We start from the raw sequence: 115,343 nt of genomic DNA, 5'->3' as shown, positions 1-115,343 counted from the left end.
AAAGCATTGGCAGCGCTGCATCAAAAGGATGTGGCATTGGTTTATAGCGCAGCTTTGATGAAGCAATTAGGCGCAGCGACTATATTAAATGCCAGCGCCAGACAATTTGAAAACACATGGGGAACCTGGCTACGTGAGACCAGCGCCAAAGGGGATAAAACCTTATACGATGCGGTAATGGCCTCAGCATTTCCAGCTGAGGAAGTGTTTGAGCAAGTGATGTCCTATGGTGAGCAGCTTAATTGGCAATTATTGGACTTAATGGATTTTAACCAGAGCCAGCTAACCCAAGTGCTAAAAGAGCTCGATTTAAATTATCACTTTAGCGAGTTTTCCACAGAAAGCGCTATCGTTGCCAAAGCCAGTTGTTATGCCAAGGTATTAATATTAGAGCAATCGCGTTTAATTGAGCCGCAAGAGAAGCGAGTGTTATTTGATTATTATGAATTTACCGAGCAAGAGCTGATCCGTTTAAAATCGCAAAATTACCGCAAGCTTAATTTAGTTTAAAGTCAGGCTTTATCCCCCTTAAGTATGACTAAATCTTGTTTAGTTATGCATTTATGATGAATAGCTAGCTTATTTGAGGCCAAATAACTTTTTTTATGACTATTTATGCTAAAAATAAGCTGTAATAGCACTTTGTATGTGAAGTTTGTTAACTCTTTATGCATTATTCATTTAAGTTATGAATAGTTAACCGCTAAAAACTGGTATTTTGATCACGTTTTAGCTAATAATGACCTGCAAGCTATACAAACATCCGCAGTCAACTTAAACCAAAATCAATACAGCAAGCGGAATAGAGTGACTTAAGTGTCGCTAATAACTTTAAGGAACGAAAAGCAATGAGCGTTGAAATGAACTTAACACGTGCCCAATTTGATGAAGTCATGGTGCCTAACTATGCGCCAGCAGCCGTAATCCCAGTTCGCGGAGAAGGCAGTCGAGTTTGGGATCAACAAGGTAATGAGTTTATTGACTTTGCTGGTGGTATTGCAGTGAATTGTTTAGGTCATTGTCACCCAGCACTTGTTGGCGCCCTAAAAGAACAAGGTGAAAAGCTGTGGCATTTATCAAACGTAATGACCAATGAGCCAGCATTAGAGCTGGCGACGAAACTGGTTAACGCCACGTTTGCTGAGCGTGTTTACTTTGCTAACTCAGGTGCTGAAGCCAATGAAGCTGCACTAAAACTTGCCCGTCGTTACGCATTAGATAATCACGGCCCACAAAAAGATCAAATCATCGCCTTTGATAAAGCATTCCATGGTCGTACCTTCTTTACTGTTACTGTGGGTGGTCAAGCGGCTTACTCTGATGGTTTCGGGCCTAAACCACAAAGCGTTACTCATGTACCATTTAATGATATTGCCGCTCTAGAAGCGGTAATTTCTGATAACACTTGTGCCATCATGCTTGAACCACTTCAAGGTGAAGGCGGTATTATCAATGGTGACCCCGAATTCTTAAAAGCTGTGCGCGCACTTGCTGATAAGCATGACGCATTAGTTATTTTTGATGAAGTGCAAACAGGTGTTGGCCGTACCGGTGAGTTATTTGCCTACATGGGCACCGATATTGTGCCTGATATTTTAACCAGCGCCAAAGCCCTAGGTGGCGGTTTCCCAATTGCTGCAATGCTAACCACTGCTAAAATTGCCGCACATCTTAAAATTGGTACTCATGGTTCGACTTATGGCGGCAACCCATTAGCGTGCGCTATTGGTAATGCTGTTATGGATGTGGTGAATACGCCTGAAGTACTGAATGGTGTTAAGCATCGCGAACAGTTATTCCGTGATGGTTTAGCGGCAATCAATGCCAAATATAATGTGTTCTCAGAAGTGCGTGGTAAAGGCATGTTATTAGGCGCAGTACTTAACGAGCAATATGCAGGCCGTAGCCGTGACTTCTTAGTTGCATCGGTTGCAGAAGGCTTAATGAGCTTGATTGCTGGCGCTAACGTCGTGCGTTTTGCTCCATCTCTTGTTATCCCAGAAGCTGATATCGCTGAAGGTTTAGCACGTTTCGAACGTGCTGTAGCTAAAGTGGTTGCAGGTTAATAGATAAGTAAAGCGTAAGGGTAAAACCTTGCGCTTTTTTATTGGGTTATCGGTAATGAAAAGTCTGTTTGTTGGTGACTTTTTATTACTGGATTATCAAGGAGAGTCAGATGCTAATCATACGACCGATTCGTGGCAGTGATTACGAAGCACTTTACAAGGTCGCCGTTGAATCGGGTCATGGGTTCACTTCCCTGCCAGTCAACGAAGAGCTATTACGCTCTAAAATCGCTAGAGCTGAAGCTTCTTTTTCCAAGCAAGTTGAGAAACCTTTCGATGAAGGTTATTTGATGGTGCTTGAAGATTTAAAAACCAATCAAGTTGTCGGTACCTGCGGTATTGAAGCCGCTGTCGGGATGGAAGATGCCTTTTATCATTACCGTTTAGGCACTGAAGTCTATCATTCTAAACAAATCTCAGTTCGTAACGAAGTGGAAACACTGACGCTTTGCCATGACTACACTGGCGCTGCAGAGTTATGTACGCTGTTTTTAAATAAAGAATATCGCAGAGGCTATAACGGCCGCATGCTTTCTCGCTCGCGTTTTTTATTCCTCGCTCAACATGAGCAACGTTTTGGCAGCACTGTAATTGCTGAAATGCGCGGCGTAAGCGATGAAAAGGGTGATTCACCTTTTTATGAGTGGTTACAAGATCATTTCTTAGGCATTGATTTTGTCGAAGCCGATTATTTATCGGGGTTAGGTAAAAAGGCCTTTATGGCTGAAATGATGCCAAGAAGCCCGATACATGTATGCCTATTGCCAAAAAAAGCACAAAAAGTGATTGGCGAGGTGCATAGAAATACTAAACCTGCGCTGAAGTTATTGCAGGCTGAAGGCTTTAAATTTAGAAATTACGTCGATATTTTCGATGGTGGTCCAACAGTGGAGTGTGCGCTAAGCGACATCCGCGCCGTGAGTCAAAGCCGTCTACTTACGGTCACTATTGGAAAGATGCCTCATGCCGATCATCAATATCTTGTCGCCAATACCTTGTTAGCGGATTACCGCGCAACAGCGGCAAGAATTTTAGTTTCACAAGAGCATGATAACGTCACCTTAAGCCCACAATTAGCTGAAGCGCTAATGGTTGAGCAAGGCCAGCAAATTCGCGTATTAGAACTGTAGGAAACAGCAAATGACACAATTTATCAAAGGCCAATGGTCTAATGGCGAAGGTCATGAAATTACATCACTCAACCCAGCAAATGGTGAGGTGATCTGGAGCGGTAAAACGGCGACAGAAGCCCAAGTTAATAGCGCCATTGATGCCGCAAGAAGTGCGCAGTTTGACTGGTTTATGCTTGGCTATGAGGCGCGTTTAGCCATTGTTGAAGCGTACCGCAGCGAACTTGAAGCGCACAAAGCTGAGCTTGCTGAAGTGATAGCCCAAGAAACCGGTAAACCTCAGTGGGAAACCGCCACAGAAGTGGGCGCTATGATAGGCAAAATTGGCTTATCAGCTGCAGCGCATGATAAGCGTACTGGTACAGAAACTAATGACATTCCTGCAGGTCGCGCCGTTTTACGTCATAAGCCGCACGGCGTTGTTGCGGTATTTGGCCCTTATAATTTCCCAGGTCATTTACCCAATGGTCATATTGTTCCAGCCTTACTTGCGGGTAACACCGTGGTGTTTAAGCCATCAGAGCTAACTCCGAAAGTCGCTGAAGAAATGCTAAAACTTTGGGACAAAGCAGGTTTGCCACAAGGTGTGATTAACTTGGTTCAAGGCGAGCTTGAAACCGGTAAAGCATTGGCCTCGCACCCGCAAATTGATGGACTATTCTTTACCGGTAGTTCTCGTACTGGTCACTTGTTGCATCAGCAATATGCAGGGCATCCTGGCAAAATTTTAGCCCTTGAAATGGGGGGTAATAATCCATTAATTATCAAAGACGTCACAGACACTAAAGCGGCCGTTCACGATATTATTCAATCAGCTTATATCTCATCTGGTCAACGTTGTACTTGTGCACGTCGTTTGTACATCCAGCAAGGCGCTGCAGGTGATGCGTTAATTGCTGAGCTTATTACCGCGATTAAGCAAATCAAAGTGGCTAGCTGGAATGCACAGCCGCAGCCATTTATGGGTTCGATGATTTCTGCAGCCGCAGCTAAAGGCATGGTTGCCGCGCAGGCTAACTTGTTGGCATTAGGTGCGACATCGCTTATTGAGCTTACTCACGTTGAAGCGGGGACTGGTCTAGTGTCTCCTGGGTTAATTGATGTGACAGCAATTGCAGAGCTGCCTGATGAAGAATACTTTGGTCCATTGCTGCAATTAGTTAGATACCAAGCCTTTGATGATGCCATTGAGATGGCAAACAACACGCGTTATGGACTTTCTGCTGGTTTGTTGGCGGATAGCCGAGAAGATTATGATTACTTCTTAGCACGCATTCGTGCTGGTATCGTTAACTGGAATAAGCAAATCACAGGCGCATCTGGCGCAGCACCATTTGGTGGTGTTGGCGCATCAGGTAATCATCGTGCAAGTGCATTCTATGCTGCTGATTACTGTGCTTACCCTGTGGCTTCTGTGGAAGCGGATAGTGTTAGCCTACCTGCTAAATTGAGCCCTGGTTTATCTATCTAGTCACTCATTTTGCAACTAAGGCAATAACTCTTGAGTCATTGCCTTTTTTTAAAGAAGGATTTTATCATGCACACCGACGTTAACGCTTTATTCGCCGCTTTATGGCAAGACTACATCAATATGACGCCCTCGGCGGCAAACATTCAGCAACTGTTAGGGCAGGGAAAACCGATCATTAACGATCATATTGCCCTGCGTACCTTTAATATTGAAAAAGTAAATCTTGCTGTGTTAGCGGCGCACTTTGAGTCAATTGGCTATGTCGATAGCGGTGATTATCACTTTGAGCAGAAAAAGTTGGTTGCCAAGCATTTTGAACATCCCGACCCTAACCAGCCTAAGGTGTTTATCTCTGAGCTGTTAGTGGAAGAGTTTAGCCCTGAAGTGCAAAGCATTATCCATGGTTTAGTTGATCAAGTGGATGCTGCGGCGACAACTGCGGATAATTTTTTATATTCAGGCTGTCATTGGCGTGTCGATATCGCCACTTACAAAACCTTATTGGCAGAAAGCGAGTACGCAGCTTGGGTTGCGGCCATTGGTTATCGCGCTAACCATTTTACGGTTTCCATTAATGAGCTGCCTGATTTTGAAACCATTGAATCAGTCAATGAAACCCTAAAAGCTGCTGGCTTTACCTTAAACACCGCTGGTGGTGAGATTAAAGGTTCAGCTGAAGTGCTATTAGAGCAGTCATCAACGATGGCAGATCGCATGGCGGTCAGCTTTGCAGATGGCGAACTTGAAATTCCAACTTGTTTCTATGAGTTTGCCCGTCGTTATCCGATGGCTGACGGTGACCTGTATACTGGTTTTGTCGCCGCGTCTGCTGACAAAATCTTTGAAAGTACTAATGCTGTCAAATAATGCTGCTAGCTAAGTCGGTAGAATTGCGTTAATTTTACCGCTAATGAAAATGCCAAGTAAGTCAGTTTATCTGGCATTTTTCATTGTTAAGTTGCAAGGTTTTAGTACGCCATTAAGGGATTATGTTACGGCGCTACCATCTGGGGTGGTATTGGCAAATATAATGCAAACATGTAAGCCTTTTAACACATCACCACGCTCGAACTTGAGTTGATAACCATATTGCTCAACAATTTCTTTTACAATGGATAACCCCAGCCCATGGCCTAACACGGCTTCATCTAAACGTTTACCGCGATTGGTCAGTTGGCTGATTTGATCGTCATTGACGCCGGGGCCATCATCTTCGATACACAGGGTTAATGTTTGTTGCTGCTGAGATACCGTCAAATTGACCGCTGAATTTGCCCACTTGTAAGCGTTATCTAATAAATTACCAAACAGCTCCATACCATCTTCACGGTGTATCGGCAGGCGACTTATGTCATCGCTGACATCAATGCTGCAATGAATGTTTTTATGGTGATGTACTTTATCTAGAGTGCTAATGAGCGCCTCAAAATCACGTGGCACCACCATTTGCGCTGCTGGCAGCATATCACCAGTAATTCTAGCTGCAGTGAGCTTACGTTCGATCATGTTGCGGATCAGGTCTAATTGCTGCTGCATGGCTTTAGCCGCTTGCGGGTTTGATAAACCCAATACTTCAACTTGTTGCTGCATCACGGCTAATGGGGTTTTTAGGCCGTGGCTTAAATTACCTAAATTATTTCTACTGCGCTCAATTTGATTAGCGGTGTAATCTAATAATTCGTTATAGGTTTCAGCTAAAGGTTTTATTTCAACTGGAATCTTGGTGACTTCTAGGGCATCGATTTCACCTTGGCGTAATTTGGCCAGTGAATCTTGAATGTGTTTAACTGGCTTAAATGATTGGCGTAGAATGATAAAAATACCGCCAATCATTGCCAGTAGCATGGCGATATTAATCGCCAACTTAGTGCCAAACACTTCACTAAAGACCCGCCGGCCAATACTTAAGTCTTGAGCAACCGTAAGGGTGGCAACTTTATCGCCATTGATTGAGCCTATACCAATCGATAATAACTGCATGTCATTATTTTTTGGCCCTTTGGCTTGCCATACCCGGGTTTGATCATGCTGCAATAATTCGATATCTAATTGCACATCCCATAGAGAACGGGAGCGGATCACTTGATCATCGGAGTTAAATTGAAAGTATCGACCTGAATAGGCGGGTTTGTAAAAGCTGGAGAGTTGGTTTTGGTCGATGATAATTTCACCAGCATTGATATGGCTGGCGATAATGATGTGTTCTAAATCTTCTTCGAGACGATTGATGATAGAGTCATGAAACGCTTGTCTTAACATGGACTCAAATAATATGAGTCCGATGACGGTGGCAATAATGATTAAACCGCTAAGCCATAAACTTAGCTTACTGCGGATTGATATCATTCAACAATGCCGTGAAAAATATACCCTTGGCCACGGCGGGTTTCAATGGCGGTTTTACCAAGTTTTTTACGTAAATGGGTAACGTATACTTCAACCACATTTGATTCTTTTTCATCGTCAAATTGATAAAGCTTATCGGTAAGTTGTGCTTTTGAGAGTAATTTCTTTGGCGACATTAAAAATATTTTTAATAGTCTAAATTCCATGGCGGTTAATTCGTAATGCTTGTCACCGATATGCACTCGTTGCTCTGACTCATCAAGGGTAATGCCACCATAACTCAACTGCTTTGATGAGGTATTAAGACGGCCATGGGCACGATGAATAAGTGCCTGAACTCGCGCTAACAGCTCTTGAGCATGAAAAGGCTTACCAAGGTAGTCATCAGCCCCCGCATTAAAGCCTTCGACCTTCTCGTGCCACTGACTGCGCGCAGTGAGCATAATCACCGGCGTATCAATGCCTTTTTCACGCCAAGACTCGACGAGTGTTAAGCCATTACCGTCAGGCAAGCCAATATCCAAAATCACACAATCGTATTGAGTTTCTTTGATGAGGTAATCTGCTTCAACAGCTTTATCGGTTACATCAGTAACGTAGCCGGCTTGTTTTAGTTGTTTTTCAAGCTCAGCAACTAAGAGGGTGTTATCTTCAACGAGTAGCAGTTTCATTTATTTGGCATTCACTTGGTAGTTGGTCAATTGACTCTGGCATCCCATTTGTAGCATCGAGAAATAAATGGATGATATGCCCTTTTTTTATCTTTAACTGTAAATCATAACGCCATTTGTCATCCTCTTGATAGAGGCTGGCATCAATTAATTCACCCTGACAGTATTGTGCAAGTAAAGTGAGGGAATAATCAAGCGAACGAATGCTACCGGATGTAACTAAGCGTTGAACTTCATCATGTGGTAGCTCTGCAGTCATTGCTTGTGATGCTGGTGTTAGAGTCGATATAAGTAGACTGAGTAGTAATGCAGTCAGCAGCCTCATCAGACAGACTCCCATAAAAAAAGTGATAATTAGAATTGCTAATTATCACTTTAATTAATCACCCTTAAATCAAGCTGAAGCTTAACTTAACGAGTGCCATATACCACAATAGTTTTACCGTGAGCTTGAATAAGATTTTGTTCTTCAAGCATTTTTAATATACGGCCAACAGTCTCACGTGAACAACCTACAATTTGACCAATCTCTTGACGAGTGATCTTAATTTGCATGCCATCAGGGTGAGTCATTGCATCTGGTTGCTTAGCAAGGTGTAATAATGTTTGTGCGATGCGTCCAGCAACGTCTAAGAAAGCTAAATCGCCGACTTTTTGGCTAGTGCTGTGCAAACGGTAAGCCATTTGCGCAGTTAACTTCATTAGAATTTCAGGATTAACCTGAATCAGTTGCTTGAATTTCTTGTAAGAAATTTCTGCGATTTCACAAGGTTGTTTGGCACGAACCCAAGCTGTACGTTCAGCTTGTTCTTCGAATAAACCAAGTTCACCAATAAAGTCACCTTGATTAAGGTATGAAAGGATCATTTCTTTCCCTTCTTCATCTTTAATCAATACAGCGACTGAACCTTTAACGATGTAATACAAGGTATCAGACTCTTCACCTGCGTGTATCAAGGTGCTTTTCGCTGGGTATTTATGGATGTGACAGTGTGAAAGAAACCATTCCAAAGTTGGATCAGGTTTAGGCTTGCCAATCAGAGCCATGTGTATTTCCTCGATTGATAAAATGAAAGTAAGGACTATCTAATAAAGTAATTGTACTTGAGTTAATCGTGTAAAACTTTGATGAAGATCGAGTTTAACATTATGAAAAAACAGTCAAGTACGGTATTAAGTTATTAAATTAGAAATTTATTTTTGCAGCTGCACGCCACATTATTATCTAATTTAGCCTTATCTGTTTTAATTGGCAAGTTGATGTTTCTTTAAAAGCATTGTTTTATCAGATTTTTATCAAGCTTTAGATTGAAGATGAACGATTTATTATGATTAATAGGGATTGGTTTATTGTAAAAATCCCCATTGGTGGTTATTGTTAATTTGATTATCAAAGTTGAATCGCTGCAGTACGAGGTTAGTTTGAAATATTCGCAGAAATTATTAAGTGTTGGCTTAGCCTGCTCATTAGGTTTATTGACGAGTGTCAGTGCGCCAGTCAGTGCCTTTTCAATTCCTCAATCGAAAGCATCTCAAGCGGCTAGTAAATTAGTTCATATCCAATTGCGGGCGGCGGAAGGCAATGCCGACGCACAATTTTTATTAGGGCTAATGAGTTTAGCGGGGCGATTTGTCGACCAAGATATTGATCAAGGCATTTATTGGGTCGAGCAAGCGGCGCTACAAGATCATATTAAAGCGCAGCAAACTTTGGCAGATTTAACCTTTGAAGGAAAGTTATTACCGCGGGATTTAGCGGTAGCAGAAAAATGGTACCAGTCTTTAGCTAAGCATGGCGATCCACGAGCTCACTTTCGATTAGGCTTTATTTACTCTGCTGGTGGCGATGGTGTAACCCGCAGTTGCGGCAAAGCTTTAGAGCAATTCACCCAAGCAGGTGACGAAATTGCGCTGGGGAATGTGGCGTGGATTTTAGCGACCTGCCCTGAAGAAGAGTATCGTAATGGGTCAAAAGCGGTGCAGCTTGCACTGCAATTGCTTGAAAGTAACGCTAACGATCCAACCAACTTAGATAACCTTGCTGCTGCTTATGCCGAAATGGGTGAGTTTGAACTGGCTGTTGATACCCAACAAAAAGCCATTGAAGCATTAAAGCAAAACCCAGAAGTTGCCCAGAGCGATGAATTTATCATGCGACTTGAACAGTATCAGCAAGGCAGGGCTTATCGTGAAATCATTCCATTAATGAATTAAGCAATGTTTTGTTTGAATTGAAACGGCCAACAAGGCCGTTTTTTTGTGGCTAAATTTTAGTGCGCGTGGACAAATCATAGCTATTATTAGCTGATGATTAGAGTCAGTTTATTCATCACGACTAGGCGATCACAATGAATGGAATTGTAGATAATAAATTAAAGCTCTATCAGCTTACGGTGATATTTAGCTTACTGTTTTCGCTAATGGGATTCTCATAAAACGTCTGGCGTATGGAGATAACAGAGCATAATAGCAATGTTAGAACAGCAAGTTTTGAAATGCTGCTAGAGCTAGCGCAATTAGAGCAATTGGTCTATGCGGCGCATTACGATAATGATACTGAATTAGGTAACCCTAGGGTGGGATGGGTCAAAGTGGGCTTAATTGAAGATTTAAGTTCATTAACCAATGATCAAGTCAGGCTTAAAGCACAAAATTTAACCTTGGTTTGGTCAGAACAATGGCAACAGATGCTAGAGAGCGAAGCTGCAAGTATGGAGATTACCGCTAAAATTGATTTGGTTCGGGCTGAGATAAAACGCTTACTGGTCTCGTTAAATTAACGGTTTAACAGGGCGAGTTGAAATGGTTTTAGTCTTAATTGAACGCGGCTTATAAGGGCGCTTCAAAGAGCAAGTGACAGGAACAGCGAATAATAGAAGCAGGTTTGCTGATATGCCCAAGTGCGCTAACAGATAAATAAGGGGGAATTAACACCCAAGAGCACATCAACTATCGTTCTTTCGCCTGAAGTCCCGACAGCGAGAATGATAATGGTTTAGGCTTAAATTAAGCTTAACCTGCCAAGTTTACTTGTATTACTTGTATTAGTCGTTGCTTATTCTGCTGGGCTAGCATCATCGAGCTGTTGTACTTCATCGGCAGCTGCTTTTTTCTGCATAATATCTTTAATCAGTGGGGTTAATATTAACTCCATTGCTAATGACATCTTGCCACCAGGCACGACTAAAGTATTGATGCGTGACATAAACGAGCCGTCAATCATTCTTAAGTAATAAGGAAAATCAACATTGTCAATATCTCTAAAGCGGATCACCACAAAACTTTCGTCTAAGCTGGGGATGTCTTTAGCGCTAAATGGATTGGAGGTATCAACTGTAGGAACTCGTTGAAAGTTGATATGGGTGCGAGAAAATTGTGGCGTCATATGCTTAATATAATCATCCATACTGCGCACAATCGAGCCCATGACTTTTTCACGGCTATGGCCTCTGTCTGAGGTATCGCGAATAATTTTTTGAATCCACTCTAAATTGACAATGGGCACCATACCAATCAATAAATCTACGTGCTTGGCAACATCAGCATCTTCAGTGACGACGCCGCCATGCAAACCCTCGTAATACAGCATATCGGTTTTTTCAGGTAATGGGTGCCACTGGGTAAATGTGCCGGGCATTTGGTTAAATGGCACCGCTTCATCAAAAGTATGTAAGTAGCTACGGGTTTGGCCTTGGCCTGTTTCGGCATAGCTTTTAAAGCACTCTTCAAGTTTGACGAAATTATTGGCTTCAGGGCCAAAGTAACTGAGGTTGTTATTTTCAGCCTGTGACTTGCGAATTAATACTTCCATCTCTGCACGGGTGAAGTTATGGAAACTATCCCCTTCAATAAACGCTGCATTAATGCCCAGCTGGCGGAAGATATGAGTAAATGCTGTGGTCGTTGTTGTTGTGCCTGCGCCAGATGAGCCAGTAACAGCAATAATGGGGTGTTTAATAGACATTTATCCTACCTAGATCAAACGTGAAGAAGTTAATTATGATGACAATTCAGTATTTTATAATCCGTTAGTCATTCACATTCACATGTTTCAACCTGAAGAAAAACAGACTCTATTTATACGGCTTGAAACGGGTTAGGTCAATCTTGCATTAAAAGAATGGCTCTTTGTCATCACTGTTTGGATGAATGATCTGCTGTTTTTGTCTAATGGCAATGGATTCATCTTCTTCGCTAAATTCAACGATGAGTTCGCCTTGTTTTAAAGCTTGTTTACATTGATTTATGGCATTTTGTAACTGAGCGTCATCGGTTTGGCCAAAAGAGCCATCTTCAATTTGGGTAAACAAGTACTCTTTAATTAAATTGTCTAATGTTGCTGGTGGCAGTTGTAGCAAGGCATCATAAGGAATAAGCATAATTAGCTCTTTAAAAAATGGATAATTCTTGATTCAAGGTAAAAACGTGGCTTCCAAGGAACGCCGCCGCTGATAAAGCCAACATGGCCGCCCTTAGGGTGTAACTCGTATTCCACATGTTCTGATAATTCTACTGCCGCAGGAATGACATCATCGGTCATGAAAGGATCGTCTTGAGCATGGATAACTAAGGTCGACTTGCTGACATTTTTTAAAAAAGGCTTACCACTGGCTCTTTGGTAGTAATCATTAACGTCAGCAAAACCGTGTAAAGGAGCCGTCACTTTATCATCGAATAAATAAAAGGTGCTTAATTGCTGAATTTGCGCTTCAGTGACGGGCATTTTCTCAACCAAATTGCTTTGCAGTACTTTGCTGTGCATTTTGGCTTGCAGTTGCTTTATTAAATGCTGCTGATAAACTTTTGAAAAGCCCTTTTCTAATTTTTTAGCACAGGCTGCGAGCCACAAAGGCGCTGAAACAATTATGGTTTTTTCTAGCAAGCTTTGCTCGCCTTGTTCACCTTGATATTTTGCCAGTACATTGCCGCCTAGGCTGTAGCCGACGGCATACAGTGGTGATTCTGGGTACTGCTGATGTAACTGAGTTAGGGTAAAGTGAATATCTTCGGTGTCGCCACTATGGTAACTTCTGGCTAACCGATTTGGCTCGCCTGAGCAACTACGGTGATGATGGACAACAGCGCATAAGCCATGGTTTTGGGCGGTTTGTAGCATACGCCTGACGTAGTGTGATTCACTACTGCCTTCAAGTCCATGGAGGATCACTAAAATTGGCTGGCCATTTTGCGGCTTGCCTAACCAATCCAAATCAATAAAATCACCGTCAGTCAGCTCTTGGCGCTGTCTGTGGGTGTCTGGTTTGGCCACCTTAAATAAAACAGGTAAAATCGTTTGAATATGAGGACTTACTGCCCACCATGGTGGAGTGAAAATCTTTTTCATAAGGGTATGTATAGTGCAATAGTTTGTGAATGTTCAAACGTATGTTTAAATGTTGTTAGCGACCACTTTATCACAGATGTTTGCAGCAAGGGATAACTATGAAACGAAGAACCTTTTTGGCTGGCGCCTTTACCGGTACCGCTGCGCTGGCCTTGGGTGTGAGTTTATACACCCCAGACATTACCGATCATCCTGATGAAAATCATCGTTTACTTTTTAATGTGCTAATCCCTATTTTTATGGATGGCACTTTGCCAGAAGTTGCTAATTATCGCGAAGCCTTTATTAATCGTACCATAGTCGCGATTAATCAAACCATCAGTGTGCTGCCTGATGATCAAAAAAGCGAGATTAATCAGCTATTAAATCTACTTGAGAGCCGGATGGGTTTATTGCTGCTAACGAGTAGCCTGACGCCATTGATGCTTCGCTCTGCTGATGAGTTAGTGTTGATGCTAGAAGAGTGGCGCCATCATTTTCTGCAAATGCTGCAAACTGCCTATCTTGGCTTACGGGAATTAGTGCTATCCAGTTATTATGCCTGCCCAGAGCATTGGGGACGGTTACATTACGCTAAACCCACTTTTTTGACAGTCTAATTTTCTTTGATGTAAACCGTGTTTAGGAGTGAGACGTGGCCGCTAATATTATTGACCCCATTACAGAAGGTTTAAAAGCCGGCTGGCAACATATTGATGCGAGTAAACTTGAAAACGATCAGCATTTTGAAGCAGACGTAGTGATTGTCGGCACGGGCGCGGGGGGCGGAACGGCAGCTGAAATCCTCACTCAAGCGGGTCTTAAGGTCATCATGGTTGAAGCTGGACCACTTAAATCGTCCAGTGATTTTAATATGGAAGAGCGCCGTGCTTACCCTGATCTATATCAGCAAGCAGCAGCGATGAAAACCGCTGACAAAGGTATTGGTATTTTTCAAGGTCGCAGTGTGGGCGGCTCAACGACGGTTAATTGGACCACCTCAATTCGTACACCTGAGCAAGCCTTAGCATTTTGGGCCCAAGAAAAGTCAGTTAAAGGCCTATCGTCAGAAAGCTTATTGCCATGGTTTGAAAAAATGGAAACGCGGCTAAATATCAGCGAGTGGCAATTTCAACCTAACCGTAATAATGCGGCCTTAAAAGAAGGCTGTGAAAAACTCGGTTGGGAATATACGGTGATCAAACGTAATGTTAAAGGTTGCTGGAATACAGGTTATTGCGGTATGGGGTGCCCGGTCAACGCTAAGCAGTCTATGCTGGTCACCACCATACCGAGTGCCTTAGAGCAAGGCGCTCAGTTAATATCAAACGCTAAAATTACTGATCTACAGCATAAAGCCGATAAAGTGACTGGTTTAACCGCCAGAGCGCCTCTTGCTTCAGGCCATGGCGCGACTCTGACTTTTAAGGCGAAGCACTATATTCTTAGTGCGGGTGCTCTTCATACGCCGACGATTTTAATGCGTGCTAATACCCCAGATCCTTATCAGCTTTTAGGTAAAACTTTTCTTCATCCTACTTTGTTATCAGGCAGCATTTTTGATAAGCAAATTGATGGCCATAGCGGCGCGCCGCAATCGATATATTCCGATGAATTTGTATGGCGTGATGGCGCTGCTGGAGAGCTGGGTTATAAATTAGAAGTGCCCCCGATCCATCCAGTATTAATCGCATCAAAAACCATTGGTTATGGTCGTAGTCATGCCGAGTTAATGACCCAGTTTAACAATTTACAGGTGATGATTGCCTTAGTGCGTGATGGCTATTCGGCTCAGTCTCCAGGTGGGCAAGTACGCTTAACTGATACCGGCTTTGCGTTAGATTATCCGCTACAAAAACCTTTTTGGGATGCGGCGAGAAGGGCGTTTGCCACTATGGCAGAGCTGCAATTTGCTGCAGGTGCTAATGCCGTGTTGCCCATTAATGATGGTGTTGGCAAGCAGCTTAACTGGCAACAAGCCAAGCAAACCATTGCCACTATGGATATTGGTTTATTAAAAACCATTGTAGCCTCTGCCCATGTAATGGGCGGTTGCGCTATGGGAGAAGATAAAACCCTATCGATGGTCAATAGTGAGGGGAGCTCCCATTATTTTGAAAACTTGTCAGTTATGGATGGCTCCATATTTCCAACTAGTTTAGGTGCTAATCCGCAGCTATCGATTTACGCGATTGTGGCCCGAAATGCGACCTTATTGGCAGAGCGTTTAAAGCCGTCAGTTAAGGTTTAATGCTATGTGATTTTGTTAGTCTGCAGCGGTATTAAATTGCGTGTAAATTTTTAAAATCATCATGGTTAATCCCGAATAATGATAAGTAGTTATCGGTATTTTCATTTTCGCAATGCTGATTCGCTTTAATCTCTGGGGTAACAGTGTTGAGTTTTGTTAGTAGCATTTGCTGGGATTTACGTTCCAGCATTAACTCAATGTCGAGCATCTGCTGATATTCATTAGCTTTAATATGCTCTTTCGCTAAACGGCGCAAGGTCCGATAAGGGTTAACGACCTTGGTGTCCCAATCGTTTATGGTAGCCGCTAACGCTTGCCATTGGACTAAGGGCAGTAGATAGCCTTTTTTATCAAGGTATTGCGCCAGTAGCAGCATGTTAATATTCACTTGGTAAGCATCCTGAAGGCTGATGTAGCGCTTAGGTTCAATAGCGTATTGGCTTTCACATTCTCGCCATAGTAATGAATTAAACTGCTGCACTGATCCTATCCCTTGTTATCTGCATTATGAATTAACCGATACCAAACTCTTGTTCGATGATTTCAATTTCTTCTTGTAGCTCAAACCAGTTCATTTCACTTTCGTCCATTGATTGGGTGAGCGTGGTTCTTTCATTGAGTACTTTGGTCATTTTAGCTTTATTTTCAGCTTCATAAAGTGAACCATCAGCTAACTCTATTTCTAATTCTGCTAATCTGGCAGTGATTTTTTGTTGCTCAGTTTCTAACTTTATTTGTTTTTTACGCAGTGGCGATACTTTTTGTCTTAGCTCTGCTTCAATGCGTTTTTGCTGCTTTTTATCAATACTTGGAGTTGCCGAGCTATCTTTACTGCTATTGGACTGAGCCGCTTTAGCCGCATCTAATAACCATTGATGATAGTCATCTAAATCACCTTGGAATGGTTTAACAGCGCCTTGGTCTACTAAGTAGTAATCGCTACAGCTTAAACGTAAAAGATGTCGATCATGTGACACAATCACCATCGCACCTTCAAATGTTTGCAGCGCCATGGTCAATGCGTGACGCATTTCTAAATCCAAGTGGTTGGTGGGCTCATCGAGTAACAGTACGTTAGGACGCTGCCAAACTAATAGCGCCAACACTAAGCGCGCTTTTTCGCCACCAGAGAACGGTCTAACGGGGGCAAGTGCCATATCGCCATTAAAACCAAAACCGCCGAGAAAGTTTCTAAGTTCTAGCTCTTTTGCGTTAGGCGCTAATCGCACCATGTGCTGTAACGGGGTATCATCAAGACTTAAAAATTCAATTTGATGCTGAGCAAAATAACCAATATTCATTCCTGGATTAGGTTGGTATCTACCCGTTTTGGGTTGTAATTGACCCGATAGCAACTTAATTAAGGTTGATTTACCCGCGCCATTTCGGCCCAGCAAGCCAATACGTGCACCTGGTACTAAGTTAAGCTCCACTTCGCTAAGGATGGTTTTATCATCATAGCCAATAGAGACTTTCTCCATAGTCACTAATGGGTTAGGCAAGGCTTCAGGCTCACGAAATGCCATGTGAAATGGGCTGTCTGCATGGGATGGCAGTAAGTTAGCCATTTTCTCCAGCGCTTTTAAGCGGCTTTGGGCTTGTTTAGCTTTACTGGCTTTGTAGCGGAAGCGGTCAACAAAGCTCTGCATATGTGCCCGTTCTTTTTGTTGACGCTCATAGGCCACTTGCTGCTGCGCCATACGTTCGGCGCGGATCCGCTCAAAGGAGCTGTAGTTGCCTTTGTAGTAATTAAGCTTAGTATGTTCAACGTGAACAATTTCATCCACGATACCATCAATAAAATCGCGGTCATGGCTGATTAAGATCAGGGTACCTTGATAGGCCTTAATCCAGCCTTCTAGCCAGTACATGGTGTCTAAATCTAAATGGTTGGTGGGCTCATCCAGCAGCAGTAAGTCTGAGCGGCACAACAGTGCTTGAGCAAGGTTGAGTCGCATTCGCCAACCACCTGAAAAGCTCTTTACAGGATTGCTTTGCTCCGCTTCGCTAAAGCCTAGGCCTGCCAACAATGAGCCGGCGCGAGATTTAATCGCATAGCCGCCAATCGCATCAATTTTACCGTGGATGAGGGCAATTTTATGGCCGTCATCTTCATCTTGAGCTTTGTTTAATTGAACTTCAAGCTCTCGAAATTCACTATCACCATCAAGCACATATTCCAGTGCAGACACCTCTAGCGCAGGCGTTTCTTGGGCTACAGTGGCTATTTGCCAACCAGCAGGAAGGCTAAACTCACCCTTGTCAAGTTGTAACTGCCCCAAAATCAACGCTAACAGGGTTGATTTTCCGGTTCCATTGGCCCCGACCAGTCCCACTTTATGGCCCGGGTAAACGGTAAGGTTGGCATCATCGAGTAAGGTTTTAGTTCCGCGAATGAGCTGAGCTTGGCTGATGTTGATCATGAATAGCAACTTGATTGGAGTGAATACGTAAAGTGCAGTGATAATAACGTATCCCAATGCTGAATGACATTTTATTTCTGTGAAATAGTGAGACGCTTTGGCTGAAATCATGGCAAAATAGCGTCACAGGAATTGCACAATTACATTAGAAAAATAACAACATTATGCCAAAAATTAAAAAGCGCTTCGTTGCAGGAGCAAAATGTCCTAAATGTCACGCCCAAGACAGTATCGTATTATTCAAAGAAAATGGTATTGAAACTGTGGAATGTACTGATTGTGATTACCGAGAGCAACAAACGGAAGCTAAAGGGGCTGAAAAAGCCAATGGCAATATGATCGGAGTATTTAAGCCAGATTAGCGGCTGGAGTAACTGGCTTTGCTTCTCAAGAATATTGAGTTTGGCCTAGTGTTTAAGTTGATACTGGCTGTTTAAGTTGAGGCTAGCTGGTGAGGTCGATAATCAGTACTTAGCTAAAATGAAAGCGACTAAAAATCACTTTTAGTCGCGGCTAGCCTTCTTTTTGTGTCAGTGATGTTGGCGCATCACTTTCTTCGATGATTTTCTTTTTATGATCAGTTAATACGATGATAACTTGACGATTATTGCTCATAAGCTCGTCAAAGCGTGAATTGATTTCTTTCAAATCTTTAATGTAATCAGGGTCATCTTTTTCTTTTTTATGCCAATAGCGATTACGATCAAGTTTTTGGATTTCACTGGCGCGCAGAATTTCGAAGTAGCTGTTTTCTTGCTTCAATCGATACACTTCACTATCAAGCAGCTGAATTAACTTCTCTTTTGAAATGGTTTTTTTCTTCAGTAGGGCTTTGAGCGGGTCTTCTTTAAGGACAACTTTATCAGAGTCGATTTCGGTAGTGATCCCTAATTGAAATTCGATTTTGTGCTGACGATACTCTTTCGGGCAGACAGTTTGACTAAAGACGACGCGTTCATCTTTCATGCACTTATAAATGCCATTGGCTGATGCGATAGGGCTTGCAATCAACGCTAGCAAAATGAATGTTTGTAATAGTCTACTTGGCATGCGGCCACAGATCCTTTTGTCTAACCGATATCGTATCAACTTAGGTGTTGGGTTTATATCAGAAGGTTACCGCTTGGAGGCTCAATATCCATTGAGTTCCGCTGGTTGTTAATTATTATAGTCGGTTATTGCTGTAATGCTTTGGCATACTTTTTAACTATGGCTTAATTTTGGTGAGAATGCCAGTTTTTTGACGCTGGTTTTATAATGTAATAGTAAAAAATCACTATAAATTTGTAATACTTAGTGGGCAGTGGGTTAAGTCTTACACTGTTAATGGCGAATGGCTTAACGACTAAAAGTAAGGTTATTGATTCGGTGAGGTTTTCGCCAAAATTCAGTAATAAGTATTACAAAGTGATGATATGTTTCTGATTTAGCAATTACGATCGTAAGGCTTAGTGAATCCTCTTCTAAGTATTACTATCGAACAAGCCAACTAGTGAATGACTTAACGGCTAAAACTCAGGTTGTCGATTAGGCGAATATTGGCTAAAAAGGGCAGTAAAGCGAATTTCAAAATAACTATCTATTTGGATTAAAAATCATAATCATAATCAGAGTCAGCAATTAGACTAGTAAGACTTAGTGAATTCTCTTCTAAGTCTTACTAACGAACAAGCCAATGGTTTAACGACTAAAAGTTAGATTGTCGATTAGGCGAGTATTGCCCAGATAGGCCGCGACAAGTATAACAAAATGGTTATCTTCAGCTGTCACTGGGGCTAAAGTCGCTGCGTTTCTTACCGCTAAAAAGTCCATTTTAAAACCTGCATCAATGAGCTGTTGTTTAGCTACTTCAATGGCTAGCTCAATGGTTTCTCCAGCGGTCACTTGAGCGGCAACATAATCCATTACCTTCTTTATGCTTGTGGCTTGGATTTTTTGCTGGGCAGATAAATAGCCATTTCTAGAGCTCATAGCGAGCCCTGATGCTTCTCGAACAGTGTCGATGCCGATGATGTCGATAGGCAGAGATAAGTCTTCAACCATGGCGGTGATGACCATCAACTGTTGATAATCTTTACGACCAAATAGGGCGATATCCGCTTGAACAATATTAAATAGTTTACAAACTATGGTTGCCACACCGCGGAAGTGTCCGGGACGACTGGCGCCGCAAAACTCTTCGCCTATTTTAGGTACTTCAACAAAGGTCTGATTCTCTAAGCCTTTAGGGTAAATAATCTCTGGTGTCGGTGTGAATAGTAGCTCTGCACCCGCATTAATCAGTGCATTCTGATCATCTGCTAGGGTGCGCGGGTAAGCTGCTAAATCTTCATGTTGTCCAAACTGCATTGGATTAACAAAAATAGACACCACCACATGATCGGCTCTTTTAAGCGCTTCAGTAACTAATCTAATGTGACCTTGGTGTAAATTGCCCATGGTTGGCACAAACGCAACGGTTTCACCTTGCATATGCCATTGCTTTACTTGCTTTCTAATCTCAGCAATATTCGCGGTGGTGATCATCATTTTTACCTAAACTATTTATCCAAAATATCTATCGATTTAATTAATTGGTTCATTATTAATTAATTGGTTCACTATTAATTAATTGGTTCACTATTAATTAATTGGTTCACTATTAATTAATTGGTTCACTATTAATTAAATGAGTGTTCATCAGCAGGGAAACTGCCATTGGCAACTTCTTCGATATAGGCTCTTATTGCCGCGCGTATTTCGCCAGTTTGCTTGAGGTAGTTTTTAGAAAACTTTGGAATGTAACCACTGGAGATCCCCAGTACATCATGCATGACCAAAATTTGGCCATCAGTATCAGGACCTGCACCAATACCAATTACCGGTATGGTAAGCGCTTCAGAGATTTTTTTCGCGAGTGCAGTTGGAATGCATTCAACTACTAATAATTGCGCGCCAGCGGCTTCTAAAGCTTTGGCATCATCAATCATACGTTGGGCTTTATCTTCTTCTCGGCCCTGAATTTTAAAGCCACCAAATACGTGTACTGATTGCGGAGTTAACCCAAGGTGAGCACAGACAGGAATACCGCGTTCAGTGAGCATTTTAACGCTTTCAAGTAGCCATTCACCACCTTCCATTTTTACCATGGTTGCACCTGCTTGCATTAGGGTGCTGGCATTGCGCATGGTTTGTTCCGGTGTGGCGTAACTCATAAAAGGCATATCTGCGATAAGTAGGGCGCGTTTACAACCGCGGCTGACGCTGGCGGTGTGATAAGCAATGTCATCAACGGTCACAGGTAAGGTGTCATTGTGGCCTTGGAGCACCATGCCTAAGGAGTCGCCAACAAGAAGCACATCGACACCTTCGCTATCAAATGCGCCGGCAAAGCTGGCATCATAAGCGGTAAGGGCGGTAAATTTTTTACCTTCTTGTTTGAATTTTATCAGGGTTGAGCTAGTGACTTTTGACATAATAAACTCTGCAAAGAAATCATATTCAAATAATGGAAATACACTCTGAGCTACCATTACAATGGGTTAAATTTGAATTAACTCAGCTCGCATTTCAGTGGTAATAAGGTGTTGTAATTTAGTGTTACATGGTAGCACTAAATCGGCAGCAATATCTGCCAGTGGTATTAGCACAAAACTGCGTTGTTTCATGCCGTAATGGGGGACTGTTAATCTCGGTAAATCAACCATTAGCTCGCCATATAATAAAATATCGAGATCTAATGTTCTTGGTCCCCAGCGCAAATCTCTCACTCTACCTTGCTCATTCTCAATGGCCTGAAGGGCATCAAGTAAATCGATAGGGCTAAGAGTGGTGCTAAAGCTAACTACGGCATTGACATAGTCAGGTTGCTTTACATCGCCCATTGGTCGTGAGCGATAATAATGAGAGACCTTTATATGATGATCTTGCCCTAAGCTTTTTATTGCAGTAACTGCATTATCTAATTGCTGCTCTGGGTTTTCAAGGTTAGCGCCAAGGGCAACAAATACCCTTGTTGCCTTTTCAGCGGCTTTGGTCGCCCTAGTGTGAACCTTAAGTGGTTTATGACTCATTGTTATTCTTGAGTATTAGCAGGCTTTGGAGCTGGCTTAGGCTTATTAGGGCGTCTACGTTTACGCTGCTGGGCGTTACGATTTCTGCTTGGGCCATTCTTGTTACCGCTTTTGGCGATATCAGTACGTTGTTGCTCATCGGCTTCAACAAATGACTGCCACCAATTGGCAATTTTACCAATATTGCCCGCTTCGGCTTCGCCGCGCAGTAATAATAAATCATAAGCAGCGCGGAATTTAGGGTGCTCTAATAATTTGAAGGCACGGGTGCCTTGGCTACGTTCTAGACGCAATTGTAGCTGCCAAATATCTTTTGCTGGAGTACTGAAGCGGCGTGGAATGCTAATGGTGCGACATTGCTGCTCCATCACATCACCCATAGCGGCAACATGAGCATCGTAATGACTTAAGCCACTTTCTAAGGCAATATCATCAGCACGTTGCTTGAGTGGATACCACAATAATGCCGCATAAAAGAAGGCGGGCGTTACCGGTTTATCTTGGCTGACGCGTAAGTCGGTACTGGCCATGACTGCCGTTAGCATTTTAGCGGTATTGCCACTGGGTTGCTCTTTGATTAACGCAGCAATTTGCGGAAATAGCGGCGCAAATAAACCAAAATCTTGCATCATGTTGTAGTTAGCTTCTGCTTTGCCAGCAAAAAATAACTTTAGCACTTCTTCGTACATACGCGCTGCAGGGATATCTTTTAATAATGGCGCTAATTCTTTTATTGGCGCAGCCGTTACCGGCTCAATGGTCATATCCAGTTTGGTAGCAAAGCGCACCGCACGTAACATCCGCACCGGATCTTCACGGTAACGAGTTTCAGGATCGCCAATCAGCTTGATGACTCTAGCATCGATATCATGAATACCACCGCCGTAGCTGTGGATAGAGTAGTCGCTAATGTCGTAATACAGGGCGTTAATAGTAAAGTCGCGACGTTCAGCGTCTTCATCTATTTCACCGTAGACATTGTCACGAAGTAGACGACCTTCAGCATTGGATTTGGAAATTTTGTCATCATTTTCATTGTGATGACCACGGAAGGTGGCGACTTCGATAACATCACGGCCAAAAACAATGTGTGCCAATCTAAATCTGCGGCCCACTAAGCGTGAGTTTCTAAAGAGCTTTTTAATTTCTTCAGGGGTCGCATTGGTGACCACATCAAAATCTTTCGGCTCCATACCTAATAGAATGTCACGAACACCACCGCCAACTAGGTACGCTTTATAGCCAGATTTACTGAGTCTATAGAGTACTTTTAACGCATTTTCACTTATTTGGCGTCGAGAAATAGTATGGGCATCTCTGGTGACAATGTCCAAACGCAGGCCGTCATCTTGGCTTTGTGGCTCAATGACAGGAGTGGTTTTATTGTCTTCAAACAGCTGTTTGCAGAATTGACTTATACGGCGAAAAATAATACACCTCGAACGACATTATTAAATGGTTAAAAATCTGGCGGCTATGATATACCAAATGTTACTGAATGAGTATATCACTGCTCAATCAGAATCTCAGATAGTTGTGGAATTTGGCTAATCGCAAATTGCTCTGCGGCCTGTTTTAGCATGACATCGACATCATCAATATCAACTTGTTGTTGCCCAAGAAAGCGCAATGCGGCATTGATGCTGGCTTGGGGACGTTTTCGATCAATGGCATTAGCATAATTTTGCTTTGATAATTTAAACCCTGGCTTGGTGCAGGCTAAAGGTAGATGCAGCCAATTGGGGGAGTTAAAGCCCAAAATATTATTCATGCTTATTTGGCGGCAGCTGGTTTCCAGTAGATCGCAGCCTCTGACTATTTCAGTGATCTGTTGAAAGGCATCATCTAACACCACAGCTAATTGATAGGCGTAAAGGCCATCACTGCGTTTGATGATAAAGTCTTCAGCCGCAAAGCTGTGCTTTACCGTGACACTTCCCATCACTAAATCAGTAAAATGTTCAACCTGGGCGCTATTTCTGATACGAACGGCGCCTTGGGTTAATCGAGGGCGTAGCTGACCACAGCGGCTGTCATAAACGCCGCCCATTTGTTGAATTTTTTTTCGAGTGCAATGGCAAAAATAGCTAAGATCTTCTTTTAAGAGCTGCTCAATATGCTGCTGATAGATATCAAGCCGATGGCTTTGAAATAGCTCAGTATCATCCCAATGCAGGCCATAAGCCTCTAAGGTGGTCAATATATCACTGCTTGCACCAGCCACTTCTCTTGGTGGATCTATATCTTCAATCCTGACGAGCCATTTACCCTGTTGCTGTTTTGCCCGCAGGTAACTGCCAAGGGCTGCAATAAGGGAGCCAAAATGTAACGGGCCAGATGGGGACGGAGCAAAGCGACCAATATAAGCGGATGAGTTCAGCGACATAGCTTTTGCCTCGATTTATTGGTGTCGACCTAAAAGGTTACTACTTTTATGCCATAGCCGATAAACAAGTTCTGTTAATCCTAAAAGTAAAAATCAAAAAATACAAAAGGCGAGAATAATCTCGCCTTTTGGTATCAATACTGCCCCGCCTCATAAATAGCAAGCTAGCAGTTTTGCTGTGTGACAAATGTATGGGCTATATTAGCCAGCCATTTGTCTTTCTTTTATTTCTGCAAGCGTCTTACAATCGATACATTGATCAGCTGTTGGACGTGCTTCTAAACGGCGAATACCGATTTCAACACCACATGAATCACAGAAACCGAAATCGTCTTCTTCAATTTTTTGTAGTGTTTTTTCAATTTTCTTGATCAGCTTACGTTCTCTGTCGCGTGCTCGAAGCTCTAAGCTAAATTCTTCTTCTTGAGCTGCACGGTCAACAGGATCTGGAAAATTAGCAGCTTCATCTTGCATATGGTTCAAGGTGCGATCAACTTCTTCGCGTAACTGATTACGCCACGCGTCTAAGATGATCTTAAAATGAGAGCGTTGCTCTTCACCCATATACTCCTCGCCAGCTTTCTCCTGGTAAGGTTCTACACCTGCGATAGCGAGTACGCCAAGTTTTTTGGTGCCTTCAGGCATAACGCATCTCCTGTAATAATTAGTGATTTTATGTGCGTCTAAAATTTATGGCCGCTATCTATAGCAGAAACACTAGAGCGTGGCAAATTATTTGATTAGTAAGTTATACTTTTTTGAACTAAACAATGACTTTGCACTTACGAGTAATTTTGCTGGATAGCGCCGACAGTTCGGTTTGATATGCTAACACTTCAACCCCACAGTTAACTGCTTGCTTTAATAATTGTGCATATTGTGGATCGATATGCGCAGCAGCTTGAACGAGATTAATGCCGCTATGTTGGACGACAAAAAGTAATACCGCTCTGTGACCTAGACTAGCCATATGCATTAACTCACGCAAATGCTTTTGTCCACGAGTGGTAACTGAGTCAGGAAAGTAGCCTACTGCTTGCTCTAATAATGTACAGCTCTTTATCTCAACGTAACATAAAGGTTTAGTTTCATCACTGAGTAAAATGTCGATACGACTATTTTCATCACCATATTTCACTTCTCTTTTTAGTGATGCATAACCGCTAAGTTCAGTAATGACACCATTACTAATCGCCACTTCGGCTAATGCATTGGCGCGGCCGGTATTAATGCCAATTAAATGATTGTCGGGGGTGGCACTGAGCTCCCAAGTATTTGGGTATTTTCTTTTGGGGTTATCTGAGCTGGAAAACCAAACTGTTTCACCGGGAAACAAACAGTTTTTCATCGAACCAGTATTGGGGCAGTGAATGGTGATTTCGCTACCATCATCAAGTTGCACATCGGCCAGAAAACGTTTGTAACGCCTCAATAAAGTACCTTGTTGTAAGGGAGGGCTAAAGTCCATTAAAAAGAATGCTCCTAAAATTATTTATTAACAATTATTTTTACTAAATGATGCTGAATTAGTCACGTTCATTTAGTGATTTACAGTACACTTAGCTTATTGGTTATCTAAGTTACAACGCAAGCATAACAAGGACATTACAATGGAAATTATGACGATTACCCTAACACGAGAAGCGCCACAGAGCCTTTGGGGTAAAGCAGATGTGAGCTTTCAAGGCCATCAAGCGCTGATCCATTTATCTGCAGCAGATGAATTACGTCAAGTACAAATGGCGGCTAGAAAAATTCGTAGTCAGGGTATTAGCAAGGTGCAGCTTGACGGTGAGTTATGGAGCCTTGATTCGCAATGGGCTTTTTCTCAAGGTTTTACCACGGCCAAAGGCCCATTTGAAGTACTCTGGTGTGGTGACGTGAGCACTCAAGCCACTTTATCTCATCGCTTTGAAGCGGCAAGTTTCGCGCGCAAATTAGTTAACGAAACCCCTGAAGAATTGTCTCCGGTTATTCTTGCCGAGCACGCAGCAAACTGGCTCAAAGACATTGGTGGCGACAAGGTCAGTTTTGATATTTTTGAAGGCCAAGAATTACTCGAAAAACAATGGATTGGTTTACATGCGGTTGGCCGTGGCAGTGAGCGTCCGCCAGCGATGCTAGTGCTTGATTTTAATCCACTCGCAGCCGATGCCAAAGTATCCACCGCTCTTGTGGGCAAGGGCATTACCTTTGACTCTGGCGGTTACAGCATTAAGCCTTCAGAGGGCATGCTGGATATGAAATGCGATATGGGCGGCGCGGCAACAGTGACAGCCGCGCTGGGTCTAGCCATGAAAGCCGGTCTGAATAAGCGGGTTAAATTGTTTCTGTGTTGCGCCGAAAACCTCATCAGTGGCCATGCTTACAAGTTAGGTGACATCTTAACTTATAAAAATGGCGTTACCGTTGAAGTGGTTAACACCGATGCTGAAGGGCGTTTAGTGTTAGCTGACGGGCTGCAAGCAGCATCAGATACTGGAGCAGAATTAATTATTGATGCGGCAACACTGACAGGTGCGGCGATTATGGCTGTGGGCAATAATTACAATGCGATATTTTCACCGCAAATGGAAACCTTGCAATTAGCACAACAAAAAGCGGCCACTGTTGCTGAAAATGTCTGGCCATTGCCATTGGATACTTGGCATAAAGATATGTGCCCTTCACCTTATGCAGATACCGCCAATAGTCGCGCAATGAAAGGCGGCGGTGCAGGCGGCGCGTCAAATGCAGCAGGCTTCTTATGGCGCTTTGTGAGCCCAGAAGTTAACTGGTTGCACATGGATTTAGCTGGTGCATATGCATCATCGGCTACGCCATTATGGAGCGCTGGCGCAACAGCTCATGGAGTATTGACCATCGCGGCAATGTTAGAGCGATAAAGCCTATAACTCTTCAGGTTTTAGCTATAGATTCGAGAAACGAAAGCTGTCTAGGCAGCTTTTTTTCGTTATGGCTGTAAAGGCCACTGTTGCAGTGGTTTATATATAAGCCCTTGAGTACTGCTAATGGATTCATAGAGGGTTAAATGGCGGGCTTTTGTGTTTATAGCTTCAGTGAGTGCAGGTAACTTATCTATAAGGGCTGCAGGCTCTGACACAGCTCTAAATAAGCTGATATGGGGTCTAAATTCATGCTGAGTTTGATAAAGGTTTAAGTGTGATGTCATTAATTTTAAGCTGTGGGCAATATGCGCCAACGCTTTTTCGGCATCACCCTGAATGCACAAGACTTTCGCTTTAGGCCAGTAAGCAAGTTGTTGCAGTGGTTGTTCAAAAGCGCTGAAATGCTGCTCGGTGATATACCGATCAATCTGCAGCATCTGATCAGAACTAATTTTGCCTAAAAATGCAGCGGTTAGATGTAAATTCTCCCGCTTAACGGCGCTAACCTGTATACTCAGATGCGGCATTAATTGCTGCTGATATTGGCTCAATTGAGTGCGGTTTGACTCTGATAATGCAATGGCAATAAAACAACGTTTATGGTGATTTTTAGTCATGGGTCTCCTTAACGCCATTGATCCTTATCTGTTGTTAGCATTATTTTTTATTATTATGACGTTTATCGTCAAAGACATGTTAGCTTAATCGACGGCAACAGTTTACGGTTAGGTAAATTAACAGCAAGACCAGTGAAGCTCCGTTTAGAGGGATACTGTATAATGACAGCAAAAATGCTGCGAATGAATGAGTCATTGAATGAGCAATAGTGAACTGAAATCAGTATGGGCTAGCCCGCAGTCTGCTGAATTAAATCACTACCTGTGCTGTGATAAGGTTATGGCTGAGATTGATGCATTGCAACTGCAATTAGGCGTCGATGAAATCGTGGTTTTACTATCCCAAACAACTGAAAGTCTAACCAGTGGTAAAGTTTACCATGTCAAGGCGTTGCAAGCTTATCAGCATCAAGATCAATTTCAACAGCATCTTCAGCGCCAACCTAATAACGCACGAATAGGCCAATCACTCGCTGCCTTGCCTGATTTATGTGAACAATTACTCGCACAAGATAGTGCTGATATCAATGCCACAACAAGTCTTTTGCAGTGTCAAATAACTGATTTTGTTCAGTCACGGTCCGAGGTGTTTTCACTCTCTTTGAGTGAAGCGGTGCAAATAGGCAATACCAGGTTGATTTTTTTACCACTAAAATATCAATTAAATTGGCAACTTGAGGCCTCGGATGGTGTCAATTGTCCTATGACAAAGCTTAACGAGGCTAGCCTAAAGCTGGCATCTGAAGCTGAGCTGGCTCGCGTATCGCAATTATTAACAAACAAAGAAGCCCAATACCTTGAGCTTTTTCAGCAACTGCCAGTAGCCTGTTCGCTCCTTGATAAGGACAACTGTATTAGCAGTCAAAATCAAGTGGCTAGCCAAATTTTTCCGTCAATCAGTAATCAAAGTTTATATTCATTAATCAATGCAGATGACCACATATTGTTGGATGATTGCCTACACATTGTCAGAGATGGAGCACTGCATCAGTCATGGTGTGAAGTTCCACTGGTTAAAGCGGGTGTGACTCACTGGTATAAACTTAGCTTTTGCCGCGCATTAGACATAGAGCAGCAATTATTGATGATGATTGAAGATGTGTCAGAACGCTATCGTTTAGCCGATGAGCTGTCATTTCAATCCAACTATGATCCGCTCACAGGTCTGCCGAATCGGTTACAGTTTGAGGCAATGCTTGAAGAATTAATTGAGCATAAAGATCGCTTGCCTGTGTGTGTTGCCTTTATGGATCTTGATCAATTTCAAGTGGTTAATGATATCAGTGGTCATCAAGCTGGGGATGAATTGTTACGTCAGGTGTCTAAGCGTCTTAGCTACTTACTGCGTCATGGCGATGTCGTTGCCCGTTTAGGCGGCGATGAATTTGGCATTTTAATGTTCCAAGCGGATAAAGAGTCAGCCGAGCAAGTGGGCAACCGCATTTGCCAGCAATTATCCGAACATGAATTTATTTGGGGCGAAGTCAGCCATAATATTGGCGTTAGTATGGGTATGACCCAACTGGATGCGAAGTCAGAAGACATTTACCGCATTATGAGTCAGGCAGATGCGGCGTGTCGTATCGCCAAAGAAGATGGCCGTAATCGCTGGCATTTTTACAGTAAAAACGATCCCCAAGTACATCATTTATATAATCAAATGCTGGCCTCCGTTGATATCGTCTCGGCACTGGCGCTTAATCAGTTTGAATTATTTTATCAACTCATAGAACCGCTAAATTCTGACGACCGTGGCATTCACATGGAAATCTTATTGCGCATGGTGCAAGAGGATGGCCGTTTTGTATCACCAGGGGTGTTTTTACCTGCAGCAGAGCGCTATAACCTAGCATCAAAAATTGATAGCTGGGTTATCGACAACCTTTTAAAGTGGGGCGCACGCAATAGCGAAATTTGGTCGCAATTATCAATGGTGTCGCTAAATTTGTCAGCGCTGTCATTATCCGATAGCAAGTTTATGGACTGGTTAGAAATACGCTTGATGGTTGAGCCCGAACTGGTGTCTAAGTTGTGTTTTGAAATCACCGAAACCGCCGCTATTAGTCAACTCGAACAGGCCACCACCTTGATTGAGCTATTAAAACCTTTAGGTTGCAAGCTGGCTTTGGACGATTTCGGATCGGGCTTTTCAAGTTTTGCTTATTTGAAATGCTTAGATGTGGACTATGTCAAAATTGACGGTCAGTTTGTGGTTAATGTCTGTGACGACCGCAGTGATAAAGCCATTGTCTCGGCTATTTGCCAGCTGGGTAAAGATATGGACTTTAAAGTGATAGGCGAATTTGTTGAAAGCGCTGACATTGGGCGGCAATTAAAACAGCTTGGTGTTAGCTATGGCCAAGGCTACGCGATTGGAAAACCTACCCGCTTGCAGGATTTATCCTCAGGGATCAGAACGCCGTGGTTAATCGATTTATAGGCGATTAGCTTTTTCGTTTCAGTCGTTAATTGTCAATGTGTGCATGCTTCGATTTGCATATGCTTTAATCTGCCCCCGCTTCGATCTGCATAGAGCCGTAGCATCAATAATCGTTTATGAGTAAACTGAAGCCAGATTTTCGCCGTTAAAGTATCTCCTTTGAGCTCATTACCTATTCAAGCCTTATTTGCGCCATTACAACAGGCGCTGGGCGATCATTCGCAAATTATCCTCGAAGCGCCCACGGGTGCCGGTAAATCCACCGCACTACCTCTGGCAATGCTGCAGTGGCCGCAAATTAGCGGCAAAATCCTCATGCTGGAACCAAGGCGGGTTGCTGCTCGCAGTGTGGCGCAATTTATTGCTAAATCCCTAGGGGAAAAAGTCGGTGAGCGAGTGGGCTATCGGGTCAGAGGTGAGAGCCGAGTCGGGGCTAATACCCGCTTAGAAATTGTCACAGAGGGTATTTTAACGCGGATGATCCAGCAAGACCCAGAGCTTGAAGGCATAGAGGTCATTATTTTCGATGAAATCCATGAGCGTCATTTACCCACAGATCTGGGTTTAGCGCTGGCGCTAGAAGTGCAAGACTCGCTGCGCGAAGATCTTAAAATTATTGCCATGTCGGCAACCCTATCGGGCTTACCCTTAAGCCAATTAATGCCTGACGCTGCCACATTAGTAAGCCAAGGTCGAAGCTTTGATGTTGAAACGCTTTACCGACCGGTAATGGGGCAAGTGCAGTGGCTAAGTCATTTAAGCCAAGTGGTTATCGACAGTGTCAGCAGTAGCAACACAGTCCCAAGCGACTACCAACATGGCTCGGTGTTGGTGTTTTTACCCGGCAAAGGGGAAATTAATCAACTGCAGCGATTATTAAGTCAGCGACTAGACCCAAATGAATTTTTACTGTGTCCCTTATACGGTGATTTATCTCCTGCTGAGCAAGATAAAGCCATTTCTCCCGCCCCTAGTGGCAAACGTAAAATCGTCATTACCACTAATGTTGCTGAGTCGAGCTTAACCATCGATGGCATCACTATTGTGATAGACAGTGGGTATAAGCGTGAGGCAAGCTTTAACCCACGCACAGGTGTTAGTCGATTATCGTTAAGGCGTATAAGCCAAGCCTCGAGTATTCAGCGTGCAGGCCGTGCAGGGCGCTTACAAAAAGGCTGCTGCGTGAGATTGTGGGGCCAAGAAGAACAAAGTCGAATGATGGTGGCTGATGCGCCTGAAATCACCCAAAGCGAGCTGACGTCAATGGCGTTTGATTGTGCCTATTGGGGCGTGAGTGATATTGAGTCCTTACCGCTATTAACTAAGCCGCCAGCGATTCATCAACAGGTGGCGTGGCAATTACTCGCCAAGCTTGAGCTGGTGGATGAGCAACATAAAATCACCGCTCAAGGCCAAGCGGCCTATGAGCTAGGTTGTCACCCGCGTTTAGCGCACATGTTGCTGACTTCGCAAGCCCTTGCTAAATCCCAGCAACAGGCCGACTTAGTGTTACTGGCATGTTTACTTGCTGCGGTACTCGAAGCACGAGGCTTACCTAAAAAAGGCGCTGATATCAGTCAGTACCTGGGTTTAGCGACCCAAGGACAAATGGCAACCCAAGTGAATAAATGGCAGCGGGCGCTATCTGCTAAAGGCGATATCAAGCAAGTGGCTCGCGACGCCGCCAGTCGTGATATTAGTTTATTATTGGCGCTGGCATACCCCGACAGAATTGCCAAAGCCCGCGGTAAACTAGGTTTTGCCCTCAGTAACGGCACAGGGGTTACTATTGATGCTGAAGATGCTATGGCTAATCAAGCTTGGTTAGTGGTGGCCGATTTTCAAGAAACCCAAGGCCGCAATGCAGGACGAGTCTATCTTGCTGCGGCAATCAACCCTGAGCACTTCCAGCAAGAGCTTAAATTTTTAACCCATGAGGTTAAAATTTGTCAGTGGGATGAAACCAAAGGGCGCTTTTTTGCTGAAAAGCAAACCCGAGTGGGTGAGGTTATTATACAGCGCGCTCAAGAAACTCAGGTAGATAATAAATTAATCCAGCAAGCGTTATTGAGTCACATCCGCGCGAAAGGCTTAACTGTGCTGGATTTGGGCGAAAGTTTTTTGCAATTACAATATCGACTGAAGTTAGCCCAACAATTTGCGCCGCAACATGATTGGCCAAACCTTGATGATGCCAGCTTGCTAGCAAGCTTAGAGCGGTGGTTAGCGCCATATTTAGCTGAGGTGAATTCCATTGCCAAATTACAAAAACTTGATACCTTTGGCCATGTGAAAAATCTGCTGACATGGCAGCAACAGCAAACATTGAATGAATTGCTTCCCACTCATTGGCAAATGGCTACCGGCACCCGAGCACCGATTGAGTATCAAGTGGTCGCTGCTCAGGCCGTAGAAAGTGAAGCCGATGGCAGCGATAGTGATAAGCAAAGCATGGAAAATGATGCCGCCGACAGCAATAAGGCCGTCAGCGGTAGAGCGCTATTAAAAGTACGCCTGCAAGAGGCTTTAGGTTTATCACAAAGTCCGCTATTACTTCATGGTAAGCTCACTGTCACCATGGAATTATTGTCGCCAGCCCAGCGACCTATTGCTGTAACCGCAGATTTAGCCAGTTTTTGGCAAGGCCCATATATTGAAGTAAAAAAAGAAATGCGTGGCCGTTATCCCCGCCATTTATGGCCTGACGATCCGGTTAATACAACCGCCACTAAATTTACTAAAAAGAAGACGCCAGGCTTAAATTGCTAATGGCGATAAAGAATTAAAAAAAGATGACAGAAACGACAAAGATGATGGCTCCTCAAGCGCCTAAAAAAAATGTAGCGAAAAAGCCTGCAGAAAAGCAATCGGTTCCTAAAACAGCAGCGCCTAAAACGCCAGCGACCAAAACTGCTGCGACGAAAAAAAACGCCAGCAAAAAAGCGGCGACTAAAAAGCCTAGAGTAAAAAGGGTCGTTGCTAAAGCTAAGCCGTCAATGTGGAAAAAACTGTGGTCAATCGGCTGGAAACTCGGCTTGATTGGCATCGTGGTGGTGAGCTCTTACGGCATCTATTTAGATCAAATTATTGCCCGTAAATTTGAAGGGCAAAAATGGCACTTACCCGCACAAGTGTTTAGCCGTTCAATGGCCATTTATCCCGGAGCAGCCATAAACCATCCGCAGCTAATGGCGGAGCTAAAACTGCTTGGCTATCGTAAAGTGGCCAACCCTCGTCAAGTGGGCGAGTTTTCAGCATCCAGTAGTAAAATTGAGCTTTGGCGTCGACCATTTTTACACCCAGAAGGCGATCAAGCAGCTCAGCGGGTGATGATTTCATTTGACTCTCAAGGGGTCAACTCAGTGCAGCGCATGAGTGATAAGCGTCAATTAGCAGTATTCCATTTAGAGCCAGTATTGCTGGATCGCATTTTGGCTTCTGGCGCTGAAGACCGATTATTTGTGCCTACCACAGAAATGCCCCAAGCTATTGTCGATGCCCTGATTTTGGTCGAAGATCGCAGTTTTTATCAGCATCATGGGGTTAATCCATTTGCCATTCTCCGCGCCGCTATCGTCAATGTGACCGCCGGGCGCACAGTTCAAGGTGGTTCAACCTTAACTCAGCAATTAGCCAAAAACTTCTTTTTAACCAGTGAGCGCTCAATTGTGCGTAAAATCCGTGAAGCCTTAATGGCAATCATCATTGATTTTCGATACAGCAAAGAAGAGATACTCGAGGCTTATTTAAATGAAGTGTATATGGGGCAAGACAAGGCGCGTGGCGTTCATGGTATGGGCTTGGCGTCGCAGTTTTACTTCGGCCGTCCTATCGCGGAGCTAACAGTATCCCAACAAGCCTTTTTAATTGCCGCCATTAAAGGGCCATCATACTACAACCCTTGGCGCTCACCTGAGCGGGCGCAAAATCGCCGCGACTTGGTGCTGCGATTACTGATGGAAGATGATCGCTTAACCGTTGAGCAATACAAAGCGGCGGTAGAATCACCACTCGGGCTGCGTGATTTTAATAAATCAGTACATCAAAAAATGCCAGCTTTCTTTGCGGTGGTAAAACAAGAGTTACGAACGCGTTATGGTGATAGCTTACTGCAGCAATCAGGGGTCAAGGTTTACACCACCTTAGATCCAATGGCTCAGGATGCTGCTGAGAAAGCCGTATTAAGCACCATGAAATCACTGGATGAACGCACTAAAAACGTGCAGGTGGGTATGGTGGTAACTGACAAATATAGCGACGGTATTGCCGCCATGGTAGGGGATAGAGTGCCAAGCTTTGACGGCTTTAACCGCGCAGTGGAAATTCGCCGCCCGATTGGCTCGTTAGTGAAACCATTTGTGTATGCCACTGCATTGCAACAAGGCAGTAAATATAATTTGGCGACCCCAATAGCTGACAAACCGATCACCTTACAAAATGGTCAAGGTAAAACCTGGTCGCCACAAAATGTGGATCGAAAATTCCGTCAACAGGTGCCATTATTAGATGCATTTAAAAACTCAATGAATGTACCAACGGTGAATATTGGTATTGAATTAGGCGTTGATAATGTCGCTAAAACCATGGCTAATGCGGGTTGGTCCGATGCTATACCTCGCTATCCATCAATGTTGTTAGGGGCCATTAATGGCTCACCTTATATGGTGGCGCAGGCTTATCAAACCATTGCCAATAATGGCCGTTATCGACCATTAACATCAATAACTGCGGTGCTTGATACTAATAATCAACCATTGAAGGTAACGCGTGAAAGTGCCGTTCAAGGAATGGATCCTGCAACCGATTTCTTGGTGCAATATGCGATGAATCAAGTGGTCAAAACCGGCACTGCTAAACGCTTGGGTCAAGCATTCCCTAATGTAGCTCTAGCGGGTAAAACCGGCACCAGTAATGATAGTCGTGACTCTTGGTTTGCAGGCTTTGATGAGCGTAACGTGGCAGCTATTTGGGTTGGTCAAGACGATAACAGTAAAACGGGTTTATATGGCTCAAGCGGCGCAATGGCAGTGTACCAAGCATTTTTAAAGCAGCGTCCGCCGTTAGGTTTAAGAATGACGCCGGCAGATGGCATAACCCAAGGTTATTTTGATAAAGACACTGGCGTGGCAAAACAAGCCGATTGTGACAATGTGATGGCGCTGCCTGCCACACGTGACAGCTACAAGCCTGCTGCAAACTGTGGTGAGCCCTTGTCTTGGTGGCAAAAAATCATCAATTAACACTCAGCTGAGTCAGCTTTATAATCTTAATGATTAATTAGGCAGAATAAAAAATGGCTACTCGTTTGAGTAGCCATTTTTATTGTGTCGGTATTTAGCGAGCTTACCTTTGGCTTAAGTTTATATCGCTTAACTAAAGCTTAGCTAAATCTTAACCTAAGCGATTAAAACTTATAGTGATAACCGAGTGTTGCCGTTTGCGGCTTACCAGCAAAGATAGAACCATGAATGCGGGTGGTCATATAGGTTTCATCCAATAAGTTATCAACGGTTAAGTAGACTTCTGATGCATCATTAATGAAGTAACGGGCAGATAAATCAACCAGGGTCTTATTGGCAATAAGCTCATCTGTTGCAATGCTACCTTGATCTGCTTTAGTGCGCATATCTGAAGTATAACGCCCTGCAATCGTTACTTGCCAAGCTTCTGCTTGAATGCCTGCTGATAAGTAAAATTGACTATCGGGTAAATAAGGCAGTTCATCACCCTTTTCAACATCGTCCCATGATTCAAAGTCAGAGCTGAATGAGTTTTGGAACTCCGAACTCGTGTAGGTGTAAGCCATTTTGACTGGGAAGCTAATGTCATTGGTTTGATTAAACTCATAACCTAAGCTCAGTTCTACGCCGCTCACTTCCACTTCACCAGCATTGTATTGATTACCGATATTGTCATCGTCACAACCTTGCGCTGCAGTGCAGTTGCCGTGCATATTGCTGTAATCACTGTAAAAGGCGATAGCTTCAGAATTTAAAGCGCCAGTGTTGTAACGAACGCCCGCTTCATAGTTCCAGCTTTTTTCTTCTTTACCGTCATCATTACCCGGTGCAGAAGGCGCAAAGCCTTGTTGAATACCCGCGAGCACGATTAAATCATCAGTTAAGTGATAAGTTGCCGCAACCGAAGGTAAAATAACGTCAAAACTATTGCTGATATCTTCATCCGGTGCGCCTTCACGGCCGACGTTAGTTTTACCCCAATCACGACGCTGGGTGGTGACATCTTCATAACGTAGACCGGCAGTAATGGCTAAATCACCGAAGGTCATCTTATCTTGAACATAAAAAGCAAACGCTTCAGCACTATCAATACGGTTTGAATCAGAACCAGGAGTGCCGCTATTAGTCAGCGACATCACTTGGTTAGCGCCTAACTCATAGGTATCAACCCACTGGAAGCGATCCATTTCATCTTCATGGTAACGAGCGCCAATGGCTAAGTCATGGTCGCCCACTAGCCAATTTAGCTCAGTTTGAATACCTTGGGATAGGTAGTCACGGTTATTGGCTTTCACTTCAACATCAATCGCAGCTGCTGAAGCAGGATCGCGATCAAAATCAGCCGCAGCTTCAATACCACCACTACTTAAACTTTGACCCGCCACTTTATTGGTTTTATACCAGTTGCGGTGGAAGTTGTTGTAATAAGCCGTGGTCGCAAGTGATACAGTCGAGCTAAAGTCGATGATATGGTTTAACTGAATTTGCTTGTGATCAGTGCTCATTTCATCTTTTTGAGAGGCAGAGTAACGCATATAAGGTGAAGCGTTATAATCATCTTCAGTTAAGCCCATGTAAGTTTCGTTAGACACTTCATCTGAGTACTTTAATTTTAATTCAAGGCGTTGCTGATACTTTGCATCGTCGCTACTATCAATACTGATTTTCGCTAAGGCATCGTTTTTCACAAAACCAGTATCACCACCAACACCATTAATGTCGCGAAAGCCATCAGCTTGATAACGGTAAATTTCTGCTACCGCGCCAACGCGTTCGCCTTGACCGCCTGCATGGGCATGTACTTTAGCAAAGCCGTCTTGTCCTGCGGCCACATCAATACCGCCAGCCAGTTCTTCCACTGGGATTTGACGAGAAAGCATATTGATAATACCACCAGTGGTGCGAGGGCCGTATTTAAGGGTCGAGCCGCCTTTCATGATCTCAACGGTTTGCATTCTACCAGAGGTTGGAAAGTAGTAAGCCGCAGGAGAAGCATAAGGCGCAGGCGCCGCTAATACTCCGTCTTCCATAATGGTGATTTTTTCAGAACGATTTTGACCCGTGCCACGCATACCAATATTTGGACGTAAGCCATAACCATCTTCTTCTTGCAGATACACCCCAGGCACAGACGCTAGGGTGCGCATAATGTCGGTGTATTTGAAGTTTTCAATTTCAGCGTCACCGATAACATGAGCACTACCGGGAACATTATTAACCGGATTGGCACTGCCAAAAATTGAGATTTGCTCCATGGTGGCATTGGTTGCAGGATCTGTATCGGCAGCAGATGCTGAAAAAGCGCTGAATAGGGCAGTGGCTAAAAGACTAATTCGAAGGCTGTGTTGAGTCATGTAAATCTCCAAAGGCGAATTGCAAATATAATGAAAATGGTAATTGTTATCATTTGTATCTGTATTGTGATGGAGTTTACTTAATTAATTACTAAAATCAACATTTGAGTTAATAATGTTAACTCAAATGTTGGAGTTGGATTAGTATGATGTGGTTCGCTTCACAAATAGTGAGGTAAGAGCATAGTGCTGCAGTCGTGACAGCGATTAAGTCATCGGCTGAGTTTATGTGAATTTTTGCTGTAAACTCGATTCACAATAAACCCAACTCAATAAGAGATGGATATCTTTAACGAATAAGAATGGATGTATATGTTTTTGTCACCTTATTACGCTAAGCAAGACCAAAGTGTGTTTATTTCTGCTTTGCAAGCGAGCAATTTCGCCAAGCACGTCGCTGAAGACTTTAATCCTATTCATAATGTTGGCGCTAAACGCTTCTGTGTTCCTGGTGACTTACTGTTTGCTTTAGTGCTCACAGAGTTCGGCTTGAGCAAAAAAATGAAGTTTAAGTTTGCTGGCATGGTCGGTGATGGCGTTGAGTTAATTCTGGATCAGCAAGCCGGTGAACAATTTAGTATTTGTGACAACAAAGGCAAAGAATACCTGCATATCGAACGTGAAGGGGCGCTTTGTCAATGTGATGTACAAAAAGCGGCATTCATCAAAAGTTATGTGGCGTTTTCTGGGCTTAATTTTATTCATGTACTCGTGCCGATGATGAAACAGTACGGCATGATGATTAACCCAGCCAGACCTTTGGTTATTTATGAAAGTATGTCTTTTCAATTAGATACTTTCGATTTCACTGATATGAGCCTTGAATTGGTTGAGCAGGATATGCAAATCAATGGCAAACGCGGTGATGTGACCTTGCAGTTTGCCTTAAAAAGCGCAGGTAAAGTCATAGGCTCAGGTATCAAAACCCTAGTGTTAAGCGGTTTACGCGAATACGATGAGCTGCAAGCGCAGCAAATGTGTCATAGCTATGAAAGCAGTAAATTAGCTTAACTTCTGAAAGTTAAGTTTTAGTTAGCCAGTAGTAAATTAGCATTATTCCATTTTAAAAATGCGATATTCCGTTTTTACATTATGCTTTAGGTAGGATACGTCCATAAGTTGATTATCGCTTGAGGTTTATATGAAAAAATTATTACTGGTTTCGCTTTCTTTTTTAGCATTTTCAGCTAGCGCGAATATTATTTATGATAAAACGGGCGTGAATGAAAAAGATTTTGTTTTCGATCAATATCAATGCCAAGAAATGTCACAGCAAGTTCATAAAAATACTGAATCTCGTGGTGCCATTAGTAGTGGCCTTAAAGGTGCGGCAGTCGGCGCAGCGGGCAGTGCCATTGCTGGTGGTAGTGGTTCACATGGTGCTAAAACCGGCGCTGGTATTGGTGTTGCTGTAGGCTTGCTAGGTGGCGCGAAAGATAGAAGAGCCAATGAAGCCAATTACGAAGCAGAGAAAGAAACAGTAGTGCGTAACTGCATGGCAAATCGCGGCTACAGCATTTTAAACTAATCTAAACCGCTAGCGCTTAGTACTTAGCGCTTAGCGTTAGTAAACAATAAACCATGCTTTTTAGCATGGTTTTTTTATTGGACTTTTACCCTATTTTACTCGGCAATCTATATCCGCTTGCCCAAATTGGCTTAGCACGGCTTGTTGCTGGTGAGTCCAGAAACTAACATTCTGCCCTTGGTATTTCGCCCCAGATGCACTTAGCGTCAGTAATGTTAATAGCGGATTTTGCTGCGCTACCGTGACAGCTCTTGAATCTGCAATTGGATCAGCAGTTGGAGCTAAGCTTAGGTTCAATATTGCTGCAGGTATCGCAGTTTGGTTATAAAAATAAACCCTAATACTCATCAGATTGTTGTTCGATGGGGGATCACATTGATATTGTACCGCCTTAGGTACGTCAAATACCGCAGCGGCGATCTGTAATTCGGTTAGCCGTGAAGTATAGGCGTAAATCACGCACTGTTTAATATCGTCAGCCTTCCAACACTCATTACGGCCTTTTATCCAGCCTCGCTGAAAAGCTTTAAGTTGCGCTAATGCATCTACATCTACATCTAAATCAGCATCTGCGTCTAGCTGGGAAATTGACTTTTTGAACACTTGATTGAGCTGTATATCAAGCTGTGCCAATTGACTATCTTGGCAAATAAGCTGCTCCACTTCGCCACTTGCTTGCTGGCAATCAAAAGCAGGCGCTAACTTATCAGCTTCAGTGGCTTGAGTATTAGCTAATACCTCATGATCACTCAGTGCAATGGCCTGAGTGCTCGCGCAGTAACTCAGCAATAACAGTAATGCTCTTATAGCCATGATAGACAATCCTATTTTTAAAGGTGCTTAAAAATAAATCATAGCCTATCTGGCTAATTTAGCTTAATCGATCATGAGCTTAATCCAACAGCTCAACTCAGCAGTAACAGCTTTAGGCTTTGATATTAATGTTATGGCCTGAGTTACCAACCGGTGGTGGCAGCGCGGCTTCAATTAATTGAAGGGCCATTTCACCTTCAATTTTTTGCTGATCTTTTGCAATTACAGCAACTTTGAGGCTACTACCTGAATCGATATTGGTCGGCATTGATGATGGAGCATTGATGGAAAGTGCCATAATATTATTACTCTAATTAGCGAAACCTAAATGGGTTAATGATTTATCGGCCAAAATAAGGAAAGGTAGATAATATTTTTGTATTAATCTGTATCAGCGCAGTAATGGCTAATGGTATATCAGTATATTGTATTGTGCGCAATTTAAGTGTGATAAACTGATAATCGCTTTGGCTATGCAGTAGTTGTGATTAAGCTGCACATCAAATACTGAGCGCCATAGATATTAGAATTTTGCGAGAAAGTAAGCCTGTGACTAGGATTTAAGGAATGATTATGAGTGAAAAGTTTGATGCATTGGCATTAGAAAACCAAGTATGTTTTGCGCTTTATAGTGCCACCAATGCGGTCGTGCGCGCTTATCGGCCACTACTTGATGAACTATCACTAACCTATCCGCAATATTTAGTGATGATGGTGCTGTGGAAAGAGCCCGGGATTAGCGTTAAAACCTTAGGTGAAAAATTACATTTGGACTCAGGCACCTTAACACCGTTACTAAAAAGACTGGAAACAAAGCAACTGGTTATCCGAGATCGCAGTAAAGAAGACGAGCGGGTTAGGGTATTACAGTTAACGCCCCAAGGGCTTGCCTTAAAGCAGCAAGCAAGCCAAATTCCACAATTGATGCGCTGTAAAGTCGGTGGCAGCGCAGATGAATTACAGCAATTAAAGTTACTCAGCGAGAAAGTGTTAGCGCAATTACAAGCCTAACTAGACTCAATGAGCTATCGAGCCTATTGTCATCAAACTGTGCGGTCAGAAAAAGTACGCTGTCATAAAAACGACACCAAAGCGTCATATAATTAATCTAGTGACGGGGTTGATAGCAAGCTGGTATTAATGATCTCGTATCAAACTCTTATTATTTAAAACTAATTATTTAAACCTCATTATTTAAACTTAAGCCAGTGATGCTATCGCCAGCTTATCTCTAAACGGAATTGGACAGCTTATGTGGCAAATATTTACCCGCTTTTTAGCCTTAGGTTTAGTCAGTTTTGGCGGCCCCGCAGCGCATATTGGTTATTTTAGGCAGACCTTTGTTAGCGAGCTTAATTGGCTCGATGAAAAACGCTATGGCAGTTTTGTGGCGCTAAGCCAGTTTATGCCAGGGCCGGGTTCGAGTCAGGTTGGCTTTGCTATTGGTTATCATCGCGGCGGCTTAGCGGGCGCAATTGCTGCGTTTTTGGGTTTTACCTTACCGTCTTTTATGTTGCTGTTCTTACTCGCCATAACCAGTGCCAAGTGGCTTGAAGCCGATGCGGTTGTCGGCATAATCCACGGCTTAAAACTGCTGGCAGTAGTGGTCGTTGCTGATGCGACATTGGGAATGTTTAGCCAATTTTGTCAGCGCAAAACCGCCCGGGTTATTATGTTGCTTACCGCAGCTTGCTTGATGTTACTCCCCTCAATGCTGACCCAAATTATCGTATTATTGCTGGCGGCGATAATGGGCGTGGTATTGCTCACCAAAGGCGAAAATATTACCCCAGAAAATAGCCCCATTAAGCTTAACTATGGCTGGTTAGCATTATTTATCATTGGCATAGTGTCGACGTTTTACTTTATTAATCAAACTGGCACCCTAGGCCAAGTATTTGCACAATTTTATCAGGTGGGCAGCTTAGTGTTTGGCGGCGGTCATGTGGTGCTGCCACTGCTGGAAGCCAATGTCGGTGAGCTGGTAAGCCCAGATCGATTTCTAACCGGTTATGCACTAGCGCAGGCGATTCCTGGGCCTATGTTCACCTTGGCGACCTTTTTAGGGGCCGATTTATGGTTGGAGCAACCCATTTTAGGCGCTATTGTGGCGACCATTGCCATTTTTTTTCCAGGGTTTTTACTGATGCTGGTGGGGTTAAAAAGCTGGCATGCTATCAGTGAGCGACCGGTTATATCAGGTGCTATTGCTGGAGTGAATGCCGCAGTGGTGGGGTTATTGTTTGCCGCACTTTATTCGCCAGTGTTTACCTCAGCGGTGCTATTACCTATTGATATGGCATTGGTGTTATTAGGCTTTGGCGTGCTGAAAATCTTTAAGCCCAACATTGTTTTGTTAGTAGCAGGGTTTGCCGCTACAGGGGCTTTGTTAGCCGTGCTTTAACTAAATACGATATCGCGATAAAAAAAGGCAAGCTTGGTGATATACCTAAGCTTGCCTTTTTTATCAGTTTTTACGTCAGTTTTACTTCAGTTAAGCGTGAAATTACACCGCTGTGGCTAACTCCGCTTTAACGGCGCAGACTTTAAACTCAGGTATTTTGGCCACCGGATCGACTGCGTTATTGGTTAACTTATTCGCCGCCGCTTCAGCAAAGTGGAACGGTAAGAATAAAACGCCCGCTTGCGCTCGCTTAGTGACAAAGGCGGCAATTTCAATTTCGCCGCGGCGTGAACTCAGTTTTAAATTATCGCCATTACTCACCCCAAGACGCTCAGCATCAAACACCGACATCATCACTCTTGGGGTACCTAAAGTATCTAAACCGCTGGTTTTTCGGCTTAAGGTACCGGTGTGAAACTGCTCTAATAAGCGACCTGTAGACAATACCAATGGATACTCATCACAGGTAGATTCGGCTGGGGCGCGATAGCTCACGGCGGTGAATATACCTTTGCCTTTAATGGGCTGCTCCTGATGCAGCACGGGCGTTCCCGTATGTTGCTCATCACGGCAAGGCCACTGCAGCCCTTTACTTGGCGTGCCATGTTTATCAGCACTTAAACGATCCCAAGTGATCCCTTGATATTGCGGGGTCACTTGATTGATCTCGTTAGTGATCGCTTGCTCGTTAGCGTAGTGCCAGTTAGCGCCCAGTTTATTGGCAATATCTTGAATGATTTGCCAGTCAGCGCGGGCTTGTCCCGGCGGGGTTAATACTGCTTCTAGGCGCTGCACTCGGCGCTCTGTATTGGTAAAGTGGCCCTGTTTTTCAGCAAATGATGCCGCAGGTAGCACCACATCTGCATACTTGGCGGTTTCAGTTAAGAAGATATCTTGCACCACTAAAAACGGCAGCTTCTCCAAAGCTTCAAGCACATGGGCTTGATCTGGGTCGCTCAGCACAGGGTTTTCGCCCATAACGTATAAGGCTTTAACTTTATCTTCGGTAATGGCATGCATCACTTCAGTGGCCGTTAAGCCCTCGGTGGCTGACAGCGGCGTTTGCCACTGCTGCTCAAATTTCTCACGCACCACTGGGTTATCAACCCGCTGATAGCCAGTGTAGTAATTTGGCAGCGCGCCCATATCACACGCACCTTGGACATTACTTTGGCCACGCAGTGGATTAATGCCTGCACCCACTTTACCTAAATTGCCACAGAGCATTTGCAGGTTAGCGATAGCAGTGACATTGTCATGACCTGAGGTGTGCTGGGTTATGCCCATAGCGTAGTAGACTGCGGTTTTCTCCGCTGTGCCAATATAACGCGCCATTTGGGCAATATCCTCAGCGCTAACCCCACAAATCTTGGTGGCATTTTGCAACTGATATTCAGGCTTAAGCACTTCTTGCATCACTGCATCAAAGCCTTGGGTATGGGCGTTGATATAGTCTTTGTCATGCCAATCATGACGAATGATCTCAGCCATAATCGCATTGAGCAGCACCACATCAGAGCCGGGCTTTTGCGCTACGTATAAACAGGCATCATCAGCAATGGAGACACGTTTTGGGTCGGCAACGATCAAGCGGGCGCCATGGGAGCGAATCGCTTGTTTAATTCTTGAGGCAATTATCGGGTGCGCATTGCAGGTATCTGAGCCTAAGATAAAGATTAAGTCAGACTCTTTGATCCCCGGAATATCATTGGTCATTGCGCCGCTACCCAAACTTAGTTGCAGGGCTGACACAGTACTGGCATGACACAAACGGGCACAATGGTCGATATTATTGGTGCCTAATACGCTGCGAACAAACTTTTGAATGAGGTAGTTATCTTCATTGGTGGCTTTGGCTGAGGCTAAAGTGGCAATGGCATCAGCGCCTGCTTCAGCTTTAACCTTGGCAAAATTATCGGCGATGGTATCTAGCGCTTCATCCCAACTGCAGGGGATCAGCTCGCCCATTTTACGAATAAGCGGCGTGGTTAAGCGTTGCTCGCTTTGAATAAAGTCAAACCCAAAACGGCCCTTAACGCACAACATGCCATCGTTAACATCAGAGTGTTTACTGCCTTCAACATGGCAAATTTTGCCTGTGGTCGGTGACACGCTGACTTCGATACGACAACCCACACCACAGTATGTACAAATGGTCGAGGTGGTCGTTAACTGCTCTTCATCGCCTTGGCGTTTATCACGGGCATCAACCAGCGCGCCAGTTGGGCACACTTGCACGCAGTTACCACATTGCACACAATCACTGTCGGCCATGCAGGCACTAAAGCCAACCCGAGGTGCTTGGCGCTCATCGGTTAATTGATTCGGTAATGCTTGGAAGCTGTCTTTAGTGAACTTAATGGCATTGTGACCACTTTGCTGACCACAAATATCGACGCATTTGCCGCAGCTAATACAGCGGTTGGCATCAAACTGAATAAACGGGCTGGTTTTATCCACCGCAAATTGGCGCGCATTGGTGCTGTCTAATTGCTCCGCTTGCACATGATACTCAGTGGCATAATCACGTAATTTACAATCGGTATTGGCCTGACAAGCACACTCTAAACAGCGGGCGGCTTCTTGCATTGCTTCATCGGGCGCATAGCCTAACTCCACTTCATTGAAATTTAGCTGACGCTCAATGGCGCTAAGCTCAGCCATTTTGTAGCGAGGTTTTGCTGCAATGCTGGGGTATAACTCGGCTGATAATTCAGCGGTTTTAGGCGCTTTCGTTGCATTAAATGGTTTTGGGGTTAAGTCGCAATTGAGCCCCTCGTGTAGCAATTTATTAATGGCTACAGCGGCTTTACGGCCATCACCAATGGCCGCTACTGCTGTCGCTGGGCCGCGGCGAGAGTCACCAATTACAAACAGTTTATCAACCCCTGCAGACATAGTGTGCTCACAGCCGATAAAAGTATTCCAGCGAGTTAGCGCCAGTTCACCTGTGGTGAGGTGACTGGCTGGATCTTCCATAAAGCTCATATCTGGGGTTTGCGACACCGCAGCAATGACAGTATCAAAGGCTTCAATAAAGCTTTCGCCAGTGGCTTTTGGTGAGCGCCGCCCTGATGCATCAGGTTCGCCCAAGGCCATTTTCGCCAGTTCAATGGCGCTGACTTGGCCGTCTTCATTAGCGATATTGTTAAGCGGATTAGTTAAAAAGTGAAACTTAACCCCTTCAACTTCAGCTTCATGAATTTCATAAGGCTCAGCGGGCATATCAGCACGGGTACGGCGATAAATTAAGGTGACATCATGGCCTGCGCGCACGGCGGTGCGGGCGCAATCAATGGCAGTATTACCGCCGCCAATCACCGCGACTTTATGACCGATTTGATAGCTTTGCTCGGTGCAGTAATCACGCAGGTAATCGACCCCTAAGTAACAGCCTGTTAGATCACTGCCCGGGTAGTTCATCGCCACTGCTTTTTGGGCGCCAATGGCTAAACACACAGCATCGTAATCATCGGTAAGTTGTTTTAGATGAACATCTTCACCAAGGCGGGTATTAGTGACAATGTCTAGGCCATTTTGGCTAAGTAAATCAATTTCTTTATCAAGAATATCTTTAGGTAAGCGATACTCAGGAATGCCATAGCGCAGCCAGCCACCCGCTTTGGGCATAGACTCAAAAATGCGCACCTGATGGCCTTGGTTTGATAAAAAGTAACCGGCGCTTAAACCAGCAGGGCCACTACCAATAATGGCGACTTTTTTACCAGTAGCTGGCAGCTTTTCAATTTGATAGCTGTGCTCATCGGCAAGGTCTAAATCGGCGGCGTGGCGCTTTAATTGTCTAATAGCCACTGGCTCATCAACCAAGCCTCGGCGACATTCGGCTTCACAAAAGGCCGGGCAAACACGGCCAATAGACAGCGGCAAAGGTAAGGTTTGCTTAATGACTTTTACCGCTTCGGTGTGATTACCCTGGGCGATATGAAACAGGTAACTTTGAATATCCACCCCTGCAGGGCAGGCTTGCTGACAGGGCGCTTCACAGTCAGCAAAGTGATCAGACAAAATAGTGGTTAACGCTGCTTGGCGTAACTTGCTTAACTCAGCGGTTTGAGTGGTAATGTGCATGTCACTGGCAACAGGGGTTTCACAGGCTTTTACTTTGCGGCAGCTGCCATCGTGATTTTTGATATCAACCACACAAAGATTACAGGCTTGTTTGCCATGACTGTGTTTACCATCGCTGTGCTGGGTATTGCCGTTTGCAGGATCGCATAAGCTAGGAATGTTTATCCCGCCATCGCGAGCGGCTTGAAGAATATTTTTATCAGCACTGACAGTTAACGCAATGCCATCTATTTTGAGAGTAATCATCACTAGGCCTTGTAGGGGTTATTACAGGCTAAATTTTCGCCCTTTATTAGCTCTACAAAATATACCTATTTTTAGATGAACAGAATCAAGCTGAGTAAGTGGAATAAGCTTTTGTAACCGCCATCACGCTTGGGTGTGGTTTTGTGACTTAATCTGTTTTGCTCTAGCTTTAAGTGGGATTAGGTCGCAAATTTGGGGTTAAATTGATCTTGGTGCTATTGGTAGTTGATCGCTGCCATATTCGAGTGCTGATAAAAGTTTAAAGCTAAGGGGAGTAACGTGCAGATTTGAAAGAGATTGTTGTAGATGTGCTGAATAAAAGGCCCGATTATGTCGCAGGTTAACGTTTTTTTAGCAATTAATTCTAAGCCGGTTACATTACCAGTCAGCGGCTTGATGAACCATTTTTAGCTATAGTAATGCCATGGTTTTGGGCTATTTGCTGACATTTTTAGCCAATAACACAGCTTGTGGTTCAGCTTGCTGATGGGCGGTTTTTTCCTGGTTATCAACAATTCCACTAATGTTTGTTAATAATCGCCTCTGAGCGCTAGGTTTAGTCGCAGTCATGGGGTAAAATGCGCGGTTAATTGTATTGTTTACCGCTAAATTAAGTAGAAAATTCATGTTTGAAGTAAATCCAGTTAAATTCAAAATCAAGGAACTCGCTGACCGCACCGAACTTCTTCGGGGGTATCTTTGACTACGCTGCCAAAAGTGAGCGTTTAGAAGAAGTCAGTAGAGAGCTCGAAAGTGCGGAAGTTTGGAATGATCCAGATAATGCCCAAGCCCTAGGTAAAGAGCGCAGCGCCCTAGAAGCCGTCGTGAAAACGATCGACGATATGGATAGCGGCCTTGAAGATATTGAAGGACTGGTTGAACTTGCCATCGAAGAAGATGATGAAGAAACCTTTAACGATGCCAGCACAGAATTAGATGATCTTGAGAAACGTTTGGAAGAACTTGAATTTCGCCGTATGTTCTCGGGCCCACATGATGCTGCAGACTGCTACTTAGACATTCAATCAGGTTCTGGTGGTACCGAGGCGCAAGATTGGGCCAATATGGTACTGCGTATGTATTTACGTTGGGGTGAAGCCCACGATTACAAACCTGAACTAATGGAAGTCACCGACGGCGATGTCGCTGGTATTAAAGGCGCAACCATCAAGTTTAATGGTGAATATGCCTTTGGTTCGCTGCGTACAGAAACCGGTGTTCACCGTTTAGTGCGTAAGTCACCGTTTGATTCGTCAGGTAAGCGTCATACTTCTTTCTGTTCGGTATTCGTTTACCCAGAAATTGACGATTCAATTGAGATTGATATCAATCCATCTGATTTACGTATTGATACCTACCGCGCCTCAGGTGCAGGTGGTCAGCACGTCAACAAAACCGAATCAGCAATACGTATTACCCATTTACCCACTAATACTGTGGTGCAGTGTCAAAATGACCGTTCGCAACATAAGAACCGTGACGCTGCAATGAAACAATTAAAAGCGAAACTGTACGAGTTAGAAATGCTCAAACAGAACGCTGATAAGCAAGCCGCGGAAGATGCCAAATCAGATATTGGTTGGGGCAGCCAAATCCGTTCATACGTGCTTGATGATGCCCGTATTAAAGATTTACGTACCGGTGTTGAAAACCGAAATACCCAAAGCGTCTTAGATGGCGACTTGGACAAGTTTATTGAAGCTAGCCTTAAATCTGGCCTTTAACGAGAGAAGAAGATGACTGAACAAACCCAAGACGAAAACAAGTTAATTGCAGAACGTCGCGCGAAACTAGATCACATCCGCGAAAACTGCCCTGCAAATGGTCACCCAAATAACTTCGATCGCAAACACAAAGCTGCCGATATTCAAGCTGAATATGGTCACTTCACTAAAGAAGAGCTTGAAGGCATGGACGTTAACCGTTCAATTGCTGGGCGTATTATGGCTAAACGTGGCCCATTCTTGGTAATCCAAGATGTATCTGGTCGCATTCAAGCCTACGCGGGTAAAGATGTTCAAAAAGATCTTAAAGCCACATTCCAAGGTTTAGACATTGGTGACATCATCGGTGTGACCGGTAAGTTACACCTTTCTGGTAAAGGCGATTTATATGTGAACATGGAGCAGTACCAATTGCTCACTAAAGCATTGCGTCCACTGCCTGAAAAGTTCCACGGTTTATCAGACCAAGAAACGCGTTACCGTCAACGTTACGTTGACTTAATCGTTAACGAAGAGTCACGTAATGCATTTATTATGCGTTCTAAAGTGGTTTCAGCTATCCGTAACTTCATGATCAAAAAAGAGTTCATGGAAGTTGAAACCCCAATGATGCACAGCATTCCTGGTGGCGCTAGCGCGCGTCCTTTTGAAACGCACCACAATGCACTTGATATGGCGATGTACTTGCGTATCGCACCAGAGCTATACCTTAAGCGTCTAGTGGTTGGTGGTTTTGAGCGAGTATTTGAAGTTAACCGTAACTTCCGTAACGAAGGCTTATCGCCTCGTCATAACCCAGAATTCACTATGATGGAATTCTATATGGCGTACGCTGATTACAAAGATCTAATGGATCTTACTGAAGAAATGCTAAGTTCGATCGCTACTGAGCTTTGTGGTTCTACCAAGCTACCATACGGTGAGCATACTGTTGATTTTGGTGGCCCATATGCACGTTTAAGCATGTTAGACGCTATCAAAAAATACAACCCTGACAACGCAACCATTCAGTCTATGACTTACGAAGAAGTTAAAGACGTTGAGTTCATGCGTGACTTGGCTAAGAGCCTTGGCATGACAATCGAGAAGTTCTGGACTTGTGGTCAACTACTTGAAGAAATCTTTGGTGAAACCGCTGAGCCTCAGTTAATGCAACCTACGTTCATTACTGGTTACCCAGCTGACATTTCACCACTTGCACGTCGTAACGACGACAACCATTTCATCACCGACCGTTTCGAGTTCTTCATTGGCGGCCGTGAAGTGGCGAATGGTTTCTCTGAGCTTAACGATGCACAAGATCAAGACAATCGCTTTAAAGCACAAGTTGATGCTAAAGATGCCGGTGACGATGAAGCGATGTTCTACGATGCCGATTATATTCGCGCACTAGAGCACGGTTTACCACCAACTGCAGGTCAAGGTATTGGTATCGATCGTTTAGTGATGTTATTCACTAACACACACACTATTCGTGACGTGATCTTGTTCCCAGCGATGCGCCCACAAGGGTAATTGTTGGTTAAGCCGTTGGCTTAATAATCACTATTAAAAAACCAGTCTACTTGGAAAAGTGGCTGGTTTTTTTGTGGGTGACTTTGCTAGGTTTTATCAATAAAAGTCATTTTATTAGGTTAGTTAATAAGTAGATCAAAGTCGTGGCGCTTCGCCCACACCCGACGAAAGGGAAACAACAGCATTTCCCTTCTCGACATCCCTTGCCGCTCCGACGAAGTGTTGACCCTCATGCTATAGAGCGAATTTGCTATCGCCTCAGATTCGCCATCCCTGGCTCAACTGAGGCTATGTCGGCGTCCTGCCTCCATCACGCAAATTAGCTCAACGCATTCGGACACTTCCAACGGAGATTATTGTGCCTGCAGGTTCGTTTGGCTTAACTAGGTTAAAATTAGAAACAATATAGCTTTTGGTGCTTTTGGTGTTTTTGCTCTTATCTGAATGTTCAATTTGAATTGAGGTAAGCAAAAAAATTACGTGAGTCCAGACATGGATGTCTGGCTAGCTTTCGAGGGGAAGGGACGCCCCATCGAATGCGTTAGTGATTTTTGAAGATTACCGAAGCAGCCTACAAACGAAGTTAAAAGCTGGATGATTCTCCGTTGGAAATTTTGCTGTTTAAATTTCGCCGGAGCGGCGAGGGTGATGCAAGAGGGAGTTGCCGTCCACTCCCTTTTGCTCGGGTGTGGGTGGAAAACCCACGACGTTAATCCAAACGAAGTTTGGAAATGTGATTGCTACCCTTTGGCAAATTAAGGCTCAATTCATGACATTAATTCAAACGGAGTTTGAAAATACCAACAAGCCGCCCATCATTGGAAGCTTCAGTAATCAGCTAACCCTTTTTTCCATTTGTAACCTAAACGCTTCAGGGTCTTTGTGTAATGCTTCAAAATAAGCTAGATATGCTTTGTACTTAGTGGTATTTATTAGCCAAAATGCAGTAGCGGGCAGAGCAATAAAGCTTAGATATAACCACCTAAGCTCATGATCAAAAAATAATAAGCCAAATAAAAAGCATGCCAAGATAATGTATATAATTGCCTTATTAGCTTTAGCTGCTTTCGGGTATCCCCGTGTAATTATGATATTAGTAAAGGTAATACTCAGGCTTAAAATGACCTCAATGGGTATAAGAATCCCCCAAAGTTTTTCTGGAGTAAAGTCTCCGAACAAGTATTCAAGTGAAAAAACAAATATAGCTGCTGCAATACCAGCTCCAATCATCATTAACATGATGACTGTAATTCCTACAGCAAAAATCCACAGGGAAAAATCATGCTCTTCAAAAAAGTTACCGTTCATCGGGACCTAGCTCCTCATATATTCCGATAGCTAAATTCTTTATTGATCCATTTAGAGAACTTCCCGTAAAACTCAAACTTGCTCCAATTGCATCTTTAAGGTTAAGTGAAACTGCATTGATTAAAGCCTGACTACTATACCGTTTAGTTAATTGACCGGAGTTTGTCAGTGACTTCATTACTTGAGCACTAATACCGGGTTGGTTTAACCGCTGAATTTCCATTGTTAAACGCTTTCTTTCAGGCCTGCTTAATCCTTTTAAAATTTCCGTTAAAGATTTAGGCGTTGTGAGTTTGAGTGTTTTTACCATTTTTATTGTGGTAGCACCTGCGGCGGCTGCACCGCCGAGTGAGATAATATCCAATGCAGTATTTGCTGAGTTATACCATTGTTGACCGTCTAACCAATTTAAATTGTCAGGTGAATTTATTTCCATGGCAGATCTAGCTACCCCATTTAGACATTGGAGTCCAGAAGCTGTAGCTGCAGCATAACCAAGATAGGTCACCGCAGAACTTGTTCCACCTGTAATTGGAATTGCAGCAGTAGAACCAATGATAACAACCCAGCTTAATACAGCTGCTCCACAACTTAACCCTGTATTAAGTAACTCCCCTGAAAGCTTACTTTCTCTATGTGAATTTTTCAGTTGACTTGCATAATCAGCAGAATAATCTTTGGGTGGCTCACGTAAAATTAATCGGATAGGGTATTTACGGCAAATTGGAACGAAAGGGCGTAATGTCACAATAGTAAATTCATTGTCTATAAACACCACTGCTGCCCCTGTTGTATTCGGGTCAGCATCAAGTGCTTTAAATATCTTGTTGGTATCTAGAGATAACTGCAGACGTGTTTTTAGGTTTTGTTCTTTTTGCTCGTATAAAGGTGAGCGAAATAAAGCATTAGTCATCATCATTCCTTTGATTATTTCCGAACCATCCATTGGTTAGAGACAGATAATATACGCGTGTATTGTTAGGATGTGTAGAGGTAACATACATATTATTGCTGTTAACTGGGTTTATCTAACTGCATCAGAAGGGCTGTCAATGGAAACTAAACCACCGACGGGCTGATACTCTTGCACAATAGGTAAGCTAACTAGCAATGGCCTTTGCTGTAATTGCCATTAGTTTAATATGTTTTATTCGCTATTTATGGATACACGTTATTCACCAGAATAACTAATCCGATAAACCGCATTAGCGGCATCATCAGAAACCAGTAGCGAACCATCTGCCATGGTGAGCACCGCTACGGGTCTGCCCCAACTTTGTTCACCTTGCAGCCAGCCTGTGGCAAACGGTTGGTAATCACTTACTTTATTGCCGTCCAAGGTCACTTGCATGATGCGATAGCCGACCTTGCTGCTGCGATTCCATGAACCATGTTGGGCGATAAAAATATTCCCTTTATAGCTTTCAGGAAACTGCTCGCCTTGGTAAAACTCCATGCCTAATGCTGCCACATGGGCGCCGAGGTTTAACACGGGTGGGGTATTTAACTTGGCTAATTCGTTATTAGAAAATTCAGGATCGGCGATGTCAGCGTTATGCACATAAGGGAAACCAAAGTGTTGGCCAACTTGGGTGACATGATTAAGCTCGTCATCAGGTAAATCATCGCCCATCATGTCGCGGCCATTATCGGTAAACCATAACTCACCGGTTTCAGGGTGAAAGTCAAAACCGACACTGTTACGCACACCTTTGGCGACGATAGTGGTTTGTTTAGTCTCTACATCGAGCTTTAAAATCGATGCAAAAGGCAGTTCGCTTTCGCAGACATTACAGGGCGCACCCACTGGGATATATAATTTGCCATCTGGGCCAAATTTGATGAACTTCCAGCCGTGATGCGCTTTATTGGGCAACTTATCGTAAACCAGCTCAGGTTTTGGCACATTAGGTAAGTGTTTTTCGATATCACTATAGCGCCAGATTTTATCCACTTCAGCCACATACAAACTGCCATCATGAAAAGCGATGCCTGATGGCATAAATAAGTCCTTGGCTAATACAATTTGTTTGTCAGCTTTCATGTCATTATTGCTATCAATTAGCGCATAGAGGTTGCCCGCGCGGCGGCTACCGACAAACAAGGTGCCGTTATCGCCTAACGCCATTTGACGGGCGTTTTCGACATTATCGGCATACACCTCGATAGTAAAATTGGGTGGTAGCTTAATCTTTTCTATCGGCAGCGCATTTACGCTAAGGGATACCAGCATCGCTGATGATATGGCCGTAGTGTGTTTTAGCTGCTGCCCTAAGAATAGGGGAATGGATTTGATCACAAACATGTCCTTGTTAGTTTTTTATTGATTATGCCGTGGCGACTAATGCTGAGTGGTTATCATACTTGCTAATGCACTTGAGTTGAAACGACAGCTTAACCTCAGTTGGATGTGCTGCTTGTTGGGGCTATTTCCCCGTTTTGCGCGGCAATTTATCATTGTAATTGCCGCTATATTTTTTGCTGTAGCAAAGTCAGCGTTTAAGTTTAGCACCTATCAAAAAAAGCCCTTTTCAGGCACAATAGCGCCAAATTATTGCTATTGATATTAAGGGCTCACAATGACGCAACTGACAATTACTACGCCGGACGATTGGCACTTACATTTCCGTGATGGAGATATGCTAGCTGAAACCGTACCTGCCACTGCGCGTTTATTCCAACGTGCGATTGTGATGCCTAACCTAGTACCGCCTGTTACCGATGCAGCTATGGTGTCAGCTTACCGTGATCGCATTTTAGCGGCGCGTCCTGCTGGTAGCAGTTTTGAGCCGTTAATGACTTTGTTTTTAACCAATAACACCAGCGCTCAAGACATTATTGATGCCAAAGCGGCGGGCGTTGTGGCAGCAAAATTATATCCAGCTGGCGCAACCACTAATTCTGATGCTGCAGTAAAAGCATTAGATGCATTATTTCCTATCTTTGAAGTGATGGCCGAACAAGGCATGTTATTGCTAGTTCATGGTGAAGTGACTGAATCGCACATTGATATTTTTGATCGCGAAAAAATCTTTATCGATCGCTATATGGCGCGCATTGTTGAAGCCATGCCAAATCTTAAAGTGGTGTTTGAGCATATTACCACTAAAGATGCGGCTGAGTTTGTGGCATCAGCCCCAAACAATATTGCCGCAACCATTACCCCGCAGCATTTATTGCTAAACCGTAATGACTTATTAGTTGGCGGCGTACGCCCACATAACTTCTGCTTACCAGTACTTAAGCGCAATATTCATCAGCAAGCATTGCAAGCGGCTGTTGCAACGGGTTCAAGTAAGTTCTTTTTAGGCACAGATTCTGCGCCCCATGAAAAGCACCGTAAAGAGTCAGCTTGCGGTTGTGCGGGTTGTTACAGCGCATGGTCTGCATTAGAGCTATACGCTCAAGTGTTTGATGACTTAGGTGCGTTAGATAAGTTAGAAGGTTTTGCCAGCTTACATGGTGCCGACTTTTATGGCTTGCCGCGCAATACTGGTACAGTGACATTAGTGAAAGAACAGTGGGTTGTTCCTGAGCAAATTATCTTGCCAAATCAGAATCCAATCGTGCCATTCTTTGCCGGCGAAACGGTTAACTGGAAAGTGAAAACCGCTTAATGCTTTTTTTCTTTTTCAATAAAAAAAACCAGCAGAAATGCTGGTTTTTTTATGTCACATATTATTTTATAGGTCAGTTAAATGTTGCAGCAGTCGATCTGTGAAACTACTACTGTTTTCAAATGTGATTGATAGTCCTGAATCAGTCACATTCTCAGGAGTGGCTGACATGATTTCAACTTCATTCAATGTGTTGCTGTCTAGCAAGTAGTGGCTAGTAAATGTGTACATTTCTTGTTCTGAGACCACCGTTTTTTGCTCAAGTGATATTAAATCGGCGCCGTTTGGTGCTTCTGATTTAGTCCATTGGTACTCTTCGCTAATATTTCCTGCACCATCATGAATAGCAATAGTCTGCTCATCTTCATCTATGAGGGTGTAATCTGGATAATCACTTTCAAAGAAGGTTTCGGCTATGTTTGTAGTTGTGAGTTGTTGTGGAGATGAGCTTTCAGGTAACTCATAAGATTCACCGCCATCTTGATTTCGGCACATGACATCAGCTTGCAGCGACATCTGCATTTTATAAACTGCACTTGGCCATTCAACATCATCTAAGTTTAATAAACTAGGGCTCGCAGCTAATAGGGTTTGCCACTTGGTGTCTTCAGTTAAGAGTTTTTCAAAGTTAATTGTTAAAGCTACTTCAGTGCCTTCGTAGTAGGTGTGGTAATTATTACCTTCAACATAGGGTTCTGGAGGGGTGTAGTTGTCCGGTACTTCACTTGCTGATAACCAAGTTTGAGTTGTTGAGTTCCAGCATTCTGTTGCTTGACCATCTTCATCGGTATCAGGATTAAATCGAAAAAGAACGCCATTGCCATAGACCCCAATTAGATTTTTATGGGTATCTTCGTGAAGTAGAGTAAATACGAAATCATCATTGATTACGGGAGTGACGACAAAGGTATTAACAAATCCTGACTCATTAATAATGTTGTTAAAAATAACAGCCCAATCAGCTTGAGATAACAAGCTACTATCAATAGGGGCTTCAACATAGCCTAATGCAATTAGTGAGTTATTAATATTTGTACGTGCGGCGTCAGAATCAAGGCTAATAAATTCATCTAAAGATAAGTTACTATTTCTCCATAGTGTTGTGACTGCTTCAATCGTATTAGCTAAGACTTTTTCATTTACGAGAATATCTGTCACTTGGCCTGAAATTAATCGCTCAATGTAGGGTAAAAATGCTTCAACTACTAAGATGCGTTCGGATATTGAAGTTGCAGCATCAATATTAAAAACAGTGTCTACATCTTGTTGGTACAAGGTGGCAAGTAAGCTTTTTAATTCTCGTGTTAACGTACTCACTTCTTGTTGGGATAACTGTGCTTTAATCATTGCTAAAATTCGAGTTAACTCGGTATGAGTGGCACTGTTTATCGCTCCATTATGCTCTGAAGTCGCGAGCAGTTGTCCTTCACCTTGTGAATTAACCACAGTGTTTATTGCTAGAGGTGGTTGCTGCTCTGTTATCGCTAATGGATCAACGTTAGCTAAAGCTGTTGCTGAAGATGCGGCGGTCCAGTTAGCGAGTAAGTAGTAATTTGGTGTTTCAACTTCGCTGGTCCAATCTATTTGGTAGTTACCATCAGTGTCTGTTGTCGAGGTAGGTTCGCCGCTATCGCAACTTAAGTTTTGATTTAAATCAACACAAACATTAGCACCAACAAGCGCTCCTTGATAAACCGCTAATCCAGATACTTGGTGATCGTATTCTGTCGCTGCTGGCGGTGTTGTCGTCTCAGGTGGTGTAGTGGTAGCTGGAGGGGTTGTGGTTTCCGGAGGTGTAATTTCTTCGCTCTTATCGCTGTCTGAAGAACCACCACAACCAGTTAAAATTAATGTAAGTGCTGACGCAACAATTGTTTTGCGCCAATGACGATTAAAATCCATTTAAAAACTCCATATCCATTTGTGACTATCTTTTTTGATAGCTTGTAGTGATCGCTTGTTGTAATCATTGCAGGTGTTTGTTCAATCTGATTGCGAGTGCAACCTGCTAGATTAACTCGCATTGAGATCATGGCGGTTATTATTTTTTTTACAATTATCCAAAGGGGTGTATTTAGGCTTTACCCCATCCTTTTTGATGTGTTTTAAGCGTGTTTATCAGCTAACGTTTTACAGAGAAAGATGTTAATTAAAAATCCAATAGTCATCATTATTGACAGGCCAGATGTTGGTATTACTTAAATTAACTTAGCAATTTAGAAGCACATTGCAAAAACCTAGTGATACCGAATAAAAAAGGCATTGAGTGAATACTCAATGCCTTTTATTTTAAACGCTAATAGAATTATTGATTTTCTTCAGCGTAGTACTTGCTGTTAATTAAGCCTTTAACAATAGAGTTAAACTTCTTCATTGGCATAAGTGAGTTGGTACGCAGTGCTGAGCTCTGAGCTGCTGCTTCAACTTCTTCTGGAATTTCAATAGAAGGTGAATCAACCCATTCGTTATGCGCCGTCAGTACCAGTTCACCATCAGTCATTTTTTCAATACTGGCTACATGCCACCATCGGGTAATATTTTCAGTTGGCGGTGTGAATAAATGTTGCTCATTCTCAAAGATAACTTCTACTCGAGTGCTGGCAGGATCGATTTCAGGGCTACCAGAAAAATTGTACACATAATAATCGTAGGTGCCTTCTACAGGGAATTCTGGAATAGAGATAACTTCAGGGCCAAAACTAGTTACATCATCAACGTCTAAGTCGATGATAGTTTCTTCGATTACTACGCTCGGATTGTAGAAATAGACATGATTTTGATTGCCATCGACATCAGTTATATAAAGGTGAGAATCTAAATCCCGTGGCGCCTCGCCCCAGTTTAAGGTTATTTTAGTTAACGCCTCTGATAACACTAGACATGAAGCTAATGTTAAATCCGAATCGGTAGAGTCGATAATTGAAGTGCGACTTTGAAACCCAATGGTAGCGCCAAGTAGGATAGTTGAATTCATTCTAACCGGTAGGCTAAATGTTCCGTCATCTTCAGAATAAGTCAGTGAACGACCTAAATAATCACGACCATCAGATATAACTCTGGCACCAGCTAATCGATTTCCTTCGGCATCTTCAACACAACCATTTATCATGACGGTTTCATAGATTCTATCGGCATTCCAGGTGGTAAAGTGGCTAACATTTCCAGCGTAGTATTGTGCACCATTGTCGGTGATGAGCGTAGCTTCACCTTCTTCAATCCATAAGCCTGATACTTCATCAAAATAGTAAAGCGGGATAGTCGCTGGAGGATTAAATCCTACAACAGGGATCTGAATTTCAGCGGTTTTTCCCTCAGCCAACTGTAATGGATTACCTGATTCATCTTCGAAGCTAACAGTAATTGCACCAAATGATTCAATTGGTGCAATTTCACCCGTTTCTGTGGTTGTTAACATATCGCCAGGCATCATTTCAATATCAATGGCGGGGTTGATGACGGTAAGCTCTGCAACAACCGCAGTTGCCGCTAGGTTTCCATCGGCATCCACTAAGCTGTTTTCAGGCAAACTTACTAATAAACTACCTTCAACAGTTAATTCAGTTGCTTGCGTGACGTCAAAGTTAACGGTTGTGTGTACAGGCTGCAGTAATAAATTATGAACTTGAGCAACTTCATTATTTGAAATGCTCAACGCCGCCTCTGAATAACCTGTCGCATCAGCGGTAAAGGTCATTCGTTCAGTTAGCTGAGTATCTTGTACGCTCGCAGAGAAAGCGCCAGATTCATTAGACTCGATACTTTGGATGATTTCATTACCATTTGAAACAGCAATTTGGCTATTTGAAATAGCTTCACCGTTGAAATAGTTAATTGTCATACCATTTAAAGTGATAAAAAACTGCTCTTCAAGTGTAAAGTTAACGATAGCTGGCGCAGCGCTATCTTCACCGCCGTCAGCAATTTGTATCGAAATATCAGTTTTGGTGGTTTCGGTGACAGTAGAGTCGTAGCTGATTAAGCCTGATGCAGAAATCGATAATTCAGCTGGACCGGTAATCATTTCAAAGCTAATGTCATTCTCAATATCGACATCATCAACGTCAGTGACAATAAGTTGATAAGAGAATGCTGAGCCGGCAATGACTGTTTGCTCGTCCACAGATGTAACTGTAGGAGCATCATTAACTGGTGTGACAATAATTTCAAAACTTTGCCCTGAAGCTACAGCATTATCCTCGCCACCATCAGTCACAATTACAGACATTAGCCCGGAGGTTAATATGCCTTCAGTCGGAGTCCAAGTAATAAGTCCTGTGTCAGAGACATTCATACCTTCTGGAGGGTTGGTTAATGAAAAGCCTAAATCAGTGCCGTTATTAGCATCATCAGGATCTGTTACAGTAACTTGGTAACGATATTCAGTATCTTCTGTCGCAGTGATTAGCGCACTTGATGAAATAGAAGGTGCAACATTCTTCTGTGTTGCTTCATCTGAATCAGAAGAACCACAACCCGTTAAAGCTATTGTAAGTGCAGACGCAATAATTGTTTTGCACCAATTACGATTTAAATCCATTTAAAAACTCCATATCCATGTATTAACTATCTGTAGTGATAGCTTGATGATTTTCACTTTATTGCGAGCTTAAATAGGCTAAATAAACTCGCGTTGCGATCATGGCGGTTATTATTATTTTTGACAATTATCACAAAGGGTGTGCTTGGCTTATCTACACATACTTTAGGATGTGGTATGAGTTTGTTCTCGTTCGATAGGGGCTGCTTTATTAGCGTTAGAGAGCATCTAAGCTAGAAAAATAAATTATCGGTTAGGAAGGATTTTACTTTGATGAGTGTGGGTTTAAATTAAGTGACTTTTAGTCATTTACCATTAAATTTTGCAGCAACCTGATTAAATTACCTTGGGTGTTTCATAGTTATTGGTATTTTTTGTTTTATTATTGCGCTAGTACAACCATCTCTAGGCTTGTTTCAGAGTTGCTATATCTACCAGCGAATGTATTGCTACGGTTAGCTTGCAGCTGAGCTGCAAACAATAAAAAGCGCCAATATTCTTATATTGGCGCTTTTTATTTCTAGTGCGAGAGTTAAAACGAGTAAGGCGAATGACGCAATTTCAACTCGGCTTAATTAACGCGCGCGATTTGGCTTACGACCGCCGCTTGGCTTACCTTTGCCGCCTTTACCTGCTCCCTTAGCTTGACCTTTAGTTTGGCCTTTACCGCCACCTTTTGCTTGGCCTTTATGCTTGGTGCTGCGGTTGTGCTGCATAAAGTGCTCTGGGCCTTCAATTTTTTCACGAGCTACGGTTTTAACTTTAGGCTGAGACTTTTTCTTTGGGGCTTTTTTGTCTTCTGATGATGAGTCTTTAATCATCTCAAACAATACATCTAGCTCTTGCTTATCTAAATCACGCCATTCACCGATTGGCAGACCTTTGAGGCTGACGTTCATGATTTGTTGGCGTTCAAGCTTGGTGACTTCAAAGCCAAAATGTTCACACATTCTACGAATTTGGCGATTAAGACCTTGAACTAATACGATTTTAAAAGCGTACGGTGATACTTGTTCAACTTTACACTTTTTCGTGACTACCCCTAATATCGGTACCCCAGCGCCCATGCCTTTGATAAAGCTATCGGTAATGGGTTTATTCACCGTGACCACGTATTCTTTATCGTGGTTATTACCCGCGCGGAGGATTTTATTAACTAAGTCACCATTATTGGTTAAAAAGATTAAACCTTGGGAGTCTTTATCTAAACGACCAATAGGGAATATGCGGGTTGAGTGATTGACGAAATCGACGATGTTATCGCGTTCGGTGCCTTCGGTGGTACTGACAATGCCCACGGGTTTATTAAGGGCGATAAAGACTAAATCTTCAGCATCTCTTGGCTCAATATCTTGACCGTTTACTTTTACTTTATCACCAAAGCTAACTTGGTCACCGACCTGTGCACGCTTACCGTTAATAAACACGTTGCCTTGCTCAATAAAACGGTCGGCATCACGTCTTGAACATATGCCACTTTCACTGATGTATTTATTAAGGCGCATTGATGAATCGGTCACTATGGTTTTCCTGTGAGTAGAGATTAATCTGAAGAAAGGTTAGGTTTAAGCCAGACAGTTTATCAATTTTTGGCAATTTTGCATAAGCATACTGATAAAAGAGCGCGTCGAAATGCAATTAATGGAATGAAAGATGAGAGGGAAGCATGCACTTACAGCTTAGGAATGTATTAGCCACCGATTTAGAACATTTATATCAGTTTCAAGCCGATCCACAGGCTAATGAGATGGCCGATTTTCCGGCGAGAGACCGTAATGCCTTTTTTGAACATTGGCAGAGCAATATTTTGAGTCATGCTGATATAACAGCCAAAGCGATAATTGTTGATAACGATATCGTTGGCAGTGTGGTTTTATGGCAAAGTGAGCAGCAATGGCTATTGGGATATTGGCTTGGGAGAGACTATTGGGGTCAGGGCATCGGTACTAATGCCTTAAGAGTCTTTTTAGCGGAGCAAACTCAAAGGCCAATATTTGCCGAAGTGACCCAAGATAATTTGGGTTCTATTAAAGTGCTTATCAGCAATGGCTTTATTCATGATGCTCAGCTTGATGATGGTCAAACTAATAAAAGCACTGACAATGAGCGAGCCTTATTGCTGTTTCGCCTTGGCTAATAATTAAGTATTAATCCAAGCATTGATTATCCAAGATCACATTGAGGGTTAACAGATAGGGCTAATATGGAGGTCTTTACAACAACCTTGGCGGTGAATAAACGCTGTTGTGAACCGCTAATAGCAGCCCTTAATCGCCGTGGCTAAATCAGTCAGGTGATTTACCTGACTCATTCAAATAGTATGGAGGTCATTATGATTTCTAACCCTTCTTTAGTCACCCGCACCGCCGTGGGCAAGCTTATCGGTTTAGCCTTTGGGGTATTGTGCTTTTGGATAGTGCCATGGCTTGCCCCAGAAACCAGTTTATTGTTTTTGTGGGGATTACTGCTGTGGTATATCACTTTTGGCGCCATTATTGGGCTTGCTGGGGTATTTGATTATCATCCGGTGTTAAAAATAGCCATGCCTTGGTGGCTAACCGCAACCATAATGGGCGGCTGGATGAATCTGGTGTTTACCTTTGTGGCCTATGATCAAATCCAAGCCTTAATGGTGGCTATATTTGGTCTTGGCGGTGCATTGCAATCGCCATTTTGGTTTGTTGCCGATGGATTAATCGCGGGTTGGATTATTGGCTATTTTGCTACCAAGTTTGGTGGTTATGGACCAAGTACGGCGGGAAGGTAATGAAAGGCTTTTATCGAGCTTAATGGGTTGGTTTGGCTGCCTAACTGAAATTCTTAACTCATGAATTCAGTTTAAGCAGCTAACCTGTATCACTGCTATTAAACAGATTGATCGTATGCTAAAAGCAACCATTGCTTTACTTCATCATTCACATCCGCAATATCTTTTAATTGTATGCGATGGCTACACATTGCACCAAAAGGCCCAGAATCTTCAAGGCAACCTTGAGGTTGTGTGTCTTTGATTTTTAACCCTAGGTCGATACGGGTTTTGGTCGCAGGTTTAATCAGGGCAAATTGTTTTTTCCTAATGATACTCACTGTCGCTTTTTTAGGGGTTATCACTACGTCTTGGCCAAAGCCGCTCACAATAGCAATAAGCACATCATAGATTGGCGTCAGGGCTTCTTTGCCTTGATATTGTTGAGTGACTAACTCATCAGCTGATTCGTCTTTTTGTTTTGATAAGGTGACGATGGTATTGGCAAACCCATGGCTAACATCATGTTCAGCTTTCAAATATTTTACTGCCATTCCATGCTTTTCAATGTTCAGCTTTGCAAGTATATCGAGCCACTCTGGTAATGACTTGCCTGTTTTTTCTGGCATATTAGCAATCATGGTTTGCAGTGCTTTATCCATTTCGGTCTCCAATCGATGGCAAACATCGTTTATGTTTGTACTTATTAAAGGTAGTCATTTGAAACCAATAATGCACTGGTTTTATTTCAATCTTCATAAGCAAGTGTATGGGAGTTATCTACAAATATTGAAAATGAATATTTAGGTAATATCCACGGTTTAAAATAAAGTTAGGCGGTTAGACACATTATCATCATGCCAGATGAGCTTGTAAGGAATAAACTGAAGTCGATATCACTCTTGCTTGCGGATTTACTATGAACCACTTCGCCATATTCGGTCTGGGCGGTGCATTGCAATCGCCATTTTGGTTTGTTGCCGATGGATTAATCGCGGGTTGGATTATTGGCTATTTTGCTACCAAGTTTGGTGGTTATGGACCAAGCACGGCAGGACATTAACATTGTCATGACCTAAGTGTTATTTGGGCGTAGGTATTGATACGACTGTGCTTTCGTCGAGCTGTGCTGTGACTTGCTATGCTACACTTCAACCTTAGGTTGTAATGATAAAGGTCGATAACCAATGAAACTTTCAAAAATAGCATTTCTTATCGCAACGGCTGGATTATTAACGGCCTGTGGCGGAAGCGATAATGATGACTCTACTCCTGTCATTGAAACTGGCACCTTTAATTTAGGGGTATCAGATAACCCTGCTGATGCAGAAAAAGTCACCATCGCATTTAAGCAGGTGGTGTTAAAAAAACTGATGCTGGCAGTATCTCATTTGACGTGTCAGAAGACGGCGAATTAAAGCAAGTCGATTTACTCGAATTTCAAGGCTCAGACGTTGAAACCTTAGTCAGCGGCCAAGAGGTTACTGTCGGTGAGTACCAAATGTGTATTTACATGGAAAACAGTGAAGTGGCCAATGAAGAAAGCTCCTATGTACAAACGATGGACGAAACCATTGCAGGGTTAACCACTAACAGCAATGGCAGTTGTGGCGGGGTTGGTGCAGATGATGACAATACTGGACGTTTATTCTTTAATAAAGCATTCACCATAGCAGCGGGTAACAATAGTTTTGTGGCTGAGTTTAATTTACAAAAAGGCTTACAAGGGCCAAAAGGTAATAAAGACTACTGGACCTTAAAGCCAACATCAGTGCAATTGGTAAATAGTGCAGAGGTTGGCGCCATTAATGGTAGTGTCTCTACTGAGGTGATTGAGCAATGTGAAATGGCAGCTGGGGGCTCAGAGTTTAGCTCCGCAGTGTATTTATACCCTGAAGCCACAGCCCTTGAAAATATGGATGATTTTCGTGATAGCGAAAGTCAGTTCATCATGGTGGCGCCTATTGCAGCAGCCAGAGTTAATCCTGTTTTGGATGCAAACGATGATGTTGTAATTTATGACTATGAGTTTGGTTTTGTGGTCGCCAATAACTACAGCTTAGGTTATACCTGCGTTGCGCAAAATGATGACCCTGAATTGCCAAATACCCCAGAAGATGATCCGGCTTTTTTCCTCCATGCCGATGAGCAAGAGGTTATTGTGATTAATGGTGAAACCACAGAGCGTAGCTTTTAATTTTAACGGCTATTTTTAACAGCTATTTTAACAGCTAACGTTAAGTTATTAATTCGTTCAAATGCGAATAAACTGAAAGTTGCCGAGTATTCTCTAGGGTCTGTTGATCTTTGCTGGTGGCATTTTGTTCGAGATAAAAACGAATTAAGCGCGGCGAGTGGAGTGCAGCCTAGCAATCTAAGCGCTCTTTGTTTGCAAAAAATTCACTCAACAAAGCGTAATTCGTTTTTAGCCGAATCCTTCGGACAGCGTTTGTTGGCCATTTTTACTTCGTTATCGGCTTATTATGTAGAATAACTACACTGCAAAGCCTCTGTCTTGTATAAATGGCCAACAATTCGCTGCAAAAACAACCGTGAAAGATCAACAGACCCTAGGCACACAGTAACCAATACTGTGTAGCTTAATCAGAAAGTCGGCATTTTTATTGGATTACTTCTACTGCCCTCAATGCTCAATGCTCAATGCTTAATGAGCATGCCCATTACCTGCAAGCGCTTTGCCTTCGGTGTCATAAAACCCAGATGCGCCGTGCTCAACAAACCCCAAAGTTACCATGTTCGTTAAAAACTCATCGCTATGATCGTCGCCAATATCGGCATAATCGGTCATTTTGTAATGATTAAGCTGTTTGAAAAAAGCAGCGACTTTATCTGCATCATGGCTGAGTTCAGTGAGTTGCCATTGCTCATGTGTTTGATGTTGTCCTTGGCCTTTTGTCCAACTAAAGCGGCTGATAAGTTGTAGTTCAGGTAACCAAACTAGCTCAATTTTACTGTTTGCAGAGGTTTGAGTGAGCACTTGCTGACGCTCACAGCCTTTGCCTGTTTCGGTGCTAAGTGTTAACTGTGAAATAAGCTTGTCAGAGATAAATTGATAACGATATGACCAGTCGTGTTCAGACTTGCCGTGAACCACTTCGCCTGGTTGGTATTCAATACCGCGTTGATAGCCATCAAAAAAACGGGTGGGTTTGATTTGCTTATTATTGAGCAAAAACCATGATTCAGTGATATCAGTTTGCGGGTATTGATGCGCCACGGTATTGCCTTGGCGCCATAAATTAAGGCAGCTTTTATTCTGGTGTTGGCTGACTGGACTATCAGTGGAGGTGAGTTGATAACTTGCCTGTAAGCTTGACGAGGATAAGTCGCATTGGGCGTAACTTGCAGCGGATAAAGTGATAAGCAGACTTGAAAACATGATTGATAAAGGCAGAGGTAACTTCACGGGAACTCCTATGACATTGCTGATAGTGATGCATGTCGATATAAAAAGGTTAAGGCTAAAATAATCAATTAAACCAAGGCTGCAATTAGGTTGCAGCCTTGGCTTTTAGGCTCGTTCGCTTGTAAGCGAACGGTTTAGTTCGCTATTGCTGCGTTCGCTTTGTTGGTTAAGTCGGCGGCAAAGTCCATGATGTGATAAATCACACTCTGTTCATTGGTGCCGTTAACTAACATTGCCCCTGGGCCGTAAGCATAAATACCGACATCTTCACCCGCATGGGTTTCAGAGCTAGTCGGCACTAAAGACTCCTGGTGAAAACCTGTTGAAGCAGTGTCGATATCGGTTAGGTCAAAACGACCTGCAGTAATATCTTCACCGTATCCAGCATCGGCATCGGTTTCAGTGCCGAGGTTTTTATAGCCGCGACCATTGGTGTAACCCAGTGTGGTGTATGGCATGCCATCTGCCGCAGTTGATGGTTCTTCGCTACCAATGCCAACCACTTTACCTAAGATTGGATTACCGCGTTTAGGGTAACCAGCAATGGTAAATACGTGGCCATGATCGGCGGTGACAATGATTAACGTATCTGACATATCGGTCATTTCAACGGCTTTGGCAATCGCATCAGAAAATGCAATTGTGTCCGTTAGGGCGTTGTATGCACTGCCTGCGTGATGGCCGTGGTCGATACGACCTGACTCAACGGTTAAGAAGAAACCTTCATCATTGTTATCAAGGATATCAATGGCTTTAGCGGTCATTTCTGCAACCGATGGCTCGCCCGCAACATCATTAGCGCGGTCAGCTTCATACTGCATATGAGACTCGTTAAATAAGCCCATTACACGAGTCGTGCTAGCGGCATCAATGGCATCAAAACCTGCTTGATCCATCACATAAACACCGTCTGCATAAGTGGCTTGCCATTCTGCAGTTAAGTCACGACCATCGGTGCGGTCACCTTCAATTGAACTGACGGCATCTGCTGAGTTATAAGCAGCATCTTTAGGTAAAAAGTGACGACGACCGCCGCCCATTACCACGTCGATACCATCAACATCAATACCGCTAATACGCGCTTCTAGGTTGGCTTCGAAGTTGACTAATTGGTCAGCAATATCTTTACAACCACCGGATACCGCATCTTCTGGCATGTCGGAAATATCTTCCCAGTTGCGATCAGCTGACTTTGCGTAGGTCGCCGCTGGCGTTGCATGAGTAATACGCGCCGTTGAGATAACCCCTGTAGATTTACCCGCGATCTCAGCCAGTTCTAATGCGGTAATTAACTCTGTGCCCGCAACAGTGCTACAGTCGCCGCGCTCAACATGTTCATCAACACCTAAGACACCAGCGTCAGATTTAACGCCGCTCATCATTGCAGTCATAGTGCCTGCTGAGTCAGGGGTTTGTGCATCAACGTTGTAGGTTTTAGCTAAGCCTGCAAATGGGAAGGTATCGAATGAAAGGTTATGCTCTTCACCGTTTTTACCTTGCATTTGGCCTTCTAAAATACGCGCTGCTGTCACCGTTGAAATGCCCATGCCGTCACCGACAAATAAAATCACGTTTTTAGCACTGCCACGTAATTCGTTTAAGGCGCTAGCATTAGTTGCCGCAACAGATGGTACTGATGTTTTAGCGCTGCTCGTTGTAGCCATACTTGGCGTTGTGGCAGCAAGCCAATTTTGGCGTGCTGCGGTGATTTCTTGCTGACCTGCTACAAACCAATCGTTGTTAACGCTGGTTAATATGTCGCTGGTGCTAACGGTTGAATTACCAGGAGCACAGACGTATTCAGTGGCTGTGACTTCAGTGCTTTGCAATTCACCATCGCTGTCGGTATCAATACCTGAGTCAATTTGCACGCCGCTGTTAGGACAGTTTGCATCGCCAATAGCTAAAGCTGTTTGCACGATAAGGCTCGTTGAACCATTTGAACCGTTCGAACCATCGGCACCGTTTGAACCATCATCACCGTCTGAACAAGCAGATAGACCCATTACAGCAAGGGCGACTAGGGATAGATTTAAGTTTTTCATGTTCATTCCTGCTTATTGCTGAATTAAGTCGAGAGATTGCTCAATAAGGTGAAATACCACGCTTTGCTCAACAACGCCTTGTACCAGTTGTGCGCCTGGACCTTGTGCATGCAAAGTGATGTCTTCACCTGAGTGGGTTTCTGAGCTCATTGGAATTAAGGCTTCCTGGTGGAAACCAGAAGTCGTTGTATCAATATTGGTTAAGTCTTGACGACCCGCGTTAACGTCTTCGCCGTAACCTGCGTCAGCATCGGTTTCATCACCTAAATCGTGGAAGCCATTACCGTTGGTGTAACCTAAAGTGGTGTAAGGTAGGCCATCAGATGCTGTTGAAGGTTCAGTGCTACCGATACCAACAACTTTACCTAAGATAGGGTTGCCGCGTTTTGGGTAACCGGCAATGGTGAACACGTGACCGTGGTCAGCGGTAACCAGAATCAGTGTTTCGCTTGGGTCGGTTTTTGCGACCGCTTCTTTAACGGCATCAGACAATGCAATGGCATCGGTTAACGCGTTATAAGCGCTACCTGCGTGATGACCGTGGTCAATACGGCCTGATTCCACCATTAAGAAGAAACCGTTATCGTTATTATCTAGGATATCGATAGCTTTGCCGGTCATTTGTGCAATTGAAGGCTCACCTGCAACATCATTGTCACGGTCAGCTTCATACTGCATATGAGATTCGTTAAATAACCCCATCAGCTGCTTGGTGTTTTCGGTATCAATGGCATCAAATCCTGCTTGATCCATTACATAAACACCTTCGCTGTATTTTGCTTGCCACTCAGCGGTTAAATCTCGTGAATCTGTGCGATCGCCTTCAATCTCACTCACGGCATCGGCGCTGTTAAAGCTGGCATCTTTTGGTAAAAAATGACGACGACCGCCGCCCATAACCACGTCGATACCATCAATATCAACACCTTTAAAACGGGCTTCGACATTGGCTTCAAAATTCACTAGTTGATCGGCAATATCTTTACAGCCGCCAGTTACCGCATCTTCTGGCATGTCAGAGATATCTTCCCAGTTGCGGTCGGCAGATTTTGCATAGGTTGCAGCGGGTGTCGCGTGGGTAATGCGCGCAGTTGAGACAATACCCGTTGCTAAACCTTTAATTTCAGCAAGCTCAAGCGCTGTGACTACTTCGTTACCAGCAACGGTTGAGCAGTCGCCGCGCACGATGTCTTCATCAACACCTAATACACCAGCATCACTTTTAAGACCCGACATCATTGCTGTCATGGTGCCTGCAGAATCTGGGGTTTGCGCATCAACGTTGTAGGTTTTGACTAAAGCAGTGTGGGGGAATGTTTCAAAGCTTAAGTAGCCTTCTTCACCAGGGTTTCCTGCCAATTGCCCTTGAAGAATGCGTGATGCCGTTAGGGTAGAAACGCCCATGCCATCACCGACAAAAATGATCACGTTTTTAGCTTTGAATTGATTATTGGTATTCAGTTTTGCATCGATTGCGCTTTGTGCATCAGTAAACCAAGCATTTTCAGTTTGGTATGTCGGTAGCACTTCAGCATTTAGGGCACTTGAAATGACTAAAGCAAGCACACCATATGATGCTTTCCAGGTCTTATTCATTATGTTGTCTATCCTATTGACGAGTTGGGTGGGGAAGGCTGCAATTCGTGGCTCAACCCTTGGAAACTTGAAAAGCATAGAGCGGTTATATGAACAAGGCCTTACGCAAAGTTGATGCTTTTGTGAATGAAATGTTTCGCTTTTGTGTCTCGGCAGTTGTATGCACTAATTAATAGCCTACAAATGACATCATCAAGCTGATGGTAATGACAAAACTCTTCCTATTGAGAAAATAACCAGCATGGTAAACTTTGGGGTATCTGTTTTTAGGAGTGTTTATGTCTTTTTCTTCGTTATCGCTGCAAGCTGAGTTAGTTGAGCATTTAGCCCGTTTAGGTTACGAGCAACCTACACCGATCCAGCAACAAGCAATTCCAGTGGTGCTTGCCGGAAAAGACGTATTAGCTGGGGCGCAAACGGGTACGGGTAAAACCGCAGCCTTTGCATTGCCGATAATACAAAAACTCGTTAATACATCGCCTTGTGAGCATCAAGAACGCACTCGCGCGTTAATATTGGTGCCAACACGTGAGTTGGCCCAACAAGTAAACCAAAGCATTCAAACCTATGCCGAGCACACTCAAATTAGCTCGCTAATGGTGTATGGCGGCGTGAGTATTAAAGCGCAGGCTGATGCAATTAAAGCGGGGGCAGATATTATTGTTGCTACGCCGGGCAGGTTATTAGATCACTTACGTAATCGAGTGATGACATTATCAAACGTCAGCCAGTTGGTATTTGATGAAGCCGACCGCATGTTAGACATGGGCTTTAGAGATGAAATCATCGAGGTATTAAAGCGCCTGCCAAAAGAGCGCCAAACCTTATTGTTTTCAGCAACGTTAGATGAGCGTATTTTTAAGTTCAGTAAGCGACTGCTGCAATCGCCTCAAGTGATTGAAACCAGCGAGCGCAATACGACAGCAGCCAAAATTGTTGAGCGGGTGTATAACCTTGATGCGAATAAAAAAATGCCCGCATTGTGTCACTTGATTAACAAAGAAAGTTGGCAACAAGCGTTAATCTTTAGCCGCACCAAGCAAGGGGCGGATAAAGCAGCTGCGCAAATGAAACAAGCGGGGGTTAATGCTGTGGCATTTCATGCAGATCTTTCGCAAACAATGCGTGAGAGCGTGTTAGCGCAGTTTAAATCGGGTGACATTAAAGCGCTGGTGGCCACCGATGTTGCTGCCAGAGGGCTAGATATTAATGAGCTAAACTATGTGGTGAACATTGAGCTGCCGTTTCAAAACGAAGACTACATTCACCGCATTGGTCGTACAGGCCGCGCTGGTAAAGAAGGCCAAGCAATAACGTTGCTCAGCGTTGATGACGAACCACAATTAATAAAGCTAGAAGCCTTTTTAGATAGACGTTTACCACAGCAATGGCTGCAAGGGTTTGAGCCCGATTTAACCCAAGTTGCCCCCGTGACCCGTAAAACGAAAAAGGGATCCCTTAAGCAACAAGCCCGCCAAAAAGCCTTAGCGCAGTCTAAAAAAGGCCGTTAAGCTGACTTACAGCAGTTGCTAATATCACTAACTGAATAGGAAAGGCTATGTTTAAAGGTATTCATCATGTGGCGATCATTTGTGAAGATTATCCGCGCTCAAAACACTTCTACACTGAAGTTTTAGGCTTTAAGGTGTTGGCAGAAAACTACCGTGAAGATCGCCAATCTTACAAGCTTGATTTACAGCTGGCAGATGGCAGTCAGATTGAGCTGTTTTCTATTCCAAACTCGCCTATACGCCCCAGTTATCCTGAGGCTCAAGGACTGCGTCATTTAGCCTTTAAGGTCACCGATATTGATGCGGTCGTGGCGCATTTAACCTCACACAATGTCGATGTCGAGCCTATTCGAATCGATGAATACACTGGCAAGAAGTTCACTTTCTTTAGCGATCCTGATGATTTACCGCTAGAGATTTATCAAGGCTAGTTGCCAACCTAAGTATTTTATTAACTGTAACATTAGTGATAGCTGAAGCTTTTAATTCTAATTTAAGCATGGTTCAGTAGGCTCTGCTGTCCTCAAAAGTGCGCCTCATTTGGAGAAAACCATTCATTATGCAAGCAACAGGTATGCTCTCAGTACTAAAAAAAATTGACCAAAGCAAAACCTTCCAGGGATTTGTTATTTTTGTGATTATTGTGTCGGCATTATCTATTGGTGCTCACACCTATCATTTGCCTACTTGGCTTGAAAACAGCTTATATGTGTTGGATATTGCCATTACAGTGTTCTTTTTGTTTGAGCTCATTATTCGCTACATGGCCAGTGATGGTATTAAGTCCTTCTTCTCCAAGGGCTGGAATATCTTCGACACCATTATTGTGATTGGCAGTTTAGTACCATTGGGTGGCTCCACCATATTACTGGCGCGACTATTACGTATTTTCAGGGTGTTACGACTGGTGTCTATGGTGCCAGAGCTGAGAATGTTGATTAATGCGCTGCTTAAAGCCATTCCACGCATGGGTTATATTGCATTATTAATGTTTGTAATCTTCTATATTTATGGCGCGATTGGTAGCATGTTTTTTGCCCATGTGAATGACTTTTTATGGGGCGATGTGTCTATTGCGATGCTGACATTGTTCCGTATTTCTACGTTCGAGTCATGGACCTCGATCATGTACGAAACCATGGCAGTGTATCCACTAAGTTGGCTGTATTACTTGACGTTTATTTTCTTAACGACTTTTGTGTTTTTAAACATGATGGTGGGCGCAGTGCTAGATGTGATGGGTGAAGAAACTAAAATAATGCGTGAAGAGCAAGAGGTCAACGATGATAAAAACGTTGAGTCAAAAACAGCGGCAACCGCGGAAGATATTCAGCAGCTGCACGATAAGATAGATAAGTTAACCGCGCTGCTGCAAGCTAAAACGAATACTTAAAACTACAACCAAGGCTTAAGCAGTAATCTAAGCCAAGCTTATGGATAGCCCCTTAAAACAGGCAAGCATTTATGCTTGCCTGTTTTGTTAGCAGCGATAACTGACATTAACCCCCTATTTGCATTAGAATAGCCCCCTGATTATTTTTTAAGTAGAGCAACGGCATGCACGTACATATTCTTGGAATTTGTGGCACTTTTATGGGCGGTTTAGCGTTATTAGCCCGCGGTATGGGACACAAAGTCACCGGTAGTGATGCCAATGTGTATCCACCTATGAGCACCCAGCTTGAACAGCAAGGCATTGAGCTTATTCAAGGCTTCGACCCCGTACAGCTGGGTAAAGAAGGTGAAAATCAGCCAGATTTAGTGGTCATTGGTAATGCTATGAGCCGCGGAAACCCTTGTGTTGAAGCAGTATTAAACCGTGGCATTAAATACACCTCAGGGCCGCAGTTTTTATCAGAGTATATCTTGCCAGAACGCTGGGTACTGGCGGTATCAGGCACCCATGGTAAAACCTCAACCTCCAGTATGTTGGCGTGGGTATTAGAGTATTGTGGCTATGAGCCGGGCTTTTTAATTGGCGGCGTACCGCAAAACTTTGGCGTGTCAGCCCGTTTAGGTAACTCGCCTTTTTTTGTGGTTGAGGCCGACGAATATGACAGCGCCTTTTTCGATAAACGCTCTAAGTTTGTGCATTACCGCCCGCGTACTTTAGTGGTTAATAATCTTGAGTTTGATCATGCCGACATATTTGCCGATCTGGCTGCTATTCAGCGCCAATTTAATCATGTTATCCGCACGGTTCCCAGTGAAGGTAAAGTCATTTGGCCTGCTGAAGTAGAGGCGGTAAAACAAGTGATTGAATTAGGTTGTTGGAGCGAGCAAGAGCATTTTTATGCCACTGAGCATAGCGCCACAGGCTGGTATGGTAAAACCATTGCTGCAGACGGTCATGAGTTTGAAGTGAAGTTTAATGGCGAGTCCCAAGGCATATTAAACTGGGGCTTAATCGGTCAGCACAATATTGAAAATGCCATAATGGCCATCGCAGCAGCAAGGCATGTTGGCGTAGCGCCAAGTCATGCTATTGAAGCCTTGAGCCAATTTGCGCCGCCAAAACGTCGGTTAGAGCTATTAGATACCGTTAATGGCATTGCGGTTTATGATGACTTTGCGCATCATCCAACGGCCATTGAAACGACTTTACAAGGCCTGCGCGCCAAAGTGGGCGAGGGCGATTTAGCTACAGGTAAATTAATCGTGGTGCTCGAGCCGCGCTCAAACACCATGAAAAGCGGCGTACATAAAGACACTTTAGCAGCATCTATGGCCTTAGCGGATTGCGCCTTTTTGTATCAAGCGGACAATGTCGGCTGGGATTTAAAAGCCAATATGGCTAGCGCCAGTATTCCTGTTGCCGTGTTTACGGATATCGACGCCATTATTGCTCAAGTTAAAGCTCAAGCACAAAGTGGTGATACCGTAGTGATTATGAGTAATGGCGGCTTTCATGGTATCCATCAACAATTGATAAATGCACTAAAATAACCTACTAGATAAGGTTAGATTAGGTTAATAGTCATCAATAAGTCGGTTTTGGCCGTATAAGCGGTAAAGCTTGATTAAAAGAGAACATATGAGTAATTCGAACCACCCGTACGCAAAAAAAGAAAAGGCCATTAGTCTCGCGTGGACTGGCGCTTCTGGTGCGCCCTATGGTTTAAAGTTACTGCAGTGCTTACTGACCGCCGATTACCAAGTGTTTTTGATGATCTCAAGTGCTGCCAGAGTGGTGCTTGCCACTGAAGAAGGTTTGCAACTGAGCGCAAACTCAGAAAAAGCCTGTCAGCAGTTATTAGCCCATTTTAAGATGGATAAAAATGCTGCTGGTGAGCTGGTGGTTTTGGGCAAAGATGAATGGTTTTCGCCACCGGCATCTGGCAGTGCGGCGCCAAAGCAAATGGTGGTTTGCCCCTGCTCAACAGGCACTTTAGCGGCGATTGCCACCGGAATGAGTAATAATTTGTTAGAAAGAGCGGCAGATGTAGTAATAAAAGAGCGCGGTCAATTAATCCTTGTTCCTCGGGAAACTCCTTTTAGTGCCATACACTTAGAGCATATGTTAAGCCTGACTCGCAACGGCGCGACCATCATGCCAGCGGCACCAGGCTTTTATCATTATCCCAAATCGATAGAAGATCTGGTAAACTTCATGGTTTCCCGAATTCTAGATCATTTGGGCATAGAGCACGGGCTGACAAATCGTTGGGGATATGCCAACGACAAGTCCGAAAAAATCGACAATTGAGAGTAATATGAAACACACAACAGAAGTGATGATTTCTGCAGAAGAAATCAGCGAAAAACTGGATATATTAGCTGAAAGGATTAATACCCATTACGCAGACAGCGAACGTTTGCTAATGGTCGGCTTATTGAAAGGGTCTGTGGTTTTTATGGCTGACTTATGTCGCCGTATCAAAGGCCATGTTGAAATCGACTTCATGTCAGTTTCAAGTTATGGCAATGCAATGACAAGCACACGTGACGTGAAGATCCTTAAAGATGTATCATCTGAGATTGCCGGACGTGACGTATTGATTGTTGAAGATTTAATTGATTCAGGTAATACCTTAAATAAAGTACGTGAGATGTTATTACTGCGCGAGCCTAAAAGCTTAGCATTATGTACATTACTCGATAAGCCTGAGCGTCGTGAAGTTAATGTACCAGTCGACTTTATTGGTTTTACCATTCCTGATGAGTTCATCGTCGGCTATGGTATTGACTACGCAGAGCAATATCGTAACTTACCTTACATTGCTAAAGTTGTACCATTAGATTAATCCAATCTATGGTTGACCAACTCCCGCTATAGGCGGGAGTTTTGTTTTGGGCGTCAGAAAATTTTGCGTGTTAATCATTTACATTAGGTCATTAAGATCATGTAATTAAGACAGTGTAATTAACAGCACGTCATTCGCAATTCATGAACCAGAGGTATCACAATGAGCAACCCCACCAAAGCGTTGGTGATCGAAAACCTGCAAAAAACCTATAAGAGCGGTGTTCAAGCGGTTAAAGGCCTTAGCTTAACCGTAGAGCAGGGCGATTTTTTTGCGCTATTAGGCCCCAATGGTGCGGGTAAATCGACGACTATTGGCGTGATTAGCTCATTAGTGCAAAAGACATCAGGCAGCGTTAAAGTGTTCGATTATGATATCGACAACAACTTAGAGCGCGCCAAAATGTGCATTGGTTTAGTGCCGCAAGAATTTAACTTCAATCAGTTTGAAACCGTGCTGCAAATTGTAGTTAACCAAGCCGGTTACTATGGCGTGACCCGCGCAGTGGCATTGCAGCGTGCACAAAAGTATTTAAGCCAGTTAGATTTATGGGAAAAGCGTGATAGCCAAGCACGAGCGTTATCAGGCGGCATGAAGCGCCGTTTAATGATTGCTCGTGCGTTAATGCATGAGCCACAATTGTTGATCCTTGATGAACCAACAGCAGGGGTAGATATTGAGCTTCGCCGCTCGATGTGGGAGTTCTTAAAGCAAATTAACGCCCAAGGCGTGACCATTATTTTGACCACCCATTACCTTGAAGAAGCTGAAATGCTGTGCCGCAATATCGGCATTATCGATAAAGGCTTATTGGTTGAATGCACCAGCATGAAAAGCCTACTCAGTAAACTGGATGTGGAAACTTTCATTTTAGATTTACGCCGCGATATTGAAGCTGCGCCAAGCCTAAATAATATGAGTTGCCGTTTGGTCGATGGTCATACGCTGGAAGTAGATTTGGCAAAAGCCAACAATCTCAATGATTTGTTCGGCCAATTAAGCCAGTTAAATATTGAAGTGCTATCAATGCGTAACAAGGCGAATCGCCTTGAAGAGCTATTTGTCGAGTTAGTTAAAAAAACTAAGGACTCAAAATAATGAACAAGCTTTATTGGATTGCCTTTAAAAGTATTTTAATTAAAGAAACCAATCGTTTTACCCGTATTTGGGTACAAACCTTAGTGCCGCCAGCCATTACCATGACCTTGTACTTTTTGATTTTTGGTAACTTAATTGGCAACCGTATTGGTGAAATGGGCGGCGTATCGTACATGGAGTTTATCGCACCAGGTTTAATCATGATGTCGGTTATCACCAACTCCTATTCTAATGTGGCCTCGTCCTTTTTTAGTGCCAAAATGCACGGCAGTATTGAAGAGTTAATGGTGGCACCTGTGCCGCATTATGTGATGATTGCCGGTTTTGTTGGCGGCGGCGTCGCCCGTGGCTTAAGTGTCGGCTTGATTGTGACCTTGGTGGCAATGTTCTTTGTTAACCTCAGCCTACATCATGTTGGCTTAGTGATTATGACGGTGTTTTTAACCTCGGTGTTATTTGCGTTAGGCGGGTTAATTAACGCGGTATTTGCCAAAAGCTTTGATGACATTAGCATTATCCCCACTTTCATTTTAACGCCACTGACTTATCTTGGTGGGGTGTTTTACTCGCTGTCATTACTACCTGATTTTTGGCAAGGCGTGTCAGCGCTAAACCCTGTGGTATATATGATAAACGTGTTCCGCTACGGCTTTTTAGGCTTTGCTGATATCAGTGTGCCGTTATCAATTGCCATTATGGTAGGCTTTTGTGCCTCGCTATGGTTTGTAGCATACTACCTTATTTCACGTGGCATCGGCCTACGTAGCTAGGTTTAGTTAGCTGTTAAGCTAGCTTGGTTAAACTTCCTTGGTTAAATGTAGCTGAGCAAGATTGTTGAAAGGACTCTAATGAGTCCTTTTTTGTTATTTGGCTGTCGCTTTAACTAAATCGCGACATAACTATGCTGCAATGGTAATTACTGAGAAAAACTTAATTCTTAGCTGTTAATGGAGGAATATCAGCTGATCATTTGCCATTTTAATCCTTTTCGCTTCCATTCTTAAACTTCTCTCATTCACTTAAGGCTTTACGATTGAGTCATTATTGTTTGGCATTAGCAGACTATTGTCGGGGTTAGTATTGGTTGAAGTGTAATAGTTAAATTCAGCTTTGAGCTATTTATTGTTGAAGCGCTACACATCAATATTAATAATTCGTCATATGAATAGTTTTAAAAATACTAATAAAGGGGCTTAGCCTTTTTATATTATTCTTGGATATTACTTTTAATTTGAGTTGATATTAAATCTACTTATAGCTTCATTTAATCTAGTAACGTTATTTATTTAGCCGCTATTTGGGCAACCCCCTCGAATACTCTTCCTCTGTCAACCTGTCAACCTGTCAACTTGGCATGTTGATTTGTTGTTTTATTGATCTAGATCAAAAAAGTGTGTTTTTTATACACAAACTCAAAACTATAGACTACCGTTAATTATACAGGCTAGTTTAAATCTAAAGGCATAGTTATGTTGAGTTTTAACATAGGTGTGAATAAAAACTAGGGTTTGATTGGCCTTCCGAAATGATTCAAAAAATTTATTAAATGAACAAGAGAGCTGCCCAGTTCTCTTGGGGATTCCGTGCTTTTAAACTCAATTAATTATTTTATAAATAGGCCTTTTTATGTCAAATGATAACCTGTCTAATAATCCTGAAAATGATGCTCTTAATGATGCTGTTGAACAAGTAAACACAGAAGACTCGACGGTTTCATCATCTAAGGCTGAGAATAATCAATCAACAGTCACCAATACTGTTGCGACTGCGACATCATCGGTAGACATACAAACGGCAGAAGAAAGCTTGGCTCCTTCAGGCGGCTCAGAATCATCAACAGATGACTCTCAAACTGATGATGCTGAGGCCGCCAATGCCGAGGCTTCTTCTGCAGCCCCTAGTTCAACAGATTCTCAATCATCAGCTGTTGAAAGCTCAACCTCAGATGCTGATACGGAAGCAGCTAGTAGCTCTGCGGCCGAAGGGGCAGCTAATGCAGCCCCTGAAGAGGCTGTATCTTCAGGCGCCCAAAGTATCGGTGGGGCTGAAGGTGCTTCAACTAGTTCAGGTGCGCCATCTTCGTCAGCAACTGCGTCTGCAGCAACACCATCAAGTGCAAATAGCGAAACTGAAATATCTGATGGCGCCTCATCAACAGATGCAAGCACTGCGACCAACAGTGAGACTTTTGAGGTAAATGTTTCAAGTGATAACAATGCTGATGGTCAGATAGACGCTGATGATCTACCTACCACAGATACGACTACTGACTCGATGAGTTTTAATGTCGATGTGACCGCGGTAAATGATGCTGCCGAGGTAGAAGACCAAGCTTTCTCAATGAATGAAGACGGCGTTATCATCATTACCGATGAGCAGCTGCTGGCAGGTGCTACCGACGTAGATGGTGATAACCTATCTGTTGATACGGTGACGTACAGCGGCACTGACGGTGTGCTTACCGACAACGGTGATGGCACCCATAGCTTTGCGCCAAATGAAAACTTCAATGGTGATTTACAGCTCGATTTCGGTGTAAGCGATGGTACGGTAACCACACCAGCTAACATTGATATCGCGGTTGCGGATGTCAACGATGCACCGGTTGCGGGTTCAACCTCATACACAGTCAACGAAGACGGCCAAATCACCATTAGCGCTGAGCAGTTATTAGCGAACTCAAGCGATGTGGATGGCACTGTCAGCCTAGACTCAGTGTCTTACTCTGGCACTGACGGTATTTTGGTGCAAAACCAAGATGGCTCAGTGACCTTCTCGCCCAATGAGAACTTCAACGGTGAAATAAGCCTGGATGTCACCATCATCGATGATGACGGCGCCACTGCTGAAACCACTGCTGGCATTACTACACTGGCGGTTAATGACGCACCTGTAGTTGATGGCAATGTCGCTTACACTATGGATGAAGATGGTGTTATTACGGTCACGCAAGAGCAGTTACTGGCCAATGCCAGTGACATCGATGGTGATGAGTTAACTGCTAGTAATTTAGCTGTTAATGGTAATGGCAGTGTGGTTGATAACGGTAATGGCACATTCTCCATTACACCAGATCCAGATTACAACGGCGATTTAGGGCTGACATTTGATGTTTCAGATGGTGAAGCAACTGTTTCTGCCGCAATGGATTTAACAGTAAATCCAATTAATGATTTACCGACAGCACCTACTATCAATCTAGAGGGTACTGAAGACGTCAGCATAACCATTGACCCTAACTATATCCTTTCACAGGCAAGTGATATCGATGGTGATAATCTGACGTTAGATAATCTATCGGTTCGTCAACCTGCCAACTCATCACTAACACAGAATCAGGATGGTACTTATAACCTCATTACTCCTGAGCACTTCAATGGCTTAATAGAATTAAGTTATACCATTTCTGATGAAACTGGAGAGGAAGTTGAAGGTGAATTGGCAATGGATATCATCCCAGTGGATGATTCACCATTCCAAAATGGTAATGCGCATCTGACTATTCAAGAAGATGGCGACATAACCTTTAGCGAAGCTGATTTATTAGCCTTATTCGGTGATGTTGACAGCTCACTAACCATTTCGAAAGTGGTTACCGCAGATGGTGAGGAGGCTGACGGCAGTATTACTGACAATGGTGATGGAACCTGGACCTTTAGCCCGACAGGTGATTTTGCTGGTACCGCAGGTTTGCAGATCGTCGCAACAGATGGAAATAGTGAAGCAACGGTCGACTTACCTATTTATATTCGACCTGTAGCTGACGGTACTGTTATTACCACAGCTCATGAAGGGCCACTTGTTTTTGCTGAAGATAGCACGGGTCATTTCTCACTTAATGTTGAAATGCTTGATGCATCAGAAACAATGGAAAGTCTTGTGATGACAGGCTACCCAGTAGGCTTCGTAGTGAGTGATGGCACCAATACCATGACTATCACTGAAGAAGGGCAGGTTGTTGATATAACCCAATGGAATCTTGAAGACTTATCAATGACGCCACCAGAAGACTACAACGGTAATTTCTTTGTCACAGTATCTTCAGTTACTTTAGATGTTGGCGATGAAAGTTCAGTAGAGGATGACAGTCCATTATTGAACGATGTGCCACATGAAGAAGCATTTGCCATGAATGATGATGGTTACGTACTTTTAGAGGCCAGCGATTTATTGGAATCTCAAGGTTTAGATTCAGAGGCTGTCAATGTTGAAAGCGTGAGTTATTCAGGTGAAGAAGGAGTATTGATAGACAACGATAATGAGACATGGACATTCTGGTCAGATCCTGATTATCAAGGACCGGTCACTGTCGATTTTACCGTAGATGACGGCACATCTCATTCGGTTGATTTTGAAATACCGGCAATAAACACAGAGGCAGCAGTAGATAATATTGCCGAGGCAAGTATCGAAGCGCCAGCTGCAACAATCGTAACTGTTGATGAGTTACTTGAAAATGTAGAAGGTGTAGAAGGTATAGAAGGTGATAATTTAACTGTTTCAAACGTGCAGGCAGAAAATGCAGTCGTTATCGATTTACTTGATGGTAGCTATAGTGTTGAGCAAGATACTGATTCACAAGGTTCTTTAGACTTAACTTACAGTGTCAGTAATGGCACAGATACAGTCGATAGCTCAATAACCCTTGGCTCTGCAGTAGGGAATGAATCTGAAGATTATGACTATACAGCAGCACCTGGTGGCAGTGTAAATGTATTCATACCAACAGATATCAGCTCAAACAGTGAAGTCGACCATGTGATTATTTCTGGTTTACCAGAAGGTGTTTCGCCTCAGTCAGGTATAGAGCAAGGAGACAGTGAATACTTAATTGCTGGGGACTTATGTCAACCAGTCAAGCTAGAAATACCAGAAAACTTTAGCGGTGATATTAATATGGACATGAGTGGTGTTAATAGCATGGATCAACCAATTGATGGAGCAGCAACGTCTATTACCATTGACGTTAATTCCTCTTATGAAATGGATGGCTCAAGTGCTGATACGCAACAATTAATCACAGGCTCTGATGATAGTAATGCAGGTGATTGGACTTCAGGTGATAACACCGATCTCGGTATTGACGTTATGGATGACAGCGCCAGCTTTGATGATAGCGCTCATACAACAACAGAGGATGACTCAACGACATTGGCTGATTCAATATAAACCACGATTAAATATTTACAGTGATAAGACGTTAAAGTGCAGGTATCTTTATAAAATATATGTTTTTTATAGAGATATCTGGATTTTAAACTAAAGTTATTATTAGGGATTATTAAATCGTAATTACACAATACCTAAGTCGTCAATTTAGGTGGTGTTAACCAAGTCAAAATGAGTTTTAAATATGATAAATATAACAGCGTTAAGTGACATGTTTGATGGTGATACAGAGTGCGTAAAAGAGCTATTAGGTTTGTATTTAGAGTGCAATGCTGATGCCGCAACAACCATTGAGGCGCATTATAGTACTCAGGATACAGAGGCGCTTTTTCATGTTTTTCATACTTTATCAGGTTCTTTGTCTAACTTGTGCGAAGAAGATGCTGTTCCATTGATTAGGGAGGCCGAGGGGATAAGTAAAAAGGGCGAAATGCCAAGCAGGCAGCAAATAGATGTAATACAGCAACACCTATCAAAAATTGCTGAGCAGGTTAGCCTTTCCGTTTAAAAAAATTTATTTCATTGACATAACAAGGTAGTGATGGAGATAAATGAAAGGTAAAGATAATCTTGAGCAAAACTTTGAAGACATCATCGAGGAGTCTATTAACAGTGTTCATTCTGATAGCTCTAGCGTATTAATAGCTAAAAACAGCAGTAATAGTTCACAAAAAGTTTCCTCGGTTGCATTTGTCTTTTTCTTTATTTTATTGATATGGGGCTCACAAGCAGAGCTTGAAATTACTGTGGCCACAAGAGGGGAAATACTTCTAAACTCAGATATCGAAAAAGTGCAACACTTAGAAGGAGGGATACTTGAAAAACTTTATGTCGCCCCTGGCGATATTGTTTACAAAGGCCAAAAAATTGCACAATTAAGATCAAAAGATAAGCTTGGTGATCTTGCTGTTAATCTTTTTGAAATCAATCAGCTTAGGATAGAGCTAATAAAATACGAATCTTTAATATCCCAACAAGAACCCGACTTTTCAGCCTTTAAAGACTATCCACAAACGCTCAAAATACAGCAAGAGCAATGGCGAGAAGAGAATAGCAAAAATGTAACCAGTGATGATTTAATGGAGCATGATATTGCCCATAAAACGGTGATCATCGACTCTATGAAACAGCGAATACTTTCTTCTACAGCCCAGTTAAACATAATTAAAAAGCAACTCGCCATAAAAGAGCAATTGTATAAAGAAGAAATGGCGTCATATACCGACGTGCTTAATATGCAAGTGCAAGAAATGAATATGCTGCGTGAAATTGAAAATTTAGAGGAGTCAGTAGTTAATGAAGGTTTTTTATTAACTCGTCTCACCAAGCAACTGGAAAACACCAAGTTTATTAGGGATAGCGAATATCGAACCAAGGTTGTTGCGCTAGACAAAGAGCTTTCAATAAAGTCAAAAATGCTGCCATCGATTTCAGATAAAGTGGATCGCTTGTTTGTTTATTCACCGGTAGACGGTACAGTAGATAAGCTTAATTATAATTATATCTCTGCCATTATATCGCCAGGGGATAGCATTGCTGATATCACGCCGTTAAATAATGCTTTACGAGCTGAGATAAAAATAGCCCGCAAAGACATAGGTTTTATCGTTAAAGGCCAAAAAGTAAAACTAAAGCTTGATGCCTATAATTTTGCTAAATACGGTGTTATCGATGCGGTGATTTCATCTATCTCGAGAGGATCATACGAAGAAAAAGAAGAAGAATTTTTTCTAGCCGAACTCACAATCAATAAAAATTATTTAGAAAATAAAGGGGTTAAGTACCACTTAGCACCATATATGGAATTTACTGCAGATGTAAAAACAGGCAGTAGAAAAATTATTGATTATGCTCTTAAACCTATAATGGCTGCGTTAGAAGAGTCGTTTAATGAGCGTTAAACATGAATGTAAAATATAATAATAATGCGCTAAAAATTAAAATTGCTTTTGCTATTGTGCTGATATTAACTCTCGGCCAAGTGGTTTATTCACTAAAAAATACCGTTTCTGGTCAGAAGCCTGCCGTCACGGCTAATCAAGATGCACTCATTAACACCTCAAACAATATCGTCGATCAACTTGAAATATTAAATGCCACCCTCTCCTTATGCGAAGTAGGGCGCTCACCATGTAATAAGGCTCAAATTTCTGTTTTGACGCAGCAAATTGCTAAAGACGTACAGTCTTTCATTTCTATCGCATCTACTGAAAAAAAACTTATATCCCTTGCTGGTCTGTTAAAGTTTGACTACGTTAACTTATATGTAAAAAAGTATAATGATCATAAAGATATCAATACATTAAAACTTGATATCGAAGGAAGTTTAGCAGAAGTTAGTGATATTTCAGCTAACCTAAATCAAAAATTAGCAGCTGATATAAAGCAAAATTCACAATCCCAAATGGCGATATTTTTTGCCATCAATACCGCCATATTTGGTTTTTTTGTGTTTGGCTGGTACCTGATAAGGAAGCAAATTCGATACACAGTAAAAGAAAAGAGCAGATTATCGCAGTCGTTTCATCATATTTTAGGTGACGTTAAAACCCTCAATCATAGTTCTCTAAAGCATCGCTTATCAGATATTGACTCAAGCTCAGATGAAAAAAAAATCTACTCCATGCTGCTGTTTAGTTTTGAAAAGTTAGAGCAGCAAATGAGTAAAACTGACTTATACCAAAGGCTGTATAACTTATTAGGTTATGAAATTAGAGGCATAACTAACACCATACACGGGGGCATTGATCTACTGGTCAATAAAGAGAATGTTCAAGAGGTTTTACAGGCCAAAGAGATCACCACTGCGACCAGAACATTAGAAAACCTTGCTGAAAATTTTAATTTACTTTCAACAGTTGAGTCATCTTCTAGCACAAAGTTGGTCGATTTTTACAATTTAATTAGTGAATTAGTAGTACTACTATCAACAAAATCTAAGCAACAAAATAAACTTATAGAATGTTACGTCGCAAATACTATTCCCTTATCCTTTTATGGTCATCATACTGGTTTATTTTGGCTTTTGCTGATGCAAATTTCCGAAACAATCTCCAGTTCCAACTGTCGTAACGTACTGTTTTCTTTAAGTTGCAGCTCGGCAACAAGGGTTGAGAAGTTACAGATTAATATTGATCTATACCTCTATGATCAAGATATACCCTCCATGGAGCATATCGAAAATTTAGCTTGGGGTGTCGTACCTAAAAAAGACATAACCAACAAGGCATTGGTTAAAACATTACTCAATCAAATAAAAAAATATCATGTCATTCAAAAAAATATTGATGACATATCAAGAGTGCGGATCTCTTTTGATGTCACCCCTGTTGATTATCAGACTGAAAATAACCAGCTCTACGGCAGAACGCTGCTAATTTGTGGTGCATCTTATATGCAAGTTGATGTGATTGAACAAATGCTAACAGATCAAGGGGCTAAAGTGATTATTGCCCGCACCGGCAATGAATTATTTCAATCTATAAAGGAGCTTTCACCCCAAGATGGCATCATCTTAACCAATACTATTCAGGGGGTAAATTTACAGTCATTTTGTAAAATATTAAAGGCGAGGCTGAATAAGAAAGTGATCAAAATATTCTTGTCGTTATCATCCTCAAATATCGATGAGAAGCTCTACGAACATGTTGATCATGTCTTTTATCACCCTTGTCCACCCAGTGATTTTATCGCCCATATTGTTGAGCATATAAATAAAGACGAAGACGCAGCGGTAGATGAAAAATCAGAAAAAATATTAATCGTTGAAGATGATAGGTTGCAGCAATTTATCTTGAAGAAAATACTCACTGATTTAGGTTTTGATTGTGATACGGCTAATGATGGTAAAGAAGCCATTGAGTCAGTCAAAGTGGGCGATTATAAAACGGTGTTTATGGATTGTATTATGCCTAATCTTGATGGTTTAGAGGCGACATCAAGGATCAGACAGAGTGACAATGAAAATAATCTGCCTGACAGGGTCATCATCGGTGCGACCGCTTTAACCAGTAACGATGAACATCAAAAATGTATCAGTGCGGGCATGGATTATGTCATCCATAAGCCCTATAAAAAAGATGAGATTTTTAATGTATTAAGAAAGTATCTAGCAATTAATAAGGCGAATAAATGAAGATTATTAAATTCGCTTTAATACTGTTGTGTGTTGTTAATGCTGCTTCTACAAGGGCATCAGAGCTATCTTTGTTAATTGATCAGGCATTGAGGAATAATTATCAGATTATCAGTTCTGAGTTTGAATTAGTGTCTTCAGAATATGATCTACAAAAAGGGACTTCGCCTTTCTTACCAACCGTGAATATTCAGGCAAATTCCACTTGGAATGAATCTAAAACCACCTATCCTAACCCTGATGACGGTAGTCGTACCGATAATGACTATAACAGTAATGGTTACAGTTTATCCTTGTCACAGGTATTACTGGATTACTCTATCGTATATGACTACGACTTGAGCAAGTTAGAATTACAAATAAATGAAATAAAACATAATAAAATTCTCAATGATATTATCATCAAGGTGGTTGAAAATTATTTCTCTTATTTAAAATTCAAAGCGCAGCATAAAGCCACCAAAGCGGAGCTAAAGTCATCTCAAGCACGCCTAGAGCAAATTAGTAGAAACAATGAGCTGGGTAATGTGGCCAAAACAGATGTTTATGAGGCCTATGCTAAGAAGGAGCAAAATGCAAAAAGCTTGGCAAGCATTGAAAAAGACATCAGGATTTCTCTAATCAAGCTCAATTCTACAACCCAAACAAAGCTCGAACCTAAGTTTGATATCCAATTAAATCAGCACTATCAACAGATCCCATCAAGAAGCAAAAGTAAGCTTAAAAAAAACTTAGCCCATAAAAACTACGACATTATTATTTCACAATACAATATCAAAAAATCAGAAACCACATTGGATAAAACCAAATCAGGCTTTTACCCCACCATTTCAGCGTCGGCAAATTATAGTGTCAATGATAGCAATAATAATGTTGAAACCTATAACGATGATATCAGCTACTCTTTAAATATAAATGTTCCCATAATGAGTGGTGGCTCCACTTATTATGAATATCAAAAAAATAAGAATAAAATATTCCAGAGTATCGCTAACCATAGGCAATCAATTGATGACGCAGGAGTTGAATTTGATGAGTTGATTTATCAAATTAATGACAATGTCACATCAATTAATTTGTTGCGGAAAATTATTATATCGAACTACTCCGTTTATAAAGGAACGCAAAAAGCTTATAAAATCGGAACTAAAACATTAACGGATTTACTTTCTTCAGAGTCAAATTTATACAACAGTATTCGTGATTTTTATTCTAATCAATATGATTACATCATCAATATGACTAAGTTTGACGCCTTACTCGGCCCAGTTGACCTTAATATTCTTAGTGCATTATCAAATAGTATGGTGCCGATACAGAATAATTTTGATTTGGAAGTGCTTGAAAAGTTGAAAAAGGAAGCTGATGAATAAATTATCCTATATTCCTAAACTGTCGATAATCGACTTAGTTTTTCTATTCACTTCAAGTATTCTGACGACCTTACTTGGGTTGGTGCTACCATTTGCAATTTTGATTATCTTTGACCGGGTACTGCCAAATCAAGCAACTTCCACTTTGTATTTTATCTATTCAATTATTTTAATAGCGATAATTTTAGATTACAAAGTGAAAGCATTAGAAGAAACCCTTATTGCTGATATTGGTAATAAGTTTGAAAGAAAAATCACCAATCAACTGTTTCAGGCGGTATGTCATGCCAATATCACCCGTTTTAAAAAGCTTGAAGTCGGTGAATACTTAGAACGACTCAATACGATCCCCAGCTTAAAATCCTATTTTAGTGGCGACTTAGTGTCATCTTTTATCAATATATTTACTTGTATTGTGACCATAGTCGTACTGGCGGTCATTAATCTGAATACCGGTATTATCATCAGTGTAGCGTCATTATTTCTATTTATTATTGCCTATTTTTCAACAAGTAAAAAAGTGCAGTTATTAGAAACCAAGTCGACTATTGAGGGGATTACAAACTCTAAAATAATCGAGATTGTGTCATATCCACTGGATATTAAAAGTCGCACCATGGAATACCGAGTTGAAAACTTGATGAATAACATGATCGAACAACGAGAGCATTTCAGTACTAAATTTGAAAGACAGGAATCAAATTTTGCCTTAATTCTTTCTTTGGTGCAGCAGCTTTCAGTGGCGGTAGTGGTAATTAATGGTGCCCTTAGCGTGATCGCAACAGAAATGAGCCAAGGGGTGATGGCGGCTATTATTTTATTAACTAACCGCTATTTTGGCCCGTATCAGCAAGCGATGAGAACTATGGGACAATGGAAAATCAATAAAATTTATATTGATCGCTTGAATGAAATGTTGCTGATGGAAAATACCAATAAAGCGGCTTGCACCTCGCCTGAGTCTGCTGCCGGGCAAGAGCCTAACACTAGCTCTGGTTCAAGTGTGTTGGCCAGTGATAAAGCTAACGAAGCGTTATTAGCCTACAACAGTAGGATCCCCAAGATAATTTTTAATAATCGAGAAATCTCTTTTACTAAGGGAAAAATAACCCTACTAAAAGGCAAGTCGGGTAGTGGTAAAACCCGGTTAATTGAGCGCATTGTACAAAAATCTCAAGAAGAGAATATCGATGCTAACCTTGTTGTAACTATAGATAAAAACAGCAGTTTTATTGAAGGGACTATCATAGATAATATCACTTGTTTTAGGCCGCAATTACATAAGGCGGCATATTCTCTTTGTGAAGCTTTATCAATAAAAGAAGATATCGACCAACTCAAACTCGGTTTTTTTACTGAGCTCAGTAGCGGTAATAGTAAAGTATTTTCTCGTCAGGTTTCTTTTTTATTACTTATTGTAAGAGCACTATTAAATAACAAGTTGGTTATTATTATTGATGATTTTGATCTTGTTTACGATAAAGAAGTGGCCATTAATTTGCTCTCTTGTTTGAGGCCCCGCACCGGAAAATACTCCTTTGTCATAGTGAGTAATAAAATCACCAATACTGACACCCTGGTTGAAACGATTACATTGGGTTAAAAAATGGATACTTTAATAGCATTTGATGAGCTTAACGAAAGACTAGAGCACTTTAAGCATGGTGAGTATCAGCAGCGCTTTGAACAAACGCCATTATTAAATGGCATAGCCTATGCGTTGATTGCATTAGAGTGGGAAGGGACCCCCAGTATTTTATCCGATGTCTTTATTCATCATGACAACCACCTTAGCGCATTTAAAGCCACATTAACCAGAGTTGGCTATGAGTGTCTAAGCATTGATATAAAAACAAAAGATCAATTACACGAGGTCACATGTCCGGCCTTTATTTCGCTAAAACATCAAAATTATATTTTACTCAGTTATAACGATAAAACCTGCTTCTTATATGATTATGAAAATGACAATATTTTCGAATATGTGTTTGATCCCAGCGGCGAGTTTGTCGCATCGATTTGTTACATATCAAGTTACTCTCGGTTATTTCGAGAGCCGCCGCCAGAGTCTCAAGATAAAAAGAATTGGATTAAATATTCGTTTTATCGATATAACGCAGAATTTAAAGATCTCATTAAACTGAGTTTAGGGATCAACTTGTTGGGCGCCCTGCAGCCTTTTTTTATTATGAGTGTATATAATTTTGCCTTAAGTGCAGGCTCGATTTCTACCTTATTGTGGCTTTCAGCAGGGGCTGTGATGGTCGCTTGTTTCGAATATATTTTGAAAAAGCAGCGTATGGAAATTCTAGCAACCTCAGGCAAAGAGCTCTCTTGTTATATTTCTTACAGTGTTTTGTCTAAACTGCTGTGGCTGCCCTATGCGATGACATCAAGTGCTGGTACATCTTCACAGTTAGCCAGACTCAAAGATATTGACCAATTTAGGCAGTTAGTGACAGCTGAATCAAGCTTAAGCTACTTTGATTTACCTTTTATCTTTATTTTTATCATTGCCATAGTCATCATGTCTGGCACCGCGGCGATAACCGTAATATCTGGTATTTTAGTCATGGTGGGCTTTTGTGTGTATGGCCGCTACATCTATTCAAAATCGGCTTCTCAAAGTTCTAGAGCCAATGCGATGGTTTCTTATCAGTGGAATGAAATATTATCCAATACCTCCTCAATTCAAGGGTTACCATTAATTTCGGTATTAAAATCACGTTTTAATTCAGCGTTAATACAACGATTAAGCGATTCACACCAAGTTAGTACCACTAACAGCAAAGTGCAGAGTATGGGTGGTAGTTTGATTCAAATTATCGGCATCACCAGTATTGTCACCGCGGTGTCAGGCGTGATGGAAGGCACGACAGATGCAGGTGCTATGTTGGCGATTATCATTTTAGTGTGGAAGGCACTAACGCCAATTATGGGGATTTATAATTCCTTAGCCAAAATAGATACTATTAAAGCTTCAACGGGGCAAATTAATGCGCTAATGTCACTAGATGATGACCGCAATAAAATGGAGAAAAGCTCGCCATTAAATCAATTTCAGGGACAGTTAGAAGTCACCGGGCTAACCCATCGTTATACGGGGCTTTCAAAAGGGTTAACTAACTTATCTTTTCGTGTTGGCAAAGGCCAGAAAGTGTCAGTTTGTGCGCCTTCTGGGGTAGGTAAAACCACGTTAATGAACCTTTTAGGGGGGATTGAAACCCGTTTTCAAGGTCAAATCACGCTAGATAATTATAATATTACCCAGTTTAATAGCTTCAAATATAGAAATAGCATCTGCTATATCCCCTTTGACTTTCATTTATACCAAGGGTCAATTCTGGCTAATTATCGGCTTTATAATGGCTATGTTGATGAAGACCATATCGATAAAATGATCAGCTTTTTTCATTTAGAAAAATACTTGCCAGAAGGTAAGTCAACACTGATCACCAGCGGATTAATCAAAAGCTTACCAGATGGTATTTTAAGAAAAATAAAGCTGATGATTGGTATTGGTAGTTGTCAGCAAAAATTTCTTATTATTGATGAGCCATTTGTCGGCTCAGAAAAAGAAAATAGCCATTATTTAACTTCGCTTTTTTCTAGCTATTTAAAGAAATGCACAGTGATCTATACCAGCAATGAGAAGGCCATGGTGGCAACATCAGATCTGTGTTTACTGCTGGATGAAGAGGGGGCGCAGAAGTTTTTTGGTACGCCTGATAAGGTCTTATCAGCGGCGTCTAAAATATTGTATTAAAGGCCGTAGCCTTTGCAGATGGTATTCGCTTCAACAGGGTCTAAGGAGGCTACTTTTAATCCCCCTTTTTCATCAGTCAAATTTGGTAGTGTATTCTTGTAGTGGGCTTTTAATTGAGCTTAGCTGTGAATTGAGTTTCGCTATAAATAAAGCACAGATAAAAGACATCAAATAAATTTAGTGAGCTTTTCTACCAGAATTTCGCGTCTAAAGGGTTTAGGTAAATAATCGTTCATGCCCACATCGTAACACTTTTGAATATCATCATCTAAAATTGAAGCGGTTAAGGCTATGATAACCACAGGCTCTGAGCCTTCTACCTTTTCAAAAGCGCGTATGGCCTCAGTGGCTTCAAAGCCTGTCATAACTGGCATCATACAATCCATCAGTATCAATTCGATGTTTTTATGGTGACGTTTATATATTTCTAGCGCTTCGCCACCATGGTTGGCAATTTTGTAATTTATTCCTAATTTTTTTAAGTTAATTTCAACCACTTTCTGATTAATTTTATTATCTTCCACCAGCAAAATAAGTTTGTCACTTTTCATCGTCGCTTGAGTGCTTTCAATGTCAGCAGTAACTGATCTTGTGACGGTTTTCAGTAAGGTATCTAATCTAAGCCCTAACAATGGGATTGTGACGTAGCCAGAAATGGATTCGCCAAAGTCATCCTTGCTATCATTGTTATGACGAGATAGCACCACAGGCAAGTTTGGGTAAGCTTTAGTTATGTTAATGATGTCAGAGGCTTTAGTCGTGGGAGTTTGCTTGAGCAGTAATACTGCACTGTCTGATATTGATTCAGGCAGCTCATCAAAGGCCTTAAGTAAGATGACAGGGTAGTTAAATTCATCCAAATTTTGCAGTAACAGGGTTTCATGCTCGTTAGCACAGTAATAAATGGTTTGAGCTGGCTTAGCAGGGGCTGTATGGGCCTGCTTGTCTAAAATCAAATTGAAATAAAACTCTGAGCCGACTCCTTTGGTTGAGTTGATTTCAATTTTACTGCCCATCATTTGAACCATTTTTGCTGAAATAGCCAGCCCTAAACCTGTGCCACCAAATTCAGTAGAGGTGCTATTGCTTTCTTGTTTAAATTCTTCAAATACCTGACTTTGTTTGTCCTCATCTATTCCAATACCAGTATCTCTTACTGAGAAATATAAATTAACCTTATGGTCTTGGGCGCTTTTTAATGGCTGTTGTCGCAAGGTAAATTGCACTGAACCTGAGCTGGTAAACTTAATCGCATTTGATGCCAGATTCATCAAAATTTGTCTTAGCTTTTGCTCATCGGCACGGATTAACGTCGGTATTTGTGCATCCATATCGATACGCAATTCGATATCTTTTTGCTGTGCCTTGGGGGCGATAAGGGCTGCTGTATCGTAGATAACTTCTTTTATGGCGCAAGTGTGAACATTAATATCAAACTTGCCCGATTCAATTTTGGAGAGGTCTAAAATATCATTGATAAGCATTAATAGTGTTTGAGAGGATGCATTTATCGTCGCTAAATAGTCTTTTTGCATGGCGTTTAAATTAGAGTCTGTGAGGATCTCGGTCATGCCAATAATGCCATTTAACGGAGTACGTATTTCGTGGGACATATTCGCGAGAAACGAGCTTTTAGCCCGATTGGCCTTTATTTCATCTTGCTTAGCGTCAATCAGTTCTTCTTCAAGTTGATGGCTGGCAATGTTGACCGTATATAAGGTTATAAAGATAAGTAAGCATAATAATAAGGCAAGCAGATAGTCATACAATAAGTAATTTTTAATTTTCTCATCTATCATGCTTGGAAGTTGATTAAATAACCCATCAAGCTCCTCTTCAACCTGTTGAATCGAGGCGCGAAGCTCACCTTGTAGCCCTGATTTATAGTCGTAGCCAAGCTTTTGATGTGCAGTTTGTAGCGTGAAAAATGCGTTTTTATAGGCTTCTAAATGGCGAGTAATGGATTTATCGATATTATTTCGGCCCAGAAGTGAGCCAAGCGTGTCAAATTGCTGCGTAATTTGTTCAAGCTGCTTTGGGGAAAAGCTGGAGAAAAACTCGAAAGTCTGCTGCTGAATATCAAGCTGTATCTGGTTTAATTCAGCATCATGACGCTGCAAAGCATCTTGCTCAAATGCCAGCTCCGCAAGCTTAAATCTGCCTTGATAACCAGGTTCAAGGTCATCTCCGTCAATCAAAAAGGTTTGCTTGCTAAGTTCGTTAAAGGTGTTGGTATAGCGGGCGACACTCTTGATACTGTCAAGGCCGTTAAAGTCTATTTGTAAGTCATGGGATATCAATATGCTATTGATATCCAGCAGTTGTTGCTCTAATAATCTTTCGCTGTAATTAAGCTGGGTGATGTATTGCTCTTCACGTCTTAGGATAAAATCCTTTTCCAATCGGCGAAGTTGTAAAAGGGTATTGGAGGCAAGCGATATCTTATTTTGAAACACTCCGAGCTCGTGTCGCTGTTGAATAGTTTTTTGATTGGCGATTAAAAAAAGTATCAAAATAATAAATATTGAAACCGCACCAACAGCCATTAACTGCTTAAGATTAAGTCGTGCAAAAGTTTTCATATCCATAAACCTTTAGTAATCCATTATCATTGCCAATCCTATCTAATAACTATAGTTGTAAATCATATTAATATCAGAAAACAAACAGAAAAAGATTGATAAAACACTGATAAAATCAAGCCATAGGTTAAGTTTATCAGTCACAGTACAAACAAAATGCAGCAGGTTTAGCTTACTCATACCTGCATTGTTTCAGGCTGACATGGGTAAGGCTTGAATATAATGAAAAACCTTGCCGTTTTTGGGGAAGCACATAGCGTGATACAGATTGCTAATCATCCAAAGCTTCAAGATACAAGTGGTCAACTAATATTAATTACAGTTAAACCGCGGACTTTTTGGGTTTCTCTGGTATTTTAGTCACAATTTTTTGGCCAGTATTCTGGCTTTAGTTGTTTTGGGAATATGTAGGCATGAATAGCATCGATCTATTTGTAAAAAACTGGGGCAGTAAAAATGCCATGGTGCCAATAAAGAGTCAGTTTATCGCTGAACTTGAAGCAAAACTGACGGCAGTGCTGCCAGACTCATATAAGTATTTAATCTCAACCTATGGCTTGGTGCACACCCCTAATGTATTGACAAAAATTTGCGATTTAGGTGTCGATATTTCTGAAGTGCAGGACTTTTTAAGCCTTGAAGATGTGGCGTTACTGTCCAACTTATATGAGATGAGCGGCATGCCAAAAGGGCATATTTTGTTTGCCTCTGATTGTAAGGGCAACATGTTTTGCTTTAAGCAAACCGAGTGTCAAACTCAGCAGCAAGATGTGGCTGTGTGGTTTTATAATCAAGGTTGGGGGACGGTTGAAAAGGTGTCTAATTCGTTCAGTGAATGGCTACAGCAGTTCAATGATCTTTAAAGCGGATGTATCACTAGCTAAGTTACTTATTGTATAGCTTCCAGTAGGTTAACTGTCTAAGTATATTGATTTTAAGTGTAAGTTTCTGTTAGTGAAAAAACCGGCTTAAGTAATTAAGCCGGTTTTTTATGGATTATTTTTGTTTGCGTAACCAGTTCATTTGGTAAATAACAAAACTGATAAATACCATAAAAATGATTAAGAATGTTTTTTGCAATAAAGGGTCTTCTAATGATGTCACTATGGGGTCATCCATAGGGAAACGGGTCATAATCTCGGTGGCAGTAGGGATCAAATGAAATAGTATGGTTGCCGAAAAACAGAGGTTAACTAGATATTTATTCCACGATTCAAACAGCACTGTTTTATCAAGTACGATGCCAATAACAGCCGCTAATATGGTTAATGTAAGGCTCGAAGTATAAGACTCGAAGTTTAATTTGGGGGCATTTTTTGGCCACTGTGTTAATTCAGGCTAATTCATCCAAGGACTCGATATCGAGTCCTTTTTTGTTGGTTTTTAGTCAGAATATTACTTTACATAAGCGGTATCGCAAAGCTATGTTTAAGCTATTGTTTGCTTGAAATTTAAACTGCACAGGCCTTGAGTTTAATTCAGATGACGCGATGCAAGGAGTGGTTGTGGACATAAAATTGAATATCAAATTATCTACATTCTGTATTACTCAGTTCTCAATAGTCACCCTGTTGGTTCTTGCTGGGCTCGCTGCCTATATTTATGCTCATATCACTGGACATGAATATGTATTGGGTTTCTTGCCGTTATTTGACGTAGGTAATGAGCAAAGCTTTCCGACTTATTTCTCGGTATTAAATTTACTATTAGCGTCAATATTGTTTTTTGTTTTATATCTATTTGAAAAAACCAATCATCATAAAGGCTTTAATTATTGGTTATATTTAGCAGTGCTATTTTTATTATTATCCTGTGATGAGAGCGTAGGGGTACACGAAAATTTTTCAAATATTCATGATTACCTTGCTGCGAAAGACATCATACCGGCCTTAATTAGCTCACACACATGGTTACCTTTTGGGGTGTTGTTTGTGTTTGTTGTAGGCGTCTCGCTAGTGCCATTTTTAAGATCATTATCAAAACAAAGCGCTTTTTATTTTGTACTTTCAGGGGGGATTTTTCTTACCGGGGCTATTGGTTTTGAATATCTAGGTGCTGTGATGTTAGAGCACGGATTAGTCGATTCCAAGGCTGACTTATTGTACAAACTGCGCCGAGTATTTGAAGAGGCGTTTGAAATGTATGGCATCGCAATATTAAACTGTGCTTTATATCGAGAGATGCTTAATAGAAAGCTTTGTTTGGCTATTCATCGCTCAGAATCATAAGCTATGATCTTCGCCGTAGAGTTGCACAGACTTTACCGGATTATAGTAAGAAAACTGTGAAAGCAGATTGACCGCTATAGGGTTTTTCCATTCATTCAAGTCACAAGAACACACAGCTAAAACCCCAAGCGCTAAAGTTTACTATCACCCAAGTTACGACTATAACTTAAATAGTCGACTCTAATGGGTGAGCCTGCCAAAACGTTTAGGAAAAGTTTAAACATGAACATGCAGATAGTTTCTCAGGCTAAAAATCTCACCGGTTTCTTCTTTCTTCTCTATTTTTTACCCCTTGCCTTATTGCTATTTGTTATCCTCGCCAGTACCACAATGGATTTACCTTTTGGCATTTTTACCCGTGATCTCGCTGCGACGGCAGAAGTGAATCCTTTAACTGGGGTGACATCAAATGTTGGCGCTTTATTGTGGGCAGCTGCTGCGACCATATGCTTTTTAACTTGGGAGGTTTTTCGTCATCAGCCTAAAGAAAAGTGGTTCGCTGTATTTATGTTGTGTTCAGGCCTATTAACCACGCTGCTATTATGTGACGACTTTTTTATGCTGCACGATTATATTTTTCCGCGTTATTTAGCTATCAAAGAGAAGTTTTTTCTATTGGCTTACTTCAGTTTAATGTTTTGCTGGATGGTGGTTTTCAGAAAGTGCATCCTAAAAACGCAGTATCTAATTCTGCTGCTCGCCTTTGTTTTTTTTGCTTTGTCAGTGTTGGTTGATCAGTTTCAAACTCCAATCGAGGCCTTTATTGGTGACTCACGTATTTTGTTTGAGGATGGCTTTAAGCTGATTGGTATTGTTAGTTGGCTTGGCTATTTTTTTAAATGCTGTTTATTGAAAATAAACGAAAATATACTCGAGTAAGGGGGTTAATTAATTTCTTTGGCAGATTGGATTGATCTCTTAAGGTATTATGCAAGATGCAATTTTTATCAGCAGCTGACGTTGGCGCTTTAGGCTAAAACTAGCACCCAAACCTAGGCTGAAAACTAGCACTAAATCTTAGCACTAAATCTTAGTGCTAAATCTTAGTGCTAAATCTTAGTGTTAATATAAAGTCTCAACGCGCTCTCTCAAAGCTCACCTAAAAGCTAGAAGTAAACCTAATTGAGTTTTGCCAACCTATAACCTTGCTCAATCAATAGTCCTATTTATTGAGTCGCAGCCCTCTCATTTCGCCATTTTAGCCTACAATTTATCAGTGCCCTTTAGGGCGAGTGGCGTGATATTTCTTCGTAATAAACTCGCTGTTAAATATTAAACGCCAATGTGATTCACCTGAATCAAAGCAAGGATATAGTTTATGAGTAATTCACTGTATGAACGTCTTGGCGGCAGTGCTGGCATTGAGAGTATTGCAAATGACTTGGTCGATTTGCATATGGCCAACCCGACAATCTCCCCAAGATTTGCCAAATCAGATCCCGTAGCGCTAAAAAATGCCGCGGCGACATTTTTCATTGCAGGAACTGGCGGCCCAAGTGTGTATAAAGGCCAAGATATGCTCTCGGTACATAAAGGCATGAACATATCGGCGGCTGAATTTATGGCGGTACTGGATGATGCATTGCAGGCATTTGAAATGAATAATATTAGCCAGCGGGATCAAGAACAAGCGCTGTATATTTTGTACAGCATGCGATCTGATATCGTGTTGGTTTAGCTTGTTACTGCCCTAAATGGCTCACTTAACCCCGAGAGTAGGCTAAGTTAACCAGTTATTCAGGATCGACTTAGTCTCTTATCACTAGTCTCTTATCACTAATCTGTTAACGCAGACTTCAAACCAGCTCTATAGCTTGTGTCATCAATAGCTCGGCTGCAAAGGATAACCTTATGGGCACATTTCGCACAGAAACGGATTCATTTGGGCCATTAAAGGTGCCTGCGGATAAATACTATGGCGCTCAGTCGGCGCGCAGCTTAATCAATTTCGCTATTGGGGTCGAGACGATGCCCAAGCCATTAATTCATGCTTTGGGAATGGTGAAGCAATGTGCGGCCAAGGTGAATATGGAGTTTGGCATTCTCGATACTGATATTGGTCAAGCGATTGAACAGGCCGCTGGCGAGGTGATGCAAGGCAAACTGGATGAACACTTTCCGTTGTCGGTATGGCAAACTGGCTCGGGCACTCACACCAATATGAATATCAATGAGGTGATTGCTAATCGCGCCATTGAATTGCTTGGCGGCGTGCTTGGCAGTAAAACCCCCGTGCACCCAAATGATCATTGTAATTTAGGCCAGTCATCAAACGACTGCTTTCCCACTGCAATGCACATCGCAGCAGTACTGGAGTTACACCAGCAATTGTTGCCCGCATTAAGGCATTTACAGCAGCAGCTAGCGATAAAATCGGTAGCATTTAATCATATTATAAAAATCGGTCGAACCCATATTCAGGATGCCACTCCGCTGACCTTAGGTCAGGAGTTTTCAGGTTATAGTGCCCAAATGAGTCATGGCATTGCTCGAGTTGAAGCGGTAATGCCTGCGTTATTACAGTTGGCTCAGGGCGGCACTGCTGTGGGGACCGGCATGAACTCAATTAAAGGCTTTGATATAAGCTTTGCTCAGCAAGTTGCCAAGCTGACTAAATTGCCCTTTATTACTGCGACCAATAAATTTGAGGCCATAGCGAGCCATGATGCCATTGTTGAAGCCAGTGGTGCATTAAATACCGTGGCCGTCAGTGTGATGAAAATTGCTAACGATATCCGCTTTTTGGCCTCAGGGCCGCGCTGTGGATTAGGGGAAATTAATCTGCCTGCAAATGAGCCCGGCTCATCGATAATGCCCGCTAAAGTGAACCCGAGCCAATGTGAAGCGTTAACTATGATAGCGGTGCAGGTTATGGGAAATCATACAACCATTTCAGTGGCAGGCAGCAATGGCCATTTTGAGCTCAATGCCTTTAAGCCAGTGATGATTTATAACCTACTGCAATCAATTGCTTTACTGGCAGATGGTTGTAGCAGTTTTACTGATAAATGTATTTGCGGTATTAGTGCCAATGAAGCACAACTTGCTAAGTTTTGTGATGAGTCATTAATGCTGGTAACCGCGCTTAATGACTACCTTGGTTATGATAATGCCGCCAGCATCGCTAAAAAAGCTCATCAAGATGGCTCGACACTACTAGCGGCAGCCCTTGCCCTTGGATTACTCACCGAAGCGCAGTTTAATCAGTGGGTCGTGGTAGAGAAGATGCTAGCGCCCCATGATTTACCTAAAGGCAAACCTTAAATAAACGATCGAATGATCTCGCTTAAAACACCGTCTAAGTAAAGAGTTGCTTATGAAACTTAATTTTAATATGGAAGATGCCAGCCAAATATTTGTCGGCGCTTTTGCTTTAGCTGTACCGATTTCTTTTTCTGAAGAAGCGTGGAAACTGGGTGAGACTTTACCCTTAATCAACGTCATGATGCTGTTTGTGTTGTCGGTGGTGTTTTTGGGGTTATTTACCTATCACAGCGTGTTTCAACATGATGTTAAATCACGGGTTATTGTGTTTATATTTCGGATCGTTATCGCTTATTTGATGGCGGCCTTGGTAGTGAGCTTGGTGTTATAGACGATCCCATAACCTCATTACGGCGGATTATTATCATTACTATGCCAGCCTCTATGGGCGCCATAGTGGTGGATAGCTTTGATAAAGAGTAAGCCTTAAAAGAGTAACCTGTAAAATAACCTTGCCTCTTTAGCTATAAGTATTCAGCTATGACCGTTCAATTTGGCCGCTAATAACTATCCGATTAAATCGACTAAAAGTAGCGTTTTATTACAATATTTATTCGATTAGTTGCTTGTTAAGCTAAGGCTATTAATCACTCATAGAGTAGAACATCATGAAAGTATTAGGCCGTTTTAGCGCTCGACCAGCAATGGATGGTGACGGGGTTAACATTAAGCGGGTTGCGGATTTTATCAATACCCGCTTTGATCCTTATTTAATGATTGATGAGATCAAATCAGATGATCAGCAAGATTTCATTGGTGGTTTTCCACCGCATCCTCATCGCGGTATTGAAACCTTTACCTATATTCGTAAGGGTGGCTTTGAACACCGCGATCAATTAGGTAATGTTAAAGCCATACGCGCTGGCGATGTGCAGTGGATGAGTACTGGCAGTGGGGTGATTCATTCTGAAATGCCATTAGCCGATGCTGAAGATGGCCTACATGGCTTTCAAATTTGGCTCAATATGCCCGCTAAAGACAAAATGCGTCCGGCGATCTATCAAGATACCTCAGAAAAGGCTAATCCAACGGGTACTAACCAAGACGGTGCGCAGTTAAAGGCGCTTGCTGGCCATTGGCAATTTGCTGGCAATGATAGGGACAATGACGCTGAGGAATTAGTCTCGAGTATTCAAGGCTTGGCGGGCAATGGTGCCATTGCGGATTTAACGCTCGCAGCTAATGGCCACGCCAGTATTGATTTATCCAGCCATGAGGTGGTTCATGCCTATATCTATCAAGGTGAGCTTGAATATATCGCCGCCAATGGAGACTTGATGACGGCCAGCGCCGGACAGTTATTGTTATTGTCAGCTGAGCTAAGTCATTTTAACAATGCTATCTCTGCCGAGACAGGGTTATTGTTACTGGCAGGTTCACCCATTAATGAAAAAATAGTCCATATGGGCCCATTTGTAATGAATAGCCAAGCTGAAATAGATCAAGCAGTAGATGATTACCAACAAGGGCGCTTTGGTAAGATCATTTAGCAAAGATATATCTGCCATGTGCGGATAAAATTGCTACAATATGCAATTAGGCCAAGGTATAAATATCTTGGCTGTTTTGTTTGTACTCGTTTTGTTTCAGTACCCGTTTTATATCAGAGGATATTCGCCTTGAGTCAGTCTACTCAACAAGCCGCTAATACGGCTTTCGCATCACTAAATCTTAAACCTGATTTGCTTGAAAATCTCAAAACCATGGGATTCGAGTCAATGACTCAAATTCAAGCTGAGAGCTTACCAGCAATCCTTGCAGGTGATGACGTGATTGGCCAAGGAAAAACCGGCTCAGGTAAAACTGCAGCATTTGGTTTGGGCTTACTAAACAAGTTAGATGTGAAACGTTTTCGCATCCAAACCATGGTGTTGTGCCCAACACGTGAACTCGCCGACCAAGTGGCAAAAGAGATCCGTACTCTAGCTCGCGGCATTCATAACGTGAAAGTACTAACATTGTGTGGCGGCGTACCAATGGGACCACAAATTGGTTCATTGGAACATGGCGCGCACATTATTGTTGGCACCCCAGGACGTATTGTTGATCATCTTGATCGCAATCGCTTAGATTTAAGCAACGTTAACATGCTGATTTTAGATGAAGCCGATCGCATGTTAGAAATGGGCTTTCAGCAGCAATTAGACCAAATTATTGAAGACACGCCGCGTGAGCGTCAAACCTTGCTATTTAGCGCGACCTTCCCTGAGCAAATTAAGCAGGTTGCTGATCAAATCATGTATAAGCCATTAATGGTTAAGGTTGAAGCGACGCACGACAACCTCACTATCGATCAGCATTTTTATCTAACCGAAGACAATCATGCACGTATGGAGGCTTTACAGTTATTGTTACTGGATAAGCAGCCTGAAAGTGCGGTGGTGTTTTGTAACACCCGCCGTGAAACTCAAAAAGTGGCGGATACGTTAGCTGAACAAGGTTTTAGCGTACTAGCCTTACATGGCGACTTAGAGCAGCGCGAGCGCGATCAAATGTTACTGCGTTTTGCCAACAAAAGTGCCCGCGTATTAGTGGCAACCGATGTGGCGTCTCGTGGTTTAGATATCGAAGACTTAGACGCGGTATTTAACTATCACATTGCCTACGATACCGAAGTACACATTCACCGTATTGGCCGTACCGGTCGTGCGGGCAGTACTGGCGCAGCTTACACTTTCTATAGTCATGAAGATGGTCATCGTATGGTTGAAATCGGTGAGCTAATTGGCCGCGAAATCGACGGTGAAGCATTACCAGCCATGAGTGCGTTAACGAAAATGCCACTTGAAGCTGAGATGGTTACCATTCAAATCGATGCAGGTAAGAAGCATAAGGTTCGCCCTGGCGATATCGTTGGTGGTTTAACTGGCGAAAATGGCATTGATGGCGCAGACATTGGCAAAATTAAAGTGACCGATATCCGTTCATTTGTGGCAGTGAAACGCACCGCGTCTAAAAAGGCACTTAACAAGATCACTAAAGGCCGTTTAAAAGGTAAAACCTACCGCGCTTGGTTCTTGTAGATATTATTTTGAGTCGGTAGCGCTAGCGTTACTCACTGAATTGAAAGCGAGTTTAGTTAATACTAAACTCGCTTTTTTATATCTATTTATGGCTCAGTGCTGTTGATGTAAAGCTCAGTACTGTTGATTCTATGTAGCTGTCGCTTGACCGTTATCGACTCCGGATAGCATATTAATCAGTGTCGCTCTTCCCCTAGTATCGTAGTGCTCAACAAAAAATCCCAAAAAAAAGGTATAAAAACTATTGTCTTCATACCTTTTTTATTGAGCTAATTCATCGAGAACTCGCTTTAGCGATTAGCATTAGTCACGGGACTTAGGTCTTGCATTAGCGTAAGGATTCACACTGCCAGAAGCTGCGCTATTGGCGCTATTGTTACCTTGGCGGCGACGTTGTGGCTTTTTAGCCGCTGTTGAATTTGCCGAGGCATCAGCGCGCGAATTCTGGCGCGAGCTATGTCTAGATTCTGGTTTACCTGATCTATCACTGCTGTTTTGGCTCGCATGCTTACGGCGATTTGGGTTCGGCTTTTTATGGTTGCTGTTGTGGCCACCAGCGCGATTCAAATTCGGCTCAGGCAAAGTATGACATGCTTCATAACCGGCAATCTGTTTACGTTCAATTACGCGCTTAATAAGACGCTCAATATCATGCAGTAATTTGACTTCTTCATCACTCACTAATGATACCGCTTGACCAGATGCACCCGCACGGCCAGTACGGCCAATACGATGCACATAATCTTCAGGCACATTCGGTAAGTCAAAGTTAACCACAAATGGCAGTTGGTCAATATCGATACCACGGGCAGCGATATCGGTGGCCACCATCACTTGTGCAGTGCCCGCTTTAAAGTCAGCTAAAGCTTTAGTACGAGCGCTTTGACTCTTGTTACCATGAATAGCAACCGCTTTAATGCCATCAGCTTCTAGGTTTTTTGCTAAGCGGTTGGCGCCATGTTTGGTGCGTGAAAAAACTAACACTTGATGCCAATCATTTTCTTTAATTAGCTTGGTTAGGATTTTAGCTTTACGGCTTTTATCAATGGCGTATACCGCTTGATCAACCGTGTTCGCTGTTGCGTTACGTGGCGTTACTGAAATTTCAACTGGGTTATTCACTAAGCCTTTAGCCAGCTCGCGAATTTCATCTGAGAAGGTGGCTGAGAACATTAAGTTCTGACGTTGCTTTGGCAACATGGCTAAGATTTTCTTAATGTCACGAATAAAGCCCATATCCAGCATTCTGTCGGCTTCATCCAAAATAAGCACTTCAAGCTGACTAAAGCTCAATACTTTTTGTTGGCATAAATCTAATAATCGACCCGGTGTCGCCACCAAAACATCAACGCCATTTCTTAGTGCTGCAATTTGCGGGTTAATAGATACGCCCCCAAATACCACTGCAGATTTTAGCGGTAAGTTTGCGCCATACGTTGACACGCTTTCAGCAACTTGAGCGGCTAATTCACGTGTTGGAGTTAATACCAAGGCTCTAACTTGTCCGCGCTGTGCACGTTGACCTTTTGAAAGTAATTCTAGTAGTGGCAGGGTAAAACCTGCTGTCTTGCCGGTGCCGGTTTGTGCTGCAGCCATAACATCTTTGCCTTCAAGTACAGCAGGGATCGCTTGTGCTTGAATAGCGGAAGGCGTGTCATAGCCTTGTTTTTCAACAGCTTTTAAAATTGCTGCACTTAAGCCAAGGGAGGCAAAACTCATAGAATGATCTCTTTGGTCAACGCTAACGTTGTTTACAATAAATGGGAGCCAGAATGTGGCGGGCGTGAAGCTTACCTGAATAGGTGCATAAGTGCTAATAAATCGCCAATTTAACCCTTGGCCTTAGGGCATGGTATCCACAGCTAACGCTGGTGCTAGCGGTACTTTCACTCAGCACAATGGCCGAAATCGATGAATAAGGATTAATCTTTGATGGCAAAGTCGGCTATTTAACATACAATGAAATACAATCACTTACCGAATGGAGTCGCGATAAATGAAACCGCAGTTTGCCGCGCAAGTTCATATTGAAAAAACGCTGGCTTGCCTTCGTGAACAAGCCTGTTCGGTGATTAAAAATATTTTGCTGATGTCTAATATTTCCAGCCAAGATGTGCAGCAGGGAATGAAAAAGTTACATGCCCACGGCCAAGTGGCACTGCATTTTCATCCCGATCGCATTGATAGTCGCGGGCTCAGTGTGGCTGCTGGGCTATTAAAAGATGGCTATTATAAAACCCAGTTTGAGACTCATATCTCCAATGGCCAGTTATCACCTGAATTAGGTGGCCCTCGAGATCATTGGGAGAACCAACTGTTTGGTCAATGCTACTCTGGGGTAAAACATCGGCCTAAATATGGCGCTTTAGATTTAGGTTTTTGCCCACTAGGCCCAGCACCCCGTTTTGGTAGTTGTTACTTCATTACAAAGCCCCAAGTGTTATCTCGCTGCAGTTTTAGTTATATGGATTCATATCGCTTGCCAAAAGAAAAGGGCACGCTGCAGTGTTTTGAAGTGATTTTAGCGGCGTTACTTAGTGAAAGTTTTGAGCGCCATTATGCGCTGGGGCTGGCTAATATCAAACCAGCGCAGATTATTACGCATTTACAGCAGCTGCCTATGGAAGTTAATGCACGCTTTGCTCGCCAGCCCTTAGGTAATCTTGATCATTATATCGAAGCGCAGATCCACGGTGATGTATCACTGGATGATGATATTGCTTATCTGGTGGCAGACCCAAGTTTTAAACTCACTGAAGTGGGGGATTGCATGCAAGCCCTGTGTGAGGAATATGACATCAGATTGCTGTGGCATCAGGGTTATCAATTAACAGTTGATAGCGTGCCAAAAGATTTTCGTGGCCCTGATATGCCTGTACTTGCTCAAGCAATTGCGAAAGACGGCTTAATCACCGCACAATTAATTGGCAAAGCGGCAATGGATCTCACCTTAAAGCCAATGTTATGGAGTGAGCGCGGTAAGCAAGCGCAGCAGTTACAGCAGTTGAAGTTAATCTGGCATGTGTTAGTGAAATTTGGTGCGATTGCGCCAACTGAGCCAACATCTTAAGCGACTTGCTAAAGCCAGTAGCTAAATCAGCAGCCTGATAAGGCTAGCTAAAACGATAGGTTGCTCCGCCTTGGCGCTTGGATTTGTACATGGCAAAGTCAGCTGATTTAATCAAACTATCAAAGCATTCACCCGAATCAGGGTAAGTGGCGATACCAATACTGCAATTAACGTTTACCGATTGTTCGCCCAATTGAAAGGGCTTATATAAACATGCAATTAAGGTATCTGCCACTGCGGCAATGTCGTTGTTGTCGTGAATGCCTTCAATCATTAAGACAAACTCATCACCACCCATTCTAGCAATGGTGTCAGCATCTCTGACTTGGACATTTAACCTGCGGCCCACTTCTATTAGCACTTGATCACCTTCGTTATGACCAAGGCTGTCATTGACCTTTTTAAAGTCGTCTAAATCAATATAAAACAGACAAAAACGACTGTTATTGCGTTTGGCTCTTTCGATATATTGTCCGACTCTGTCAGTGAGTAAGTGACGATTGGGCATTTGGGTGAGTTGATCGTAATAGGCAAGGTTTAATAACCGCTGGGCATCTTCAATGCGTTTGGTGATATCGCGGTTGATGCCGAGTGCGCCGAGAAACTGCTGTTGCTCATCAAACAGCGGGATACACATGGACTCAATCCAGCCTATGGTGCCATCTTGATGTTTAAAGCGAATTTCACCGCTCCACTTGCCATGCTTGGCCACTGCAGACATCACTTGTTCGGTGATAGATTCAGTATCCTCCGGCGAATGCAAAATACTGACGTGTTGACCCAGTATCTCGGCTTTACTATAGCCATATAAAGATTGAGAACCTGCGTTCCAATCGATCACAACACCTTCAGTGTCGGTGACCACCACAGCATCAAATAAATAATCAAATGCTTGGGCCCGCAGCGCAGGAAGATCAAATTGCATTTAATTGCATCTCCACAGTGAATTTTTAGTCATTAAAAAGGACTAACTAAATGTGGGTAGAATTAGGGTATTTGTCAATGGTTAATATTTGAACGTAACAATGTTTATGGTTTTAGTCATGGGGAGTTTTTATGGCTCTGGTCATCAAAGCCGCTGTGGTTTTTAAGCAGATCTTTTAACCCTCTAAACAAGGTTAATAAGCTTTACCTACTATAATTTTTATTAGTATTGTGTGAGTCAGTTAACACTTCTAAGGTGGCGGCTGTAATCTAGGGCTTTAGCTTGCGATACTGCGGCAATTTCCCACACTTTACTGCGCCAATCTAGGCGTATTTCTCTTCAGGAATCTAATGGATAAAACTTTAGAAAAGTCCCTCACTCACTGGCTTAAATCGCAGAAATCATCTTGTGGTATTTTCCTTAAATTAGCCATTTTTACCGGGGCCGCTAATGGGGTGGCAATTGTTGCCCAAGCTTACTTGTTGGCGACCATCCTCCATGGGGTGATCATGCTGGAATTACCCATGGGCAGTTTTACGCTGCAATTTGGCGCTTTAATTAGTTTAATTCTAGTCAGAGCGGTGCTGGCATATGCTAGAGAACGTTTGAGTTTTGAAGCGGGTAAACGCCTTCGTGGCGACATTCGTGAAGCTGTGCTCAATAAGCTCACCGATTTAGGTCCAGCTTTTATTAAAGGTAAACCAGCAGGGGCATGGGCCAGTGTGGTTCTTGAGCAAGTTGAAGATCTGCACGATTTTTATGCTAAATATTTACCGCAAATGATGCTGGCAGCGTTTATTCCGCTAATTATTTTAGTGGCGGTATTTCCGCTCAATTGGGCCTCAGGGCTGATCTTACTGGCCACAGCGCCGTTGATCCCCATGTTTATGATTTTAGTGGGCATGGGCGCCGCCGATGCTAATCGTAAAAACTTCAGCGCGCTGTCACGTTTAAGCGGCCATTTTATGGATCGCTTAAAGGGCATAAGTACCCTCAAGCTGTTTCACCGCGCAGAAGCTGAAGTAAAGCAAATCGAAACTGGCTCAGAAGACTTTAGGCAACGCACTATGTCAGTGCTGAGAATGGCATTTTTAAGTTCGGCGGTACTGGAGTTTTTTGCCGCGCTATCTATCGCTGTGCTGGCGGTGTATTTTGGCTTTAGCTACCTAGAGCACCTTAATTTTGGTCATTATGGGGTTAAAATTAGTTTATTTACTGGTATGTTTGTGCTGATTTTAGCGCCAGAGTTTTTTCAGCCATTACGTGATTTAGGCACCCATTACCATGCTAAAGCACAAGCCATTGGTGCAGCAGAAGCCTTGGTAGAACTTCTTGAACATCCTAATCCATTAAAGCAAGTTGACGAAAACTTTAGCGAGCAAACTGGCCAGCTGCGAAACACCGATCTCAGTAAAATTGTGATCACCGCAACAGATCTTGAAGTGCTCACCTTAGAGGGAAAACCCTTATTAGGGCCGATTTCATTTAGCATTAAAGCCGGCGAACATATTGCTATTGTTGGCCCAAGTGGCGCCGGTAAAACCAGTTTATTAAATGCCTTGCTGGGCTTTTTACCTTACAGAGGTTCACTGCAAATTAATGCCGCTGAGCTGAGTTTACTTGATAAAAACTATTGGCGCTCAAGGCTTGCTTGGTTAGGTCAAGACCCGCAGTTGTTCCATGGATCTATCCGCGATAATGTCAGCCTAGGCAACGCACAGCTCAGCGATGCTGAGATTATGGCGTTACTGCAACAAGCCAATATTGCTGATTTTGTTCAGGCTCATCCCCAAGGGCTTGATGCCATTATTAGTGACCAATCAGCGGGTATTTCAGTGGGACAAGCTCAGCGTATTGCCCTTGCGCGGGCGTTGTCGCAACCTGCGAGCTTATTCTTGTTGGATGAGCCCACCGCCAGTCTTGATAACCAAAGTGAGCAACTGGTTAGCGCCGCCCTTAATCAAGCCAAGTTGCAGCAAACCAGCTTGATGATCACCCATCGATTAGACCAGCTACAAGATATGGATAATATTTTAGTGATTGATAATGGCAAACTTGTGCAACAAGGCGACTATAAAACCCTCAGCCAGCAACCGGGTTTATTCAAATCAATGCAGCAACAAGATGATGGTTTATCACTGTTTATTACTGCTGAATCTGATACTGACGCGGCAAACGTAAATAACCAAGCCGAAATGGCGCAGAGCATTGGCACTAAGGAGGATAAATAATGCAAGTTTTATATCCGTTCCTTAAATTGTTTAAACGCCAATGGCTGATGATGGCCATTGGCTTGTTTCTTACCTGTACTACTATCCTTGCGGGTATCGGTTTATTGTCATTATCGGGCTGGTTTTTATCCGCAACCGCCATCGCGGGTTTAACTGCAGCCACGGCATTAGCCTTTAACTTTTTTACTCCTGCTGGTGGGGTGCGTTTTTTCTCTATTGCCCGCACCGCAAGTCGTTATGGTGAGCGCTTAGCTACCCATGAGGCGACCTTTAAATTACTTACGGATTTACGGGTTTGGTCTTGGAAAAAGCTGTTTCCGCTTAGTGCCAGTAATCTGCAAGGGTTACGACAAGGCGACATGCTTAACCGTCTAGTGGCCGATATCGATACCTTAGATCATTTGTATTTACGCTTACTGGTGCCAATGACAGCGTCGTTATTGACCATCATTGCCTTGTATGCATTTTTATCTTGGTTTGATTTAACCCTAGCGTTAAGCCTATGTGGTTTGTTGCTGAGTGTATGGATTGTGCTGCCATTGATATTCTATCGCTTAGGCAGAAAACCTGGTGAGGCTGTGGTAGATGCTAAGCGCCACTTTAGAGTGTTAATCCTTGATGTTATTCAGGGACAAGCTGAATTAAGCATTTTTGCAGCTAATGATCGTTATAGACAAAAATTACGTGATGCTGAAACAGCCTTATTTAACAGCCAAACAGCCATGGCCAATATTACTGGTTTTAGCCAAGGGCTATTGATTGCGGTGAACGGTTTTGCTGTGGTAATGATGTTATATCTTGCTGGACAAGGCGTTGGTGCGCAGGTGCCGCCAGGCCCCTTAATGGCGACAATGGTGTTTGCTACTATGGCGTCAATTGAAATGATGATGCCAATCTCTGGGGCGTTTCAGCATTTATCTAGCTGTGTGTTATCGGCTAAACGTATTACTGAAATTACCGATCAGCAAGGGGATATTCAGTACGGTGAGCGCCAATTTCAAGGGGGTGAATTAGCTGCTACAGAACTTGAGTTAAACGACATTCACTTTGGCTATCAAGCTGAGCGGTCAATTTTAACAGGGGTTAATTTACATATAACCCAAGGCCAAAAAGTGGCCTTACTTGGGCCAACGGGCTGTGGTAAATCAAGCTTGCTTGCACTGATCACCCGTGAGTGGATGCCGCAACAAGGTCAAATCAGATTATCAGGTCATGATATTGCTGACTATGACGAAGTGTCATTACGCAACGCGATGACAGTGGTGAGTCAGCGGGTGCATTTATTTGCTGGCACAGTACGCGATAACTTAACCATTGCCTTACCTTATGTTGAGGGGCAAAAGAAAAAGGCCAATGATCAGCGCTTAATCGCAGTGTTAAAGCAAGTGGGCTTAGGCACGTTACTTGAGTCCGTAACGGCTACAGATCGCGGTGAAGAAATTGGTTTAGACAGCTGGATTGGTGACGGCGGGCGTCAGTTATCAGGTGGCGAACAGCGCCGAATTGGGGTGGCTCGTGCATTACTGCGTGATGCGCCTATTTTATTGCTTGATGAGCCAACCGAAGGGCTTGATAAACGCACTGAACGGGAAATTTTACGCTTACTGTTTACGTTTGCTGAAGGTAAAACCTTACTGATGATCAGCCACAGACTCACCGCCATGGCTGAAATGGATCAAATTCATATGCTGGATAATGGGCTGATTGCCGCCAGTGGCACCCATGAAGACTTAATGCAAGATTGTGCTGAATACCAAGGTTTATATAAGCATTTAGCCAAAGACTAATCGGCTAATTTTTAAGGCTAGTGTTATTTTTAGATTAGCCTTTATTAACTGCGCCTTCATTGGCAAAGCTTTTAATGAATAAGCTTTCATCAAATAAGCATCTAAATGACAAGGCTAATTAATCAAGGCGCTTATAATAAGCGCCTTTTTTTATGGAAATGAATAAGTTATTTAGCCGTTAAATGCATGGCTTTGTTATCTATGATTTGCACTGCTGGGGAGTGGTTATTAGCGGCTGTATGTAGCTCATTTTGTATAGCTGTCTGCAACATCACTTTTGCCACTCGCTCGCCGCTTATGGGCTTATATTTCACAAGTGGGCCGATAAAGAAACCGGAAGTGAGTTTAAATAACCCTTGGCCTACATCCTCAAGTGCTCGCTGACTCGCTCGCTCCCCTAATAACAAGCTTGGCTGAAATATCATTAGTTTAGGTAGGTTAAGCGCGACTAAGGCTTGCTGTACCTGACCTTTAGCACGATTATAAAAAATGCTTGAATTTGCATTGGCATCTAATGCCGTGACCACTGAAAAAGACCATGGCTTTGAACGGTTTCTGCTAAGTTGATGTTGTTGGATTAACTTAGCGAAATCAATAACTGCAGTCACATCTACTTTTTTAAAATTATCTTGGCTACCCGCTTGCTTAATGGTGGTGCCTAAACAACAAAATGCATGATCGATGTCGATCGGAATGGATAAACTGGGGATGTCTTCTAGCTGGCATTGAATAAAGCTGAGCTTGTCGATGCCGTGGGTGCCTTCAGCCAGTTGTGGCAGACGTCGACCTAAAACCACTACTTGCTGGTAGCGCTCATCAGCCAGTAATCCAAGTAACACATTTGCACCAATAAGCCCTGTGGCACCAATTATTGCAGCATTCATAATTTTCCTAAAGTACCAAGCCAGCATGTTGACTCTTTTTTATAAGCAGAGATTTTAGCATGGAATAAGCTTGTTAGTACGGCTCAAAATAAGTGCGCACAAAAGGGCTGCTGCATAGGTAATTGCAGGATTACTGCAGGGTTATTAGTCCATAGCAGCTGCTATTGAACATTTATAAGTATTGGTTTTAGCATGGAATAAGCTTGTTAGTACGGCTCAAAATAAGTGCGCAGAAAGCGCTATTGCATAGGAAATTACCGGGTTATCAGTACATAACTGCTGTCATTGAACATCTAATAAGTGTCGGTTTTAGCATGGAATAAGCTTGTTAATATCATCAAGATAGCGCAGTATTTTGTGGCATAAATATAATGAATAAGCTGACCATTCAGTTTGAAAACATAAAAACAGGGAGACGTTATGGGATTATTTGATGCGATATTAGGTAACTCGTCAGAAGTTGATTTAGCAGAATTAGAGCAAGAGCTTGCGCCAATTTTGGCTGACAATGAGTCAGTGCATCTGGGTTATAAATTGATCCGCGATATGTTTGTGTTCACCGACAAACGGCTTATTTTAATCGACAAACAAGGCATGACGGGCAAAAAGGTGAGTTATCATTCAATTGCTTATAAATCGATGACTCACTTTATTGTTGAAACCGCAGGTACCTTTGATATGGATGCCGAGCTGAAAATTTATATTTCAGGCACAGAGCAACCCATAGTTAAAGAGCTAAAAAAAGGCACTGATGTGGTGGGCATTCAAAAAGCCATTGCTAACTTTTCACTTTAATTGCGAGTTAATGTGTTTTATAACAAAGCTGCCAGCTAACGGCTTACAAGAAACCGCAGGCCAACAACAATTACTGAGTTAACATATTGGCTGAGCCTTAACGCAATCATTATGTGCGTATGGTTAGGCCTACTTTACATATTGGATAACGCAAATGACCACAGATAACCCGCAACCATCACCTCTGAATGATGCCCCTAAATCCATTCAACTTGCGGTCGATTTAATTCAGTTACTCGAAGAAAATAAAATAGATACCACAACGGCGATTGAAGCATTACAAATCACCTTAGCTGATTTCAAAAAAAAGCAGCAACAGGGCACGTAATTGCCCGGAGTAACGGCTTGAGAACCACTCACATGGTCGAACTAAAATAATCAAGGAACAGATATGACCGAAGCTCACTTACCACTGACTGATTTCATCGAATATAGCCAAGCAGAGATGATTGAACGGGCGCAGCAAAACTATCAAAATGTAAAACGCCGTCATTCGATACGTAAGTTCTCTGATAGAGCGGTTCCTCAGCAGGTCATTGAGCAATGTATTTTAGCGGCAGGGACAGCGCCAAATGGCGCGAATCATCAGCCGTGGCACTTTGTCGCCATCAGTAACCCTGAGATTAAAGCGCAAATTCGCCAGCAAGCTGAAGCCATCGAACAAGCATTTTATGCCGGTCGCGGCGGTGAAGAGTGGCTCGATAATTTAAAGCCATTAGGCACTAATGCCAGCAAACCTTATCTAGAAACCGCCCCTTGGTTAATTGCGGTGTTTTCTAAAAAACGCAGCGAAGATAATGGTGAGCAAAAGCAGAATTATTACGTGCATGAGTCGGTAGGCATCGCCACAGGTTTTTTAATTCAGGCGCTGCACAATGCAGGCCTTGGCACCTTAACTCACACTCCCAAACCTATGTCGTTTTTAAGTAAAGTATGTGGCCGAGATAATGACAATGAGCGCCCCTATATGCTGATTGTGGCTGGTTATCCTGATGAGAATGCTACGGTACCAGAGCATGCTTTATACAAGAAACCGTTAACTGAGATTTGTGATTTTTTATGATTACTTCCAGCCTTGTAACCACTGGCTGGTTTGTTTTAACTCGCGCCAATTTATAGCAAATTCTTGACCGTTTAGCTCTGCTCTAATTAAGCATTCAATCACGTTTTGTTGTTCATCAAAACTGACTTTAGTGACCGAAAAGTGTTTTAGTTTTTCGGTCACATTGACCTTTGTCCATTTACTATGAAGTAACTTTTTTGGGTGTAATGGGTTCATTCATTTCTCCTAGTTGGCGGTCTATATCTCATCTGATTGTTTATTTACCTCATTACGTTATTACGTTGAATCGGGTTAAAAGGTTCAGCTATAGAAGGGTTCAGCTTCCAAATTCTGTTTGGATTAACATTGTGGTTTTTTCACATTCACACTTGCCCTCAATTTATTTTGCCATGTAAAAATCAAAGTCGTGGCGCTTCGCCCACACCAGAGTCAAGGGGGAAACTGCTTGTCCCCCTTAACAATCCCTCAGCACCCCGACGAAAAATGCTGAAAAGCGCATAATTTTCGATGGGGATTGATCCAGCTTCTGACTTCGTTTGTTGCTAACTTCGGCCCCTGTTTATTATAAAGAGTGAAAATGCTAACGCTTCCGATGGTGAGTCTGAAGTAAATGGATTTACAAATGTCACGGTGGCATGGATGCTAAGGAGTGACCCTGCACCGCGAAAGCTATGCTCACATCCATGTGAGCACACGCTATTTTCTCTGCGTCCTCAATTCAAATTGAGTCGGAGGCAAATAGATCTTCAACTCTTTAGCTTTTACTTGCCGCAATATATGAGGCTAAATCGAAGATATGAAAATTCCGGTGTAAGCGCAGCTGTGACCGTCCATGACATGGCGAAGTTTCACAGTGTGAAACGTTCTGAGCGAGAGGCATGGATGCCGAACTGGCCGTTTAACAAGGATGTTATTTGTTTTGGCAGAGCTTTCAGGGACCTTTTGATTTATATAAAGAATGCAGCGTGTCACAGTAGTGCTTGCACATAAGGTCGCTCTTTCACATCTGACCCATAGGGATTTGGGAAATGTCATGATGATGTCGGGAACATCATTGACCATGTGATCGCGACATTTGTATATCCTATACATCACCTGCGGCAGGCAATTGGTTAGATTGAAGTAATGGCTTGCTGTAACGGGGCCAATATAAATGAAGTTTAAAGCTTAATATCACTGTGTATTAACGCAGTTATATTAATCCTCTAAGAATTTTTCATTATTATCGAAGCCAAAATCAGGTCAATTGGCATCGATAAATTTGAGGTTGAAAGTTTAACTTATATATTTCATGGGTTTATGTTATTCATATTGAGTAACAATGGACCCGATAAATGTTCAGGCTCAACTTTGCGGAGTGATTAACCTTAATTCGGCCAATAAAGTAGGTATTAGTTCTTTTACATCAGTAAGTTACATGATAAATTGAATTCAAAATTAATTATAAGCAGGGATTTATCCGAGACGCTGGATAATAAGCTGTTAAATGCCAAGGGAACTTATGAGCATAGAAGTTAATCAACTAGGAAGTTTCATTTTCGAATATATTTCGAGATATAGGGAAACATACGATAGTTTCACTTCATTGCCCCCAAATGGAGCAGGTTACCCTAAATATCCAATCTCCCCATTTTTGAATTCAGAAGCATTTGAAGTGATTCTTGCGGAAGATGGTGTTGTAATAAATGAAGTAGCAGATGAGCCCGAACATCAGTGGTATGTTGCTGGAGGTCCTGCTTTAAAAGTTGATCTAGAGCCAAGTAAAACACCAAAAGAAGTCACAAAATTTATCGAAGATAATGGTTTGTCAGGAAAACCCATCGGTATTTACAGAATAGTAGCTAAAGAGCATATACCTTCTTCCGTTTGGAAAGGTAAAATTAAAAATATCTCTTATCAAAAAACTGTAAGAAATGAAGATTTAAATGTCTCTTTGCACTTAATGCAAGTCAAAACTAATTTGAAAAGCCTCATATGTAATATGACTTTTGGTGCGTATGGTATCGTTTTAGATCCTCACTTACCTGATACAGCGACTTCATTTGGGGAGCCTTACATAATCGAAAAAATGGGTTTTTTCCCAGCTGATTTAAACAACCGACGTTTTTTTAATTATATCGAGATTTATGGCCAATCGACCATTGAAGCTTGGGATAAAAGAATAATAAATCTACGAGTCAAAAATGACTTAAGGCGTGATTTTGCTAAGACTCTATCTAATCCTGATGGTGATAAAGGCGGTTCGATTACGATGGGGGCAACGAACCAATGGGTTGAAAATTATACGAATCGTTTGGGGAAATTAAAACAAGCGATTGACGACTTTAAAAATGTATTGTTATTTCAATCTCATGAAACAGAAGATGTATTTCATAAGTTAATTGAAAAGCATCCAATTCTTTTAGATGTATATGGCAGTTGTGAAAGTAAACCTCAGTTACATTATCCCGCAGGTGAGCTATCACCAATTGGAAAAACTTATGTAGAACCCGACTTTATTGTTGTCTATGCAGATCAGTCCTACAAATTGGTTGAATTGGAAAGGGCTTCTAAAAAGGTAGCTACAAAGCAAGGGCAGCCAAGAGCTGAAGTTGGTCAAGCTGCATTTCAAACCGCAGAATGGGTTCATTATATTAGAGAACATTATAATCAAATTAAAACACGTTATCCTGGTATTCATACTAAGTGTCAAACAAGCTTAATTATGAGCCGTTCAACTCAATCCAGTTTCAACAATGTCGCAGACATTAATCGGTACAAGGAGATGATAATTCAACAATACACTATCGATGAGTTTTTAACGTATGATGACTTATTTGATAGAGCATGTACTGCATATACCGTGTTGACAGGTTTGTCGCCACATGGCATTTAACAAGGCGCTTAAACGGAACTAAAACAGTGGGTTACGTTTCGCTTCGCTACACATTTTAACCAACTAT

At 42.4% G+C, this 115,343-nt stretch carries 92 protein-coding genes and 2 pseudogenes (1 of these 94 cut by a window edge); 55 read left to right on the top strand and 39 right to left on the bottom strand.

Annotated features, from left to right (window positions below):
• The 5 genes from Q4533_RS03305 to Q4533_RS03285 all read left to right on the top strand — a co-directional run.
• Nucleotides 1-510, top strand: the 3' portion of a protein-coding gene (locus Q4533_RS03305; protein ID WP_102439923.1) for an HDOD domain-containing protein. It extends 633 nt beyond the left edge of the window; only the last 510 of its 1,143 coding nucleotides appear in the window; the start codon falls outside the window, past its left edge; it ends in the stop codon at nucleotides 508-510.
• Between the two features lie 338 nt (nucleotides 511-848).
• Nucleotides 849-2,066 carry an aspartate aminotransferase family protein gene (locus tag Q4533_RS03300; protein ID WP_102439922.1) on the top strand — a complete coding sequence of 406 codons (1,218 nt, stop codon included), beginning with the start codon at nucleotides 849-851 and terminating at the stop codon, nucleotides 2,064-2,066.
• Between the two features lie 110 nt (nucleotides 2,067-2,176).
• A complete protein-coding gene (astA, locus tag Q4533_RS03295; RefSeq protein WP_102439921.1) occupies nucleotides 2,177-3,196 on the top strand; it encodes an arginine N-succinyltransferase in 1,020 nt (339 codons plus the stop codon).
• A gap of 10 nt (nucleotides 3,197-3,206) precedes the next feature.
• Nucleotides 3,207-4,667, top strand: coding sequence for a succinylglutamate-semialdehyde dehydrogenase (gene astD / locus Q4533_RS03290; protein WP_303501863.1), 1,461 nt, complete (start codon nucleotides 3,207-3,209; stop codon nucleotides 4,665-4,667).
• A gap of 66 nt (nucleotides 4,668-4,733) precedes the next feature.
• On the top strand, nucleotides 4,734-5,534 hold the full coding sequence (locus Q4533_RS03285) for a DUF1338 domain-containing protein (protein WP_303501860.1): 801 nt from the start codon (nucleotides 4,734-4,736) through the stop codon (nucleotides 5,532-5,534).
• 120 nt (nucleotides 5,535-5,654) lie between these two features.
• Here Q4533_RS03285 and Q4533_RS03280 read toward each other — a convergent pair whose 3' ends face one another.
• The 4 genes from Q4533_RS03280 to crp form a co-directional block, all read right to left on the bottom strand.
• Nucleotides 5,655-7,013: an ATP-binding protein gene (locus Q4533_RS03280; RefSeq protein WP_303501857.1), complete on the bottom strand. Its 1,359-nt coding sequence runs from the start codon at nucleotides 7,011-7,013 to the stop codon at nucleotides 5,655-5,657.
• Entirely contained in the window at nucleotides 7,010-7,684 is a 675-nt protein-coding gene (locus Q4533_RS03275) for a response regulator transcription factor (protein ID WP_102439917.1), read from the bottom strand. The genes Q4533_RS03280 and Q4533_RS03275 overlap by 4 nt, the downstream gene beginning before the upstream one ends.
• On the bottom strand, nucleotides 7,665-8,009 hold the full coding sequence (locus tag Q4533_RS03270) for a PepSY domain-containing protein (RefSeq protein ID WP_076538976.1): 345 nt from the start codon (nucleotides 8,007-8,009) through the stop codon (nucleotides 7,665-7,667). The genes Q4533_RS03275 and Q4533_RS03270 overlap by 20 nt, the downstream gene beginning before the upstream one ends.
• 86 nt (nucleotides 8,010-8,095) lie before the next feature.
• The gene (gene crp, locus Q4533_RS03265) at nucleotides 8,096-8,731 is read right to left on the bottom strand and encodes a cAMP-activated global transcriptional regulator CRP (protein ID WP_076538973.1); all 636 of its coding nucleotides are present in this window, start codon (nucleotides 8,729-8,731) and stop codon (nucleotides 8,096-8,098) included.
• A 375-nt stretch (nucleotides 8,732-9,106) separates the two neighbouring features.
• On the opposite strand from crp, the gene Q4533_RS03260 reads away from it, so the two are divergent.
• A complete protein-coding gene (locus tag Q4533_RS03260) occupies nucleotides 9,107-9,898 on the top strand; it encodes a tetratricopeptide repeat protein (protein ID WP_102439961.1) in 792 nt (263 codons plus the stop codon).
• A gap of 233 nt (nucleotides 9,899-10,131) precedes the next feature.
• Entirely contained in the window at nucleotides 10,132-10,464 is a 333-nt protein-coding gene (locus Q4533_RS03255; RefSeq protein ID WP_303501855.1) for a hypothetical protein, read from the top strand.
• Between the two features lie 275 nt (nucleotides 10,465-10,739).
• Here Q4533_RS03255 and Q4533_RS03250 read toward each other — a convergent pair whose 3' ends face one another.
• From Q4533_RS03250 to Q4533_RS03240, 3 genes are all read right to left on the bottom strand, one after another.
• Complete coding sequence (locus tag Q4533_RS03250) at nucleotides 10,740-11,648, bottom strand: phosphoribulokinase (RefSeq protein ID WP_102475917.1); 909 nt, start codon at nucleotides 11,646-11,648, stop codon at nucleotides 10,740-10,742.
• Nucleotides 11,649-11,796: 148 nt separating this feature from the next.
• A complete protein-coding gene (locus Q4533_RS03245) occupies nucleotides 11,797-12,063 on the bottom strand; it encodes a YheU family protein (RefSeq protein WP_102439914.1) in 267 nt (88 codons plus the stop codon).
• A gap of 2 nt (nucleotides 12,064-12,065) precedes the next feature.
• The gene (locus tag Q4533_RS03240) at nucleotides 12,066-13,028 is read right to left on the bottom strand and encodes a hydrolase (RefSeq protein WP_102439913.1); all 963 of its coding nucleotides are present in this window, start codon (nucleotides 13,026-13,028) and stop codon (nucleotides 12,066-12,068) included.
• 98 nt (nucleotides 13,029-13,126) lie between these two features.
• On the opposite strand from Q4533_RS03240, the gene Q4533_RS03235 reads away from it, so the two are divergent.
• Entirely contained in the window at nucleotides 13,127-13,627 is a 501-nt protein-coding gene (locus tag Q4533_RS03235) for a TAT leader-containing periplasmic protein (protein WP_102520645.1), read from the top strand.
• Nucleotides 13,628-13,662: 35 nt separating this feature from the next.
• Nucleotides 13,663-15,258 (top strand): GMC family oxidoreductase, encoded by a 1,596-nt coding sequence (locus Q4533_RS03230; protein ID WP_303501853.1) that lies wholly within the window; start codon nucleotides 13,663-13,665, stop codon nucleotides 15,256-15,258.
• A 31-nt stretch (nucleotides 15,259-15,289) separates the two neighbouring features.
• Here Q4533_RS03230 and Q4533_RS03225 read toward each other — a convergent pair whose 3' ends face one another.
• Together Q4533_RS03225 and Q4533_RS03220 are read right to left on the bottom strand one after the other, a co-directional pair.
• Complete coding sequence (locus tag Q4533_RS03225; RefSeq protein WP_303501851.1) at nucleotides 15,290-15,739, bottom strand: TIGR02444 family protein; 450 nt, start codon at nucleotides 15,737-15,739, stop codon at nucleotides 15,290-15,292.
• Nucleotides 15,740-15,770: 31 nt separating this feature from the next.
• Nucleotides 15,771-17,681, bottom strand: coding sequence for an ABC transporter ATP-binding protein (locus tag Q4533_RS03220; protein WP_102439909.1), 1,911 nt, complete (start codon nucleotides 17,679-17,681; stop codon nucleotides 15,771-15,773).
• Nucleotides 17,682-17,845: 164 nt separating this feature from the next.
• On the opposite strand from Q4533_RS03220, the gene Q4533_RS03215 reads away from it, so the two are divergent.
• Nucleotides 17,846-18,043: a YheV family putative zinc ribbon protein gene (locus Q4533_RS03215; protein ID WP_303501849.1), complete on the top strand. Its 198-nt coding sequence runs from the start codon at nucleotides 17,846-17,848 to the stop codon at nucleotides 18,041-18,043.
• A 151-nt stretch (nucleotides 18,044-18,194) separates the two neighbouring features.
• On the opposite strand, the gene Q4533_RS03210 is transcribed toward Q4533_RS03215, so the two are convergent.
• The 8 genes from Q4533_RS03210 to sfsA form a co-directional block, all read right to left on the bottom strand.
• Nucleotides 18,195-18,731 (bottom strand): DUF4124 domain-containing protein, encoded by a 537-nt coding sequence (locus Q4533_RS03210; protein WP_102439907.1) that lies wholly within the window; start codon nucleotides 18,729-18,731, stop codon nucleotides 18,195-18,197.
• 630 nt (nucleotides 18,732-19,361) lie between these two features.
• Nucleotides 19,362-20,207, bottom strand: a complete 846-nt coding sequence (gene panC, locus Q4533_RS03205) for a pantoate--beta-alanine ligase (protein WP_102475920.1) — start codon at nucleotides 20,205-20,207, stop codon at nucleotides 19,362-19,364.
• A gap of 134 nt (nucleotides 20,208-20,341) precedes the next feature.
• Nucleotides 20,342-21,136 (bottom strand): 3-methyl-2-oxobutanoate hydroxymethyltransferase, encoded by a 795-nt coding sequence (gene panB / locus Q4533_RS03200; protein WP_102435750.1) that lies wholly within the window; start codon nucleotides 21,134-21,136, stop codon nucleotides 20,342-20,344.
• A 66-nt stretch (nucleotides 21,137-21,202) separates the two neighbouring features.
• The gene (gene folK, locus Q4533_RS03195) at nucleotides 21,203-21,733 is read right to left on the bottom strand and encodes a 2-amino-4-hydroxy-6-hydroxymethyldihydropteridine diphosphokinase (RefSeq protein WP_102435714.1); all 531 of its coding nucleotides are present in this window, start codon (nucleotides 21,731-21,733) and stop codon (nucleotides 21,203-21,205) included.
• Nucleotides 21,734-21,735: 2 nt separating this feature from the next.
• The gene (locus Q4533_RS03190) at nucleotides 21,736-23,073 is read right to left on the bottom strand and encodes a polynucleotide adenylyltransferase PcnB (protein ID WP_241901108.1); all 1,338 of its coding nucleotides are present in this window, start codon (nucleotides 23,071-23,073) and stop codon (nucleotides 21,736-21,738) included.
• Between the two features lie 167 nt (nucleotides 23,074-23,240).
• Nucleotides 23,241-24,119 carry a tRNA glutamyl-Q(34) synthetase GluQRS gene (gene gluQRS, locus Q4533_RS03185; protein ID WP_102435718.1) on the bottom strand — a complete coding sequence of 293 codons (879 nt, stop codon included), beginning with the start codon at nucleotides 24,117-24,119 and terminating at the stop codon, nucleotides 23,241-23,243.
• 201 nt (nucleotides 24,120-24,320) lie between these two features.
• On the bottom strand, nucleotides 24,321-24,764 hold the full coding sequence (gene dksA / locus Q4533_RS03180; RefSeq protein WP_102435720.1) for an RNA polymerase-binding protein DksA: 444 nt from the start codon (nucleotides 24,762-24,764) through the stop codon (nucleotides 24,321-24,323).
• A gap of 118 nt (nucleotides 24,765-24,882) precedes the next feature.
• Nucleotides 24,883-25,587, bottom strand: coding sequence for a DNA/RNA nuclease SfsA (sfsA, locus tag Q4533_RS03175; protein WP_303501846.1), 705 nt, complete (start codon nucleotides 25,585-25,587; stop codon nucleotides 24,883-24,885).
• Nucleotides 25,588-25,729: 142 nt separating this feature from the next.
• Here sfsA and pepB point away from each other — a divergent pair, with 142 nt between their 5' ends.
• A complete protein-coding gene (pepB, locus tag Q4533_RS03170; RefSeq protein ID WP_102435724.1) occupies nucleotides 25,730-27,004 on the top strand; it encodes an aminopeptidase PepB in 1,275 nt (424 codons plus the stop codon).
• Between the two features lie 68 nt (nucleotides 27,005-27,072).
• On the opposite strand, the gene thpR is transcribed toward pepB, so the two are convergent.
• Nucleotides 27,073-27,624, bottom strand: coding sequence for an RNA 2',3'-cyclic phosphodiesterase (gene thpR / locus Q4533_RS03165; protein WP_157937388.1), 552 nt, complete (start codon nucleotides 27,622-27,624; stop codon nucleotides 27,073-27,075).
• A gap of 199 nt (nucleotides 27,625-27,823) precedes the next feature.
• Here thpR and Q4533_RS03160 point away from each other — a divergent pair, with 199 nt between their 5' ends.
• The 3 genes from Q4533_RS03160 (at nucleotide 27,824) to mrcB (ending at nucleotide 35,304) form a co-directional block, all read left to right on the top strand.
• Complete coding sequence (locus Q4533_RS03160; RefSeq protein ID WP_303501843.1) at nucleotides 27,824-30,064, top strand: EAL domain-containing protein; 2,241 nt, start codon at nucleotides 27,824-27,826, stop codon at nucleotides 30,062-30,064.
• Between the two features lie 159 nt (nucleotides 30,065-30,223).
• Nucleotides 30,224-32,833, top strand: a complete 2,610-nt coding sequence (gene hrpB / locus Q4533_RS03155) for an ATP-dependent helicase HrpB (RefSeq protein WP_303501840.1) — start codon at nucleotides 30,224-30,226, stop codon at nucleotides 32,831-32,833.
• Nucleotides 32,834-33,060: 227 nt separating this feature from the next.
• Entirely contained in the window at nucleotides 33,061-35,304 is a 2,244-nt protein-coding gene (gene mrcB, locus Q4533_RS03150; RefSeq protein ID WP_303501876.1) for a penicillin-binding protein 1B, read from the top strand.
• 164 nt (nucleotides 35,305-35,468) lie between these two features.
• On the opposite strand, the gene Q4533_RS03145 is transcribed toward mrcB, so the two are convergent.
• Nucleotides 35,469-37,658: a TonB-dependent receptor gene (locus Q4533_RS03145; protein ID WP_303501838.1), complete on the bottom strand. Its 2,190-nt coding sequence runs from the start codon at nucleotides 37,656-37,658 to the stop codon at nucleotides 35,469-35,471.
• 312 nt (nucleotides 37,659-37,970) lie between these two features.
• Between Q4533_RS03145 and Q4533_RS03140 the strand changes: the two genes are divergently transcribed.
• The gene (locus Q4533_RS03140; RefSeq protein WP_102435732.1) at nucleotides 37,971-38,669 is read left to right on the top strand and encodes a DUF3581 domain-containing protein; all 699 of its coding nucleotides are present in this window, start codon (nucleotides 37,971-37,973) and stop codon (nucleotides 38,667-38,669) included.
• 130 nt (nucleotides 38,670-38,799) lie between these two features.
• Nucleotides 38,800-39,186: an RNA polymerase subunit sigma gene (locus Q4533_RS03135; protein ID WP_076543163.1), complete on the top strand. Its 387-nt coding sequence runs from the start codon at nucleotides 38,800-38,802 to the stop codon at nucleotides 39,184-39,186.
• Between the two features lie 90 nt (nucleotides 39,187-39,276).
• On the opposite strand, the gene Q4533_RS03130 is transcribed toward Q4533_RS03135, so the two are convergent.
• Together Q4533_RS03130 and Q4533_RS03125 are read right to left on the bottom strand one after the other, a co-directional pair.
• A complete protein-coding gene (locus Q4533_RS03130) occupies nucleotides 39,277-39,999 on the bottom strand; it encodes an MliC family protein (protein WP_303501835.1) in 723 nt (240 codons plus the stop codon).
• Between the two features lie 112 nt (nucleotides 40,000-40,111).
• The gene (locus tag Q4533_RS03125; RefSeq protein WP_076543161.1) at nucleotides 40,112-40,297 is read right to left on the bottom strand and encodes a cytoplasmic protein; all 186 of its coding nucleotides are present in this window, start codon (nucleotides 40,295-40,297) and stop codon (nucleotides 40,112-40,114) included.
• Nucleotides 40,298-40,572: 275 nt separating this feature from the next.
• Between Q4533_RS03125 and Q4533_RS03120 the strand changes: the two genes are divergently transcribed.
• The gene (locus Q4533_RS03120) at nucleotides 40,573-41,010 is read left to right on the top strand and encodes a MarR family winged helix-turn-helix transcriptional regulator (protein ID WP_303501833.1); all 438 of its coding nucleotides are present in this window, start codon (nucleotides 40,573-40,575) and stop codon (nucleotides 41,008-41,010) included.
• Nucleotides 41,011-41,251: 241 nt separating this feature from the next.
• Complete coding sequence (gene chrA / locus Q4533_RS03115) at nucleotides 41,252-42,403, top strand: chromate efflux transporter (protein ID WP_303501830.1); 1,152 nt, start codon at nucleotides 41,252-41,254, stop codon at nucleotides 42,401-42,403.
• 102 nt (nucleotides 42,404-42,505) lie between these two features.
• Here chrA and fdhF read toward each other — a convergent pair whose 3' ends face one another.
• Nucleotides 42,506-46,738, bottom strand: coding sequence for a formate dehydrogenase subunit alpha (fdhF, locus tag Q4533_RS03110; protein ID WP_303501828.1), 4,233 nt, complete (start codon nucleotides 46,736-46,738; stop codon nucleotides 42,506-42,508).
• A gap of 435 nt (nucleotides 46,739-47,173) precedes the next feature.
• The gene (locus Q4533_RS03105) at nucleotides 47,174-47,365 is read right to left on the bottom strand and encodes a hypothetical protein (protein ID WP_102435742.1); all 192 of its coding nucleotides are present in this window, start codon (nucleotides 47,363-47,365) and stop codon (nucleotides 47,174-47,176) included.
• Between Q4533_RS03105 and prfB the strand changes: the two genes are divergently transcribed.
• Together prfB and lysS are read left to right on the top strand one after the other, a co-directional pair.
• Nucleotides 47,364-48,462 (top strand): peptide chain release factor 2 gene (gene prfB, locus Q4533_RS03100; RefSeq protein WP_198589352.1). Its coding sequence is split into 2 segments (ribosomal slippage): nucleotides 47,364-47,438 and nucleotides 47,440-48,462, totalling 1,098 coding nucleotides; the frame shifts between segments, so codons are not numbered across the junction. The genes Q4533_RS03105 and prfB overlap by 2 nt on opposite strands.
• 12 nt (nucleotides 48,463-48,474) lie before the next feature.
• Complete coding sequence (lysS, locus tag Q4533_RS03095; protein WP_102435746.1) at nucleotides 48,475-49,977, top strand: lysine--tRNA ligase; 1,503 nt, start codon at nucleotides 48,475-48,477, stop codon at nucleotides 49,975-49,977.
• An 834-nt stretch (nucleotides 49,978-50,811) separates the two neighbouring features.
• Here lysS and Q4533_RS03090 read toward each other — a convergent pair.
• The 3 genes from Q4533_RS03090 to Q4533_RS03080 form a co-directional block, all read right to left on the bottom strand.
• Nucleotides 50,812-51,285, bottom strand: coding sequence for a hypothetical protein (locus Q4533_RS03090; RefSeq protein ID WP_303501826.1), 474 nt, complete (start codon nucleotides 51,283-51,285; stop codon nucleotides 50,812-50,814).
• A complete protein-coding gene (locus Q4533_RS03085) occupies nucleotides 51,275-52,198 on the bottom strand; it encodes a hypothetical protein (RefSeq protein WP_303501824.1) in 924 nt (307 codons plus the stop codon). Before Q4533_RS03085 ends, Q4533_RS03090 begins: the two co-directional genes overlap by 11 nt.
• Nucleotides 52,199-52,456: 258 nt before the next feature.
• Nucleotides 52,457-53,518 (bottom strand): sorbosone dehydrogenase family protein, encoded by a 1,062-nt coding sequence (locus Q4533_RS03080; protein WP_303501874.1) that lies wholly within the window; start codon nucleotides 53,516-53,518, stop codon nucleotides 52,457-52,459.
• 346 nt (nucleotides 53,519-53,864) lie between these two features.
• Between Q4533_RS03080 and pyrC the strand changes: the two genes are divergently transcribed.
• The gene (gene pyrC, locus Q4533_RS03075) at nucleotides 53,865-54,902 is read left to right on the top strand and encodes a dihydroorotase (RefSeq protein WP_303501822.1); all 1,038 of its coding nucleotides are present in this window, start codon (nucleotides 53,865-53,867) and stop codon (nucleotides 54,900-54,902) included.
• A gap of 66 nt (nucleotides 54,903-54,968) precedes the next feature.
• Here pyrC and Q4533_RS03070 read toward each other — a convergent pair whose 3' ends face one another.
• The 3 genes from Q4533_RS03070 to rluF all read right to left on the bottom strand — a co-directional run bounded on the left by Q4533_RS03070 (nucleotide 54,969) and on the right by rluF (nucleotide 60,959).
• Nucleotides 54,969-56,804 (bottom strand): hypothetical protein, encoded by a 1,836-nt coding sequence (locus Q4533_RS03070; RefSeq protein WP_303501820.1) that lies wholly within the window; start codon nucleotides 56,802-56,804, stop codon nucleotides 54,969-54,971.
• A gap of 403 nt (nucleotides 56,805-57,207) precedes the next feature.
• The gene (locus tag Q4533_RS03065; protein WP_303413374.1) at nucleotides 57,208-59,439 is read right to left on the bottom strand and encodes a putative Ig domain-containing protein; all 2,232 of its coding nucleotides are present in this window, start codon (nucleotides 59,437-59,439) and stop codon (nucleotides 57,208-57,210) included.
• 575 nt (nucleotides 59,440-60,014) lie between these two features.
• Nucleotides 60,015-60,959 carry a 23S rRNA pseudouridine(2604) synthase RluF gene (gene rluF, locus Q4533_RS03060; protein ID WP_303413376.1) on the bottom strand — a complete coding sequence of 315 codons (945 nt, stop codon included), beginning with the start codon at nucleotides 60,957-60,959 and terminating at the stop codon, nucleotides 60,015-60,017.
• Between the two features lie 146 nt (nucleotides 60,960-61,105).
• Here rluF and Q4533_RS03055 point away from each other — a divergent pair, with 146 nt between their 5' ends.
• Together Q4533_RS03055 and Q4533_RS03050 are read left to right on the top strand one after the other, a co-directional pair.
• Nucleotides 61,106-61,576 (top strand): GNAT family N-acetyltransferase, encoded by a 471-nt coding sequence (locus tag Q4533_RS03055; RefSeq protein WP_102475929.1) that lies wholly within the window; start codon nucleotides 61,106-61,108, stop codon nucleotides 61,574-61,576.
• A gap of 195 nt (nucleotides 61,577-61,771) precedes the next feature.
• A complete protein-coding gene (locus Q4533_RS03050) occupies nucleotides 61,772-62,206 on the top strand; it encodes a hypothetical protein (RefSeq protein WP_241901105.1) in 435 nt (144 codons plus the stop codon).
• Nucleotides 62,207-62,304: 98 nt separating this feature from the next.
• Here Q4533_RS03050 and Q4533_RS03045 read toward each other — a convergent pair whose 3' ends face one another.
• Nucleotides 62,305-62,847, bottom strand: coding sequence for a DUF4287 domain-containing protein (locus tag Q4533_RS03045; RefSeq protein ID WP_303501817.1), 543 nt, complete (start codon nucleotides 62,845-62,847; stop codon nucleotides 62,305-62,307).
• A 257-nt stretch (nucleotides 62,848-63,104) separates the two neighbouring features.
• Between Q4533_RS03045 and Q4533_RS03040 the strand changes: the two genes are divergently transcribed.
• Together Q4533_RS03040 and Q4533_RS03035 are read left to right on the top strand one after the other, a co-directional pair.
• Nucleotides 63,105-63,248: a hypothetical protein gene (locus Q4533_RS03040; protein WP_157936457.1), complete on the top strand. Its 144-nt coding sequence runs from the start codon at nucleotides 63,105-63,107 to the stop codon at nucleotides 63,246-63,248.
• Between the two features lie 124 nt (nucleotides 63,249-63,372).
• Nucleotides 63,373-64,382: pseudogene (locus Q4533_RS03035) on the top strand (DUF4382 domain-containing protein).
• A gap of 468 nt (nucleotides 64,383-64,850) precedes the next feature.
• Here Q4533_RS03035 and Q4533_RS03025 read toward each other — a convergent pair.
• The 3 genes from Q4533_RS03025 to Q4533_RS03015 form a co-directional block, all read right to left on the bottom strand.
• Nucleotides 64,851-65,612, bottom strand: a complete 762-nt coding sequence (locus tag Q4533_RS03025) for a hypothetical protein (protein WP_303501815.1) — start codon at nucleotides 65,610-65,612, stop codon at nucleotides 64,851-64,853.
• Between the two features lie 134 nt (nucleotides 65,613-65,746).
• Nucleotides 65,747-67,657, bottom strand: a complete 1,911-nt coding sequence (locus Q4533_RS03020) for an alkaline phosphatase (protein ID WP_102531093.1) — start codon at nucleotides 67,655-67,657, stop codon at nucleotides 65,747-65,749.
• A gap of 12 nt (nucleotides 67,658-67,669) precedes the next feature.
• Nucleotides 67,670-69,253 carry an alkaline phosphatase gene (locus Q4533_RS03015; protein ID WP_303501811.1) on the bottom strand — a complete coding sequence of 528 codons (1,584 nt, stop codon included), beginning with the start codon at nucleotides 69,251-69,253 and terminating at the stop codon, nucleotides 67,670-67,672.
• A gap of 278 nt (nucleotides 69,254-69,531) precedes the next feature.
• Here Q4533_RS03015 and Q4533_RS03010 point away from each other — a divergent pair, with 278 nt between their 5' ends.
• The 15 genes from Q4533_RS03010 (at nucleotide 69,532) to Q4533_RS02940 (ending at nucleotide 90,549) form a co-directional block, all read left to right on the top strand.
• On the top strand, nucleotides 69,532-70,764 hold the full coding sequence (locus Q4533_RS03010; protein WP_303501808.1) for a DEAD/DEAH box helicase: 1,233 nt from the start codon (nucleotides 69,532-69,534) through the stop codon (nucleotides 70,762-70,764).
• A gap of 47 nt (nucleotides 70,765-70,811) precedes the next feature.
• Entirely contained in the window at nucleotides 70,812-71,195 is a 384-nt protein-coding gene (locus Q4533_RS03005) for a VOC family protein (protein WP_102475934.1), read from the top strand.
• 128 nt (nucleotides 71,196-71,323) lie between these two features.
• The gene (locus Q4533_RS03000; protein ID WP_303501805.1) at nucleotides 71,324-72,157 is read left to right on the top strand and encodes an ion transporter; all 834 of its coding nucleotides are present in this window, start codon (nucleotides 71,324-71,326) and stop codon (nucleotides 72,155-72,157) included.
• Between the two features lie 164 nt (nucleotides 72,158-72,321).
• On the top strand, nucleotides 72,322-73,710 hold the full coding sequence (gene mpl, locus Q4533_RS02995) for a UDP-N-acetylmuramate:L-alanyl-gamma-D-glutamyl-meso-diaminopimelate ligase (protein WP_102440264.1): 1,389 nt from the start codon (nucleotides 72,322-72,324) through the stop codon (nucleotides 73,708-73,710).
• A gap of 88 nt (nucleotides 73,711-73,798) precedes the next feature.
• On the top strand, nucleotides 73,799-74,470 hold the full coding sequence (locus Q4533_RS02990) for a flavin prenyltransferase UbiX (protein ID WP_102475935.1): 672 nt from the start codon (nucleotides 73,799-73,801) through the stop codon (nucleotides 74,468-74,470).
• A gap of 7 nt (nucleotides 74,471-74,477) precedes the next feature.
• On the top strand, nucleotides 74,478-75,008 hold the full coding sequence (gene hpt, locus Q4533_RS02985; protein WP_102440266.1) for a hypoxanthine phosphoribosyltransferase: 531 nt from the start codon (nucleotides 74,478-74,480) through the stop codon (nucleotides 75,006-75,008).
• A 162-nt stretch (nucleotides 75,009-75,170) separates the two neighbouring features.
• Entirely contained in the window at nucleotides 75,171-76,106 is a 936-nt protein-coding gene (locus Q4533_RS02980) for an ABC transporter ATP-binding protein (protein WP_102520663.1), read from the top strand.
• The gene (locus Q4533_RS02975) at nucleotides 76,106-76,876 is read left to right on the top strand and encodes an ABC transporter permease (RefSeq protein WP_102520664.1); all 771 of its coding nucleotides are present in this window, start codon (nucleotides 76,106-76,108) and stop codon (nucleotides 76,874-76,876) included. Before Q4533_RS02980 ends, Q4533_RS02975 begins: the two co-directional genes overlap by 1 nt.
• 856 nt (nucleotides 76,877-77,732) lie before the next feature.
• On the top strand, nucleotides 77,733-81,275 hold the full coding sequence (locus Q4533_RS02970) for a tandem-95 repeat protein (RefSeq protein ID WP_303501802.1): 3,543 nt from the start codon (nucleotides 77,733-77,735) through the stop codon (nucleotides 81,273-81,275).
• Between the two features lie 184 nt (nucleotides 81,276-81,459).
• Complete coding sequence (locus Q4533_RS02965) at nucleotides 81,460-81,783, top strand: Hpt domain-containing protein (RefSeq protein ID WP_102438343.1); 324 nt, start codon at nucleotides 81,460-81,462, stop codon at nucleotides 81,781-81,783.
• Between the two features lie 43 nt (nucleotides 81,784-81,826).
• Nucleotides 81,827-83,176: an HlyD family type I secretion periplasmic adaptor subunit gene (locus tag Q4533_RS02960; protein ID WP_102438345.1), complete on the top strand. Its 1,350-nt coding sequence runs from the start codon at nucleotides 81,827-81,829 to the stop codon at nucleotides 83,174-83,176.
• A 2-nt stretch (nucleotides 83,177-83,178) separates the two neighbouring features.
• A complete protein-coding gene (locus tag Q4533_RS02955) occupies nucleotides 83,179-85,410 on the top strand; it encodes a response regulator (protein ID WP_102520556.1) in 2,232 nt (743 codons plus the stop codon).
• Nucleotides 85,407-86,783 (top strand): TolC family protein, encoded by a 1,377-nt coding sequence (locus Q4533_RS02950; RefSeq protein WP_102438349.1) that lies wholly within the window; start codon nucleotides 85,407-85,409, stop codon nucleotides 86,781-86,783. The genes Q4533_RS02955 and Q4533_RS02950 overlap by 4 nt, the downstream gene beginning before the upstream one ends.
• A complete protein-coding gene (locus tag Q4533_RS02945; protein WP_198589346.1) occupies nucleotides 86,776-88,386 on the top strand; it encodes an ABC transporter transmembrane domain-containing protein in 1,611 nt (536 codons plus the stop codon). The genes Q4533_RS02950 and Q4533_RS02945 overlap by 8 nt, the downstream gene beginning before the upstream one ends.
• 3 nt (nucleotides 88,387-88,389) lie before the next feature.
• Complete coding sequence (locus tag Q4533_RS02940) at nucleotides 88,390-90,549, top strand: ATP-binding cassette domain-containing protein (protein ID WP_102438353.1); 2,160 nt, start codon at nucleotides 88,390-88,392, stop codon at nucleotides 90,547-90,549.
• A gap of 167 nt (nucleotides 90,550-90,716) precedes the next feature.
• Here the strand turns inward: Q4533_RS02940 and Q4533_RS02935 are convergent, their stop codons facing one another.
• Nucleotides 90,717-93,131: an ATP-binding protein gene (locus Q4533_RS02935; RefSeq protein WP_303501800.1), complete on the bottom strand. Its 2,415-nt coding sequence runs from the start codon at nucleotides 93,129-93,131 to the stop codon at nucleotides 90,717-90,719.
• A gap of 413 nt (nucleotides 93,132-93,544) precedes the next feature.
• On the opposite strand from Q4533_RS02935, the gene Q4533_RS02930 reads away from it, so the two are divergent.
• Nucleotides 93,545-93,994 (top strand): SMI1/KNR4 family protein, encoded by a 450-nt coding sequence (locus Q4533_RS02930; RefSeq protein ID WP_102476887.1) that lies wholly within the window; start codon nucleotides 93,545-93,547, stop codon nucleotides 93,992-93,994.
• A 133-nt stretch (nucleotides 93,995-94,127) separates the two neighbouring features.
• Here the strand turns inward: Q4533_RS02930 and Q4533_RS02925 are convergent, their stop codons facing one another.
• Complete coding sequence (locus Q4533_RS02925) at nucleotides 94,128-94,355, bottom strand: hypothetical protein (RefSeq protein WP_133126443.1); 228 nt, start codon at nucleotides 94,353-94,355, stop codon at nucleotides 94,128-94,130.
• Nucleotides 94,356-94,636: 281 nt separating this feature from the next.
• On the opposite strand from Q4533_RS02925, the gene Q4533_RS02920 reads away from it, so the two are divergent.
• From Q4533_RS02920 to dbpA, 7 genes and pseudogenes are all read left to right on the top strand, one after another.
• Complete coding sequence (locus tag Q4533_RS02920; protein ID WP_303445951.1) at nucleotides 94,637-95,359, top strand: hypothetical protein; 723 nt, start codon at nucleotides 94,637-94,639, stop codon at nucleotides 95,357-95,359.
• Nucleotides 95,360-95,581: 222 nt separating this feature from the next.
• On the top strand, nucleotides 95,582-96,238 hold the full coding sequence (locus tag Q4533_RS02915; RefSeq protein ID WP_102438362.1) for a hypothetical protein: 657 nt from the start codon (nucleotides 95,582-95,584) through the stop codon (nucleotides 96,236-96,238).
• A gap of 439 nt (nucleotides 96,239-96,677) precedes the next feature.
• Nucleotides 96,678-97,037, top strand: a complete 360-nt coding sequence (locus tag Q4533_RS02910; protein ID WP_102438364.1) for a group 1 truncated hemoglobin — start codon at nucleotides 96,678-96,680, stop codon at nucleotides 97,035-97,037.
• A gap of 173 nt (nucleotides 97,038-97,210) precedes the next feature.
• Nucleotides 97,211-98,623, top strand: a complete 1,413-nt coding sequence (gene fumC / locus Q4533_RS02905; protein ID WP_303501796.1) for a class II fumarate hydratase — start codon at nucleotides 97,211-97,213, stop codon at nucleotides 98,621-98,623.
• A 52-nt stretch (nucleotides 98,624-98,675) separates the two neighbouring features.
• Nucleotides 98,676-99,046, top strand: a pseudogene (locus Q4533_RS02900) (DUF2391 family protein).
• Nucleotides 99,047-99,231: 185 nt separating this feature from the next.
• Nucleotides 99,232-100,113, top strand: a complete 882-nt coding sequence (locus Q4533_RS02895) for a pirin family protein (RefSeq protein ID WP_102476890.1) — start codon at nucleotides 99,232-99,234, stop codon at nucleotides 100,111-100,113.
• A 129-nt stretch (nucleotides 100,114-100,242) separates the two neighbouring features.
• Nucleotides 100,243-101,646 carry an ATP-dependent RNA helicase DbpA gene (gene dbpA, locus Q4533_RS02890; RefSeq protein ID WP_102438372.1) on the top strand — a complete coding sequence of 468 codons (1,404 nt, stop codon included), beginning with the start codon at nucleotides 100,243-100,245 and terminating at the stop codon, nucleotides 101,644-101,646.
• Between the two features lie 303 nt (nucleotides 101,647-101,949).
• Here the strand turns inward: dbpA and Q4533_RS02885 are convergent, their stop codons facing one another.
• Nucleotides 101,950-103,365: a DEAD/DEAH box helicase gene (locus tag Q4533_RS02885; RefSeq protein WP_102438374.1), complete on the bottom strand. Its 1,416-nt coding sequence runs from the start codon at nucleotides 103,363-103,365 to the stop codon at nucleotides 101,950-101,952.
• 277 nt (nucleotides 103,366-103,642) lie between these two features.
• Between Q4533_RS02885 and Q4533_RS02880 the strand changes: the two genes are divergently transcribed.
• Nucleotides 103,643-104,716, top strand: coding sequence for a DUF3626 domain-containing protein (locus tag Q4533_RS02880; protein WP_102520552.1), 1,074 nt, complete (start codon nucleotides 103,643-103,645; stop codon nucleotides 104,714-104,716).
• A gap of 43 nt (nucleotides 104,717-104,759) precedes the next feature.
• Here the strand turns inward: Q4533_RS02880 and Q4533_RS02875 are convergent, their stop codons facing one another.
• Nucleotides 104,760-105,641 (bottom strand): sensor domain-containing diguanylate cyclase, encoded by an 882-nt coding sequence (locus Q4533_RS02875; protein WP_303501792.1) that lies wholly within the window; start codon nucleotides 105,639-105,641, stop codon nucleotides 104,760-104,762.
• A 350-nt stretch (nucleotides 105,642-105,991) separates the two neighbouring features.
• Here Q4533_RS02875 and cydD point away from each other — a divergent pair, with 350 nt between their 5' ends.
• On the top strand, nucleotides 105,992-107,872 hold the full coding sequence (gene cydD, locus Q4533_RS02870) for a cysteine/glutathione ABC transporter permease/ATP-binding protein CydD (protein ID WP_303411970.1): 1,881 nt from the start codon (nucleotides 105,992-105,994) through the stop codon (nucleotides 107,870-107,872).
• Entirely contained in the window at nucleotides 107,872-109,659 is a 1,788-nt protein-coding gene (cydC, locus tag Q4533_RS02865; protein ID WP_303445955.1) for a cysteine/glutathione ABC transporter ATP-binding protein/permease CydC, read from the top strand. The genes cydD and cydC overlap by 1 nt, the downstream gene beginning before the upstream one ends.
• 167 nt (nucleotides 109,660-109,826) lie before the next feature.
• Here the strand turns inward: cydC and Q4533_RS02860 are convergent, their stop codons facing one another.
• Nucleotides 109,827-110,543 carry a nucleoside-diphosphate sugar epimerase gene (locus Q4533_RS02860; RefSeq protein WP_303501789.1) on the bottom strand — a complete coding sequence of 239 codons (717 nt, stop codon included), beginning with the start codon at nucleotides 110,541-110,543 and terminating at the stop codon, nucleotides 109,827-109,829.
• Between the two features lie 420 nt (nucleotides 110,544-110,963).
• Here Q4533_RS02860 and Q4533_RS02855 point away from each other — a divergent pair, with 420 nt between their 5' ends.
• From Q4533_RS02855 to Q4533_RS02845, 3 genes are all read left to right on the top strand, one after another.
• Nucleotides 110,964-111,338: a PH domain-containing protein gene (locus Q4533_RS02855; RefSeq protein ID WP_102438386.1), complete on the top strand. Its 375-nt coding sequence runs from the start codon at nucleotides 110,964-110,966 to the stop codon at nucleotides 111,336-111,338.
• Between the two features lie 154 nt (nucleotides 111,339-111,492).
• Nucleotides 111,493-111,666 carry a YbaM family protein gene (locus Q4533_RS02850; RefSeq protein ID WP_102438387.1) on the top strand — a complete coding sequence of 58 codons (174 nt, stop codon included), beginning with the start codon at nucleotides 111,493-111,495 and terminating at the stop codon, nucleotides 111,664-111,666.
• Between the two features lie 63 nt (nucleotides 111,667-111,729).
• A complete protein-coding gene (locus Q4533_RS02845) occupies nucleotides 111,730-112,401 on the top strand; it encodes a nitroreductase family protein (RefSeq protein ID WP_303501787.1) in 672 nt (223 codons plus the stop codon).
• Here Q4533_RS02845 and Q4533_RS02840 read toward each other — a convergent pair whose 3' ends face one another.
• Nucleotides 112,402-112,617 carry a TIGR02450 family Trp-rich protein gene (locus Q4533_RS02840; protein ID WP_102438391.1) on the bottom strand — a complete coding sequence of 72 codons (216 nt, stop codon included), beginning with the start codon at nucleotides 112,615-112,617 and terminating at the stop codon, nucleotides 112,402-112,404. It abuts the gene before it with no gap.
• Between the two features lie 1,285 nt (nucleotides 112,618-113,902).
• Between Q4533_RS02840 and Q4533_RS02835 the strand changes: the two genes are divergently transcribed.
• Entirely contained in the window at nucleotides 113,903-115,276 is a 1,374-nt protein-coding gene (locus Q4533_RS02835) for a Shedu anti-phage system protein SduA domain-containing protein (RefSeq protein WP_303501784.1), read from the top strand.
• The last annotated feature ends 67 nt before the right edge of the window (nucleotides 115,277-115,343 follow it).

The organism is Shewanella sp. 6_MG-2023, assembly GCF_030547195.1.
GTDB lineage: Bacteria > Pseudomonadota > Gammaproteobacteria > Enterobacterales > Shewanellaceae > Shewanella.
This window is presented reverse-complemented; position numbering and strand designations above follow the sequence as displayed.

Bases quoted from the DNA above. Each gene is read 5' to 3' on its own strand.
- Q4533_RS03300 (WP_102439922.1), top strand. From the start codon at position 849: ATGAGCGTTGAAATGAACTTAACACGTGCCCAATTTGATGAAGTCATG.
- astA (WP_102439921.1), top strand. From the start codon at position 2,177: ATGCTAATCATACGACCGATTCGTGGCAGTGATTACGAAGCACTTTAC.
- astD (WP_303501863.1), top strand. From the start codon at position 3,207: ATGACACAATTTATCAAAGGCCAATGGTCTAATGGCGAAGGTCATGAA.
- Q4533_RS03285 (WP_303501860.1), top strand. From the start codon at position 4,734: ATGCACACCGACGTTAACGCTTTATTCGCCGCTTTATGGCAAGACTAC.
- Q4533_RS03280 (WP_303501857.1), bottom strand. From the start codon at position 7,013: ATGATATCAATCCGCAGTAAGCTAAGTTTATGGCTTAGCGGTTTAATC.
- Q4533_RS03275 (WP_102439917.1), bottom strand. From the start codon at position 7,684: ATGAAACTGCTACTCGTTGAAGATAACACCCTCTTAGTTGCTGAGCTT.
- Q4533_RS03270 (WP_076538976.1), bottom strand. From the start codon at position 8,009: ATGAGGCTGCTGACTGCATTACTACTCAGTCTACTTATATCGACTCTA.
- crp (WP_076538973.1), bottom strand. From the start codon at position 8,731: ATGGCTCTGATTGGCAAGCCTAAACCTGATCCAACTTTGGAATGGTTT.
- Q4533_RS03255 (WP_303501855.1), top strand. From the start codon at position 10,132: ATGGAGATAACAGAGCATAATAGCAATGTTAGAACAGCAAGTTTTGAA.
- Q4533_RS03250 (WP_102475917.1), bottom strand. From the start codon at position 11,648: ATGTCTATTAAACACCCCATTATTGCTGTTACTGGCTCATCTGGCGCA.
- Q4533_RS03245 (WP_102439914.1), bottom strand. From the start codon at position 12,063: ATGCTTATTCCTTATGATGCCTTGCTACAACTGCCACCAGCAACATTA.
- Q4533_RS03240 (WP_102439913.1), bottom strand. From the start codon at position 13,028: ATGAAAAAGATTTTCACTCCACCATGGTGGGCAGTAAGTCCTCATATT.
- Q4533_RS03235 (WP_102520645.1), top strand. From the start codon at position 13,127: ATGAAACGAAGAACCTTTTTGGCTGGCGCCTTTACCGGTACCGCTGCG.
- Q4533_RS03220 (WP_102439909.1), bottom strand. From the start codon at position 17,681: ATGATCAACATCAGCCAAGCTCAGCTCATTCGCGGAACTAAAACCTTA.
- Q4533_RS03215 (WP_303501849.1), top strand. From the start codon at position 17,846: ATGCCAAAAATTAAAAAGCGCTTCGTTGCAGGAGCAAAATGTCCTAAA.
- Q4533_RS03210 (WP_102439907.1), bottom strand. From the start codon at position 18,731: ATGCCAAGTAGACTATTACAAACATTCATTTTGCTAGCGTTGATTGCA.
- panC (WP_102475920.1), bottom strand. From the start codon at position 20,207: ATGATCACCACCGCGAATATTGCTGAGATTAGAAAGCAAGTAAAGCAA.
- panB (WP_102435750.1), bottom strand. From the start codon at position 21,136: ATGTCAAAAGTCACTAGCTCAACCCTGATAAAATTCAAACAAGAAGGT.
- folK (WP_102435714.1), bottom strand. From the start codon at position 21,733: ATGAGTCATAAACCACTTAAGGTTCACACTAGGGCGACCAAAGCCGCT.
- gluQRS (WP_102435718.1), bottom strand. From the start codon at position 24,119: ATGTCGCTGAACTCATCCGCTTATATTGGTCGCTTTGCTCCGTCCCCA.
- dksA (WP_102435720.1), bottom strand. From the start codon at position 24,764: ATGCCTGAAGGCACCAAAAAACTTGGCGTACTCGCTATCGCAGGTGTA.
- sfsA (WP_303501846.1), bottom strand. From the start codon at position 25,587: ATGGACTTTAGCCCTCCCTTACAACAAGGTACTTTATTGAGGCGTTAC.
- pepB (WP_102435724.1), top strand. From the start codon at position 25,730: ATGGAAATTATGACGATTACCCTAACACGAGAAGCGCCACAGAGCCTT.
- thpR (WP_157937388.1), bottom strand. From the start codon at position 27,624: ATGACTAAAAATCACCATAAACGTTGTTTTATTGCCATTGCATTATCA.
- Q4533_RS03160 (WP_303501843.1), top strand. From the start codon at position 27,824: ATGAGCAATAGTGAACTGAAATCAGTATGGGCTAGCCCGCAGTCTGCT.
- mrcB (WP_303501876.1), top strand. From the start codon at position 33,061: ATGTGGAAAAAACTGTGGTCAATCGGCTGGAAACTCGGCTTGATTGGC.
- Q4533_RS03145 (WP_303501838.1), bottom strand. From the start codon at position 37,658: ATGACTCAACACAGCCTTCGAATTAGTCTTTTAGCCACTGCCCTATTC.
- Q4533_RS03140 (WP_102435732.1), top strand. From the start codon at position 37,971: ATGTTTTTGTCACCTTATTACGCTAAGCAAGACCAAAGTGTGTTTATT.
- Q4533_RS03135 (WP_076543163.1), top strand. From the start codon at position 38,800: ATGAAAAAATTATTACTGGTTTCGCTTTCTTTTTTAGCATTTTCAGCT.
- Q4533_RS03130 (WP_303501835.1), bottom strand. From the start codon at position 39,999: ATGGCTATAAGAGCATTACTGTTATTGCTGAGTTACTGCGCGAGCACT.
- Q4533_RS03125 (WP_076543161.1), bottom strand. From the start codon at position 40,297: ATGGCACTTTCCATCAATGCTCCATCATCAATGCCGACCAATATCGAT.
- Q4533_RS03120 (WP_303501833.1), top strand. From the start codon at position 40,573: ATGAGTGAAAAGTTTGATGCATTGGCATTAGAAAACCAAGTATGTTTT.
- chrA (WP_303501830.1), top strand. From the start codon at position 41,252: ATGTGGCAAATATTTACCCGCTTTTTAGCCTTAGGTTTAGTCAGTTTT.
- fdhF (WP_303501828.1), bottom strand. From the start codon at position 46,738: ATGATTACTCTCAAAATAGATGGCATTGCGTTAACTGTCAGTGCTGAT.
- Q4533_RS03105 (WP_102435742.1), bottom strand. From the start codon at position 47,365: ATGAATTTTCTACTTAATTTAGCGGTAAACAATACAATTAACCGCGCA.
- lysS (WP_102435746.1), top strand. From the start codon at position 48,475: ATGACTGAACAAACCCAAGACGAAAACAAGTTAATTGCAGAACGTCGC.
- Q4533_RS03090 (WP_303501826.1), bottom strand. From the start codon at position 51,285: ATGAACGGTAACTTTTTTGAAGAGCATGATTTTTCCCTGTGGATTTTT.
- Q4533_RS03085 (WP_303501824.1), bottom strand. From the start codon at position 52,198: ATGACTAATGCTTTATTTCGCTCACCTTTATACGAGCAAAAAGAACAA.
- Q4533_RS03080 (WP_303501874.1), bottom strand. From the start codon at position 53,518: ATGCTGGTATCCCTTAGCGTAAATGCGCTGCCGATAGAAAAGATTAAG.
- pyrC (WP_303501822.1), top strand. From the start codon at position 53,865: ATGACGCAACTGACAATTACTACGCCGGACGATTGGCACTTACATTTC.
- Q4533_RS03070 (WP_303501820.1), bottom strand. From the start codon at position 56,804: ATGGATTTTAATCGTCATTGGCGCAAAACAATTGTTGCGTCAGCACTT.
- Q4533_RS03065 (WP_303413374.1), bottom strand. From the start codon at position 59,439: ATGGATTTAAATCGTAATTGGTGCAAAACAATTATTGCGTCTGCACTT.
- Q4533_RS03055 (WP_102475929.1), top strand. From the start codon at position 61,106: ATGCACTTACAGCTTAGGAATGTATTAGCCACCGATTTAGAACATTTA.
- Q4533_RS03050 (WP_241901105.1), top strand. From the start codon at position 61,772: ATGATTTCTAACCCTTCTTTAGTCACCCGCACCGCCGTGGGCAAGCTT.
- Q4533_RS03045 (WP_303501817.1), bottom strand. From the start codon at position 62,847: ATGGATAAAGCACTGCAAACCATGATTGCTAATATGCCAGAAAAAACA.
- Q4533_RS03040 (WP_157936457.1), top strand. From the start codon at position 63,105: ATGAACCACTTCGCCATATTCGGTCTGGGCGGTGCATTGCAATCGCCA.
- Q4533_RS03020 (WP_102531093.1), bottom strand. From the start codon at position 67,657: ATGAAAAACTTAAATCTATCCCTAGTCGCCCTTGCTGTAATGGGTCTA.
- Q4533_RS03015 (WP_303501811.1), bottom strand. From the start codon at position 69,253: ATGAATAAGACCTGGAAAGCATCATATGGTGTGCTTGCTTTAGTCATT.
- Q4533_RS03010 (WP_303501808.1), top strand. From the start codon at position 69,532: ATGTCTTTTTCTTCGTTATCGCTGCAAGCTGAGTTAGTTGAGCATTTA.
- Q4533_RS03005 (WP_102475934.1), top strand. From the start codon at position 70,812: ATGTTTAAAGGTATTCATCATGTGGCGATCATTTGTGAAGATTATCCG.
- Q4533_RS03000 (WP_303501805.1), top strand. From the start codon at position 71,324: ATGCAAGCAACAGGTATGCTCTCAGTACTAAAAAAAATTGACCAAAGC.
- mpl (WP_102440264.1), top strand. From the start codon at position 72,322: ATGCACGTACATATTCTTGGAATTTGTGGCACTTTTATGGGCGGTTTA.
- Q4533_RS02990 (WP_102475935.1), top strand. From the start codon at position 73,799: ATGAGTAATTCGAACCACCCGTACGCAAAAAAAGAAAAGGCCATTAGT.
- hpt (WP_102440266.1), top strand. From the start codon at position 74,478: ATGAAACACACAACAGAAGTGATGATTTCTGCAGAAGAAATCAGCGAA.
- Q4533_RS02980 (WP_102520663.1), top strand. From the start codon at position 75,171: ATGAGCAACCCCACCAAAGCGTTGGTGATCGAAAACCTGCAAAAAACC.
- Q4533_RS02975 (WP_102520664.1), top strand. From the start codon at position 76,106: ATGAACAAGCTTTATTGGATTGCCTTTAAAAGTATTTTAATTAAAGAA.
- Q4533_RS02970 (WP_303501802.1), top strand. From the start codon at position 77,733: ATGTCAAATGATAACCTGTCTAATAATCCTGAAAATGATGCTCTTAAT.
- Q4533_RS02965 (WP_102438343.1), top strand. From the start codon at position 81,460: ATGATAAATATAACAGCGTTAAGTGACATGTTTGATGGTGATACAGAG.
- Q4533_RS02960 (WP_102438345.1), top strand. From the start codon at position 81,827: ATGAAAGGTAAAGATAATCTTGAGCAAAACTTTGAAGACATCATCGAG.
- Q4533_RS02955 (WP_102520556.1), top strand. From the start codon at position 83,179: ATGAATGTAAAATATAATAATAATGCGCTAAAAATTAAAATTGCTTTT.
- Q4533_RS02950 (WP_102438349.1), top strand. From the start codon at position 85,407: ATGAAGATTATTAAATTCGCTTTAATACTGTTGTGTGTTGTTAATGCT.
- Q4533_RS02945 (WP_198589346.1), top strand. From the start codon at position 86,776: ATGAATAAATTATCCTATATTCCTAAACTGTCGATAATCGACTTAGTT.
- Q4533_RS02940 (WP_102438353.1), top strand. From the start codon at position 88,390: ATGGATACTTTAATAGCATTTGATGAGCTTAACGAAAGACTAGAGCAC.
- Q4533_RS02935 (WP_303501800.1), bottom strand. From the start codon at position 93,131: ATGAAAACTTTTGCACGACTTAATCTTAAGCAGTTAATGGCTGTTGGT.
- Q4533_RS02930 (WP_102476887.1), top strand. From the start codon at position 93,545: ATGAATAGCATCGATCTATTTGTAAAAAACTGGGGCAGTAAAAATGCC.
- Q4533_RS02915 (WP_102438362.1), top strand. From the start codon at position 95,582: ATGAACATGCAGATAGTTTCTCAGGCTAAAAATCTCACCGGTTTCTTC.
- Q4533_RS02910 (WP_102438364.1), top strand. From the start codon at position 96,678: ATGAGTAATTCACTGTATGAACGTCTTGGCGGCAGTGCTGGCATTGAG.
- fumC (WP_303501796.1), top strand. From the start codon at position 97,211: ATGGGCACATTTCGCACAGAAACGGATTCATTTGGGCCATTAAAGGTG.
- Q4533_RS02895 (WP_102476890.1), top strand. From the start codon at position 99,232: ATGAAAGTATTAGGCCGTTTTAGCGCTCGACCAGCAATGGATGGTGAC.
- Q4533_RS02885 (WP_102438374.1), bottom strand. From the start codon at position 103,365: ATGAGTTTTGCCTCCCTTGGCTTAAGTGCAGCAATTTTAAAAGCTGTT.
- Q4533_RS02880 (WP_102520552.1), top strand. From the start codon at position 103,643: ATGAAACCGCAGTTTGCCGCGCAAGTTCATATTGAAAAAACGCTGGCT.
- Q4533_RS02875 (WP_303501792.1), bottom strand. From the start codon at position 105,641: ATGCAATTTGATCTTCCTGCGCTGCGGGCCCAAGCATTTGATTATTTA.
- cydD (WP_303411970.1), top strand. From the start codon at position 105,992: ATGGATAAAACTTTAGAAAAGTCCCTCACTCACTGGCTTAAATCGCAG.
- cydC (WP_303445955.1), top strand. From the start codon at position 107,872: ATGCAAGTTTTATATCCGTTCCTTAAATTGTTTAAACGCCAATGGCTG.
- Q4533_RS02860 (WP_303501789.1), bottom strand. From the start codon at position 110,543: ATGAATGCTGCAATAATTGGTGCCACAGGGCTTATTGGTGCAAATGTG.
- Q4533_RS02855 (WP_102438386.1), top strand. From the start codon at position 110,964: ATGGGATTATTTGATGCGATATTAGGTAACTCGTCAGAAGTTGATTTA.
- Q4533_RS02850 (WP_102438387.1), top strand. From the start codon at position 111,493: ATGACCACAGATAACCCGCAACCATCACCTCTGAATGATGCCCCTAAA.
- Q4533_RS02845 (WP_303501787.1), top strand. From the start codon at position 111,730: ATGACCGAAGCTCACTTACCACTGACTGATTTCATCGAATATAGCCAA.
- Q4533_RS02840 (WP_102438391.1), bottom strand. From the start codon at position 112,617: ATGAACCCATTACACCCAAAAAAGTTACTTCATAGTAAATGGACAAAG.
- Q4533_RS02835 (WP_303501784.1), top strand. From the start codon at position 113,903: ATGAGCATAGAAGTTAATCAACTAGGAAGTTTCATTTTCGAATATATT.